At 64.0% G+C, this 111,491-nt stretch carries 109 protein-coding genes and 3 tRNA genes (2 of these 112 running past the window's edge); 64 read left to right on the top strand and 48 right to left on the bottom strand.

Features of this window, described 5'->3' with window-relative positions:
- On the bottom strand, positions 1-57 hold the start of the coding sequence (locus ACEN42_RS09675) for an SDR family oxidoreductase (RefSeq protein ID WP_371879802.1). Its footprint begins 687 nt before the window's first position; only the first 57 of its 744 coding nucleotides appear in the window; it begins with the start codon at positions 55-57; its stop codon lies off the left edge, out of view.
- Between the two features lie 311 nt (positions 58-368).
- Here ACEN42_RS09675 and ACEN42_RS09670 point away from each other — a divergent pair, with 311 nt between their 5' ends.
- The 4 genes from ACEN42_RS09670 (at position 369) to ACEN42_RS09655 (ending at position 4,319) form a co-directional block, all read left to right on the top strand.
- Positions 369-1,445, top strand: a complete 1,077-nt coding sequence (locus tag ACEN42_RS09670; protein WP_371881104.1) for a porin — start codon at positions 369-371, stop codon at positions 1,443-1,445.
- 66 nt (positions 1,446-1,511) lie between these two features.
- Positions 1,512-2,144, top strand: coding sequence for a LysE family translocator (locus tag ACEN42_RS09665; RefSeq protein WP_371879801.1), 633 nt, complete (start codon positions 1,512-1,514; stop codon positions 2,142-2,144).
- A gap of 514 nt (positions 2,145-2,658) precedes the next feature.
- Positions 2,659-4,203, top strand: a complete 1,545-nt coding sequence (locus ACEN42_RS09660; RefSeq protein WP_371879800.1) for a peptide MFS transporter — start codon at positions 2,659-2,661, stop codon at positions 4,201-4,203.
- Positions 4,204-4,242: 39 nt separating this feature from the next.
- Positions 4,243-4,319, top strand: a tRNA-Met gene (locus ACEN42_RS09655).
- Between the two features lie 317 nt (positions 4,320-4,636).
- Here the strand turns inward: ACEN42_RS09655 and rpsU are convergent.
- From rpsU to ACEN42_RS09635, 4 genes are all read right to left on the bottom strand, one after another.
- Positions 4,637-4,849 (bottom strand): 30S ribosomal protein S21, encoded by a 213-nt coding sequence (gene rpsU / locus ACEN42_RS09650; protein WP_006999077.1) that lies wholly within the window; start codon positions 4,847-4,849, stop codon positions 4,637-4,639.
- Positions 4,850-5,013: 164 nt separating this feature from the next.
- Complete coding sequence (locus ACEN42_RS09645; protein WP_371881103.1) at positions 5,014-5,322, bottom strand: 2Fe-2S iron-sulfur cluster-binding protein; 309 nt, start codon at positions 5,320-5,322, stop codon at positions 5,014-5,016.
- A 26-nt stretch (positions 5,323-5,348) separates the two neighbouring features.
- The gene (locus ACEN42_RS09640) at positions 5,349-5,942 is read right to left on the bottom strand and encodes a YigZ family protein (RefSeq protein ID WP_371879799.1); all 594 of its coding nucleotides are present in this window, start codon (positions 5,940-5,942) and stop codon (positions 5,349-5,351) included.
- A 54-nt stretch (positions 5,943-5,996) separates the two neighbouring features.
- Entirely contained in the window at positions 5,997-6,536 is a 540-nt protein-coding gene (locus ACEN42_RS09635) for an N-acetyltransferase family protein (RefSeq protein ID WP_371879798.1), read from the bottom strand.
- A gap of 274 nt (positions 6,537-6,810) precedes the next feature.
- On the opposite strand from ACEN42_RS09635, the gene ACEN42_RS09630 reads away from it, so the two are divergent.
- The 13 genes from ACEN42_RS09630 (at position 6,811) to ACEN42_RS09570 (ending at position 20,694) form a co-directional block, all read left to right on the top strand.
- On the top strand, positions 6,811-8,397 hold the full coding sequence (locus ACEN42_RS09630) for an EAL domain-containing protein (protein WP_371879797.1): 1,587 nt from the start codon (positions 6,811-6,813) through the stop codon (positions 8,395-8,397).
- 49 nt (positions 8,398-8,446) lie between these two features.
- Positions 8,447-8,845, top strand: a complete 399-nt coding sequence (locus ACEN42_RS09625; protein ID WP_187604989.1) for a hypothetical protein — start codon at positions 8,447-8,449, stop codon at positions 8,843-8,845.
- A gap of 283 nt (positions 8,846-9,128) precedes the next feature.
- Positions 9,129-9,818, top strand: a complete 690-nt coding sequence (locus ACEN42_RS09620) for an ABC transporter permease (protein ID WP_035503373.1) — start codon at positions 9,129-9,131, stop codon at positions 9,816-9,818.
- Between the two features lie 23 nt (positions 9,819-9,841).
- A complete protein-coding gene (locus ACEN42_RS09615) occupies positions 9,842-10,576 on the top strand; it encodes an ABC transporter permease (protein ID WP_035503375.1) in 735 nt (244 codons plus the stop codon).
- An 18-nt stretch (positions 10,577-10,594) separates the two neighbouring features.
- Positions 10,595-11,422: an ABC transporter ATP-binding protein gene (locus ACEN42_RS09610; protein WP_238210350.1), complete on the top strand. Its 828-nt coding sequence runs from the start codon at positions 10,595-10,597 to the stop codon at positions 11,420-11,422.
- A gap of 46 nt (positions 11,423-11,468) precedes the next feature.
- The gene (locus ACEN42_RS09605) at positions 11,469-12,446 is read left to right on the top strand and encodes a GlxA family transcriptional regulator (RefSeq protein ID WP_238288238.1); all 978 of its coding nucleotides are present in this window, start codon (positions 11,469-11,471) and stop codon (positions 12,444-12,446) included.
- 132 nt (positions 12,447-12,578) lie between these two features.
- Positions 12,579-13,805: an aspartate aminotransferase family protein gene (locus ACEN42_RS09600; RefSeq protein WP_371879796.1), complete on the top strand. Its 1,227-nt coding sequence runs from the start codon at positions 12,579-12,581 to the stop codon at positions 13,803-13,805.
- A gap of 16 nt (positions 13,806-13,821) precedes the next feature.
- The gene (gene aruF / locus ACEN42_RS09595) at positions 13,822-14,868 is read left to right on the top strand and encodes an arginine/ornithine succinyltransferase subunit alpha (RefSeq protein ID WP_371881102.1); all 1,047 of its coding nucleotides are present in this window, start codon (positions 13,822-13,824) and stop codon (positions 14,866-14,868) included.
- Positions 14,865-15,896 carry an arginine N-succinyltransferase gene (astA, locus tag ACEN42_RS09590; RefSeq protein WP_238210353.1) on the top strand — a complete coding sequence of 344 codons (1,032 nt, stop codon included), beginning with the start codon at positions 14,865-14,867 and terminating at the stop codon, positions 15,894-15,896. The genes aruF and astA overlap by 4 nt, the downstream gene beginning before the upstream one ends.
- A gap of 12 nt (positions 15,897-15,908) precedes the next feature.
- The gene (gene astD / locus ACEN42_RS09585; protein ID WP_371879795.1) at positions 15,909-17,381 is read left to right on the top strand and encodes a succinylglutamate-semialdehyde dehydrogenase; all 1,473 of its coding nucleotides are present in this window, start codon (positions 15,909-15,911) and stop codon (positions 17,379-17,381) included.
- 15 nt (positions 17,382-17,396) lie between these two features.
- Positions 17,397-18,746, top strand: coding sequence for an N-succinylarginine dihydrolase (astB, locus tag ACEN42_RS09580; RefSeq protein WP_371879794.1), 1,350 nt, complete (start codon positions 17,397-17,399; stop codon positions 18,744-18,746).
- Positions 18,730-19,746: a succinylglutamate desuccinylase gene (gene astE, locus ACEN42_RS09575; RefSeq protein ID WP_371879793.1), complete on the top strand. Its 1,017-nt coding sequence runs from the start codon at positions 18,730-18,732 to the stop codon at positions 19,744-19,746. Before astB ends, astE begins: the two co-directional genes overlap by 17 nt.
- Before the next feature lie 132 nt (positions 19,747-19,878).
- Complete coding sequence (locus tag ACEN42_RS09570) at positions 19,879-20,694, top strand: ABC transporter substrate-binding protein (RefSeq protein WP_371879792.1); 816 nt, start codon at positions 19,879-19,881, stop codon at positions 20,692-20,694.
- Positions 20,695-21,378: 684 nt separating this feature from the next.
- On the opposite strand, the gene ACEN42_RS09565 is transcribed toward ACEN42_RS09570, so the two are convergent.
- From ACEN42_RS09565 to ACEN42_RS09550, 4 genes are read right to left on the bottom strand one after another with little or no spacing between them, the layout of a single operon-like run.
- Positions 21,379-22,242, bottom strand: a complete 864-nt coding sequence (locus ACEN42_RS09565) for an efflux RND transporter periplasmic adaptor subunit (protein ID WP_371879791.1) — start codon at positions 22,240-22,242, stop codon at positions 21,379-21,381.
- 40 nt (positions 22,243-22,282) lie between these two features.
- Positions 22,283-22,486, bottom strand: coding sequence for a DUF1656 domain-containing protein (locus ACEN42_RS09560; protein WP_035503388.1), 204 nt, complete (start codon positions 22,484-22,486; stop codon positions 22,283-22,285).
- A complete protein-coding gene (locus tag ACEN42_RS09555) occupies positions 22,473-24,650 on the bottom strand; it encodes an FUSC family protein (RefSeq protein ID WP_371879790.1) in 2,178 nt (725 codons plus the stop codon). Before ACEN42_RS09555 ends, ACEN42_RS09560 begins: the two co-directional genes overlap by 14 nt.
- 2 nt (positions 24,651-24,652) lie before the next feature.
- A complete protein-coding gene (locus ACEN42_RS09550) occupies positions 24,653-26,164 on the bottom strand; it encodes an efflux transporter outer membrane subunit (RefSeq protein ID WP_371879789.1) in 1,512 nt (503 codons plus the stop codon).
- A 168-nt stretch (positions 26,165-26,332) separates the two neighbouring features.
- Between ACEN42_RS09550 and ACEN42_RS09545 the strand changes: the two genes are divergently transcribed.
- Together ACEN42_RS09545 and ACEN42_RS09540 are read left to right on the top strand one after the other, a co-directional pair.
- The gene (locus tag ACEN42_RS09545; RefSeq protein WP_187604975.1) at positions 26,333-27,271 is read left to right on the top strand and encodes a LysR family transcriptional regulator; all 939 of its coding nucleotides are present in this window, start codon (positions 26,333-26,335) and stop codon (positions 27,269-27,271) included.
- Positions 27,272-27,389: 118 nt separating this feature from the next.
- A complete protein-coding gene (locus ACEN42_RS09540; RefSeq protein WP_371879788.1) occupies positions 27,390-27,578 on the top strand; it encodes a hypothetical protein in 189 nt (62 codons plus the stop codon).
- A 3-nt stretch (positions 27,579-27,581) separates the two neighbouring features.
- Here the strand turns inward: ACEN42_RS09540 and ACEN42_RS09535 are convergent, their stop codons facing one another.
- The 5 genes from ACEN42_RS09535 to wrbA form a co-directional block, all read right to left on the bottom strand.
- Positions 27,582-28,292, bottom strand: a complete 711-nt coding sequence (locus ACEN42_RS09535; protein ID WP_187604973.1) for an SOS response-associated peptidase — start codon at positions 28,290-28,292, stop codon at positions 27,582-27,584.
- 54 nt (positions 28,293-28,346) lie between these two features.
- Complete coding sequence (locus tag ACEN42_RS09530; RefSeq protein WP_371879787.1) at positions 28,347-29,150, bottom strand: metallophosphoesterase; 804 nt, start codon at positions 29,148-29,150, stop codon at positions 28,347-28,349.
- Positions 29,147-30,601: an FAD-binding oxidoreductase gene (locus ACEN42_RS09525; protein WP_371879786.1), complete on the bottom strand. Its 1,455-nt coding sequence runs from the start codon at positions 30,599-30,601 to the stop codon at positions 29,147-29,149. The genes ACEN42_RS09530 and ACEN42_RS09525 overlap by 4 nt, the downstream gene beginning before the upstream one ends.
- Before the next feature lie 159 nt (positions 30,602-30,760).
- Positions 30,761-31,159, bottom strand: a complete 399-nt coding sequence (locus ACEN42_RS09520; RefSeq protein ID WP_371881101.1) for a DUF2069 domain-containing protein — start codon at positions 31,157-31,159, stop codon at positions 30,761-30,763.
- Positions 31,160-31,167: 8 nt separating this feature from the next.
- Complete coding sequence (wrbA, locus tag ACEN42_RS09515) at positions 31,168-31,788, bottom strand: NAD(P)H:quinone oxidoreductase (protein ID WP_238210369.1); 621 nt, start codon at positions 31,786-31,788, stop codon at positions 31,168-31,170.
- 96 nt (positions 31,789-31,884) lie between these two features.
- On the opposite strand from wrbA, the gene ACEN42_RS09510 reads away from it, so the two are divergent.
- A complete protein-coding gene (locus ACEN42_RS09510) occupies positions 31,885-33,192 on the top strand; it encodes a YihY family inner membrane protein (RefSeq protein ID WP_371879785.1) in 1,308 nt (435 codons plus the stop codon).
- Positions 33,193-33,210: 18 nt separating this feature from the next.
- On the opposite strand, the gene ACEN42_RS09505 is transcribed toward ACEN42_RS09510, so the two are convergent.
- The 3 genes from ACEN42_RS09505 to ACEN42_RS09495 all read right to left on the bottom strand — a co-directional run bounded on the left by ACEN42_RS09505 (position 33,211) and on the right by ACEN42_RS09495 (position 35,853).
- Positions 33,211-33,531 (bottom strand): Mpo1-like protein, encoded by a 321-nt coding sequence (locus ACEN42_RS09505; RefSeq protein WP_371879784.1) that lies wholly within the window; start codon positions 33,529-33,531, stop codon positions 33,211-33,213.
- 145 nt (positions 33,532-33,676) lie between these two features.
- A complete protein-coding gene (locus tag ACEN42_RS09500; protein WP_371879783.1) occupies positions 33,677-34,519 on the bottom strand; it encodes an alpha/beta fold hydrolase in 843 nt (280 codons plus the stop codon).
- Positions 34,516-35,853: an O-acetylhomoserine aminocarboxypropyltransferase gene (locus ACEN42_RS09495; protein ID WP_371881100.1), complete on the bottom strand. Its 1,338-nt coding sequence runs from the start codon at positions 35,851-35,853 to the stop codon at positions 34,516-34,518. Before ACEN42_RS09495 ends, ACEN42_RS09500 begins: the two co-directional genes overlap by 4 nt.
- 242 nt (positions 35,854-36,095) lie before the next feature.
- On the opposite strand from ACEN42_RS09495, the gene ACEN42_RS09490 reads away from it, so the two are divergent.
- From ACEN42_RS09490 to aroC, 3 genes are all read left to right on the top strand, one after another.
- Entirely contained in the window at positions 36,096-36,548 is a 453-nt protein-coding gene (locus ACEN42_RS09490; RefSeq protein ID WP_035503407.1) for a CBS domain-containing protein, read from the top strand.
- Positions 36,549-36,770: 222 nt separating this feature from the next.
- Positions 36,771-38,711 (top strand): MFS transporter, encoded by a 1,941-nt coding sequence (locus tag ACEN42_RS09485; protein ID WP_371879782.1) that lies wholly within the window; start codon positions 36,771-36,773, stop codon positions 38,709-38,711.
- Between the two features lie 56 nt (positions 38,712-38,767).
- Positions 38,768-39,874, top strand: a complete 1,107-nt coding sequence (gene aroC, locus ACEN42_RS09480) for a chorismate synthase (RefSeq protein ID WP_250483468.1) — start codon at positions 38,768-38,770, stop codon at positions 39,872-39,874.
- A 54-nt stretch (positions 39,875-39,928) separates the two neighbouring features.
- On the opposite strand, the gene ACEN42_RS09475 is transcribed toward aroC, so the two are convergent.
- The gene (locus tag ACEN42_RS09475) at positions 39,929-41,602 is read right to left on the bottom strand and encodes an electron transfer flavoprotein-ubiquinone oxidoreductase (RefSeq protein WP_371879781.1); all 1,674 of its coding nucleotides are present in this window, start codon (positions 41,600-41,602) and stop codon (positions 39,929-39,931) included.
- Positions 41,603-41,805: 203 nt separating this feature from the next.
- Here ACEN42_RS09475 and ACEN42_RS09470 point away from each other — a divergent pair, with 203 nt between their 5' ends.
- Entirely contained in the window at positions 41,806-42,579 is a 774-nt protein-coding gene (locus ACEN42_RS09470) for an SDR family oxidoreductase (RefSeq protein WP_035503417.1), read from the top strand.
- Positions 42,580-42,606: 27 nt separating this feature from the next.
- A complete protein-coding gene (locus ACEN42_RS09465) occupies positions 42,607-43,044 on the top strand; it encodes a thioesterase family protein (protein WP_187604961.1) in 438 nt (145 codons plus the stop codon).
- 9 nt (positions 43,045-43,053) lie between these two features.
- Here the strand turns inward: ACEN42_RS09465 and ACEN42_RS09460 are convergent, their stop codons facing one another.
- A complete protein-coding gene (locus ACEN42_RS09460) occupies positions 43,054-43,599 on the bottom strand; it encodes a LuxR C-terminal-related transcriptional regulator (RefSeq protein WP_238210379.1) in 546 nt (181 codons plus the stop codon).
- Positions 43,600-43,819: 220 nt separating this feature from the next.
- Between ACEN42_RS09460 and ACEN42_RS09455 the strand changes: the two genes are divergently transcribed.
- The 15 genes from ACEN42_RS09455 to ACEN42_RS09385 all read left to right on the top strand — a co-directional run bounded on the left by ACEN42_RS09455 (position 43,820) and on the right by ACEN42_RS09385 (position 58,184).
- The gene (locus ACEN42_RS09455; RefSeq protein ID WP_035503422.1) at positions 43,820-44,524 is read left to right on the top strand and encodes a CoA transferase subunit A; all 705 of its coding nucleotides are present in this window, start codon (positions 43,820-43,822) and stop codon (positions 44,522-44,524) included.
- Positions 44,525-44,526: 2 nt separating this feature from the next.
- On the top strand, positions 44,527-45,168 hold the full coding sequence (locus tag ACEN42_RS09450; RefSeq protein WP_035503424.1) for a CoA transferase subunit B: 642 nt from the start codon (positions 44,527-44,529) through the stop codon (positions 45,166-45,168).
- A 215-nt stretch (positions 45,169-45,383) separates the two neighbouring features.
- Complete coding sequence (locus ACEN42_RS09445; protein WP_371879780.1) at positions 45,384-46,304, top strand: alpha/beta fold hydrolase; 921 nt, start codon at positions 45,384-45,386, stop codon at positions 46,302-46,304.
- A 59-nt stretch (positions 46,305-46,363) separates the two neighbouring features.
- Positions 46,364-46,717, top strand: coding sequence for a RidA family protein (locus ACEN42_RS09440; RefSeq protein ID WP_035503429.1), 354 nt, complete (start codon positions 46,364-46,366; stop codon positions 46,715-46,717).
- A gap of 35 nt (positions 46,718-46,752) precedes the next feature.
- Complete coding sequence (locus tag ACEN42_RS09435) at positions 46,753-48,987, top strand: bifunctional (p)ppGpp synthetase/guanosine-3',5'-bis(diphosphate) 3'-pyrophosphohydrolase (RefSeq protein WP_187604959.1); 2,235 nt, start codon at positions 46,753-46,755, stop codon at positions 48,985-48,987.
- A gap of 96 nt (positions 48,988-49,083) precedes the next feature.
- Positions 49,084-49,160, top strand: a tRNA-Val gene (locus ACEN42_RS09430).
- Between the two features lie 294 nt (positions 49,161-49,454).
- Positions 49,455-51,362, top strand: coding sequence for a threonine--tRNA ligase (gene thrS / locus ACEN42_RS09425; protein WP_238287968.1), 1,908 nt, complete (start codon positions 49,455-49,457; stop codon positions 51,360-51,362).
- Positions 51,363-51,409: 47 nt separating this feature from the next.
- Positions 51,410-51,937, top strand: a complete 528-nt coding sequence (gene infC, locus ACEN42_RS09420) for a translation initiation factor IF-3 (protein WP_075583873.1) — start codon at positions 51,410-51,412, stop codon at positions 51,935-51,937.
- 233 nt (positions 51,938-52,170) lie between these two features.
- A complete protein-coding gene (rpmI, locus tag ACEN42_RS09415) occupies positions 52,171-52,368 on the top strand; it encodes a 50S ribosomal protein L35 (RefSeq protein WP_006052501.1) in 198 nt (65 codons plus the stop codon).
- Positions 52,369-52,396: 28 nt separating this feature from the next.
- Positions 52,397-52,756: a 50S ribosomal protein L20 gene (gene rplT / locus ACEN42_RS09410; protein ID WP_008350196.1), complete on the top strand. Its 360-nt coding sequence runs from the start codon at positions 52,397-52,399 to the stop codon at positions 52,754-52,756.
- Positions 52,757-52,949: 193 nt separating this feature from the next.
- Positions 52,950-53,963 (top strand): phenylalanine--tRNA ligase subunit alpha, encoded by a 1,014-nt coding sequence (gene pheS / locus ACEN42_RS09405; protein ID WP_371879779.1) that lies wholly within the window; start codon positions 52,950-52,952, stop codon positions 53,961-53,963.
- 79 nt (positions 53,964-54,042) lie between these two features.
- Positions 54,043-56,475 carry a phenylalanine--tRNA ligase subunit beta gene (gene pheT, locus ACEN42_RS09400; protein WP_371879778.1) on the top strand — a complete coding sequence of 811 codons (2,433 nt, stop codon included), beginning with the start codon at positions 54,043-54,045 and terminating at the stop codon, positions 56,473-56,475.
- Positions 56,476-56,540: 65 nt separating this feature from the next.
- Positions 56,541-56,945 carry an integration host factor subunit alpha gene (locus tag ACEN42_RS09395; RefSeq protein WP_035503442.1) on the top strand — a complete coding sequence of 135 codons (405 nt, stop codon included), beginning with the start codon at positions 56,541-56,543 and terminating at the stop codon, positions 56,943-56,945.
- Positions 56,946-57,031: 86 nt separating this feature from the next.
- Complete coding sequence (locus tag ACEN42_RS09390) at positions 57,032-57,412, top strand: MerR family transcriptional regulator (RefSeq protein WP_371879777.1); 381 nt, start codon at positions 57,032-57,034, stop codon at positions 57,410-57,412.
- Between the two features lie 172 nt (positions 57,413-57,584).
- Entirely contained in the window at positions 57,585-58,184 is a 600-nt protein-coding gene (locus ACEN42_RS09385; RefSeq protein WP_371879776.1) for a short chain dehydrogenase, read from the top strand.
- On the opposite strand, the gene ACEN42_RS09380 is transcribed toward ACEN42_RS09385, so the two are convergent.
- From ACEN42_RS09380 to ACEN42_RS09360, 5 genes are all read right to left on the bottom strand, one after another.
- The gene (locus ACEN42_RS09380; RefSeq protein WP_187604953.1) at positions 58,174-58,464 is read right to left on the bottom strand and encodes a hypothetical protein; all 291 of its coding nucleotides are present in this window, start codon (positions 58,462-58,464) and stop codon (positions 58,174-58,176) included. The genes ACEN42_RS09385 and ACEN42_RS09380 overlap by 11 nt on opposite strands.
- A 203-nt stretch (positions 58,465-58,667) precedes the next feature.
- The gene (locus tag ACEN42_RS09375) at positions 58,668-58,922 is read right to left on the bottom strand and encodes a hypothetical protein (RefSeq protein ID WP_250483474.1); all 255 of its coding nucleotides are present in this window, start codon (positions 58,920-58,922) and stop codon (positions 58,668-58,670) included.
- A gap of 88 nt (positions 58,923-59,010) precedes the next feature.
- Positions 59,011-59,087, bottom strand: a tRNA-Pro gene (locus tag ACEN42_RS09370).
- An 89-nt stretch (positions 59,088-59,176) separates the two neighbouring features.
- Positions 59,177-59,587: a hypothetical protein gene (locus tag ACEN42_RS09365; protein WP_187604951.1), complete on the bottom strand. Its 411-nt coding sequence runs from the start codon at positions 59,585-59,587 to the stop codon at positions 59,177-59,179.
- A gap of 140 nt (positions 59,588-59,727) precedes the next feature.
- Positions 59,728-60,618 (bottom strand): LysR family transcriptional regulator, encoded by an 891-nt coding sequence (locus ACEN42_RS09360; RefSeq protein ID WP_035503454.1) that lies wholly within the window; start codon positions 60,616-60,618, stop codon positions 59,728-59,730.
- Between the two features lie 103 nt (positions 60,619-60,721).
- Here ACEN42_RS09360 and ACEN42_RS09355 point away from each other — a divergent pair, with 103 nt between their 5' ends.
- The gene (locus tag ACEN42_RS09355; RefSeq protein WP_371879775.1) at positions 60,722-61,138 is read left to right on the top strand and encodes a DoxX family protein; all 417 of its coding nucleotides are present in this window, start codon (positions 60,722-60,724) and stop codon (positions 61,136-61,138) included.
- A 3-nt stretch (positions 61,139-61,141) separates the two neighbouring features.
- Here the strand turns inward: ACEN42_RS09355 and ACEN42_RS09350 are convergent, their stop codons facing one another.
- Both ACEN42_RS09350 and ACEN42_RS09345 read right to left on the bottom strand, forming a co-directional pair.
- Positions 61,142-62,065 (bottom strand): LysR family transcriptional regulator, encoded by a 924-nt coding sequence (locus ACEN42_RS09350; RefSeq protein WP_238210392.1) that lies wholly within the window; start codon positions 62,063-62,065, stop codon positions 61,142-61,144.
- A 58-nt stretch (positions 62,066-62,123) separates the two neighbouring features.
- A complete protein-coding gene (locus tag ACEN42_RS09345; RefSeq protein WP_250483477.1) occupies positions 62,124-62,942 on the bottom strand; it encodes an IclR family transcriptional regulator in 819 nt (272 codons plus the stop codon).
- A 230-nt stretch (positions 62,943-63,172) separates the two neighbouring features.
- Here ACEN42_RS09345 and ACEN42_RS09340 point away from each other — a divergent pair, with 230 nt between their 5' ends.
- The 6 genes from ACEN42_RS09340 to pcaC are packed head-to-tail and all read left to right on the top strand — an operon-like array spanning position 63,173 to position 68,321.
- A complete protein-coding gene (locus ACEN42_RS09340) occupies positions 63,173-63,865 on the top strand; it encodes a 3-oxoacid CoA-transferase subunit A (RefSeq protein WP_035503462.1) in 693 nt (230 codons plus the stop codon).
- 12 nt (positions 63,866-63,877) lie between these two features.
- Positions 63,878-64,534 (top strand): 3-oxoacid CoA-transferase subunit B, encoded by a 657-nt coding sequence (locus ACEN42_RS09335; RefSeq protein WP_250483479.1) that lies wholly within the window; start codon positions 63,878-63,880, stop codon positions 64,532-64,534.
- Between the two features lie 33 nt (positions 64,535-64,567).
- Positions 64,568-65,770, top strand: a complete 1,203-nt coding sequence (gene pcaF, locus ACEN42_RS09330) for a 3-oxoadipyl-CoA thiolase (protein WP_187604946.1) — start codon at positions 64,568-64,570, stop codon at positions 65,768-65,770.
- 4 nt (positions 65,771-65,774) lie between these two features.
- Positions 65,775-67,142 (top strand): 3-carboxy-cis,cis-muconate cycloisomerase, encoded by a 1,368-nt coding sequence (locus ACEN42_RS09325; RefSeq protein WP_371879774.1) that lies wholly within the window; start codon positions 65,775-65,777, stop codon positions 67,140-67,142.
- Positions 67,143-67,146: 4 nt separating this feature from the next.
- Positions 67,147-67,941: a 3-oxoadipate enol-lactonase gene (pcaD, locus tag ACEN42_RS09320; protein ID WP_371879773.1), complete on the top strand. Its 795-nt coding sequence runs from the start codon at positions 67,147-67,149 to the stop codon at positions 67,939-67,941.
- Positions 67,938-68,321 carry a 4-carboxymuconolactone decarboxylase gene (gene pcaC, locus ACEN42_RS09315; protein WP_238287955.1) on the top strand — a complete coding sequence of 128 codons (384 nt, stop codon included), beginning with the start codon at positions 67,938-67,940 and terminating at the stop codon, positions 68,319-68,321. The genes pcaD and pcaC overlap by 4 nt, the downstream gene beginning before the upstream one ends.
- An 82-nt stretch (positions 68,322-68,403) precedes the next feature.
- Here pcaC and ACEN42_RS09310 read toward each other — a convergent pair whose 3' ends face one another.
- Positions 68,404-69,696, bottom strand: coding sequence for a DUF3443 domain-containing protein (locus tag ACEN42_RS09310; protein WP_371879772.1), 1,293 nt, complete (start codon positions 69,694-69,696; stop codon positions 68,404-68,406).
- Between the two features lie 10 nt (positions 69,697-69,706).
- A complete protein-coding gene (locus tag ACEN42_RS09305; protein ID WP_238210404.1) occupies positions 69,707-70,168 on the bottom strand; it encodes a DUF2844 domain-containing protein in 462 nt (153 codons plus the stop codon).
- Positions 70,169-70,587: 419 nt separating this feature from the next.
- On the opposite strand from ACEN42_RS09305, the gene bamC reads away from it, so the two are divergent.
- Together bamC and ACEN42_RS09295 are read left to right on the top strand one after the other, a co-directional pair.
- Positions 70,588-71,802, top strand: a complete 1,215-nt coding sequence (gene bamC, locus ACEN42_RS09300) for an outer membrane protein assembly factor BamC (protein WP_371879771.1) — start codon at positions 70,588-70,590, stop codon at positions 71,800-71,802.
- A 465-nt stretch (positions 71,803-72,267) separates the two neighbouring features.
- Entirely contained in the window at positions 72,268-72,558 is a 291-nt protein-coding gene (locus tag ACEN42_RS09295; protein WP_035503481.1) for a putative quinol monooxygenase, read from the top strand.
- Positions 72,559-72,573: 15 nt separating this feature from the next.
- Here the strand turns inward: ACEN42_RS09295 and ACEN42_RS09290 are convergent, their stop codons facing one another.
- The 3 genes from ACEN42_RS09290 to ACEN42_RS09280 all read right to left on the bottom strand — a co-directional run bounded on the left by ACEN42_RS09290 (position 72,574) and on the right by ACEN42_RS09280 (position 75,431).
- Positions 72,574-72,834 (bottom strand): hypothetical protein, encoded by a 261-nt coding sequence (locus tag ACEN42_RS09290; RefSeq protein WP_035503563.1) that lies wholly within the window; start codon positions 72,832-72,834, stop codon positions 72,574-72,576.
- 153 nt (positions 72,835-72,987) lie between these two features.
- Positions 72,988-74,598, bottom strand: a complete 1,611-nt coding sequence (aceB, locus tag ACEN42_RS09285; protein ID WP_371879770.1) for a malate synthase A — start codon at positions 74,596-74,598, stop codon at positions 72,988-72,990.
- Positions 74,599-74,669: 71 nt separating this feature from the next.
- Complete coding sequence (locus tag ACEN42_RS09280; protein WP_371879769.1) at positions 74,670-75,431, bottom strand: haloacid dehalogenase type II; 762 nt, start codon at positions 75,429-75,431, stop codon at positions 74,670-74,672.
- A 180-nt stretch (positions 75,432-75,611) separates the two neighbouring features.
- On the opposite strand from ACEN42_RS09280, the gene ACEN42_RS09275 reads away from it, so the two are divergent.
- Together ACEN42_RS09275 and ACEN42_RS09270 are read left to right on the top strand one after the other, a co-directional pair.
- Positions 75,612-76,514 carry a LysR family transcriptional regulator gene (locus ACEN42_RS09275; RefSeq protein WP_035503487.1) on the top strand — a complete coding sequence of 301 codons (903 nt, stop codon included), beginning with the start codon at positions 75,612-75,614 and terminating at the stop codon, positions 76,512-76,514.
- Between the two features lie 144 nt (positions 76,515-76,658).
- Positions 76,659-77,093: a universal stress protein gene (locus tag ACEN42_RS09270; RefSeq protein ID WP_035503489.1), complete on the top strand. Its 435-nt coding sequence runs from the start codon at positions 76,659-76,661 to the stop codon at positions 77,091-77,093.
- Positions 77,094-77,218: 125 nt separating this feature from the next.
- Here the strand turns inward: ACEN42_RS09270 and aceA are convergent, their stop codons facing one another.
- From aceA to ACEN42_RS09255, 3 genes are all read right to left on the bottom strand, one after another.
- On the bottom strand, positions 77,219-78,526 hold the full coding sequence (gene aceA, locus ACEN42_RS09265) for an isocitrate lyase (protein WP_238210410.1): 1,308 nt from the start codon (positions 78,524-78,526) through the stop codon (positions 77,219-77,221).
- A 378-nt stretch (positions 78,527-78,904) separates the two neighbouring features.
- Complete coding sequence (locus ACEN42_RS09260) at positions 78,905-80,560, bottom strand: DEAD/DEAH box helicase (RefSeq protein ID WP_371879768.1); 1,656 nt, start codon at positions 80,558-80,560, stop codon at positions 78,905-78,907.
- 461 nt (positions 80,561-81,021) lie between these two features.
- Entirely contained in the window at positions 81,022-81,291 is a 270-nt protein-coding gene (locus tag ACEN42_RS09255; RefSeq protein WP_035503494.1) for an acyl-CoA-binding protein, read from the bottom strand.
- Positions 81,292-81,459: 168 nt separating this feature from the next.
- Here ACEN42_RS09255 and tsaB point away from each other — a divergent pair, with 168 nt between their 5' ends.
- From tsaB to ACEN42_RS09235, 4 genes are read left to right on the top strand one after another with little or no spacing between them, the layout of a single operon-like run.
- Positions 81,460-82,239: a tRNA (adenosine(37)-N6)-threonylcarbamoyltransferase complex dimerization subunit type 1 TsaB gene (gene tsaB, locus ACEN42_RS09250; RefSeq protein ID WP_371879767.1), complete on the top strand. Its 780-nt coding sequence runs from the start codon at positions 81,460-81,462 to the stop codon at positions 82,237-82,239.
- Positions 82,236-82,730 carry a ribosomal protein S18-alanine N-acetyltransferase gene (gene rimI / locus ACEN42_RS09245; RefSeq protein ID WP_187604934.1) on the top strand — a complete coding sequence of 165 codons (495 nt, stop codon included), beginning with the start codon at positions 82,236-82,238 and terminating at the stop codon, positions 82,728-82,730. Before tsaB ends, rimI begins: the two co-directional genes overlap by 4 nt.
- Complete coding sequence (locus ACEN42_RS09240; protein ID WP_371879766.1) at positions 82,717-83,625, top strand: uracil-DNA glycosylase family protein; 909 nt, start codon at positions 82,717-82,719, stop codon at positions 83,623-83,625. The genes rimI and ACEN42_RS09240 overlap by 14 nt, the downstream gene beginning before the upstream one ends.
- A complete protein-coding gene (locus ACEN42_RS09235; RefSeq protein ID WP_371879765.1) occupies positions 83,625-84,602 on the top strand; it encodes a DUF1853 family protein in 978 nt (325 codons plus the stop codon). Before ACEN42_RS09240 ends, ACEN42_RS09235 begins: the two co-directional genes overlap by 1 nt.
- Before the next feature lie 12 nt (positions 84,603-84,614).
- Here ACEN42_RS09235 and thiD read toward each other — a convergent pair whose 3' ends face one another.
- From thiD to lplT, 4 genes are read right to left on the bottom strand one after another with little or no spacing between them, the layout of a single operon-like run.
- Positions 84,615-85,427, bottom strand: coding sequence for a bifunctional hydroxymethylpyrimidine kinase/phosphomethylpyrimidine kinase (thiD, locus tag ACEN42_RS09230; RefSeq protein ID WP_371879764.1), 813 nt, complete (start codon positions 85,425-85,427; stop codon positions 84,615-84,617).
- A gap of 7 nt (positions 85,428-85,434) precedes the next feature.
- Entirely contained in the window at positions 85,435-86,082 is a 648-nt protein-coding gene (gene thiE, locus ACEN42_RS09225; RefSeq protein ID WP_371879763.1) for a thiamine phosphate synthase, read from the bottom strand.
- 2 nt (positions 86,083-86,084) lie between these two features.
- Positions 86,085-86,900, bottom strand: a complete 816-nt coding sequence (gene thiM, locus ACEN42_RS09220; RefSeq protein WP_187604929.1) for a hydroxyethylthiazole kinase — start codon at positions 86,898-86,900, stop codon at positions 86,085-86,087.
- Positions 86,901-86,934: 34 nt separating this feature from the next.
- Positions 86,935-88,242: a lysophospholipid transporter LplT gene (gene lplT, locus ACEN42_RS09215; RefSeq protein ID WP_035503501.1), complete on the bottom strand. Its 1,308-nt coding sequence runs from the start codon at positions 88,240-88,242 to the stop codon at positions 86,935-86,937.
- A gap of 281 nt (positions 88,243-88,523) precedes the next feature.
- Between lplT and alr the strand changes: the two genes are divergently transcribed.
- The 3 genes from alr (at position 88,524) to ACEN42_RS09200 (ending at position 91,447) form a co-directional block, all read left to right on the top strand.
- A complete protein-coding gene (gene alr / locus ACEN42_RS09210; protein ID WP_371879762.1) occupies positions 88,524-89,594 on the top strand; it encodes an alanine racemase in 1,071 nt (356 codons plus the stop codon).
- Positions 89,595-89,635: 41 nt separating this feature from the next.
- Entirely contained in the window at positions 89,636-91,021 is a 1,386-nt protein-coding gene (gene radA, locus ACEN42_RS09205; RefSeq protein ID WP_035503504.1) for a DNA repair protein RadA, read from the top strand.
- Between the two features lie 162 nt (positions 91,022-91,183).
- A complete protein-coding gene (locus ACEN42_RS09200) occupies positions 91,184-91,447 on the top strand; it encodes a DUF2866 domain-containing protein (RefSeq protein ID WP_035503507.1) in 264 nt (87 codons plus the stop codon).
- Here the strand turns inward: ACEN42_RS09200 and ACEN42_RS09195 are convergent.
- Both ACEN42_RS09195 and ACEN42_RS09190 read right to left on the bottom strand, forming a co-directional pair.
- Entirely contained in the window at positions 91,444-92,463 is a 1,020-nt protein-coding gene (locus ACEN42_RS09195; RefSeq protein WP_371879761.1) for a CaiB/BaiF CoA transferase family protein, read from the bottom strand. The genes ACEN42_RS09200 and ACEN42_RS09195 overlap by 4 nt on opposite strands.
- Before the next feature lie 15 nt (positions 92,464-92,478).
- Positions 92,479-94,419 (bottom strand): ATP-binding cassette domain-containing protein, encoded by a 1,941-nt coding sequence (locus tag ACEN42_RS09190; protein ID WP_371879760.1) that lies wholly within the window; start codon positions 94,417-94,419, stop codon positions 92,479-92,481.
- A 158-nt stretch (positions 94,420-94,577) separates the two neighbouring features.
- Here ACEN42_RS09190 and ACEN42_RS09185 point away from each other — a divergent pair, with 158 nt between their 5' ends.
- Positions 94,578-95,069 (top strand): glutathione peroxidase, encoded by a 492-nt coding sequence (locus ACEN42_RS09185; RefSeq protein ID WP_371879759.1) that lies wholly within the window; start codon positions 94,578-94,580, stop codon positions 95,067-95,069.
- Positions 95,070-95,082: 13 nt separating this feature from the next.
- On the opposite strand, the gene cls is transcribed toward ACEN42_RS09185, so the two are convergent.
- The 6 genes from cls to dapC all read right to left on the bottom strand — a co-directional run bounded on the left by cls (position 95,083) and on the right by dapC (position 101,314).
- The gene (gene cls / locus ACEN42_RS09180) at positions 95,083-96,573 is read right to left on the bottom strand and encodes a cardiolipin synthase (RefSeq protein WP_371879758.1); all 1,491 of its coding nucleotides are present in this window, start codon (positions 96,571-96,573) and stop codon (positions 95,083-95,085) included.
- A 122-nt stretch (positions 96,574-96,695) separates the two neighbouring features.
- Positions 96,696-97,580, bottom strand: coding sequence for a 50S ribosomal protein L3 N(5)-glutamine methyltransferase (gene prmB, locus ACEN42_RS09175; protein WP_187604921.1), 885 nt, complete (start codon positions 97,578-97,580; stop codon positions 96,696-96,698).
- Between the two features lie 32 nt (positions 97,581-97,612).
- Positions 97,613-98,749 (bottom strand): succinyl-diaminopimelate desuccinylase, encoded by a 1,137-nt coding sequence (dapE, locus tag ACEN42_RS09170; protein WP_371879757.1) that lies wholly within the window; start codon positions 98,747-98,749, stop codon positions 97,613-97,615.
- A gap of 99 nt (positions 98,750-98,848) precedes the next feature.
- Positions 98,849-99,220: an ArsC family reductase gene (locus tag ACEN42_RS09165; protein ID WP_250483500.1), complete on the bottom strand. Its 372-nt coding sequence runs from the start codon at positions 99,218-99,220 to the stop codon at positions 98,849-98,851.
- Between the two features lie 2 nt (positions 99,221-99,222).
- On the bottom strand, positions 99,223-100,050 hold the full coding sequence (dapD, locus tag ACEN42_RS09160; RefSeq protein ID WP_238287937.1) for a 2,3,4,5-tetrahydropyridine-2,6-dicarboxylate N-succinyltransferase: 828 nt from the start codon (positions 100,048-100,050) through the stop codon (positions 99,223-99,225).
- 46 nt (positions 100,051-100,096) lie between these two features.
- A complete protein-coding gene (gene dapC, locus ACEN42_RS09155) occupies positions 100,097-101,314 on the bottom strand; it encodes a succinyldiaminopimelate transaminase (RefSeq protein ID WP_371879756.1) in 1,218 nt (405 codons plus the stop codon).
- A gap of 193 nt (positions 101,315-101,507) precedes the next feature.
- Here dapC and ACEN42_RS09150 point away from each other — a divergent pair, with 193 nt between their 5' ends.
- The 5 genes from ACEN42_RS09150 (at position 101,508) to def (ending at position 110,351) form a co-directional block, all read left to right on the top strand.
- On the top strand, positions 101,508-102,485 hold the full coding sequence (locus tag ACEN42_RS09150) for a DMT family transporter (RefSeq protein WP_371879755.1): 978 nt from the start codon (positions 101,508-101,510) through the stop codon (positions 102,483-102,485).
- A 124-nt stretch (positions 102,486-102,609) separates the two neighbouring features.
- Entirely contained in the window at positions 102,610-106,125 is a 3,516-nt protein-coding gene (gene smc, locus ACEN42_RS09145; RefSeq protein WP_371879754.1) for a chromosome segregation protein SMC, read from the top strand.
- A gap of 177 nt (positions 106,126-106,302) precedes the next feature.
- Positions 106,303-107,550, top strand: coding sequence for a cell division protein ZipA C-terminal FtsZ-binding domain-containing protein (locus ACEN42_RS09140; RefSeq protein ID WP_238287934.1), 1,248 nt, complete (start codon positions 106,303-106,305; stop codon positions 107,548-107,550).
- Positions 107,551-107,742: 192 nt separating this feature from the next.
- The gene (gene ligA / locus ACEN42_RS09135) at positions 107,743-109,821 is read left to right on the top strand and encodes an NAD-dependent DNA ligase LigA (RefSeq protein ID WP_371879753.1); all 2,079 of its coding nucleotides are present in this window, start codon (positions 107,743-107,745) and stop codon (positions 109,819-109,821) included.
- Complete coding sequence (gene def, locus ACEN42_RS09130) at positions 109,818-110,351, top strand: peptide deformylase (protein WP_187604913.1); 534 nt, start codon at positions 109,818-109,820, stop codon at positions 110,349-110,351. The genes ligA and def overlap by 4 nt, the downstream gene beginning before the upstream one ends.
- 61 nt (positions 110,352-110,412) lie before the next feature.
- Here the strand turns inward: def and ACEN42_RS09125 are convergent, their stop codons facing one another.
- Both ACEN42_RS09125 and ACEN42_RS09120 read right to left on the bottom strand, forming a co-directional pair.
- Positions 110,413-110,649, bottom strand: coding sequence for a hypothetical protein (locus ACEN42_RS09125; protein ID WP_035503535.1), 237 nt, complete (start codon positions 110,647-110,649; stop codon positions 110,413-110,415).
- 259 nt (positions 110,650-110,908) lie between these two features.
- Positions 110,909-111,491, bottom strand: the 3' portion of a protein-coding gene (locus ACEN42_RS09120) for a pseudouridine synthase (RefSeq protein ID WP_371879752.1). It continues 167 nt past the right edge of the window; only the last 583 of its 750 coding nucleotides appear in the window; its start codon lies off the right edge, out of view; the stop codon is at positions 110,909-110,911.

The following is a 111,491-nucleotide window of genomic DNA, read 5'->3' as shown; positions in this document are numbered from 1 at the left end:
CGCGGCGCCGAGTCCGCGGGTGTGGCCAGTGAGGACGGCGCGAGTCTGATGGGACATGAGCGTGATCGGGTTGGCTGAAGTCGTCCCGATTCTACGGCCAAGCGTGGCCGCGTGTCGGCTACGCCCAGTCTTGACGATCGCGCAACATGAAAACGTGCGGAAAACGGTCGTTCGTTGGTTCCAGGACACAGCAGCGAGCGGCGGCCTTTTTCTGACTGACAAACGGCTTCACAAAATTGACAATCTTCTTCAAACAAGAACCGCCGGAGCCTTCCATGCCGAACCGCGCCAAAGCGTCCCGAGCTGTGCCGTCGATTTCCGGGGCCGGCCATGCCGTCGCGCCCGACACGTGTTCGCTGACGTTTTCGATGGCGGTATGCGCGACGCTCATCGGCTTGCCGGCGGCAGCCTGGGCGCAGAGTTCGGTACAGCTCTACGGCGAGCTCGACACCGGCCTTGCCTACACCAGCAACGTGGGCGGCCATTCGCAATATCGGCTGACGAGCGGCACCGTCGATGGCAGCTACTGGGGTTTGCAGGGCTCGGAGGATCTGGGCGGCGGCGCGCGCGCGATCTTTCGACTCGAGCGCGGCTTGTCGGTCGCGACGGGCGAAGGGCTCAACGATCATCCGGTGTATGTCGGCATCGGCTCGGATACGCTCGGGACGGTTACTTTCGGCCGCCAGTACGATTCGATTCACGATTATTTTCAGACCTTCACGCTCACCGGCAACACGGGCGGCACCGCGTTCGCGCACGTGCTGGACAACGACAACGCCAACAACTCGTTCCTTGCCTCGAACTCCGTCAAGTACACCAGCGCGAACTACGGCGGCTTCAGTTTCGGCGGCCTCTACGCGTTCTCCAACGAAGCGGGCGCGTTTGCGGACAACCGCGCGTACAGCGTCGGGGCGAACTATGCGGCCGGCTCGTTCAATGCCGGCGCGGCCTACCTGCATAACAACGGGCGCGGCAACACGACGGGCGGCGCCTACGACTCGCTCGCGCTTCCCGGCTCGGGCAATACGGTCTTCAACGCGAACGTGCAGCAGCAGAACACGTTCGGCGTCGGCGTGAGCTACGAGCTCGGCGAATTCACCCTCGGCGGCGCGTTTTCCCGCGCGATCAACTCCGGCGTCACCGACGCCGATAGCGGCAACCTCCTGCCGTCGCTCGCGCTCAACAACTACGAGATCAACGGCATCTACAAGCTGACGCCGGCCATCCAGTTGTCGGGGATGTACGTGTACACGAACGGCGGCGGCGCGCACTGGCACGAGGGCGCGCTGCAGGTCGACTATCTGCTGTCCAAGCGCACGGACGTGTATCTCGAATCGATCTATCAGCGCGCGTCGGCGGGCGCGCCGGCGGTGATCAACACCAACGATCCGTCGAGCGGCCGCAATCAACTGATGCTGGGCACGGGCATCCGTCATCGTTTCTGAGACTGTTGAGGCCGTCGCGCGCGTGCTAACTTAGCGGTCTACTTTCCGCTGGCCAGCAGGTGTCACATGTCGCTCCAGACCTTCTCGATTTTTCTGCCCGCGTGCTTCGCCATCAACATGGCTTTCGGGCCGAACAACGTTCTGTCGCTGTCGAACGGCGCGCGCGATGGCGTGCGCGCGTCGGTGCTGGCGTCGTCGGGACGGATCGTCGCGTTCGCGATCATGATCGCCATCGCGGGACTGGGGCTCGGCGCGCTGCTGCTGGCGTCGCAGACGCTGTTCACTGCGATCAAGCTGGCCGGCGCGGCTTATCTCGTCTGGATCGGCGTGAAACTGATTCGCTCGGGCCCGTCGCTCGTCATCGAGGAGGAGGGCGTGGCGCGCGGCCCCGTGAGCCTCGCACGGCTCACCAAACAGGAATTCTGGGTCGCCGCCGGAAATCCGAAGGCGATACTCGTGTTCACGGCATTCTTTCCGCAATTCGTCGACCGTGGCGCGTACGCGACCAGCTTCGCGATTCTCGGGGCGACTTTCCTGCTGCTCGAACTGGTGGCGATCGTCATTTATGCCGCATTGGGCGCGCACCTGCGTTCGCTCTCGCGCGGCGCGCGCGGCTTCACCTGGTTCAATCGCGTGAGCGGGGCGCTCATGATCGGGTTCGGCGTCATGCTGGCTTTTGTCCGCCGGCCTGCGACCTGAACCGGGGAATATCGACATTGCGTTAATCGCGAGGATTACTACATTGAGTCATGGGGAATGACGGCGCATTAAGTCTTTAGGGCTATCCCCGAGTGACCCGAAATACAAATAACAACAAAATGCGGCAATCGCGAATCGCAATAAGCTTGCGATTCGCTTAATTCAACTGACACGCACGGAAGCGATCCTTCTGCGCGTTCGAATCCTCAACGATCGCATTCTCGCCATACGCGAGATTTCGGTCAGGAAAATGGAAGTTCAATGAAAGTTCAAAGCTCTGCACGCCCGGCGATGCCGCGTCGCGCGTCTGTCTCCCGCTCCTTCTCCGATAACGCTTTCCGCCGCATCTGTTGACCGCAAGCAGGATTTTCGCTGCAATTTGCGATAATCACGTGCTTCGCCCACGGATAATCGCACGCGCGTAATCCGCGCTAATCGCTCGTTTCGTCATTGCTTGCGTCCGGCATCTTGAATCGCGCCGATTCGCTTATCGTTGTCTGAAGGATCTTCTCCGATGCTTAATCACTCGTCCGGCACCTCGCAGACGCGCTCGTTCACGACCGTCTTTCTCATCGAAATGTGGGAACGCTTTGGCTATTACGGGATGGCCGCGCTGCTCGTCCTGTTCATGGTCGACAAAATCGGTTTCGCCGATGACCACGCCAACCTGACCTGGGGCGCATTCACGGCGCTCGTGTTTTCGGCGCCGTCGATCGGCGGCTGGATCGGCGACAAGGTGCTCGGCACGCGCCGCACCATGACCGCCGGCGCGATCGTGCTCGCGCTCGGCTATCTGATGCTCGCGCTGCCTGTCGACACGCTCGGATTCATGTACGCGTCGCTCGGTGTGATCGTCGTCGGCAACGGGCTTTTCAAATCGAATGCGGCGAATCTCGTGCGCCGCATCTACGAGGGCGACGACGCGCGCATCGACAGCGCGTTCACGATCTACTACATGGCGGTGAATATCGGCTCGACCATCTCGATGCTGGCGACGCCTTGGATCAAGGATCACTGGGGCTGGCACGCCGCGTTCGCCGTGTGCTGCGGCGGCATGGTGCTTGGCTTGCTCAATTTCGCGTTGATGCGCCGCACGCTTGCGCACATCGGCTCCGCTCCGGACGATGCGCCCATTTGCTGGAAGCACGCATTTACGGTGGCGGCGGGCGGCATCGCGCTTGCCGCCTCGACCGTGTTCATCCTGCAGCACAAGGCGGTGGCCGTCGCGTGCGTTTATGCGGCGGGCGTCGCGATTCTCGCGATTTTCGGCTACATGCTCACGAAATGCGACCGCAGCGAGCGCGCCGGCCTACTCGCCGCGCTGATCCTGACGCTCCAGGTCATCCTGTTCTTCGTGTTCTATCAGCAGATGTCGACGTCGCTCACGCTGTTCGCGCTGCGCAACGTCGATCCGTCGTTCTCGATCGGCGGCGCGGCGCTGTTCACGTGGAGCGCGGCGCAGTTCCAGGCGCTCAACCCGATCTGGATCATGCTGCTGAGCCCGATCCTCGCGTTCGTCTACACGCGACAGGCACGCCGCGGCCGCGATATTCCCGTGGCGGCGAAGTACGCGCTGGGCTTCGTCGTCGTGGCGATCGGCTTCTTCGTCTTCGGTCTGAGCGGACGGTACGCGGTGGAAGGGCGTGTGTCTTCGTGGTTCATGGTGGCGGGCTACGGCCTTTATTCGCTCGGCGAACTACTCGTGTCGGGTCTCGGCCTCGCGATGATCGCGCGTTACGTTCCGGTCCGCATGAGCGGCTTCATGATGGGCGCATATTTCGTCGCGACGGGCGTGTCGCAGTATCTCGGCAGCGTCGTGGCCAACTTCGCGCGCATGCCGTCCGGGAATCTCGAGCCGCTGCAATCGCTGCCGCTTTACACGCATCTGTTTTTCGGGCTCGGCTGGCTGGCGGCGGCCGGTGCGGCGATTGCGATGGCGCTTCTGCCCGTGCTCGGCAAACTGTCGCGAGCGCATCAGCGCGCGGTGGACCAGGCTGTAAATGTCGGCGCGAAGGAGCGCACACAGCCGGCGACGAGGTTGAGTACAAACAACGTTTGACTTCGACGAATACTTCGGTCTATAATCTAATTCTTCAGACGCGGGGTGGAGCAGTCTGGCAGCTCGTCGGGCTCATAACCCGAAGGTCGTAGGTTCAAATCCTACCCCCGCAACCAAATCTTCAAGCAAAGAGCCCGGTTAATCCGGGCTCTTTGCTTTTCTGCGCGCGCTTTCTTCGCTTCTTCTTTATATCGACAGGGCGAGCCCAATCTCTCAGTCAGAAAAACGCCTCACCAAGCACGAAAAGCCTGCATGAGCTTTCACTCATGCAGGCTTTGTGCGATCTTGCCAACTCGTATCGATTGGGGCGCAACTCAAAGTGCGCAAATCCGCGAGCTTTCACGCGACCTGCGCGCGAAACCGCGACCCGATCGATCTCAGGCTGCGATGCCGGTCCTCTCAGGACGGACGAGGGCGCGATGCCCTGCGTCGCTCAATAGAATTTCTTCGGCAGTTGCGCGCGACGGATCTGCTTGCGCAGACGAGCGACAGCAGCAGCTTTCTTGCGCTTGCGCTCGGTGGTCGGCTTTTCATAGGCCATGCGCGACTTGAGCTCTTGAATCAGGCCCGTGCGTTCGACGGTACGGCGAAAACGACGCATGGCGACGTCGAAAGGCTCGTTCTCTTTCAACAGTACTTTAGTCATTGAAATCTCGGTTGATCTGGCCCTGCCAGAATTTAGGGCAAAACGCAATTGTACACTTTTTGAGAGTCGGCCTGCACGCACTTTGTACGAAATCCCGTACACGCGGACTCGGGAATCACATCGTAGGTCGTTGAATCGAGACGACAATCCCGAAATACCCGGGTTCAGAAGCCGCGCGAACGGACAGGCCGCGAATCGGGCGCGGCCTCGCGTGCGTCGGGCTGGTCGATGGTCACGTCCGATCGAGCGAGCGCGACGCAGGGCAAAATCCATCCCTCGGTCTTTTCCTCGGCGGTGAGTCCCGGCCACTCGATGCGATACGCGATCTCGCCATCGACGAGCCGGCACATGCACGCGCGGCAGGTGCCGTTGCGACACGATCGCGGCAGCGACAGCCCCGCCTGCAACGCTGCTTCGAGGAGCGTGACGCCGTCGCTAATCGCGACGAAGTGCCCGGCCGGCTCGATGACCATCGCGAAGGCGCGCGGCGCGTCGTCGCTCACGCTTTCACCTCGACAGCCGCGCGGCCATGGGTGAGATCGCGCAGTTCGGCGGCGGCGGGCTCGCGCGCCACGGCAGGCATGCGCACCACCAGGCGCACGCTCATCCCGTATTCGCTTTGCACGAGTTCGGCGTCGTGCTGCTCGATCCAGCGGCGCACGCGCGCTTCGTCGGCGTAGTCGATTTCGATGCCGATCAACCCGCGCTCGATGCGCTCGATGCGCTCGGCCAGTTGCATCGCGCTGGCGATCGCGTCGGTATAGGCGCGCACGAGCCCGCCCGCGCCCAGCTTGATGCCGCCGTAGTAGCGCACGACGGCGGCCAGCACGCCATCGACTTCGTGATGGCGCAGCACTTCGAGAATCGGCCGGCCGGCGGTGCCGGAGGGCTCGCCGTCGTCCGACATGCCCGACTGACCGCCCGCGAGCAGCGCCCAGCAGACGTGCGTCGCAGCCGGATGCTCGGCGCGCAGCCGTTCGAGCTCGCGCATGGCTTCATCGCGGTTCACGACGGGCAGCGCGAGCGCGATGAAGCGGCTCTTGCGGATGTCGATTTCGGCGCTGACGGGAGAGGCGAGGGTGTACGTTGGCAAAGCGAGAATGCGCGGAAAGGCAAATGTCGAATCATAGCCGCTCGGCGCGCCCGCTTATGCGGCGGCGTCCGAGGCCGTGTTCAGCGCGCGCTGCATCAGCACCGTATCGACCCATCGTCCGTGCTTGAAGCCGACATCGCGCAGCACGCCGACATGCTCGAAGCCGAGCCGCGCGTGCAGCGCGATCGATCCGGCGTTGCCGCTGTTGCCGATCACCGCGATCATCTGCCGCCACGGTCCGCGTTCGCATCGCTCGATGAGCGCCGTGAGCAGCGCGAAGCCGATGCCGCTGCGGCCGAAACCCTCGGCGACATAGACCGAATCTTCGATCGTATGGCGGTAAGCCGAGCGCGGCCGGAAAGCCGACGCATATGCATAGCCCGCCAGCCGGCCATCGAGTTCGGCGACGAGATAGGGCAAGCCCGCCGCCGCGATCGCCGCGTGACGCGCGCGCATGTCGTCGACGGACGGGGCGATCTCCTCGAAAGTCGCGAGCGCGTGTTCGACGTAGTGCGAATAGATGCGCGCGATGGCGTCGAAGTCCCCGGGCGCGGCGTCGCGCACGAGCGGACGCGGGCAATCGTGTGAGTTCATAGTTGTCGTTCGATGCAAGGAAAATCGCCGTTTCTGGTCTGGCCATTTTCGCACGGCGCACGGTCCGCAAAAAAAGGGCTCGCGGGCCGTGCGGAAGCCCACTAAAGGGGCGAGTTTTCGGGCAAAGAAACGTTGAATCGGGTGATGCGCGGCCCCTACACTAGGTCGTTTGTCCGAGACTCTCGCAAGAGCGGCGCAACACGAGCCGACGTAGTCGAGCAGGGAACGAAAAACGCGCGCGCGACGTGCCTCGCGCCGCGGTCCATAACACGCAATGAACAAAATTCAACGTGGTGCGCTGGCGGCGCTTCTGATCGTCATCGTGGTAATCGCGGCGCTTGCGCCGGCGGGGATCGGTTTTCTGTTCGCGCAGCGCAGCCAGCGGCATGACGAGGCCGAGCGCCTCAACACGGTCGCGCGAGCCGCGCTCCATCGTGCCGAAGACGTGACGCGACGTCTATCGGGCGCGCTCGGGGAGATCGGCAAGGTGGCGGCGACGCCATGCTCGCCGCCGTATCTGAAGGAGCTGCGGCGCATCGCGCTCACGCACGAACAGGTGCGCGACGCGGGCGCCTACGATCACGATGGCCGCTGGCAATGCTCATCGTTGCTCGGCGCGGTGTCGGCGGGCGTGCTCGATGGCCTCACGCTGCCGCCCCCCGACTGGCGCTCGCGCGACGGAATCATGGCGTGGTACGGCCTGTCGCGTCTGCCGGGCGGCAAGTCTTCGCTCGTGATGGGCCGAAACGGCTTCTACGTCGCCGCCGATCCTTCGCTTTACGTCGACACGCTCGATGCCAACGACGAAGTCGCGAGCGGCGTCGCCGTCATCAACACGGAAGTGAGCCGCGTGATCGCGACCACGCCCGCCACCGACGCCAACGCCATCCTCGCCGTCTATCGCACCGCGCCGCCCGCGCGCGACTGCTCGCCGTATGTCGTGCGCCGTTCGGTGTCGATGCCGCTCGCCGTCGTCGTGAGCGCGCCGCATCAGACGCTGCATCAGCGCCTGCGCACGCTGCCCTGGGGCTGGCTGCTCGGCGGCGTCGTAGTGGGGCTCGCGTGCGCGAGCTGGGCGGCGTTCTTCATCGTGCGCCGGCTGTCTCCGCGCGGCCAGTTGACCGACGCGGTGCGGCGGCATCAGTTCATCGTCGCGTATCAGCCGATCGTCGATCTCGGCACGCGACGCTGCGTCGGCGCCGAAGCGCTCGTGCGCTGGAAGTATCACGATCGCATCGTGCGGCCCGATCATTTCATCCCGCTCGCGGAACATCGCGGGCTGATCCAGGCGATCACCGATCAGGTGCTCGACACGATCCTGCTTGAACTCGGCGATTTTCTTAAGCGCTACCCGGAGTACTACGTCTCGGTGAATCTTTCCGCGCAGGATCTCACGACGCATCGTTTTCTCGACGTGCTCGGCCCGGCGATCGCGCAACAGGGCGTGCGGCCGTCGCAAATCCGCATCGAGGCGACCGAGCGCAGCTTTCTCGACGCCGAAGCCGCCAAGGAAGTCATCAGCGCGTTCCGGGACGCGGGCCACGCCGTCTATCTCGACGATTTCGGCACCGGTTATTCGAGCCTTTCGCATCTGCAGAACTTTCGCATCGACGGCCTGAAGATCGACAAGTCCTTCGTCGATACCGTCGGACAGGATGCGGCGTCGAGCAGCGTCGCGTCGCATATCATCGACATGGCCACGACGCTCGACGTTCAGGTAATCGCCGAAGGCATCGAGCACGAGGAGCAGGCCGCGTATCTGTACGCGCGCGGCGCGCAGTTCGGGCAGGGCTGGCTCTTTTCCGCGCCGCTTTCCGCCGCGGAATTCATCCGTTACGCGGGCAGGACGCGCGGCGCTTGATCGATACCGAATCGTCCTCACATTAGTCGTTTCCAGACGAGGCACGACCATGAACGACCAGACAGCCACCGCTTTCCTGCGCGACGTGCGGCATCCGCTGCTCGCGCTTCATCGCAGCGTGCTCGCGCATCTGCGCGCGCGCCACGAAGCCGAGTTCGGGCCGGTGTCGCCGGGCGAATTCCTGCAGATCGTGATCAACGGTTCGGCGTATCGCTGGCTCGCGCCGCTGTCGACGCTGATCGCGGCCATCGACGACGTGCTCGACGACGACGAGGCCACCGCCGACGCGCGCATCGCGCACGCGAAGGCGGTCGCCGACATGTTCAGCGCCGGGACGCGCGATCCCGTTTTCGCGGAGCAGTTCCTGCCCTTGCTGCAGGACAGCCCGGAGATCGCCGTGGCGAACGGGCAGGTCGCGCAGCACGTGCGGAGCGTCGCGCGCGCGTGAAACGCCGGCGCGCGGGCTATCGAAAATGCGACCTGAAAAACGCAAGTTTCGTCCGCCGCGCGTATGCGGGTTTTCCTGTCTGTCGCGCGCGGGCAGCGTTGCGCGGCGGGCGCATGAGCGCGCCGCCGCTCACGCCGTCCTGATGCTGCGTCGCAGCAAACACACTTCCTCATCATTGAGCGATTGATCTTCGCTTGCGAGTATCGCCGCCATCGCCGGAGCGTGTCTTTCGAAGCGCGCTCCGTCTCTTTCCGATCAACACGAAAGACGTTGGAGGCGACACTTGAACCTGTACGGCTTCGGCCCGGTCCTTTGGGCGGGCGCTAAAGAAACGCTCGCGCTCGCGGTGCTGTCTCTCGCGGTATCGGTGCTGCTCGGCCTGGCCGGCGCATCGGCGAAACTCTCGCGTCACGCGCCGTTGCGCGGCATCGCGACCGCATACACGACGCTCATCCGCTCGGTGCCCGATCTCGTGCTGATGCTGCTGCTTTTCTACAGCATCCAGATCGCGGTGAACAATCTGACCGATGCCTTCGGCTGGGATCAGTTCGACATCGATCCGTTCACGGCCGGCGTGCTCACGCTCGGTTTCATCTACGGCGCGTACTTCACCGAAACCTTTCGCGGCGCCTTTCTCGCGGTGCCGCGCGGCCAACTGGAAGCGGGCAGCGCATACGGCATGAGCGGCATGCGCGTGTTCGGCCGCATCCTCTTTCCGCAGATGATGCGCTTCGCGCTGCCGGGCATCGGCAACAACTGGCAGGTGCTCGTGAAGGCGACGGCGCTCGTGTCGATCATCGGTCTCGCCGACGTCGTGAAGGCCGCGCAGGACGCGGGCAAGAGCACGTTCAACATGTTCTTCTTCATCCTGATCGCGGCGCTGATCTATCTCGCGATCACGAGCGCGTCGAATCTCGTGCTGATGGCGCTTGAGCGCCGCTATTCGATCGGCGTGCGGCACGCCGAACTCTGACCTACGCCAGCGAGCGACAAGCCATGATCCAGATCTTCGCCGAATACTGGCGTCCGTTTTTGTACTCCGACGGCATGCGCGCGTCGGGCCTCGTCGTCACCTTGTGGCTGCTCGCGGCCTCGATCGTGCTCGGCTTTTGCGCGGCGGTGCCGCTCGCCTGCGCGCGCGTGTCGCGCAATCGCTGGCTCTCGACGCCCGTGCGCATTTACACGTATGTGTTTCGCGGCACGCCGCTCTATGTGCAACTGCTGCTGCTCTACACGGGCATGTACAGCCTGGAATTCGTGCGCACGCAATCCCTGCTCGAAGCGTTCTTTCGCAGCGGCTTCAATTGCGCCATTCTCGCGTTCGCACTGAACACCTGCGCCTACACGACCGAAATCTTCGCCGGCGCGATCCGCGCGATTCCCCACGGCGAAGTGGAAGCCGCGCGCGCCTACGGCATGAGCACGTTCACGATGTATCGCCGCGTGATCCTGCCGTCGGCGCTGCGCCGCGCCTTGCCTTTGTACAGCAACGAAGTGATCCTGATGCTGCACGCGACGACCGTCGCCTTCACCGCGACCGTGCCGGATATCCTCAAGGTCGCGCGCGATGCGAATTCGGCCACCTATCAATCGTTCGAGTCGTTCGGCATCGCGGCGCTCCTGTACGTGGCGATCTCGTTCGCGCTCGTCGCGGCTTTCCGGCGCGCGGAGCAGCACTGGCTCGCGTATCTGCGGCCGGCGGGCGCGGCGCGCCCGGCACGGCGCGCCTGAGCGGTAGAATTCGAACCCATGCATCAGTCCCTGTCATCACCCGAGGAGAAAGCGTTGGAGCCAACCGCCAAAGACGTCGCGACCAAGCTCGTCGCCGAGGACATTCACAAGCGCTACGGCGACAACGAAGTGTTGAAGGGCGTCTCGCTCGCCGCCCGCGCGGGCGATGTGATCAGCATCATCGGCGCGAGCGGCTCGGGCAAGAGCACGTTTTTGCGCTGCATCAACTTTCTGGAGCGGCCGAACGCGGGGCAGATCATCGTCGATGGTGAAACGGTGCGCACGAAGGCCGACCGCGCGGGCAATCTCGAAGTCGCGGATCACAAGCAGTTGCAGCGCGTGCGCACCAAGCTCGCGATGGTGTTCCAGCATTTCAATCTCTGGTCGCACATGACGGCCATCGAGAACGTGATGGAAGCGCCGATGCACGTGCTCGGCGTGTCGAAGAAGGAAGCAGAAGACCGCGCACGCACGTATCTGGAAAAAGTGGGCTTGCCGCCGCGCGTCGAGAAGCAGTATCCGTCGCATTTGTCGGGCGGTCAGCAGCAGCGCGTCGCGATTGCGCGCGCGCTCGCGATGCACCCCGACGTCATGCTCTTCGACGAACCCACGTCCGCGCTCGATCCCGAACTCGTCGGCGAAGTGCTGAAGGTGATGCAGAAGCTCGCCGAGGAAGGCCGCACGATGATCGTCGTCACGCACGAGATGGGCTTCGCGCGCAACGTGTCGAATCACGTGATGTTCCTGCATCAGGGGCGCACGGAAGAAGAGGGCGCGCCCGCGGAAGTGCTGAGCGCGCCGAAAAGCGAGCGTCTGCGCCAGTTCCTGTCGGGCAGCCTGAAATAACGTGGCAGGCGCGCCGCTGCAGGTTGCGATCGTCGCGCTCCCGCCGATGTCGATGAGCGGCATCGGCCCGATCATCGACACACTTTCTCTCGCCAACGAGATCGACGGCCATCGTCTCTACGAATGGCGCATCTGTTCCTGGGACGGCCGGCCCGTGCCGCTTTCGGGCGGCGCGCAACTTCCGGCCGATTGCGCGTTCAACGACGCGGTGCGCTGCGACTGGCTCATCGTCGTGTCGGAGCGCTATCAGCAGTTCGCCGACTACCGGCTCTTTCTCGCGAGCCTCGCGCGCGTCGCGCCGCGCACGCCGCTCGTCACCGGCATCCATCACGGCGTGTGGTGGCTCGCGATGGCCGGCCAGCTCGCGCAATATCGCGTCGCGGTGAACTGGGAGACGTATCAGCAATTCACCGAGCAGTTCGAACGCGCGATCGTCAGCCAGCAGATTTTCGAAATCGACCGCGATCGCGCCACGTGTTCCGGCGGCCAGGCGAGCATCGACTTCATGCTCGCGATGATCGCGCGCGATCACGGCCCGGATCTCGCGGAGCGCATCGCGGATTCGCTCGGCATCGGCACCTTGCGCGCGGGCACCGAGCGTCAGCGCATTCCGTTCGTCACCGCGCCCGGCGAGCGTCATCCGCGCCTGAACGATGCATTGCAACTGATGGAAGCGAACATCGAAGATCCGCTCGCCACCGATGAAATCGCGAATCTCGTCGGCATTTCGCGACGGCAACTGGAGCGGCTCTTTCGCCAGTATCTCGGCGCGATGCCGTCGAAGTATTACCTCAACCTGCGCCTGACGAAAGCGCGCACGCAGTTGCAGCGCACGAGCAAATCGGTGGTGCAGATCAGCCTCGCGTGCGGGTTTTCATCGGCGGCGCACTTTTCCAATGCGTATCGCGACCGCTTCGGCGTGACGCCGCGCGAGGAGCGCCGCAACTGGATCGAAAAGCAGCGCGGCGGCGCCATCGACGAGCCGCGTGGCGGCGCGCTGATCGAGCCGCCCGAACCCGCCTGAAAAGCAGCGAAAAAGCCCATCGAAGCATGTCGCGAACGCGCAAGACGGAACGCGCGCGATTGCCTAATATCGAACCTGACTGCCAAGAACCGGTGCACAACACCGATGCACGAACCTGACGAGGAGTGGCTCATGACCGACATCAATGTGAATCGCGGTACATTCGACGAAGTAATGGTTCCGGTGTTCGCGCCGGCCAGTTTCGTGCCCGACCGGGGCCGCGGCTCGCGCGTATGGGACACCGAAGGCCGCGATTACGTCGATTTCGCCGGCGGCATCGCGGTGACGGCGCTGGGCCACGGCCATCCCGAATTGCTGAAAGTGCTGCACGAGCAGGGCGAAAAGCTCTGGCACATCGGCAATGGCTACACCAACGCGCCGGTGTTGCGCCTCGCGAAACGCCTGACCGATCTGACGTTCGCCGATCGCGCATTCTTCGCGAACTCGGGCGCGGAAGCGAACGAGGCGGCGCTGAAGCTCGCGCGCCGCTATGCAATCGACAATCACGGCGACGACAAGATCGAGATCATCTCGTTCACGCAGTCGTTCCATGGCCGCACGTTCTTCACAGTAAGCGTCGGCGGCCAGCCGAAGTACGCCGAAGGTTTCGGCCCGCAGCCGCAGGGCATCCGTCATCTGCCGTACAACGATCTGCCGAAGGCGCTCGAAGCCATCGGCCCGAAAACGTGCGCGGTCATCGTCGAACCGGTGCAGGGCGAAGGCGGCGTGCTGCCCGCCGATCCCGCGTTCCTGAAGGGTTTGCGCGAAGCGTGTGACAAGCACGGCGCGCTGCTCATTTTCGATGAAGTGCAGACCGGCGTCGGCCGCACGGGCACGTTCTACGCGTACATGCAATACGGCGTGACGCCCGACATCCTCACGAGCGCGAAGGCGCTGGGCAACGGCTTCCCGATCGGCGTGATGCTGACGACGAACGAGATCGCCGCGCATTTCAAGGTCGGCGTGCACGGCACGACGTATGGCGGCAATCCGCTGGGCGCGTCGATCGCGGAGAAGGTCGTCGAACTCATCAGCGATCCGAAGCTGCTCGAAGGCGTGAACGAGCGCAGCCGCGCGATCAAGGCGCATCTTGAGCGTCTGAACGAGCGCTTCGGCATGTTCAAGGAGATTCGCGGGCGCGGTCTTCTGATCGGCGCGGAACTGAACGACGCCTACAAGGACCGCGCGAAGGACGTGCTCAATGCGGCGGCGGCGAACGGCGTCATCATGCTGATCGCCGGGCCGAACGTGCTGCGCTTCGCACCGTCGCTCATCATGCCGATGGCCGATCTCGACGAAGGTTTCGCGCGCATCGGCAAGGCGATCGAACAGGTCGTCGGCGCCGCCGCCGTCAAGTGACCCACAGGACCCGATGATGCTATTCGTCCGTCCCGCAAGACTCTCCGATCTCGACGAGCTCGAACGGATGGCGCGCGCAGCGCTTCCCGTGCTGCACTCGCTGCCGCGCGACAGGCGCGCGCTCGAAACGCGCGTCGCGCTGTCGGAAGACTCGTTTCGCGCCGAAGTCGAATTTCCCGGCGAGGAGTTCTATCTCTTCGTGCTCGAAGATTCGCAAACGGGCAGGCTGCTCGGCACGTCGAGCATCGTCGCGTCTGCGGGCTATTCCGAGCCGTTCTACGCGTTTCGCAACGACGCGCTGATCCACGCGTCGCGCGAGCTCAAGGTGAACCGCAAGATCCACGCGCTCACGATGTCGCATGAACTCACGGGCAAGAGCCGCCTGACGGGTTTCTACATCGATCCGTCGCTGCGCGACGAAGCGAACGAAGCGGCGGCGCATCTGCTGTCGCGCGCGCGCATGATCTACATCGCCGCGAACCGCAAGCGCTTCTCGGGCGAAGTCTTTTCGCTGATGCTCGGCGTCACCGACGATACCGGCGCGTCGCCGTTCTGGGATGCGGTCGGGCGCAAGTTCTTCGGTCGCGACTTCGAGCAGGTGGAGTCGGAATCGGGCGGACGCAGCCGCACGTTCATCGCGGAAGTGATGCCGAGCTATCCGCTCTATGTGCCTTTGCTGCCCGGCGAAGCGCAGCGCGTGCTCGGCGAGCCGAACGAAGGCACGCTGCTCGCCTACGACATCCATCTCGAAGAGGGCTTCGAGCCGGATCGCTTCGTCGATATCTTCGATGCGGGCCCGGTGCTCACGATCGCCGTCGGCAAGAGCGCATCGGCGAGTTCGAGCGAGCTGCGCACGGTGCGCGATGGCGCATCCGAAAGCGGTGCGCCGTATATCGTCGCGGCGGGCGGGGCGCATGAGTTCCGCTGCATCGCCGCCGGTCTCGCGGGCACGCGCGCCGACGGCGCCGCACTGACCGCCGCCGCGCGCGCCGCGCTCGGCGTGGAGGACAAGGACACGGTGCGTTGCGTGCCGTTGCATCAGGCATCGGGAGAATTGCAATGATCGTCGTGCGTTGCACGCAGCCGGGCGATGTCGATGCGCTCGTCGCGCTCGCCCAGGAAACGGGTCCGGGACTCACCACGTTCAAGCCGGATCGCGATGCGCTCGCGGCACGCGTCGAACGTGCGCGCCGCACGCTCGATGGCGATGCGCAAGCCTTCGAAGCGGGCTATTTCTTCGTGATGGAAGACACCGCGACGGGCGACGTCGCGGGTGTGTGCGGCATCGAAACGGAAGTCGGGCTGGAGCAGCCGTTCTACAACTATCGCGTGTCGACGGTCGTGCATGCGAGCAAGGACATGGGCGTCTGGACACGCATGTCGCTGCTCAACATCTCGCACGATCTGACCGGTTATGCGGAAGTGTGCTCGCTGTTTCTGAGCCCGCGTTACCGGACGGCCGGCGTGGGCGGTTTGCTGTCGCGTTCGCGCTTCATGTTCATCGCGCAGTTCACGGATCGCTTTCCGCAGCGTTTGTGCGCGGAATTGCGCGGCCATTTCGACGAGAACGGCGAGTCGCCGTTCTGGAACGCGGTCGGCTCGCACTTCTATCAGATCGATTTCAACGAAGCGGATTACCTGAGCTCGCATGGCAAGAAGTCGTTCGTCGCCGAGCTGATGCCGCGCTATCCGGTGTATCTCGATTTGCTGCCCGATGCCGCGCAACGCGCGGTCGGCGTCACGCACAAGGACACGACGCCCGCGCGCAAGATGCTCGAAGCCGAAGGGCTGCGTTACGAGAATCACGTCGATATCTTCGATGCGGGCCCCGTGCTCGAATGCCATACGGCCGATTTGCGCACGGTGCGCGAGAGCGTGCTTGCCCGCGTGCGCATCGGCGATCGCACGGAGACGGACAGCAACGCGAAGAGCCTCGTATCGAACACGCTGCTCGAAGACTTCCGCTGCGGCGCGACGACGGGCGCGGTCGAGAACGGCGCGTTCCTGCTGACGGCGGAAGAAGCCGCCGCATTGCGCGTGAAGGAAGCCGATGACGTGCGCGTGCTGACGTCCTATCCGCGAGCAAAATGAATGAGAGAGAACATGGATATTTCGAACCAGTTGTATATCGGCGGCGCCTGGCAGGAAGGCAAGGGCGCGGCGTTCGCATCGCGTAATCCGGGTTCCGATGAAACCGTATGGCAAGGCCGCAGCGCGTCGGCGGAAGACGTGGATCGCGCGGTGTCGTCGGCGCGGCGCGCGTTCGCTTCGTGGTCCGCGCTTTCGTTCGACGAGCGCGTCGCGATCGCCAAACGCTTCGCCGCGTTGCTGAACGAAAACAAGGACGCGCTCGCGAGCGCGATCGGCCGCGAGACCGGCAAGCCGCTGTGGGAAGCGCGCACGGAAGTCGCATCGATGGCGGCAAAGGTCGATATCTCCGTGCAGGCATATCACGAGCGCACCGGCGAAAAGCGCGCGCCGATGGCCGATGGCGTCGCGGTATTGCGGCATCGTCCGCATGGTGTCGTCGCCGTGTTCGGGCCATACAACTTTCCGGGGCACTTGCCGAACGGGCATATCGTGCCGGCGCTGATCGCGGGCAATGCCGTCGTGTTCAAGCCGTCGGAACTCGCGCCCGGCGTCGCGGCCGCGACGCTCGCGCTATGGATTCAGGCCGGATTGCCCGCGGGCGTGCTCAATCTCGTGCAGGGCGAGAAGGATACCGGCGTCGCGCTCGCGAATCACCGGCAGATCGACGGGCTGTTCTTCACCGGCAGTTCGGACACGGGCACGCTGCTGCACAAGCAGTTCGGCGGCCGTCCCGAGATCGTGCTCGCGCTGGAGATGGGCGGCAACAATCCGCTCGTCGTCGCGAACGTCGAAGATATCGATGCAGCCGTGCATCACACGATCCAGTCGGCGTTTCTGTCGGCGGGGCAGCGTTGCACGTGCGCGCGCCGTCTCTTCGTTCCCGACGACGCCTTCGGCGAGCGTTTCATGCAGCGCTTCACCGAGGTGAGCGCGAACATCGCCATCGGGAAATTCGACGATCAACCGCAGCCGTACATGGGCGCCGTGATTTCGGCGCGCGCGGCGGCGCGCCTCGTCGATGCGCAGACGCGTCTGATCGAAGCAGGTGCGAAGCCGGTGCTCGAAATGACGCAGCGCGCGGCGAACCTCGGCTTCGTGTCGCCCGCGATTCTGGACGTGACGAACGCCCGCGACGTGCCCGACGAAGAGCACTTCGGCCCGATGGTGCAGATCACGCGCTACAGGACTTTCGACGAAGCGATCGAGCGCGCGAACGACACCGCCTTCGGCCTCTCCGCAGGCCTGCTCGCCGACGACGAAGCCGCATGGAAGCACTTCCAGCGCGCGATCCGCGCGGGCATCGTCAACTGGAACCGGCCGACCAACGGCGCATCTTCGGCGGCGCCGTTCGGCGGCATCGGACGCTCGGGCAATCAGCGGCCGAGCGCGTACTACGCGGCGGACTATTGCTCGTATCCGATGGCGTCGGTGGAAAGCGCGCAATTGCAGATGCCCGCGAGCGTATCGCCGGGACTCACGTTTTAAGTACGGGAAATGACCATGCAGGCATCGAAAGCATACGAGGCGAACTTCGACGGATTGGTCGGCCCGACGCACAACTACGCGGGACTTTCGTTCGGCAATGTCGCGTCGCGCAGCAACGAGAAGTCGGTGGCGAATCCGAAGGCCGCGGCGAAGCAGGGCTTGCGCAAGATGAAGCGGCTCGCGGATCTCGGTTTTCAGCAGGGCGTGTTGCCGCCGCTGGAACGCCCGTCGATCAGGCTGTTGCGCGATGTCGGCTTTTCCGGCGACGACGCCAGCGTGATCGCGCGCGCCGCGCGCGAAGCGCCCGAACTGCTCGCCGCGGCAAGCTCCGCATCGGCGATGTGGACCGCGAACGCCGCGACCGTGAGCCCATCGGCGGACACGGAAGACGGCCGCGTGCATTTCACGCCCGCCAATCTCGCGGCCAAGCTGCATCGCGCGATCGAGCATGGCGAAACGCGCCGCTCGCTCGGCGCGATCTTCGCCGATGAAGCCCGCTTTCGCATTCATCACGCGCTGCCCGGCACGCCCGCGCTCGGCGACGAAGGCGCGGCGAACCATACGCGCTTCGCTCGTGAATACGGCGACAAGGGCGTCGAGTTTTTCGTGTATGGCAAGAGCGAGTACGGTCAGGGTCCGCAGCCGCAGCGCTATCCCGCGCGTCAGACGCTCGAAGCGAGCCGCGCGGTCGCGCGTCTGCATGGCCTGTCCAATGACGCAACCGTGTTCGCGCAACAATCGCCTGACGTGATCGATGCAGGCGTGTTCCATAACGACGTGATCGCGGTCGGCAATCGCACGACGCTCTTTTGCCACGAGCGCGCGTTCGTCGATCAGCACAAGGTCTATGACGAGTTGCGCACGAAGCTCGACGCGCTCGGCACGCCGTTCACCGCGCTCGAAGTGCCGGAAAGCGAAGTGAGCGTGGAAGACGCGGTGTCGTCGTATCTTTTCAACAGCCAGTTGCTGTCGAGTACGGATGGCAGGCAACTGCTGATCGTGCCGCAGGAATGCCGCGAAAATGCGCGCGTGGCGGCTTATCTCGATTCGCTCGCGTCGCGCAAGACGCCTATCGACGAAGTGCTCGTTTTCGATTTGCGCGAGAGCATGAAGAACGGTGGCGGCCCGGCGTGTCTGCGTCTGCGTGTCGTGCTCGATGAAGCCGAGCGCGCCGCGGTCAATGCGCGCGTATGGATGAACGACGCGCTCTTCACCCAGCTCGATGCGTGGATCGACAGACACTATCGCGACCGACTCGCGCCCGCCGATCTCGCCGATCCGAAGCTGCTCGCGGAATCGCGCGCGGCGCTCGACGAACTGACGACCATCCTCGGACTCGGTGCCGTCTATGACTTCCAGCGCTGATTCATCCCTGCTCGACGATTTCCTCGCTTTCACGCTCGAAGGCAGGCGTCCCGTGACGAACGCTGGAACCACGCCGTCCGGCGTGCGCTGGACATGGCAGGGCGAAGGCGTGCTGCTGCTCGAACCTGCGCGGGAAGCGACGCACAGCGTGCTCGTATCGGCGGGCATTCATGGCGATGAAACCGCGCCGATCGAGATGCTGTCGCCGCTCGTCGCGGATATCGCGCATGGCCGCGCGCCGCTCGCCGCGCGTGTGCTGGTCGTCCTCGGGAACATCAGCGCGATGCGCGCGGGCGATCGGTATCTCGACGACGATCTCAACCGCCTGTTCAGCGGCCGTCATGCGCGTTTCGAGAAGAGCCGCGAAGCACCGCGCGCCGACGAACTGGAGCGCGCCGCGCTGAACTTCTTCGCTGCCGTTGAGCATTCGAAGTGGCACATCGATATGCACACGGCGATCCGCGCATCGGTGTTCGAGCAGTTCGCGCTGTTGCCGCACACGGGCGCGCCGCTCGCACGCGCGATGTTCGACTGGCTGCGCGATGCGCGTCTGCAAGCCGTGCTTTTGCATCGCGAGAAGGGCAATACCTTCACGCACTTCACCGCCGAGAAAGCGGGCGCGCTCGCGTGCACGCTGGAACTGGGCAAAGTGCGGCCGTTCGGGCAGAACGACCTCGCGCGCTTCGCGGCGTCGGATGCGGCTTTGCGCCGTCTGATCGCGGGCGAGGCAGCCACGGAGCAGACGCCGTTGCGCGTGTTCACGGTCGTTGCGCAGATCGACAAGCAAAGCGAGCACTTCGTGCTGAATGTGGCGAGCGATGTGCCGAACTTCACCGCATTCTCCGCAGGCACCGAACTCGCGCACGACGGCGACTATCGCTATCGCGTGTCGCACGATGAAGAACGCATCGTGTTTCCGAATGCGAAGGTCAAGCCGGGGCTGCGCGCTGGCCTGATGGTCGTCGATACGACCGAATCGACGCTCGCCTCTCTCGATTGAATCCGGTTCGCACGCGCTACAATCGCGCCCCGGTGTCGGGTGCGAATGGGGAATTTTGTGCCGCATGCTTCATCGGATGTGCGAAGCCGCATCATGACACCAGAATCGAACCGCAACGGAAGGAGATGGAAGTTGAAGAAATCGTATCTGGTCGGTCGCAAGTTCGCCGCGTTCGCAGTGCTGGGCGCCACTATCGTCACGGGCGTCGCGGCGTTCAATGCGCAAGCAGCCGGTAACATCAAGGAACTGCGCTTCGGCGTTGAAGCGTCTTATGCGCCGTTCGAATCGAAGTCGCCGAGCGGCGAGTTGAAGGGCTTCGATATCGACATCGGCAACGCGGTGTGCGCGAAACTGAAGATGAAGTGCGTGTGGGTCGAGAATTCGTTCGACGGCCTCATTCCCGCATTGCAGGCGCGCAAGTTCGACGGCATCAATTCGGACATGACGATCACCGACAAGCGCAAGGTCGCGATCGACTTCACGGACCCTATCTATACGATTCCCAATCAGTTGATCGCGAAGAAGGGCAGCACGATCCAGCCGAGCGTCGATGGTCTGAAGGGCAAGCGCGTGGGCGTGCTGCAAGGCTCCATCCAGGAGACCTACGCGAAGGCGAAGTGGGCGCCGGCGGGCATCGATGTCGAGTCGTATCAGGCGCAGGACCAGATCTACGCGGACCTGGCGTCGGGCCGTCTGGATGCGGCGTTCCAGGATGCCGAAGCGGCGTCGAAGGGCTTTCTGAAGCAGCCGCAGGGCGCGGGTTTCGCGTTCGCGGGACCGGCTGTGTCGGATGACAAGCTGCTGGGTTCCGGCGTGGGCTTCGGCGTGCGCAAGAACGACAAGGCGCTGAAGGAATCGCTCAATCGCGCGTTGAAGGAACTGAAGGACGATGGGACCATCGATCGCTTCGCCCAGAAGTACTTCGATGTGAAGGTGGTGTTGAAGTAAGGCGGCGGTGTTGAAGGTTGGGTTTGTTGCCGGATCCCGTTTTCGCGTCGGTTTATTAGCGTTGCCCCTGTGCGGGGCGGCACCTACTTTCTTTGCTGCTGCAAAGAAAGTAGGCAAAGAAAGCAGCTCGTTTAAGCCCGCGGTCACACGCAGTTTGGCCATGCTTGCCAGCCCGCGGTGGCACTCGCCTAAGTGTCGCCCCCAAAGGCCCAACCGGGCTTGGCTCGCGCACGGTCTGTCGCGTCGCATCGCTTGCGTCATTGGTTCAGCACCAAATGGCTCCGGCCCGCTTCGCGGCCGACGGGTCAATCGGGTCTGCTTCTGCTTCTGCTTCTGCGCTTCTCTTTTCTCGTCGGTTTCCTTCGCATACCCAACGGCAGCGCGTAGCGCTGTGCCGGCGCTATTTCGTGCTGAACCAGCGCGTTCAAACAACTCGCTCGTCGGACCGTGCGCGGTCCAAGCCCTTATCTGCTTGTGGGGGCACTCGCTACTGCCGGGCCATTAGGTCAATCGCCTGTGCCGCGGCCGGTGTGAAGTGCTTAGGCTGGGGATAGCTGTTTCTTTGGTTACTTTCTTTGCAGCAGCAAAGAAAGTGACTGCCGCCCCGCACAGGGGCAGTGCTAATAAACCGACACGAATACGGGATCCGGCGTACACCGCCCCCCAAAAAGGCCGCCGCCTCGCTCAACTCGACGGCGCAATCACCACCGTACAAGTCGTCCCCGCGCTCAATAGCACCCCCTCCGGCACGTCATCGATATGCAAGCGCACCGGCACGCGCTGCGCCAACCGCACCCAGTTGAACGTCGGATTCACGTCGGCGAGCAGTTCGCGGCTTTGCGGATTGTCGCGGTCATAAATCCCGCGCGAGATGCTCTCCACATGCCCCTTCAGCTCGCCGCCGCTCATCAGGCGAATCGACGCCTTGTCGCCGATACGCACGTGCGGCAGCTTCGTTTCCTCGAAGTAGCCGTACACCCAGAACGAATGGCTATCGACGATCGCGAGCTTCGCCGCGCCCGCCGTCGCATAATCGCCGCGGAACACGTTCAGGTTCGTCACATAGCCATCCACCGGCGAAAACACCTTCGTGCGCTCGAGGTTGAGCTTCGCGGCGTCGAGCACGGCCTGCGCCTGCTGCAACTGCGCTTCGGCGGTCGATGCGGTCTGCATCGCGTTCTCGCGCGCTTCCTTCGACACGACCTGGCTGTCCATATCGGCGCGGCGCGCGGCATCCGCACGGCGCATGCGCAGTTCGGCCGCGCGCGCCGCGACGCTCGCCTGCGCCTGCTCGACCGCGATCTGATAGTGCGACGGATCGATTTCCATCAGCAGATCGCCTTTCTTCACGAGCTGGTTATCGCGAACCGGCAACTGCACGACCGCGCCCGACACATCCGGCGCGACATTGACGACATCCGCGCGCACGCGGCCATCGCGCGTCCACGGCTCGTCCATGTAATGCACCCACAGCACGCGCCCGATGATGAGCGCGACCGCGAAGATGGCGATCGTCAAAACGAGTCCGATTATTTTCCGAAGAATCATGATGCAACTCTTTGTTCAGCTTGGATGAAAGTGACGCCGCTCATCGATACGCGACGAGCCCGAGCGTGCCGCAGATGCACACGAGCAGACTTGCCCGAAAGAGCGCCGGATGCCAGACCACACGATAGAGCCCCGTCAGCGAGAGCACCCGATCCACGACCCACGTGATCATCGCGCCCGCGATGAAGAGCAGCAGGATCGTCGGCACATAGGCTTCGAGGATCGCGACATTACGCGGGAACATGGGGCGCTCCTTCGGGCGTGGGTTTTTCGGCGGGCGCGAACTGCGCGAACGGAGATTCGTGATCGAGCAGCGCAGTGCGGATGAAATGCAGATGGCTCGCGATGCGCTGCAACCGGTGTCTGTCTTCACGCGGCCGATCGGCCGACGCGAGCAGCGCTTGCGTATCGGCGATCGCACGTTCCGTCGCGGCGAGCGCGGCGTCGAAGCGCTTCGCCTGTGGCCGATCGAAGAGGCGCGCGACAGCATCGAGCGTTGCGTCGATCGGACGTCGGCATGACATCGGCTCGCGCGGCAGCGCCGCCATTTCGTGCCGCAAGTCGATCACCGCATTGCCGAATTCGAGCACCGCGAAGAGCCATTGCAGCGCGTCGCGTTGCAAATCGGCGCGGCCGTTGGCGAGCGCGTTGATCTGCGAGAGCAGATCGCGCGTGCGGCTCTCGAAGTGCGTCGTGAGACTGGCGAGCGGTCCGCGGCGCGCGTTCACGACTTCGCGCCGCAAGTCGCCGAGCAGCAAATGACGCAGCCACGGCGCATCGGTCGGCAGGAGCACGGCGAAGGCGATCGCCGCGACGATCATCGACAGCACGAGCGCGAGCGCATCGTTCATGAAGCCGGTCGGATCGTAGTGGACCAGATTGTCCGGCCCCGCAAGAAAGCAGAAGAAGATGCAATAGCCGATGCCCACGCCCGCGAGCGTGCGCCGCGTGCTCAGATACGCGCCGAGCAGCAGCGCGGGCGCGAGCGCGGCGCACATCATCGCGAAGCCGTCGATATGCGGAAACACGCCGAACACGACGATCATGCCGACCACGCTCGCGAGCATCGTGCCGATCGCCATTTGCGCCGACATGAGCGTCGGGCGCGGCGAGGACGATGCCAGCGCGCACACGGCCGCGGCGTTGAGCACCATCGTGCCGCCGCTCGGCCAAGCGGTTTCGATCCAGAATGCGGAGAGAATGAACATCACCACCGCGCCGCGCAGGCCCGAGATGGCCGCCGCGAGCAGGTTGGTCTTCGGCACGTAGCGCGCGATCCAGCGCTCGCGTTCGTGCGACGGCGATGTCAGCGACGCATACGTTTCGGCATACGCGAGCATGTCGTCGACGAAGCGGTAGAGCAGTTCCGCGGCGGTATCGAATTCGAGCTGCGCGAAGTCCGGATTCGTTTCGAGCGAGACACGCGCCGCGCGCACGCGCTTCGGCAGCGCGGCCTTGTAATCGCGCAACTGCGCGGCGGCGTGCGCGGCATCGGCGGCGTTGCGCACCGGCTCGCCCGACAGCGACAAGAGCGGCGGCACTTCGCGAAAGAACGGTTCGAGCGCGGCGATGGTCGTCGCCGATGCGTTCTCGCGTAGCCGGTTCATCAACTGATGCAGCGCGTGAAAGCGCGTCGACGCGCTCATGAATTCGCTGTTCAGACGCGCGAGCCGCCCGCCGCGCATACGCGACTCGGGATTCTCGAACACGGCGACACTGCGCGCAGCCTCGAAGCCGACGATATCCGACACGAACGCCAGGTTCGTCCGCTCGATCTGCGCGCGTTCCATGTTGCCCGACAGCGCGCGGCACACGTAATCGACGAACTGCGTGAAGCGCCGGCGCACCGTCGTCTTGACCTGCTCGCCCGCATGCTGCGGAAAGATGAGCGCGCTCACCGCGCCGGAACACACGATGCCGAGCGTCACTTCGCCGACGCGCGTAAGCGCCGACAGATACGCGGCCTCCGGATGCTGCGCCGCCGGAATGCCGATCAGCGCGGCTGTGTAGCCCGCGAGCACGAAGCCGTACGAGCGAAAGTTGCGGTTGCGCGCCGCTCCCGCCGTGCAGATGCCGACCCACAGCGCCGTCGCGGACAGAAACAGCACCGGCTGCTGCGAAAACAGGCTGATGAAGACCATCATCACGACGAGGCCGACCATCGTCCCGCAGAAACGATAGAAGCTCTTCGCGAGCACCATGCCGCTCTGCGGCTGCATCACGACGAACACGGTGGTCATCGCGGTGCGCGGCTGCTGCATGTCGAGGCGCATCGCGATCCACAGCGCCAGGAGCGCAGCGAGCACGGCCTTGAAGATATAGACCCACGCGAGACCGTCGGTGCGCGCCCAGTCGAGCAGGGCCAGCCTGAGCGACGGACGTTCGATGAGCGTAGCGGGCGTCGACATGCTCAGTTGCCCGCCTTGCTGAACGGTCCGATGTGCTTCGACGGCGCGAGCGCGGTCTGTTCGGGCCCGTTCGAAGGATCGTCGATGCCGCCGCCGAGCGCCGACGTGAGCGTCGCGTAGGACGCGAGCCGTTGCGCGCGCACGCGTGCCTGTCCGTCCTGCGCCTTGAGCAACTGCGTCTGCGCGATGAGCACGTTCAGGTAGTCGGTGAGACCGCGCTTGTAGCCTGCGTTCGCGAGATCGTAGTTCTTGCGCGCGGCGGCGACGGAGCGGCCGCACGCTTCGAGCTGTGTGTCGAGCGAATGCACGCGCACGACCTGATCGGCGATGTCCTTGAGCGCCGCGACGAGCGTCGCGTTGTAGTGATCGACGGCCTGATCGTATTGCGCCGATGCCGCGCCGAGCTGCGCGCGCAGGCGTCCGCCTTCGAAGATCGGCAGCGAGATCGCCGGGCCGAAGCTGTAGCCCGACGCATCGCGCGTGAGGAAGCTCAGCAGCGCGCCGCCCGCGAACGCCTGCGTCAGAGAAGCCGCGAGATTGATGTTCGGATAGAAACCGGCCTTCGCGACATCGATGCCGCGCGCCTCTGCCGCGACCAGCCAGCGCGCCGCGACGATATCGGGCCGATGCCCGACGAGTTCCGCCGGCAGCGCGGAGGGCAGCGGCAGCGGCGTCGCGAGCGAGAGCGCCGGACGCGTGAGCGCTTCGCCCGCGCCGGGACCGTCGCCAGCGAGCGCGGCCAGTTGATTGCGCGCGAGCTGGATTTCTTCCTTGTAGACATCGACCTGACGCTCGTACTCGGGCAGCGGCGCTTCGGCCTGGCTCACCTCGAGCTGCGTGCCGAGGCCGCCTTTCAGACGCCGCCGCGCGAAATCCGCGATGCGCTCCTGCTGCGCGAGCGTGTCCTGCGCGATATCCAGCAGCGCGAACGACTGCGAGAAGCCGATGTAAGCGCGCACGACGTTCGTCTCGAGTTCGAGCTGCGCGGCGCGCGCATCGGCGGCGCGCACATGAGCGACGTCGAGCGCGCGTTCGGCGTTGTTGTCGTCGCGATGCCAGAGATCGAGGTTGTAGGACAGCGAGAGGGCGGCGGTGTTGTCCCAGGTGGTCGTATCGGCGTAAGGACCGGGGCCGTAGAAATCGTTATTGGGCCAGTTCTTGCGCGACACGCTCATCGCGCCGTCCACGTGCGGCAATAGCTCGGAGCGCGCGACGCCCGCCTGCTGCTGCGCCTCGCGCACACGTGCGGCCGCCATCGCGAGCGTGGGACTGCCGTTGGTCGCGCGCGAGATCCAGGCGTCGAGTTGCGGGTCCTCATAGGCGCGCCACCATTGCGCCTCGGGCCATTGGGCGTCGGCATTGGCGGCGCGAATGGCGCTGCCGACATCGAGCGTCGCTGCGTCCTTGAGCGAATCCTGCGGCGCGTTCTTGCCCGTGCTCGCGCACCCGGCAATTGTTAATATCGCTGTAAGAACGACGGCACAAGCAGCGCTTTTGGACACGCGTCCTCGCACGATTCACTCCCAAATTCGAATTAGATTCAAGGGAGTAATTATATTTTTGCGCGGATTGTCGAATAACCCGTAAGGATGCAAAGCATTCTTACGATACTTGTGATAATCGTTGTTACGAGCCGTGCAACAATTCGATCCACGAACAGTTCTTGAAGACGGAAAAGCGCCATGGACACGCTCCAGAACATGCGCGTATTTGTGCGGGTCGTCGAAGCGGGCAGCTTCACCGCGGCCGCGCAGCATCTCAATACGACGACGGCCTACGCCTCGCGGGCCGTATCGGACCTCGAAGCGCATCTGCGCGCGCGCTTGCTGAATCGCACGACGCGGCGCATCGCGCTCACCGAAGCGGGCGAGCGCTATCTGCAACGTTGCGAGCAGATTCTTGCCTATGTCGATCAGGCCGAAGCCGAAGCCGGCGACGCCCACGCGCGTCCTTCCGGCAAGCTCAAGGTCCATTCGATGACGAGCTTCGGCCAGCACTACATCGTGCCGATGATCTCGCGCTATCAGCAGCGCCATCCATCGGTGCAGGTCGATCTGACGCTCGCGCAACGGGTGCCGGACCTGCTCGACGAAGGCTATGACGTGTCCGTCGTGCTCGCGTCCGATCTGCCGGATTCCGGACTCGTTTCGGCGCGGCTCGGCTCGGTGTACAGCATTGCGTGCGCTTCGCCGGCCTATATCGAGCAGTACGGCGCGCCGCACGTGCTTTCCGATCTCGTGCGCCATACGTGCCTGCATCTGATGACGCCGGTGTTTCCGCCGGATCGCTGGGTGTTCGACGGCCCGAACGGACAGGAGACGGTGAGCCTCGGCCCGTCGACGTTCACGGTGAACGTCGCCGAGGCGATGGTCGTGGCGATCCGCGAGAGTATGGGCATCGGCGTGCTGCCGACGTCGTCCGCGCTTCCCGGTCTGCGTGCGGGCACGCTCGTGCGCGTGTTGCCGCAGTACACGATGCAGGAGCTGAATGTCTACGCGCTCTATCCGTCGCGCCAGTATCTCGACGCGAAAATCCGCACATGGGTGGAGTTTCTGCGCGAGGCGCTGCCCGACACGCTCGCGGCGGACGCGGAATCGTTGAAGGAATTCGTCGTCACCTGAAGTTACGGGCGCTCAGTTACGAAAAAAGCCGCGCCGCAACACTTGCTTACGCACGATATGCCCGCAGCTTGGTACTTTCTGCACTGGTTCCATCGCACTTTTAATCGGGATAGGTCACATGAGTACGCCACTTCTGCTCGCACTCGCAGCGCTTCTGGTGCTGATCGCCGTTCCGGCGTCGCGCGATTTCTTCAACGACATGCGTGGCCAATCGGAGCGCAACGCGAAGCGGCGTCTCGTGCCGGTGCGCATCGACGACGATCGCGATGCGCGTCTACGCCGCATGCGCGACCCATACGATCGCTGAAGTTCAGAGCAGCGTTTCGAGCGGCTCGATGAGTCGCGGTTCGTCGTTGGTCGCACGATTCACATCGCTCGATACGCGATGCCACACGAAGTGCGACGCCGGCACGCCGTCGGCTTTGACGAGCGCCGCGAGATCCTCGAGTGACGCGGCGGGATCGAGCCAGCGTCGCGCGACGGCGGGCGAGAACACGAGCGGCCGGCGGTCGTGCACATCGATCAGGCCTTCGTCCGCCGCGGCCGTCACGATGACGAAGCCCGCGCCGGGCGCCGCGGCATCTTCGTCGCGCATGATGCTGGTGAGCGCGGCGAGGTACATCGGCTCGCCGTCCGCGCGCTGAATGAAATACGGCTGCTTGAAGGGCTTCGCCGCCGGATCTGCCGGGCGCGGCTCGATACGCCATTCGAACCAGCCATCGGCGGGCACGAGAATGCGTGCCTTCTTCCACAAGTGTTTGAAGTAGGCGCTCGTCGCCGCGGTCTCGACGCGCGCATTGATGGTCTGCGGCAACTTCTTCTGGATGGCCCACGGCGGGCAGTAGCCCCAATGAACTGCGCGGATCGTTTCGTCGGGATAGACGGCGAGCGGATGCGTACCGGGCGAGAGGTTATAGCCGGGACGCCTGTCGGCGGCGTCCACGAGCACGAACGGATTTTTCAGATGCAGGCGCTGCGCGTAATGCATCGGTAGTCGGTACTGGCTGATTCGGCCGCACATGGCGTTCCTCCGCAAAGTCCAACACGGTTCCGTGCTTCCTGATTCGTTGCCGCGCTATATCTCGACGACCTTGTCCCACGCGAACTCGGGATTCTCCCACTCCTGGCGGCGCCGGCTGAAATAGCCGCGCGGATTGCACACGACCCGCGTGCCCTCGACGACGTAATCGAACGATGTATGCGTATGGCCGTGAATCCACAGCGATACCGGCGCACGCGCGAGCGACGGCAGATGATTGACGAAGCCCGCCGACACGAGATCTTCCGCATAGCGCGGCGCGAGGCTTGCGCGCATCGGCGCGTGATGCGTGACAACGATGGTCTGTCCCGTGAACGGTTTCGCGAGTTCACGTTCGAGCCACGCGCGCGCCTGTTCGTGCAACGCGAGCGAGTCGTCGGGCGCGAACTCGCGGTGCTCGCCGTCCGGCTCGGGCCACGCGAGCTGGATCAGGCCTTTGTAGTCGAGCATGACCTTCGTGCACGCCTCCTTGGCGTTTTCGATGTCCGCGTCGCCGGACCCGAACAGCGCGAAGTCCGTCCAGAGCGTCGTGCCGAGCACGCGCCACGCGCCACGCCGATCCACCAGCGACGCGTTGTTCAGATAGTGCACGTTGTCGACGCTGCGCGCGGCGTCCTGCATCGCCGCTTCCATTGCGCCGAACTCGGCGTCGTAATACTCGTGATTGCCGGGCACGTAGATGATAGGGACATCGGAACCGAAATTTTCTGCAGCCCAGCGCAAACCTTCGGCGTGGTTGTGAATGTCGCCCGCCAGCACGACGAGATCGGCCTCGGCGTAGGGAATCGCCAGCGGCTCGTCGCATTCGAGATGCAGGTCCGACAGCACGCGAATCTTCATGCGATGTTCTCCTTCGCGAGCGCCGCGCTCCAGCGCACGACCTTGCCGGGATTCATCAGATTGTCCGGATCGAGCGCGGCCTTGATCGTCTGCATGAGGCGCACTTCGACCGGCGACTTGTAGTGCATCGCTTCATCCACTTTCAACTGACCGAGACCGTGTTCGGCGCTGATGCTGCCGCGATGCCTGTGCACCTGGTCATACACGAGCGCGTTGATCGGCGTCTGGAATTCGTCGAGGAACCGCTTCGCATCGACGCCTTCGGGCGCCTGCACGTTGTAATGCAGATTGCCGTCGCCGAGATGGCCGAACGTCACCATGCGCACGCCGGGCACCGTGTCCGCGATGATCGCATCGGTTTCGTCGATGAAGCGGCCGATGCTCGAAATGGGCACGGCGATGTCATGCTTGATGTTCAGACCTTCCTCCGCCTGCGCAAGCGGAATATGCTCGCGCAAACTCCAGAACGCCTGCGACTGCGCGAGACTTTCCGCGACGACGGCGTTTTCCGCGATGCCTTTTTCGAGCGCGTCTTCCATCAGCCGTTCGAACAACGTGCGCGCGTGCGTCTCGCTTTCGCTGTCGGAGAGTTCGAGCAGGACGGTCTGCCCGTGCGGCTCGTCGAACGGATAGCGCAATTGCGGGAAATGCTTGCCGACGAGGCGCATCGAGAAATCGGACATGAGCTCGAAGCCGGTCAGCAGCGCGCCTGCATGATGCTGCGCGAGCGAGAGGAAATCGAGCGCGGCGTGCGGCGACGCGAGCCCGGCCAGCGCCGTGACCTTCGCGACCGGCGCGGGATGCAGCTTCATGACCGCAGCCGTGATGATGCCGAGCGTGCCTTCCGCGCCGATGTAGAGATCGCGCAGATCGTAGCCGGTGTTGTCCTTGCGCAGCCCGCGCAGGCCGTCCCAGATTTCGCCCTGCGGCGTCACCACTTCGAGTCCGAGGCACAGCTCGCGCGTGTTGCCGTAACGCAGCACGCCGGTGCCGCCCGCGTTCGTCGATAGATTGCCGCCTATCGTGCAACTGCCTTCGGCGGCGAGACTCAACGGGAACAGCCGCTGCGCACTGGCGGCGCGCGCCTGGATCTCGGCGAGCACGACGCCCGCTTCGACGGTCATCGTATTGTTGTGCGGATCGACGCCGCGAATGCGATTGAGCCGCTTCAGGCTGATGACCGCCTGCGCGCCGCTCGTATCGGGCGTCGCACCGCCGACGAGGCCGGTGTTGCCGCCCTGCGGCACGATCGCGATGCGATGCTCGCGTGCGAGCCGCACGACTGCCGCGACCTGCGCCGTATCCGCGGGCAGCAGCACGGCGCATGCGTCGCCGCGATAGCGCTTGCGCCAGTCGACGAGATAGGGCTCGGTATCGTGGGCGCCGGTCAGGACATGCGGCGCGCCGAGAACGTCGGCGCAGGCGGCGATGAAAGCTTCAGTTGCGGTCATGGGCAGATCAACAAAATTTCGATGGAGCGTAGTGCACAGTATCGCGCAGGCACGCGGCGCGCGATCCTCGTCCGAATGGCATAGGCCTGCGCGTCGGACGGCGTTTCGTGCTACAAAGCATCACGTCTGCACGACGTATGCATCAAAAAAGCGGGTGATTCAGCTTTTTTTCGAACGTGCGTTCAGCCGGGCGGCACGTTTGAATGGCGCGACATACGCGAGCGCGCAGACGAAAAACGCGAGCGCGAGTAGCGCTTCGAGCCAGGCGAGCGAAGCGGAAAGACCCGCATCCGTCATGCCGCGCACGACGCCTTCGGCCAGATAGAGAAGCACGAGCATCGACGCCCATTGCAGCGTGTAGACGTTCTTGCGAGCGACGCCCGGCAGCGCGCACGCCAGCGGCAGCGCCTTCAACGCGAGCGCCCATGCGCCCGGCCGCAGCGGCGCCAGCCAGAGCTCCCAGACGAGCGTGAGCACGATCAGCGCGGCGAGGCTCGCAAGCGCGGCCAGCGCGAACGCGGCGTTCGATCGCGCGTTGATGGCGGCGGGCGCGTTCATTGGCCGGTTCATGCCGAACGGGCGCCGCGCACGAGATTGAGCGCGGTGCGCGCGAGCCGTGCCCCGAGCGCGATGGCGAGCGCCTTCTCGTCGGCGGAAATGCCGTGGCGCTGGTTTTCGTCGCCGCCCGCGCGCGCGTGGTGCGACGCGCCGTAAGGCGTGCCGCCGCTTTGCGTCGTGGTGAGCCGCGACTCGGTGTATGGGATGCCGACGATCATCATGCCGTGATGCAGGAGCGGCAGCATCATCGAGAGCAGGGTGCTTTCCTGGCCGCCGTGCAGACTGCCGGTCGACGTGAAGACGCTGGCGGGCTTGCCCGACAGTGCGCCGGAAAGCCACTGCGGCGTCGTGCCGTCGAGGAAGTATTTGAGCGGCGCGGCCATGTTGCCGAAGCGCGTGGGCGAGCCAAGCGCGAGACCCGCGCATTCTTCGAGATCGCGCAACTCGGCGTACGGCGGGCCGTCGGCGGGAATGTCGGGGTGAGTGGCTTCGCAGACGGTGGAGACCGGCGGCACCGTGCGCACGCGCGCTTGCATGCCGGGCACGCTGTCGACGCCCTGGGCGATCGCAAGCGCAAGCTCGCGGGTCGCGCCGTGGCGGCTGTAGTAGAGCACGAGGATGTCGTTCATAAGGCTTTTTTAGTGAACGGCTATTATAGGTATTGGGTGATTTTCGTGGCGAGACGCGGCGTGGAGCGTGCGGGCCGCCACGACGGGAGAATGCGTTTGCAGCACGTTTCCATCGATCTCGCGGCGGTCAAGCGCCTCGCCAGTTTTGTCGCGCGACGCATCGGCGAAGATCGCGTCGCGCAAGTGGCGGGCAGCCTCACGTTCACGAGCGTGCTGTCGATCGTGCCGCTCGCCACCGTCGCCTTCGCGCTCTTTACTGCGTTCCCGATCTTCGGCTCGTTCCAGGCATCGTTGCAGGATTTCCTCGCGGTGCACCTGATGCCGCCGCAGATCAACGACCAGATTTTCAAGTATCTGAACCAGTTCGCGTCGAAGGCAAAGGGGCTCACGACCGTCGGCATGATCATTCTGTTCGTGACTTCCGTCATGACGATGATGACGGTCGAGTCCGCGTTCAACGTGATCTGGCGCGTGAAGAAGGCGCGTCCGTTCGCGCAGCGCGTGCTCGTCTACTGGTCGATCATCACGCTCGGGCCGATTCTCTTCGGCTGCAGCCTGTCCATCTCCTCCTACGTGTTCGCGCATTCGGTCGCGTTCGCGGGCTCGCACAACCTGATGCCGCCGATCGTCGAATGGGCGCTGACGGGCGTGTCGCTGCCGCTCACGGCGCTCGCCTTCACGATCATTTACGTCTACATGCCGAACTGCAAGGTCGAATGGCGCGATGCGATCGTTGGCGGATTGATCGCGGCGGTCGCGTTCGAGCTCGGCAAGCGCGGCTTCGGCTATTACGTGCGGCGCATTCCGACCTATACCGCCGTCTACGGCGCGTTCGCCGCGCTGCCGGTGTTCCTGTTGTGGGTCTATCTGTGCTGGATGTTCGCGCTCGTCGGCGCGATGGTCACGTCCGCGCTGCCCGCCATTCGCACGGGCCAGTACCATCGGCGCGATTTTCCGGGCAGCGATCTGCTCGATGCGCTCGAAATCCTCGCGCGGCTCGTCGAGGCACGCGACGAAGGCAAACCCGGCCACACCGCATTGCAGCTTTCCAGCATGGCCCGCTGCGATCTCGATACGTCGACGCGCCTGATCGCACGGCTCGATGCGCTCGGCTGGATCGGCCGGCTGGAGGATTCGCGCACGCCGCGTTATGTGCTGATCGCCAATCCGAGCCAGATCACGGTGACGATGCTCTTCGAGCAGTTCGTCATCGACCGCGCCGAGCTGGAATACCAACTGAAGCTCGACGCGGCGCAGGTCGATTGCGCCGCGCTCATGAGCGCGCTGGAAAATGACAAGCTGGAGATCACGCTCGGCTCGCTGATCGCGGCGCGCGTGTCGGCGCTTACGAGCGCGCGCCCACGCGAGTCGCCGCGCTCGTCGATGCCGGGGCAGCCCGCGTGAGCGCGTGCCGGGCGTCGATCACAGAGAGATCTTGCCGACGCAGATGTCCTTGAACATCACCCAGTCGCCCATCAGGCTGTAGACCGGATGGCGAAACGTAGCGGGGCGGTTCTTCTCGAAAAAGAAATGGCCGATCCACGCGAAACCGTAGCCGCAGACGACGGCCGCGGGCAGCCAGAGCCAGTCGCCGGTCGCGATCGTCATCGCGACGCAGCCGATCACGCCGAGCGAGCCGATGAAATGCAGCCTGCGCGAAACCAAATCTCGATGTTCGTCGAGATAAAAGGGATAGAACTCGGCGAAGTTCGCGAAATGTTCACCGTGTGCGGTGTGCGCCATGACGGCCTCCCTGATGATGCATGCCGGTGTCGTTCGGGCGATGCGCGCCTGTCTGACGATTCACCAGCAAGAACCATTCTGCGACTGCGATGCGCGCCATGCAAGCGGCTGCGGCGAGCTTGCGCGGTCCGCCGCACGCGCGGATTCAGCCGGACCTCGTTTCCGCCTTGGCGCAGGCGAGCGCGAATGCGAACAAGGTATTCAGCGTCGCGTCGGGCTGCTCGGACATCAGCGCGTGTCCGGCGTCCAGTTCCACCGTTTGCACCGTCGCGCCGCCTTTGCGCAACGCATCGGCGAGCGGCCGGGCGGCTCGCGGCGGCGTCATCATGTCACGCTTGCCGCTCACGATGCACACCGGGCAGCGCACGGCGGCCGCCCGTTCGGGCGCATCCGCGTAGGTATTGCAGGCGCTGAAATCGGTATGAAAAAGGAGCGCTTCGCCGCGCAGGCTCACGCGTTCCATGAGCCGCTGATTCACGCCCTGCAACCAGAAACCCGGCGCGGGGCTCGACGGCTTCGCGGCGATCGTCGAATGCGACCACTGATTGACCATCGCGATGGCTTCGGGCTCGTGCTCGCGCGCGGCGTCGAGCAACGTGTCGGAGACGGCCATCGGCGCGGCGGTCGCGAGCAGGGCGAGGCCCGTCGCGCGATCGGGATAGCGGCCCGCGACGTCGAGCGCGATCAGCGAACCCATGCTGTGGCCGACGAAGATCGCCTTTTGCACCTTCGCCGCGTCGAGCACGGCGATCACCCAGTCGGCGAGTTGGTTGATGGTCGGCAGCGCGGGGCCGTCGCTTCGTCCGTGACTCGGTAGATCGAGCGCCAGCACGCCGAAGCCGTGATGGGCGAAATAGCGCGTCTGCAACGCCCATACGCTGTGATCGTGCTCGGCGCCGTGAATGAACACGATGGCGGGCCGGGCGGCGTCGAGCGGCTTGCCGCCGGTGTAGGCGTAGGCGGCGCGGCCGTGAACGTCAAGGATCATGCGCGGCTCCCGAGCGGCGCGCCCGCGCCTGCGTCCTGGCCGCTTTCGGCGGCTTTCTGGGCGGCCTTCAGCCCGCGTTTGAGATCGTCGATGAGATCGTCCGGGTCTTCGAGTCCGATCGAAAGACGGATGCGCCCCGGCCCGATGCCCGCGGCTTCGAGCGCGGCGGCATCCATGCGGAAGTGCGTCGTGGAGGCGGGATGGATCACGAGCGAGCGCGCATCGCCGACGTTCGCGAGATGCGAGAACAGCGTGAGCGTTTCGATGAACTTGCGCGCCGCCGGCACGCCGCCCTTCAGATCGAAGCTGAACACCGCGCCCGCGCCGCGTGGCAGCAGCCGCCCGGCGAGCGCGTGATCGCGATGCGTCGGCAGTTCGGGATAGGCCACGCTTTCCACCGTCGACGAACTCAGCAGGAACTGGATTACCTTGCGCGTATTCGCGACATGGCGATCCATGCGCAGCGGCAAGGTTTCGATGCCTTGAAGCAGTTGCCAGGCCGCTTGCGGATGCAGGCACGCGCCGAAATCGCGCAAGCCTTCGCGCCGGGCGCGCAACAGGAACGGCGCGACCGTGCTCTCTTCGGCGAACACCATGCCGTGAAAGCCGTCGTAGGGTTCGGTGAACTCCGGGAAGCGCCCGCTCGCGGTGAAATCGAAGGTGCCGCCGTCGACGAGCACGCCCCCGATCGTCGTCCCGTGGCCGCCGAGAAACTTGGTAGCGGAGTGATAGACGAGGTCCGCGCCATGCTCGAACGGGCGCAGCAGATAGGGCGTCGTGAACGTGGAATCGACGAGCAGCGGCACCGCGTGCTCGTGCGCGATTTCCGCGACGCCCGCGATATCGAGCACGTCGAGGCCCGGATTGCCGAGCGTTTCGCCGAAGAAGAGCCGCGTGTTCGGCCGTGCGGCCGCGCGCCACGCGTCGAGATCGTGCGGCGGCACGAAGGTCGTCTCGATGCCGAAGCGTCGCAGCGTGTAATGCAGCAGGTTGTGCGAGCCGCCGTAGAGCGCGCTCGACGCGACGATATGCGAGCCCGCGCCCATCAGCGTCGCGATGGCGAGATGCAGCGCGGCCTGGCCGCTCGCCGTGCCGATCGCGCCGACGCCGCCTTCGAGCGCGGCCACGCGTTCCTCGAACACCGCGACGGTCGGATTCGAGATGCGCGAATACACGTGCCCCGAGCGCTCCATGTTGAAGAGCGCGGCGGCGTGATCGCTGTCGCGGAAGGTAAACGATGTGGTCTGATAAATCGGCGTCGCGCGCGCGCCTGTGGCGGGATCGGGCGCGGCGCCCGCGTGCAGCGCGAGCGTGTCGAAACGGTTGGCTGGCATCATAGGCGGCCGGCGCGCGAGGCGGCGCCGGCATGCGGCAAAAAATGAGGGTCAATCATCCTAACATCGGATGCACGCGCCCAAACCTAGGGCGAACGCTTGTCAAAAAAACGCGCAAAGCCTTGTCCGTTCGGCTGATGCGGGCCATGTTCGCTTTCCTTTTGCGGGCCTTTCCGATAGCATCGACCTATGGTTTCATCACCGTTTGGGCATCTGAACAGGCATTTCGCGAGGAGATAGTCATGCGAGTCAGCGACATTCTGAAAGTGAAGGGCAACACGCTCTTTACCGTGACACCCGATACGCCGCTCTCCGACGCGATCGACACAATGGCCGCGCACGATATCGGCTCGCTCGTCGTCATGGAGTACGGCGATCTGGTCGGCATGCTGACCTTCCGCGAGATCATCCTGACCTTGCACAACAACAGCGGCTCGGTCGGCGCCACGACCATCCGCAAGATCATGGACGACCATCCGCTCACGTGCACGCCGGAAACGGACGTGAACGAGGTGCGCCGCATGATGCTCGAACATCACGTGCGCTATCTGCCGGTCATGGAAAAGCGTCAGCTGATGGGCGTCATCTCGTTCTACGACGTGGCCAAGGCCGTCGTGGAAGAGCAGGGCTTCGAGAATCGAATGTTGAAGGCGTATATCCGCGACTGGCCCGAGCAGCAGGAAGAAGCTCGCTGAGCGTCGCCGAGCGTCGATACCATGCTGCGAGGCGTCGCGCTTTGCGGCATGGTGTATCAACCGATGCTTCGCGCAGAATTCAGCATATGCAGCGCGCCCCTCATGGCGCGCTTTTTTTTGGTCTCCTGAGGGCGAAGCCAGCCTTCGGCCCGCTTTTCGTTTCATTCGGATTCGATCGCCGTACGCACGGGATCAACACCGAACCTAACCTGTACGCAAGACATGAGTGACAAACCGATGCGCGACTCGTCGCGCACTTCCCGACGTTCGCATGCCGAAGGCGAAGGCCAGTTCAGCCTTCTGCGCGAGCGCCGCTTCGCGCCGTTCTTCTGGACGCAGTTCCTCGGCGCGATGAACGACAACATCTTCAAGGTCGGCTTCACGTCGCTCGTGACGTTCCAGGCCGCGCGCTTTTCCGGCGTCGATCCGAAGACGGCCGCGTTTCTGATTTCCGCGATCTTCATCGTGCCGTTCGTACTGTTCTCGGCCACCTCGGGACAGATCGCCGACAAGTACGACAAGGCCGTGCTCGCGCGCCTCGTGAAGAGCTTCGAGATCGTCGTGATGCTGATCGGCGGCGCGGGCTTCCTGTTGCACAGCGCGCCGCTTCTCTATGCGTGCACGTTTCTGATGGGCGTGCATTCCACCGTGTTCGGGCCGGTGAAGTATGCGTATCTGCCGCAGCATCTCGATTCGCACGAGCTCGTCGGCGGCAACGGGCTCGTCGAGACGGGCACGTTCGTCGCGATCCTGATCGGCACGATCATCGGCGGCGCGGCGGCGGGCGCGACGGAGCATGGCGCGATGCTGCTCGCCGTCGCGTGCATCGCGTTCGCGATCATCGGGCGTGTCGCGTCGGCGTTCGTTCCGAAGTCGGACGCTTCGCAGCCGGATCTGCGCATCAACTGGAATCCGTTCTCCGAGACGTGGCGCAATCTCAAGCTCGCGAAGTCCGATCGCACCGTGTTTCTGAGCCTGCTCGGGATTTCGTGGCTCTGGTTCGTCGGGGCGACCTTTCTCACGTCGTTCTTCAATTTCGCGAAGGACGTGCTGTCCGCGGATCCCGATGTCGTGACCATTCTTCTCGCGACGTTCTCCATCGGCATCGGTACGGGGTCGCTCCTGTGCGAGCGGCTTTCGAAGCGCCGCGTCGAGATCGGGCTCGTGCCGCTGGGCTCGATCGGCATCAGCGTGTTCGCGATCGATCTTTTCTTCGCGAGCCATCGCATCGCGCCCGCTGGGCACTTGCTCAACGTCGGCGAATTCCTGCTGGCGCTGCCGCACTGGCGCATTCTCGCGGACCTGTTCCTGCTCGCGATGTTCGGCGGCTTTTACAGCGTGCCGCTCTATGCGCTGATTCAGGCGCGCAGTCAGCCCACTCACCGGGCGCGCATCATCGCGGCGAACAACATCCTCAATTCGTTCTTCATGATCGTCTCCGCGCTGATGGCGCTCGCGCTGACGTCGTTCGGCGTCGGCATTCCGGGGCTTTTTCTCGCCACGGCGCTCCTCAATGTCGTCGTCGCGGTCTATATCTATTCGCTCGTGCCGGAGTTTCTGCTGCGCTTCATCGCGTGGATTCTGGTGCACACGTTCTATCGCATTCGTCTCGTCGGCGCGGAGCGTATTCCGTCGCACGGCGCGGCCGTGCTCGTGTGCAATCACGTGAGTTTCGTCGATGCGGTCGTCATCATGGCCGAAAGCCCGCGGCCGATCCGTTTCGTGATGGATTACCGCATCTTCCGCACGCCGTTCGTCGGCTGGATGTTCCGTCATGTGAAGGCGATTCCGGTCGCGCCCGCGCACGAGAACGCCGACATGCTTGAACGCGCCTACGCTGCGTGCGGGCAGGCGCTGAAAGAGGGCGATCTCGTCTGTATCTTTCCCGAAGGCAAGCTCACGCGCACGGGCGAGATCAATCCGTTCCGGCATGGCATCGCGGAGATTCTGCGACGCCATCCGGCGCCCGTCGTGCCGATGGCGCTGCGCGGGCTCTGGGGCAGCGTGTTCTCGCGCCACGAGGATGCACAATGGCCACGCCCGATCCAGCGCGGCGCGATGACGCGGCTGACGCTCGCGGTCGGCGAGCCGATCGCGCCGGAAGACGCGACGCCGCAGCATCTGCAGGAAGTCGTGAGCGCGCTGCGAGGCGCCAGGCGCTGAGCGCGACGGCTGGCATAATATCGGTTTCCCCGACACTTTTTTTCAGGTCGACGCTCATGTCCGGCAATACCCTTGGCACGCTCTTCACCGTCACGAATTTCGGCGAGTCGCACGGTCCGGCGATCGGCTGCGTGATCGACGGCTGCCCGCCCGGCATGGCGCTCACGGAAGCCGATATCCAGATCGAACTCGATCGCCGCCGCCCTGGCACTTCGCGTCACGTCACGCAACGGCAGGAGGCGGATCAGGTCGAGATTCTCTCCGGCGTGTTCGAAGGCGTGACGACCGGCACGCCCATCGCGCTCCTGATCCGCAATACCGATCAGCGCAGCAAGGATTACGGCAACATCGCGCAGACGTTCCGGCCGGGTCATGCGGACTACACCTATTGGCAGAAGTACGGCGTGCGCGACTATCGCGGCGGCGGCCGTTCGTCGGCGCGTCTGACTGCGCCGACCGTCGCCGCGGGCGCGGTCGCGAAGAAGTGGCTGCGCGAGAAGTTCGGTCTGGAGACGCGCGGCTGCATGAGCGCGCTGGGTGAAATCGAGATTCCGTTCGTCGACTGGCAGCATGTGCCGGAGAATCCGTTCTTCTCGCCGAATGCCGAGATCGTGCCGCAGCTCGAAGCGTACATGGACGGACTGCGCCGCGATGGCGATTCCGTCGGCGCGCGCATCGAAATCGTTGCGTCCGGCGTGCCTGTCGGACTCGGCGAGCCGCTGTACGACCGGCTGGATGCGGACATCGCCCACGCGATGATGGGCCTCAATGCAGTGAAGGCGGTCGAGATCGGCGCGGGCTTTGCAAGCGTCGCGCAACGCGGTTCGCAGCACGGCGACGAGATGACGCCCGAAGGCTTCGCGGCCAACAACGCGGGCGGCATTCTCGGTGGCATTTCGAGCGGACAGGACATCCGTGTGTCGATCGCGATCAAGCCGACGTCGAGCATTCGCACGCCGCGTCAGTCGATCGACAAGCAGGGCGCGAGCGCGACCGTCGAGACCTTCGGCCGTCACGATCCGTGCGTCGGCATTCGCGCCACGCCGATCGCCGAAGCGCTGCTCGCGCTCGTGCTGATGGATCACGCGCTGCGTCATCGCGCACAATGCGGCGACGTGGTCGTCGAAACGCCGAGAATCGCTGCGCAAATGCCTTCGAAATAAAAAACGGGCGCCGGTTTGAAACCCGGCGCCCGTTTTTCTTTCAGCGGCGAAAAATCACATGTTCGGATAGTTCGGCCCGCCGCCGCCTTCCGGCGTGACCCACACGATGTTCTGCGTCGGGTCCTTGATGTCGCAGGTCTTGCAGTGCACACAGTTCTGCGCGTTGATCTGCAGGCGCTCGTTGCCGTCGTCGGACTTGACGAACTCGTACACCGCGGCCGGGCAGTAACGGCCTTCCGGACCGGCATAGGTGCGCAGATTGACGTTGACCGGCACGCTCGAATCTTTCAGCGTCAGATGCGCGGGCTGGTTCTCCTCGTGATTCGTGTTCGAGATGAACACCGACGAGAGCCGATCGAACGTGAGCTTGCCATCGGGTTTCGGATAGACGATCGGCTTGCACTGCGACGCCGGCTTCAGCATCTCGTGATCCCAATGCTGATGATGCAGCGTCCACGGCACGTTGCCGCCCATCACTTTCTGCTCCAGACCGACCATGAAAGTGCCCAGATACAGGCCCTTGCTCATCCACTGCTTGAAGTTGCGCGCGCGATGCAACTCGGTCTTGAGCCAGGACGTGTCGAACGCTTCGGGGTAAGCGGTGAGTTCGTCGTTCTGACGGCCCGCCTGCACGGCTTCGAACGCGGCTTCGGCGGCCATCTTGCCCGACTTGATCGCCGCGTGACTGCCTTTGATGCGCGATGCGTTGAGGAATCCCGCGTCGTCGCCGGCGAGCGCGCCGCCGGGGAACGCGAGCTTCGGCAACGACATCAGGCCGCCAGCGGTGATCGCCCGCGCGCCGTAGGAGATGCGCTTGCCGCCTTCGAGGAACGGGCGGATCGACGGATGCGTCTTGTAGCGCTGGAATTCCTCAAACGGCGACAGATACGGATTCGAATATCCCAGCCCGACGACGAACCCCACCATGACCTGATTGTTGTCCATGTGGTACAGGAACGATCCGCCGTAGGTGTCGGGATCGAGCGGCCAGCCCGCGGTGTGGATCACGAGGCCGGGCTTGTGCTTGACCGGATCGATTTCCCACAGCTCCTTGATGCCGATGCCGTACACCTGCGGATCGGAATTCTGGTTGAGTTTGAACTTTTCCATGAGCTGACGGCCGAGATGCCCGCGCGCACCTTCGCAGAAAAGCGTGTATTTCGCATGCAATTCCATGCCGAGCTGGAAATTCTCGGTCGGCTGGCCGTCCTTGCCGACGCCCATGTTGCCCGTGACGACGCCGCGCACGGACCCGTCCTCGGCGTAGAGCACTTCGGCGGCCGGGAAGCCGGGGAAAATTTCGACGCCGAGCGCTTCCGCCTGCTGGCCGAGCCAGCGCGTCACGTTGGCGAGCGAAATGACGTAGTTGCCGTGATTCTTGAAGTTGTCGGGAAGCAGCCAGTTCGGCACCTGCTTCGCGTCGTTCTGCGTCAGGAAGAGGAACCGGTCTTCCGTGACTTCGACGTCGAGCGGCGCGCCTCTTTCCTTCCAGTCGGGAATGAGTTCGGACAGGCCGCGCGGGTCCATCACCGCGCCGGACAGGATGTGCGCGCCAATCTCGGAGCCTTTCTCCAGCACGCACACGCCGATTTCGACGCCTTTTTCCTCCGCCAGTTGCTTCAACCGGATGGCCGCCGACAAACCGGCCGGCCCGCCGCCGACGATGACGACGTCGTATTCCATCGATTCGCGGGGACCGTATTGCTCGATGAGGCTCGCCGGGGTCATCAATGCTCCTATGTACCGTTAGAATGCCCTTTCGGGATCGCGTATTTTCAGGGAAGGTGAGGCGGGCTGCAACCAAAGCTCGCCAATTTAGCACGATCGTACTATTATTGAGACACCCGCGCTATTGGTGTTGACGCTAACAGCCTGCATTGGCGCATCTTGCGCGTCCGCCGAGGCTGAGCCAACCAAAATAAGGAAGCACAATGGGCCGTTCGATCAACCTGGAAGGCAAGGTCGCGCTGATCACCGGCGCGTCAAGTGGTTTGGGCAAGCGTTTCGCGCAAGTGCTGTCGCAGGCGGGCGCCAAGGTGGTGCTCGCGAGCCGCCGCACGGAGCGCCTGAAGGAACTGCGCGCTGAAATCGAGGCGTCGGGCGGCGCGGCGCATGTCGTCTCGCTCGACGTGACCGACTATCAAAGCGTGAAATCGGCGGTTGCGCATGCCGAGACGGAAGCCGGTACCATCGATATCCTGGTCAATAACTCGGGCGTGTCGACCACGCAAAAGCTGACGGACGTCTCGCCCGCGGATTTCGAGTTCGTGTTCGGCACGAACGTGCGCGGCGCGTTTTTTGTCGCGCAGGAAGTCGCGAAGCGCATGATCATGCGCGGCAACGGCGCGGCCAAGCCGGCGTATCGCATCATCAACGTGGCGTCCGTGGCCGGCTTGCGCGTGTTTCCGCAAATCGGCCTCTACGCGATGAGCAAGGCCGCCGTCGTGCAGATGACGAAGGCGATGGCGCTCGAATGGGGCCGCCACGGCATCAACGTCAACGCGATCTGTCCGGGTTACATCGACACTGAAATCAATCACCATCACTGGAAGACCGAGCAGGGGCAGAAACTCATTTCGATGCTGCCGCGCCGCCGCCTGGGCACGCCGAACGATCTCGACGGTCTCTTGCTGCTGCTCGCGGCCGACGAATCGCAGTTCATGAACGGCTCGGTGATCTCGGCGGACGATGGCTTTTCGCTCTGAACATCGCCCTTATTCTGATAGCAGGCAATGACCACGCATAACGATTTTCATACTGTATTCGAACTGTCCATGCCGATCCGCTGGGGCGACATGGACGCCTTCGGCCACGTCAACAACACCGTCTATTTCCGCTATATGGAGCAGGCGCGCATATCGTGGTTCGAAGAGATCGGCATCGCGGGCGGCAACGGCGAGGGGCACGGGCCCGTGATCGTGAACGCGTCGATGGAGTTTCTGAAGCAGCTTCACTATCCCGGCGACGTGATCGGGCGGATGTTCGTCGGCAAGCCCGGACGCAGCAGCTTCGACACGCGCTTCGAACTCTTTCGCGCCGATGCGCCCGGCGTGCTCCACGCGCGCGGCGCGGCGAAGGTCGTGTGGATCGACTATGCCGCGGGCAAGTCGGTGCCGATTCCGGATTATCTGCGGCGGACCATCGAAACGAGTTCGCCCGTCGCACTCTGATCGTGCATGTCAGGTGCCGAGCAATCGCTGTAACAGCTCGGTGGCATTGCCCGTGTCGTACTTCCTCATGAGCCGCGCACGGTAGATGTCGACCGTGCGCGGGCTGATATCGAGCACGCGGCCGATCTGCTTGCTCGTCTTGCCCGTGACGAGCTGCGCGGCGATTTCCCGCTCGCGCGGCGTCAGTTCGATCGCGACCCGCCGCGTCGCGCTCAAATCTTCGAATGTCCAGACGCCCGCCGCATGCGGCGCGGCCCGATCGAGCGCGCGTCCGGTCACGTGGCACCAGAACAGTTCGCCGTTGCTGCGCTTCATGATCCGGTCGTCGCTGTAGGTGCCTTCCTTGCTGATATGCGCGGCGATGCGCTCGCCGATGCGCGCGAATTCGTCCGGCGATGGATACAGCACCTCGAACGACTTGCCGATGAGCGCGTCGCTCGCATAGCCGAAGATCGCGCAGACCTGCTCGTTGCAGTCCTCGATGATGCGCTCGCGCGAAAGCACGAGCCCGACGGGCGCGAGATGAAACGCGGTTTGATAATCCAGTGCACGCATGTGAAATCGGGCGCGCGTGCGCTTGCGTTTCGCGGCGAAAAGGCGCCGGGAACCAAACGTGCGCGGGCAAAGACTTATGTATTTTTGCGTATTGTGCCGGATCGCCGGCTCAAAGTACTCTTTCGCCATGCCAAAAAGGCCGCGCGACGCGCTAAACACAGCGCGGGCCGGCATCAAAAAGCCGATTTTCAGTTGGTTTCAACATGGAAGGGACAATCAGATGAACAAGGTCTATCCCAGCGCGAAGGATGCGCTCGCGGACATCGTCAAGGACGGGCAGACGTTTGCCGTCGGCGGTTTCGGGCTGTGCGGCATTCCCGAGGCGCTCATCGCCGCGCTGCGCGACACGGGCGTGAAGGGCATCACCTGCATCAGCAATAACGCTGGCGTCGATGGCTTCGGCCTCGGCCTGCTTCTGGAAACGCGCCAGATCAAGAAGATGATTTCGTCGTACGTCGGCGAAAACAAGGAGTTCGAGCGGCAATATCTCGCCGGCGAACTCGAACTCGAATTCACGCCGCAAGGCACGCTCGCCGAGAAGCTGCGCGCGGGCGGCGCGGGCATCCCGGCGTTCTTCACGAATACCGGTTTCGGCACCGTGATCGCCGACGGCAAGGAAACGCGCCAGTTCGGCGAGAACCACTACGTTCTCGAACATTCGCTCACGGCCGATGTCTCGCTCGTGAAAGCCTGGAAGGCCGACAAATCCGGCAACCTGATCTATCGCCGCACGGCGCGCAACTTCAACCCGAATTGCGCGATGGCCGGCAAGATCACCGTCGTCGAAGTGGAAGAGATCGTCGAGACGGGCGAACTCGATCCGGACATGATTCATACGCCCGGCATCTTCGTGCAACGCATCGTCCTGAATGCGCATCCGGAAAAGCGCATCGAACAACGCATCGTCCGCGCGAAAGGAGAGTAATCATGGCATGGACTCGAGACCAGATGGCCGCACGCGCGGCGCAGGAACTGCAGGACGGCTTCTACGTGAACCTCGGCATCGGCCTGCCGACGCTCGTCGCCAATCACGTGCCGGACGGCATGGAAGTGTGGCTGCAATCGGAAAACGGCTTGCTGGGCATCGGCCCGTCGCCGTATGAAGACGAAGTCGACGCCGACCTCATTAACGCAGGCAAGCAGACGGTGACGACGCTGCCGGGCTCGTCGATCTTTTCGTCGGCGGATTCGTTCGCGATGATTCGCGGCGGCCACATCAACCTGGCGATCCTCGGCGCGATGCAGATCAGCAAGAAGGGCGATCTGGCCAACTGGATGATCCCCGGCAAGATGATCAAGGGCATGGGCGGCGCGATGGACCTCGTCGCCGGCGTGAAGCGCGTCGTCGTGCTGATGGAGCACGTCGCGAAGGGCGATCAGCACAAGATTCTCGAAGAGTGCTCGCTGCCGCTGACGGGCGTGGGCGTCGTGAATCGCATCATCACGGATCTCGGCGTGATCGACGTCACGGACAATGGGCTGAAGGTCGTCGAACTGGCGGACGGTGTGACCGCCGAGGAAATCCAGAAGAAGACGGGCGCGCCGCTCGATGTCACGAGCGTGAAGTAACGCTGACGTGACGCAACGCCGCTTGCGCGGCGTGAGCGCGACTCGGAAACCATCGCGGGCGGGCGAAGCTTTTGAAGCTTCGCCCGCTTTGTTTTTTGCGCGATCGGCCTCATCTGCGGTGCGCGCGGGCGGGTCATCCGTTCGGCCAGCGCGCGCTCGATCGGGCGTGATGCGCTTTACAATCGTTTCGACACTTGCCACGAGGAAAACTCTCCATGACCGCATCCATCGTCGTCGAAGCAGTGCATTCCGATTTGAGCGATCCGCGTCAGCGCTTCGTGCAATGCGCGAGCCAGGCGGGTCTGCATCGCATGGCCTATACGGAGTGGGGCGATCCGGCGAATCCGCGCGTGCTGCTGTGCGTGCACGGACTGACGCGTTCGGGCCGCGACTTCGACAAGCTCGCGCAGGCGTTCGCGCACGATTATCGCGTCGTGTGTCCGGATGTGGTCGGGCGCGGCCTGTCCGACTGGCTCGCCGACTCGCGCTACTACGGCGTGCCGCAATATGTCGCCGACATGGTCACGCTGATCGCGCGCCTGAACGTGGAGACGGTGGACTGGTTCGGCACATCGATGGGCGGGCTCATCGGCATGGCGCTCGGCGGGCTGCGTAATACGCCGATCCGCAAGATGCTGCTCAACGATGTCGGGCCGCATATCGAGCCGATCGCGCTACAGCGCATCGGCGACTATCTCGGCAAGCCGGCGCGCTTCGCGTCGCTCGACGAAGGCGTGCGGCATGCGGCGGCGCTGGCGTCGTCGTTCGGGCCGCTGACGGATGCGCAATGGACGGACATCAATACGCCGCTGCTGCATGAGCGCGACGGCGCGTGGGGCTTTCGCTACGACCCGGGCATCGCGACGCCGTTCACGTCGGCGACCGAAGAGCAGAACGCGGCCGGCGAGGCATATCTGTGGAACGCGCTTGCGTCGATCAGGACGCCGGTGCTCGTCGTGCGCGGCGAGACTTCGGATTTGCTCTCGCGCGAGACGGTCGCCCAAATGGTCGAGAAAGGTCAGGCCGTGACGAGCGCCGAGATTCCGGGTGCGGGACATGCGCCAGCATTTCTTGCGGAAGATCAAATCGCTGTCGCCAGGGGGTTCTTTCTCGGGAATGGCGGCAGCGGGGCATAATATTGGGCTGAGCGTACGCTTGTGCCGGTTTTTCACCATTCATCGATCAGGAACACACAATGGCAGTCATTCGTCATCACGTCGGCCCGCGCCTCTCCGAAACGGCCATCCACAACGGCACGGTCTATCTCGCCGGCCAGATCGCCGAAGACACGGACCAGGACATCACCGGTCAGACGCGCGAAGTGCTCGGCCACATCGACCGTTTGCTCGAAGAAGCGAACAGCGACAAGTCGCATCTGCTGACGGTGCAGATCTATATCTCGGACATGATTCACTTCCCGGGCATGAACGCCGTGTGGGATTCGTGGGTCGCGGAAGGCAACACGCCGCCGCGCGCGACGGTCGAGTCGAAGCTCGCCAATCCGGCGTGCCTCGTCGAAATCGTCGTGATCGCCGCGCAACGCGACTGATTCGTCGCATCGCCTGAAGCAGTGGCATTACCCGCATGACTTCGACCGCCGCCCCCGCCGAAACGCTGCCCGAGCCGTCCATCGACGACGCGCTCGCGTTCGTGCGCGAGCACGCGAAGGATGCGCGCGTCTCGACCGGCGAACTGCTCGCGGATCACGCGGCGGGCACCGCGCGCATCATGCAGACGCTCAACGTCGATTCGCATGCGATCGCCGCGGCGGCGCTGTTCGTGCTGGCGCCGCATCTCGACGATCCGGAGAAGGTCATCACCGAGCGGTTCGGCCCGGAAGTGCAGCGGCTCGTCGGCGACGTGCGCAAGCTCCTGCGGCTCGGCTCGCTCAGCTCGCGCGCGACGCTCGCGCAACTGCCCGAGAACACGCGCGATGCGCAGGCCGCGCGCCGCGCGCAGGTCGAGTCGCTGCGCAAGATGCTGCTCGCTTTCGCGCAGGACATACGCGTCGTGTTGATCAGGCTCGCGTCGCGCGTGCAGACCTTGCGCTATCACGCCGCGCACAAGACCGATCCTTCGCCGGACGTGCCGCGCGAGACGCTCGAGATCTACGCGCCGCTCGCCAATCGTCTGGGCATCTGGCAACTGAAGTGGGAACTGGAGGATTTGTCGTTCCGCTTCGAGGATCCCGTCACGTACAAGCGCATCGCGAAGCTGCTCGACGAGCGGCGCGTCGAACGCGAGAGCTATGTGACCGAAGCGATCGCGCGCCTGCAAAAAGAGCTCGACACCGCGCACATCAAGGCGGAAGTGAGCGGTCGGCCGAAGCACATCTACAGCATCTGGAAGAAGATGCGCGGCAAGCACCTCGACTTCGCCGAACTGAACGACGTGCGCGCGTTTCGCGTGATCGTCGGCGACATCAAGGACTGCTACACCGTGCTCGGCATCGTGCACAACCTGTGGCAACCGGTGCCGCGCGAATTCGACGACTACATCTCGCGTCCCAAGCCCAACGGCTACAAGTCGCTGCATACGGTCGTGATCGGCGATGACGGGCGCGCGTTCGAAGTGCAGATCCGCACGCAGGAAATGCATCAGTTCGCCGAATACGGCGTGGCCGCGCACTGGCGTTACAAGGAAGCGGGCGCGCGCGGCTATGCGGGGCAAGTGACGGCGAGCGAGAAATACGACGAGAAGATCGCATGGCTGCGTCAGCTTCTCGCGTGGAAGGATGACGTCGAAGGCGAGGGCCAGGGCGAGCAGCGGGGCTGGCAGCATCTGCGCGACGCCACGCTCGACGACGATCATATTTACGTGCTGACGCCGCAGGCGCGCGTGATCGCGTTGCCGCAAGGCGCGACCGCCGTCGATTTCGCATATCACCTGCACAGCGAGCTCGGGCATCGCTGCCGCGGCGCGCGCGTTGACGGCGCGATGGTGCCGCTCAACACGCCGCTGCAGAACGGGCAGACGGTCGAGATCGTAGCGGTCAAGGAAGGCGGGCCGTCGCGCGACTGGCTCAATCCTCAGCTCGGTTATCTGCATAGCGCGCGGGCGCGGCAGAAGGTGCGCTCGTGGTTCCTCGCGGCCGACGCGGCCGAGCACATCGCGGCGGGGCGGGCGATCGTCGAAAAGACCTTGCAGCGCGAAGGAAAGACGTCGGTGAGCCTGGAGCAGCTCGCGACGAAGCTCGGCTTCAAGACGCCCGAGGATCTTTACGCGGTCGTCGCCAAGGAAGAGTTCAGCCTGCGCAACATCGAGCAGGCGCTTTCCGACGCGCCGCCGCCCGAGCCCGAGCCGGAAGCGCCGGAGCAGTTCGAGAAGCGCAGCAGCGGGCAAAGCGTCGCGCACGGCGCATCGACAGGCGTGCTCGTCGTCGGCGTGGATGCGTTGCTCACGCAACTCGCGCGCTGCTGCCGTCCGGCGCCGCCCGATTCGATCGCGGGCTTCATTACGCGCGGTAAGGGCATGTCGGTTCACCGCACCGATTGCGCGACGTTCAAGCGCATGGCTCAGCGCTCGCCCGAGCGCGTGCTGCACACGACATGGTCCGCCGATGTGATGAACGGGCGCGGATCGTCGGTGTATCCGGTGGATCTTTCGGTGGAGTCGGCGGACCGGCAGGGGTTGCTGCGCGATATCTCCGAAGTGTTCGCGCGCGAGAAGATCAACGTGATCGGCGTGAAGAGCCAGAGCCGCAGGAATATCGCTTATATGCAGTTCACGGTGGAAGTGTCGAGCGCGGCGCAGATTCAGCGCGCCTGCACGCTGCTCGATGAAGTGCAGGGTGTGATTCGCGCGTCGCGTCGCGCGTAATAGGCAGGTGTTGAACGGATCGGCGAATATCTTCGACTTTTCTGAAGATAAGCACTTGCCAAAATCCGAAACGCTCCATATAATCTCACTTCTTTCAGGCTCGTAGCTCAGCTGGTTAGAGCACCACCTTGACATGGTGGGGGTCGTTGGTTCGAGTCCAATCGAGCCTACCAACGAAAACGAAACTCGGCGGACTCTGGTTCGCGGAATTTCAAACCGCAAGAAGCGCTCAGCGCAAAAGGCGAAAAGAAATGGCACGTCGAACGTTGACCGAAACAAATTCGGAGCGACGCTAGTCGAGGACCTATTTCGCCTTCTGCCAAATTGTTTCGCGGTATGTGTGAAAAGTGAATGCGGCCCCTCGATAGCGGGGCCGCATTTTTTTTGCCTTGCGATTTTTGAAGTGAATCGCGGGGCAATGCTTAAATCGAAATCGCTCGGCATGCGCCGGCGTCTTGGAGAACGATATGGTTTCGGTACGTTTGCCTGATGGGTCGGTCCGACAATACGACCACCCGGTGACCGTCGCGGAAGTCGCGGCATCGATCGGCGCGGGCCTTGCCAAGGCGGCGCTCGCCGGCAAGCTCAACGGCGAACTCGTCGATACCTCGTTTCTGATCGACAAGGATTCGTCGCTTGCCATCGTCACTGACAAGGATCCGGAAGGCGTCGATGTCGTGCGCCATTCCACCGCGCATTTGCTCGCTTATGCGGTGAAGGATCTGTTCCCCGAAGCGCAAGTGACCATCGGGCCGGTCATCGACAACGGCTTCTATTACGACTTCTCGTACAACCGTCCCTTCACGCCCGAAGATCTCGAGAAGATCGAAAAGCGCATGCAGGAACTGGCGAAGAAGGACGAGCCGGTGTCGCGTCGCGTCGTCTCGCGCAACGAGGCGGTAGAGTACTTCAAGAGCATCGGCGAAAACTACAAGGCCGAGATCATCCAGTCCATTCCGGAAAGCGATGAGATTCGCCTTTACGGGCACGGCAACTTCATCGACCTGTGCCGTGGCCCGCACGTGCCGTCCACCGGCAAGCTGAAGGTCTTCAAGCTGATGAAGGTCGCGGGCGCTTACTGGCGGGGAGATTCGAAGAACGAGCAGTTGCAGCGTATCTACGGCACCGCGTGGACCAAGAAAGAAGACCAGGACGCTTATCTCCACATGCTCGAAGAAGCCGAGAAGCGCGATCACCGCAAGCTCGGCAAGCAACTCGATCTGTTCCATCTGCAGGACGAAGCGCCGGGCATGGTGTTCTGGCATCCGAAGGGCTGGTCGCTGTGGCAGCAGGTCGAGCAGTACATGCGCCGCCGCGTGAACGATGCCGGTTACCTCGAGATCAAGACCCCGATGGTGATGGACCGTTCACTCTGGGAAGCGTCGGGCCATTGGCAGAACTATCGTGAAAACATGTTCACGACCGAGTCGGAAAAGCGCGACTACGCGATCAAGCCGATGAACTGCCCGGGTCACGTTCAAGTATTCAACCACGGCCTGCGTTCGTATCGCGATCTGCCGCTGCGTTACGCGGAATTCGGCTCGTGCCATCGCAACGAGCCGTCGGGCGCGCTGCATGGGCTGATGCGCGTGCGCGGCTTCGTCCAGGACGATGCGCACATCTTCTGTACCGAAAATCAGTTCATCGCGGAATCGATCGCCTTCAACACGCTCGCGATGAGCGTGTACAAGGATTTCGGGTTCGATCACATCGACATCAAGCTGTCGCTGCGCCCCGAGCAGCGCGCGGGCACCGATGAAATCTGGGATCGCGCGGAGCAGGGCTTGCGCGAGGCGCTGACCGCTTGCGGTCTGCAGTGGGAAGAACTCGCCGGCGAAGGCGCGTTTTACGGTCCGAAGATCGAGTACCACATCAAGGACGCGCTCGGCCGCTCGTGGCAATGCGGCACGCTGCAGCTCGACATGGTGCTGCCGGAGCGTCTCGGCGCTGAATACGTCGCGGAAGACAACAGCCGCCGCCGTCCGGTGATGCTGCATCGGGCAATCGTCGGATCAATGGAGCGATTTCTCGGCATTCTCATCGAGCACCACGCGGGCGCAATGCCGCCGTGGCTCGCCCCGACTCAGGCTGTTGTGCTGAATATTGCCGAAAGTCAGGCTGAATATGCGGGTAATCTGGCCCAATCGTTGCAAAAACAAGGGCTTAGAGTAGAGTCCGATTTGCGCAACGAGAAGATTAGCTATAAAATACGCGAGCACACGCTGCAAAAGGTGCCGTATTTGCTGGTCGTCGGCGACAAAGAGCGTGATGCGCAAACCGTGGCCGTGCGTGCTCGTGGCGGTGTCGATCTGGGCGTGATGCCTGTCGACGCATTCCTCGAACGTCTGCAGCAGGAAGTGCGGGCGTTCAAGTAAGTCACTCGCAGCGCGGCTTGTTTTTTCATTTTTAGAGGAAACGTAACATCGCTACTGATAAGTCGTCACATCGCATCAACGGTGAAATTACCGCGCCGGAAGTGCGCTTGGTCGGAGTGGACAACGAGCCGCTCGGAATCGTGAAGCTGGCCGAAGCTTTCCGTCAATCGGAACAGCTCGACGTGGATCTCGTCGAAATCGCGCCGCAGGCGTCACCGCCTGTCTGCCGTTTGATGGACTACGGCAAGTTCAAGTATTCGGAAGCGAAGAAGCAACACGAAGCGAAGTTGAAGCAGAAGATCGTGCAGGTGAAGGAAGTCAAATTCCGCCCCGGCACGGACGACGGTGACTACAACGTCAAGCTGCGCAACCTTACGCGCTTCCTCGAAGACGGCGACAAGACGAAGATCACGTTGCGTTTCCGCGGCCGTGAAATGGCGCACCAGGAAATCGGCATGCGCATGCTCGAGCGACTGAAGTCCGATCTGGACGAATTCGGTCAGGTCGAACAGATGCCGAAGATGGAAGGGCGCCAGATGATCATGGTGCTTGCCCCGAAGAAAAAGGGTAAGTAAGCACGAGCGGTAGGACGATGGATCGCGCGCCGTCGCAAGGCGGCTGGCGCGGCATTGTCGGAAGTTTCAGGGCGTTGCCGCTTCGGTGGCGGCACTCATGAAAGGCGGCGGTTCTTCACTGAGCCGCTCGCACATAAGTGGAGCGTGGGTTTCGAAGGGCGGGAAGGGGTTCGCAGGCAGTATCGGCGAATCAGCCGCACACCCATGACCATCTAATAAACTGGAGTTGTTTCATGCCGAAGATGAAGACCAAGAAGAGTGCTGCAAAGCGCTTCGTGGTGCGTCCGGGCGGTACCGTCAAGCGCGGTCAGGCCTTCAAGCGCCACATTCTTACCAAGAAAACCACCAAGAACAAACGCCATCTGCGTGGCTCCACGGCTGTTCATGATTCCGATCTGAACTCCGTCCGCGCAATGCTGCCGTTCGCCTAACCTCAACTTAAACTCATAGGAGCGCAACATGCCTCGAGTAAAACGTGGGGTTACCGCACGGGCCCGTCACAAGAAGATCATCCGTCTGGCCAAGGGTTACCGCGGCCGTCGCAATAACGTCTATCGCATCGCCAAGCAGGCGGTCATGCGCGCAGGGCAGTACGCCTACCGCGATCGCCGCAACAAGAAGCGTGTGTTCCGCGCACTGTGGATCACGCGTATCAACGCGGCGGTGCGTCAGCACGACATGACCTACAGCGTGTTCATCAACGGCCTGAAGAAGGCGTCGATCGAACTCGACCGGAAGGTTCTGGCTGACATGGCTGTGTTCGACAAGGCTGCTTTTGCTGCGATCGTGAAGCAGGTGAAAGCCGCCGTTGCAGCCTAATTGCGAAATTAGTACTGCGTGGTTCGCCTCTTCGTCGCCGGGTTGTTGACGGCGGCGGGAAGGCAGAAAACGGGGCTCTCACCGAGCCCCGTTTTTGTTGGTCGGACGGTTTTGCACATCGCATGCGAGTCTGCAGGCGTGGATGAGCAAAACCGAACCTCAGTTTGAACTTCGACGTTAAAAGATGGGATCAATGGATCTGGACCAGATTGTCGCCGACGCTAAAAGCGCCTTTGAACACGCCACCGATACCACCACGCTCGAAAACGAGAAGGCCCGGTTTCTCGGCAAGTCCGGTGCGCTGACCGATTTGCTGAAGGGTTTGGGCAAGCTCGATCCGGAAGCGAAGAAGAGCGAAGGCGCGCGTATCAATCAGGCAAAGCAGCAGGTCGAAGCCGCGCTCAACGCGCGCCGTCAGGCGCTCGCGGACGCGTTGCTGAACCAGCGTCTCGCGGCGGAAGCCATCGACGTTACGTTGCCGGGGCGCGGCGCGGGCGCGGGCACGCTGCACCCGGTGATGCGCACGTGGGAGCGCGTGGAGCAGGTGTTCCGCACGATCGGCTTCGACGTCGCCGATGGTCCCGAGATCGAAACCGACTGGTACAACTTCACCGCGCTGAACAGCCCGGAGAACCATCCGGCGCGCTCGATGCAGGACACGTTCTACGTCGACGCCAATGACGCCGATGGCCGGCCGCTGCTGCTTCGCACGCACACGAGCCCGATGCAGGTGCGCTATGCGCGCATGAACAAGCCGCCCATCAAAGTGATCGTGCCGGGCCGCACGTATCGGGTCGACAGCGACGCCACGCACTCGCCGATGTTCAATCAGGTCGAAGGCTTGTGGATCGAAGAGAACATCAGCTTCGCGGACCTGAAGGGCGTCTACAGCGACTTCCTGAAGAAGTTTTTCGAGCGCGACGACATTCTCGTGCGCTTCCGTCCGTCGTACTTTCCGTTCACGGAACCGTCCGCCGAAATCGACATGATGTTCGAGCATGGCAAGAACGCGGGCAAATGGCTGGAAATCTCCGGCTCGGGTCAGGTGCACCCGACCGTCATTCGCAACATGGGCCTCGATCCTGAGCGCTATATCGGTTTCGCGTTCGGCAGCGGGCTCGAGCGCCTGACGATGCTGCGCTACGGCGTGCAGGATCTGCGTCTGTTCTTCGAGAACGATTTGCGTTTCCTGCGCCAGTTCGCGTAAAGCGGCGGCCTTGCCTGCGACGTTCGGCGCGCGAAAGAGAAGCCGAACGAGACTCCAAACATTTCGAACGTAGACACACATGCAATTCCCAGAATCCTGGCTCCGCAGTTTCGTCGATCCCAAGCTCTCTACTGACGAACTCGCGCACGCGCTGACGATGGCCGGTCTCGAAGTCGAAGATCTGCGTCCGGTCGCGCCGCCGACCACGAAGATCGTCGTCGGGCAGGTGCTCGAAGTCGCCAAGCATCCGAATGCCGACAAGCTCAATGTCTGTCAGGTCGACGCCGGCACGGGCGAGCAGTTGAACATCGTGTGCGGCGCGCCGAATGTGTCGCCGGGCATCAAGGTGCCGGTGGCGCTCATCGGCGCGGTGCTGCCACCGGCCGAAGCGGGCGGCGAGCCGTTCGCGATCAAGCCGACGAAGCTGCGCGGTGTCGATAGCCAGGGCATGTTGTGCTCGGCGCGCGAGCTGAAACTCTCGGAAGATCACAGCGGTCTGCTGATCCTGTCCGCCGATGCAAAGGTCGGTCAGGACATCCGCGAGGCGCTCAACCTTGACGACACCGTGTTCGAGATCAAGCTCACGCCGAACAAGGCGGATTGTTTGTCGGTGTTCGGCGTCGCGCGCGAGACCGCCGCGATCACCGGCGCGCCCCTCAAGCAACTGGACATGCCCGCCGTCGAAACGAAGCTCGACGAAAAGCTGCCCGTGAAGATCATGGCGCCCGATCTGTGCGGCCGTTTTTCCGGCCGCGTGATCCGTGGCGTGAACGCGCACGCGAAGACGCCGCAATGGATGGTCGAGCGTCTCGAACGCGCGGGCCAGCGCAGCATTTCCGCGCTCGTCGATATCTCGAATTACGTGATGCTCGAACTCGGCCGCCCGTCGCACGTGTTCGATCTCGACAAGATCCACGGCGCGATGGAAGTGCGCTGGGGCAAGAAGGGCGAGTCGCTGAAGCTGCTCAACGGCAACACCATCGAGGTCGATGAAACCGTCGGCGTGATCGCGGACGATCACCATCTCGAAAGCCTCGCCGGCATCATGGGCGGCGACAGCACCGCCGTGTCGCTCGACACGACCAACATCTATCTCGAAGCCGCGTTCTGGTGGCCGGACTCGATTCGCGGCCGCGCGCGCAAGTACAATTTCTCGACTGATGCGGCGCATCGTTTCGAGCGCGGCGTCGATTACTCGACGACCGTCGAGCACATCGAACGCATCTCGCGCCTGATCCTCGACATTTGCGGCGGCGAGGCCGGTCCGGTCGACGATCAGATCGTCAACGTGCCTGAGCGCAATCCGGTGTCGATGCGCGTGTCGCGCGCGCATCGCATCATCGGCGTTGAGATTGGCGCCGAAGAGATCGCGCGGATCTTCACGCGCCTGAACCTCGCGTTCGAACGCGACGGCGATACGTTCAAGGTCACGCCGCCGCCGTACCGCTTCGATATCGAGATCGAGGAAGACCTGATCGAAGAGGTCGCGCGTATTTACGGCTTCGAAAAGATTCCGGCGCGTCCGCCGGTGGCGCGCAGCGAGATGCGCATCACGAACGAGACGAAGCGCTCAATCCACACGCTGCGCCATGAAGTGGCCGCGCGCGACTACTCGGAGACGGTGAACTTCAGTTTCGTCGATGCCGAGTGGGAGAAGGACTTCGCTGGCAACGACAACCCGATCAGGCTGCTCAACCCGATCGCGAGCCAGCTCTCGGTCATGCGCACGACGACGTTCGGCAGCCTGATCGAAGTGCTGCGCCATAACCTGAACCGTCGCGCGGACCGTATTCGCGTGTTCGAGGCGGGTCGCGTGTTCCATCGCGATGCATCGGTGAAGGCGGGCGAACTCGCGGTCGAAGGCTTCGCGCAACCGAAGATGATCGGCGGCCTCGCGTATGGTCCGGTGATCGAGGAGCAGTGGGGCGCGGCTTCGCGCAACGTCGACTTCTTCGACGTGAAGGGCGACGTCGAAGCGCTCTTCGCGCCGGTCGCGCCGCGCTTCGTGAAGGCGGAGCATCCGGCGCTGCATCCGGGACGCAGCGCGCGTATCGAAGTGGCGGGGCGCGCGGTCGGCTGGATCGGCGAACTGCATCCGCGCTGGCTGCAAAAGTACGATTTGCCGAATGCGCCGATCCTCTTCGAAATCGATGCTGAGGCGCTGATGGATCGCGCGTTGCCGACGCCGTCCGAGGTGTCGAAATTTCCGCCCGTGCGGCGCGATATCGCGATTGTCGTGGATCAACACGTGCCGGTTCAGGCGCTTCTCGACGAGCTCGAAAACGCCCGCTCGGAGGCCGCTTGCAGACACGTCACAAGGGTTGCGCTTTTCGATGAATTTCGTCCAAAATCAAATACTTCCGGCGGCTTGGGAGCACATGAGAAAAGTCTTGCCTTCCGTGTAACGTTGCAAGATACTGGCGGCACGCTTCAGGACGAAACGGTCGATACGGCTATCAAAACGCTGGTGGATCGCCTGGCTCGAGTACACGGCGCGCGGTTACGCGGATAGCCTGCAGTTGGCCCTTTCCGTCTCAATCGCCAAGTCTTCAATGTGGCAAGCGCCGGTCTACCGATATGAACCAAATGAACTCGAGTGATTTCGAAGCCCTTCTTTCGGCGCAGCGTAGCGCCATGACCCGAGATACCCCGACCACGAGCGCGCCCGGCGACACGCCGACGCTCACCAAAGCCGAACTGGCCGAGATGCTGTTCGATCACGTCGGTCTGAACAAGCGCGAAGCCAAGGACATGGTCGAAGCCTTCTTCGAAGTCATTCGCGATGCGCTGGAGAGCGGCGAGAGCGTCAAGCTCTCCGGCTTCGGCAACTTCCAGCTGCGCGACAAGCCTCAGCGTCCGGGCCGCAACCCGAAGACGGGCGAGGCCATTCCTATCGCCGCGCGGCGGGTCGTCACGTTTCATGCAAGTCAGAAGCTGAAGGCGCTGGTCGAAACGGGAGCGGAGACCGATCTCACTCGCTGATGTCCCGGCGGCGCGCGGAGACTCGCGCCGCGCTGCATGACCACCGCGCTTCAATCGACATCACTTATAACGATGGTTGATCGACGATGGAAAAAGTCGTCTTGCCTCCGATCCCCGCCAAGCGTTACTTCACGATTGGCGAAGTCAGCGAGTTGTGCGGCGTCAAGCCTCACGTGCTGCGCTATTGGGAACAGGAGTTCACGCAACTAAGACCGGTCAAGCGGCGGGGCAATCGACGCTACTATCAGCATCACGAAGTCTTGCTGATCCGGCGCATTCGCGACCTGCTGTACGAACAGGGTTTCACGATCAACGGTGCGCGCAACCGGCTCGATTCACAAGGGCGCGCGATCAGCGATGAAGCCGAGATGGACGACCCCCAGGCGTCGGCGCAAGCGCAACCGGGCGTCGATGTCGATCAGCTTCGCAAGGATATTCTTCAGGTGATCGATCTCCTGGGCGGATGAGTGCCGCCGTGATCCGCATCCAAAATGCCGCGATTCGTCGCGGCATTTTTTTCGTCCGTACGACGCGCGCTGCACGCCACCGGCGACGGCAGTAGCATGGTTGCTTGCTGTTTCCTCGTCGCCGCGCCGGGCGTGGGCGCTGCGGCTTCATCACATCGATTCAGGAGGGCTTATGCGAGTGTTGCTCGTTGGCGCAACTGGGATGTTGGGCACGGAGATCAAACGGATTCTCGAGCCCGCGCACGAAGTGATCAGCGCGAGCCGCAAGGGCTCGGACATAGCCGTCGATTTGTCGGACAAGGCGAGCATCGTCGCGATGTACGAGAAGGTCGGGAAGGTCGGCGCTGTCGTGTGTGTCGGCGGCGCTGCGAAGTTCGCGCCGCTCGATGCGCTCGCTGATGACGACTATGCCTTCAGCCTCGCGAACAAACTCATGGGGCAGGTGAATCTCGTGCGCTGCGCGATCAGTCATGTCGATGAAGGCGGTTCCGTCACGCTGACGAGCGGCACGCTCGCTCAAGATCCGATGGTCGGCAGCGCGGCGGTGAGCCTCGTGAATGCGGGCGTCGAGGGATTCGTGCGCGCCGCCGCGCTCGAGTTGCAGGGCAAGCTGCGTGTGAACGTCGTGAGTCCGGGCTGGGTCTCGGAAACGTTGGCGTCGATGGGAAAGGATGGATCGCAAGGCATCGCGGCGGCCGACGTGGCGAAGGTGTACAAGCGCGCCGTCGACGAGACCATGACCGGGCAGACGCTGCCCGCGGCTAAGACTTGATGCCCGCGCGAAAGCGCCGCTTCGGGCCTGCCGCCGTTTCGGAACGGGTGACCGGCATCTTCACGTTGATCGACCAATAGACGATGCTCGGCCCGACGCCCCACGGCGGATAGATGCGCCAGTCGTCGGTGCCGTGGTGGAAGAAGTAGAGCGCGAAGCATCGGCCGGGCGTGGTCGCGCTCACGCACACATAGCGGCTGCCGCCGGGATAGATGCGCCCGAAGCGCGTGACGCGCGCGCGGCTCGCCGGATCGAACCATCGGGCGACTTCCGCGTGCAAGGCGGAGCAGGTTCGACCAGATCGGATACGCCGCTGTTGGGCGGTCGCTAGGACAGACAAAGGCATGGCGCGCCGTTCCTTATATATCACCTTAAGACTAAGGCTTAAATCACTGACATACAAGTGTTTTTTCGGCTTTTACGTTTGAGTAAAGAGGCGCTGGGCGTCTGTATTGCGGCCGTGTTCGGTCAGCGCGAACGGTGTCAGATGCTCATGCCCATCATGGCGGTCGCGTTGGTCAGGGTTTCCTCTTCGGCGCGGATCCTGAGCATGGCGTCTGCCAGGCGATAGTAGAGTTGCGCGCGCTGTTCGAGGAGCTCGGGTGGCGCGTCGATGGGAAGGCTGTCGCCAGCCATTGCGCCAGCCAGCGCCTGCCCCGCGAAGTAGTCTCGCAGTGACATGCCGTAGTTGCTGTTGCCGGGAAAAGCGCGCGGGTTGTTGAGCTTGTTATATGCCATTGTTCGTGCTCGTCTTCATCGATACGACGGCCTGTGATCGGCCAAAGAAAAAAGGCTCTCCGGCGAAAGCCGGAGAGCCTTTGATTTCTGGTCGGGGCGAGAGGATTTGAACCTCCGACCACCTGCACCCCATGCAGGTACGCTACCAGGCTGCGCTACGCCCCGAAAGAGCAAAAGTATATCAGAGAGAAACGAATAGTAGAACTGCTCCGAACAATTTCGCTGTTGCACTCACCAAATTCACTCGCTGCGCGTCAAAGCGTCAACTCGGATTGCGTGTAAGGCGAGGTTTGAATCTGCACCGCGCCTTCGCGCTCCGTTTCGCTCCGGCCGTGGGCATTCGCGCGCGCGAAGCGCTGACGCCGACGAAACCTCAATGCCATCAGCAGCGATATCGCGCACGGAACCAGATACGTGACGATCCGCTCGCTCCACGCGATCCTCGATCCGAGGCTGTCGTATTTCGTGCGCTCATGGAAGCCCGCGGATGCAAACACCATCGTCAGCGTGAAATCCAGAAGCATCGCCAATACGCAAAGCGCCAGGAAGAGCAGTGCGCCGTTCCATTTCAGCGCGCCGAGGCTCGCGTTCACGGCGCGGCAGATAAAGAGCGCCAGGCCAAGCAAGGTCAGACTGAAGGTCAGGGGAAGCCAAGGGAAATCCATATCGCGCGTGCCTCGCTTTCGGGTAACAGGGACGATCCCGGCGGCGCAAGATGTAATTTCCTGTCGCGTCTCGAGCGCCGATCCGGAAGCGGCGCGATATTCACACGCGAGACTCATCGATAAAATAAGAGTAATCCTAATTAAATTGGCCGATCGGCCAACGACTCCGAGAGGAAGTCGATGAAGGTCCGCACTTTCGTCGTCATGTATTTTCGGCTCGTATACACCGCGTACACCGACGGCGCGAACGCCGTATAGCTCGGCAGCACGCGTACGAGCGAGCCCGATGCCAGCTCGGGTTCCACGATCCACGCCGGAAAATACGCGAGGCCGAGTCCGGCGCGCACGAGTTGCAACGCCATCGACGTATCGTTGGTCTTGAGCACGGCCTGATTCTTCACGGTGAACGCGCCATCCGGCCCGGTCAGCGTCACGGAGTCGACGTTCGTGTATGTCGGCAACACGAAACGATGACGTGCGACATCGTCCGGATGGCGAAGCTTGCCGTGCTGTTCGAGATAGGCGCGCGAGCCGGCGAGCACGAAGGGCATCTTGCACAGCGGCCGCACGATCAGTGAGGGCGACGGCTCGGATGTCGCGCGGATCGCCATGTCGTAGCCTTCCTCGACCAGATCGACGAAGCGGTTCTCCAGCCGCAGATCGACAAGCACGCTCGGATAGCGCGCCTGATACGCGACGAGCAGATCGGCGAATGTGCGATTGGCGAACCAACCCGGCGCGGTGACCTTGAGCACGCCTTGCGGCTGCGCCGTCTGCACGCCGACCGCGGCTTCCGCCGCCTGCAGGATGTCGAGCGCCTCGCTGCACTGCTCGTAATAGACGTTGCCGGCTTCCGTGAGGCTCAGATGGCGCGTCGTGCGGTTCAGGAGGCGCACGCCCAATTGACGTTCCAGATTGGCGACGTGCTTGCTCGTCATGGCGGTGGAGATGTCGAGCCGCTCCGCGGCTTTCACGAAACTTCCCGCGTCGACGACTTCGCGAAATACGCGCAGGCTGGTCAAAGCATCCATCGATCATTTCCTGTGCGGAAACAAAACGCCAATATTAGCCGGATTTATCGACGGACGGTGTCTGCCTAGACTTGAGGTAATCCACCTTCATAGGAGTATTCCGATGTCTACGACTCAAGTTCGCTCAGTCTCGCCCAGCGTGCCGGCGCTAGCGAGCTACGTGCACGCGCTGTTGCGCATCGTCGCTTCGTATCTGTTGCTCACGCACGCGAGCGCCAAGCTGTTTCACGTTCCGCATATCGCGATGTTCGACGGCCTTCCACTCTTCTCCTTGCTCGGCGCGGCGGGCATCATCGAACTGGTCGGCGGCGTGCTTGTGCTGATCGGCTTTTTCACGCGCGCGGCGGCCTTCGTGCTGTCGGGCGAACTGGCGTTCGCTTATTTCATCGGACATGCACCGAATGGGCATTTCCTTCTGCCGCTCCTGAATCAGGGCGAGCCGGCCGTGCTGCTCTCGTTCATCTTTCTGTTCATCGCGGCGGCGGGACCGGGCGCGTGGAGCATCGACAACCGGCGTTAAAGGCTACTTGGGCCACTCGTCGAGCTCGTCGTTGAAGAGCGACGCGACGATCCGGCGCAGCCACATCGTGCGCGCGTCGTTGTGGAACTTGCGATGCCAGTGCTGCTTCAGATCGAAGCGCGGCAGCGCGAGCGGTGGCTCGGCGAGCGTGATCGACGCATGCTCGGCGACATACGCGAAGCCAATTGCATGCGGCACGGTCGCGATCAGATCGGTGCGCGACAGGATGAACGGCAGGCTCATGAAGTGCGGCGTCTCGAGCACCGCGCGGCGGCGCACGCGTTCCCTGTCGAGAAAATTCTCCAGAATCTCCTGGCTGCGGCCTTCGGCGCGCACGACCGCGTGGCCGGATTGCATGAAGCGCTCGAGCGTAAGCGGCTCGCTCGCGAACGGATGATCTCGCCGCATCAGACAGATGAAGCGATGCGAGAAGAGCCGCTGCTGAAAGAAGTTGTTGCCGCGCAGGTCCGGAAAATAGCCGACCGCGAGATCGATGTCGCCCGTTTCGAGCCCGCGCTCGACATCGCCGTGGGACACGGACACGGAGCGCAGATTCGCGTTCGGCGCTTCCTTCGCGAACGCCTGCAGGAGCCGCGGCAGGAAGACGATTTCGCCGACATCGGACAGCGCGATCGAGAAAGTGTCCGTGCTCGCCGACGCGTCGAAGTGCTGCCGGTCGAGCAGGCCGCGCTCGATGCAGGCCAGCGCCTCGCGCGCCGCGGGCACGAGCGCGACGGTGCGCGGCGTCGGTTCCATGCCGCGCGAGGTGCGCACGAAGAGCGGATCGTTGAAGTGCTCGCGCAGGCGCGCGAGCGCCGTCGACACACGCGGCTGGCTCACGCCGAGCCGCTCGGCCGCGCGGCTCACGTTGCGCGTCTCCTCGATGGCGACGAGGTACGGAATCAGATTCAGATCGAGGTCGTTCATGGCGTGATGCTCCGCCAACGATGTTGGCGCGCGGCATTCTCCACGTCAACGCGCGCCATCAGCCGCGCCGCGCGACCATGTCCGACACGCGCTGCGCCGCTTCCTGCAAAGGCTCCAAAAACGCCTTCACCATCTGCTTCGCGTTCTTGCGCTGGGCGTTCCCGCTGATGTTCAGCGCCGCGATTACGCGCCCCTGCCGGTCGCGGATCGGCGCGGACATCGAAATCAGTCCTTCCTCCAGTTCCTGATCGACGATCGCCCAGCCTTGACGGCGCACCACGGCGATCGCTTCCTTCAACGCGTCGCGGTCGACAATCGTGCGCGGTGTACGCGCGACGAGCGAGCTCGCATCGAGCACTTCGTCGAGACGCGCATCGTCGAGCGCGGCGAGCAGCACGCGGCCCATCGACGTGCAGAACGCGGGCAGGCGGCTGCCGATCGACAGATTCTGCGTGATGATCTTGTGCGTCGGCACGCGCAGCACATAGACGATCTCCGCGCCGTTCAGCACCGCCGCCGAACAGCTTTCGTGAACTTGCTCGACGAGGTCTTCCATCACCGGCTCGGCGAGATTCCAGAAGGGCATCGAAGTCAGGTACGCGAACCCGAGATCGAGGATTTTCGGCGTAAGTTGAAAGAGACGCCCGTCGGCCTCGACGTAGCCGAGCGCCTGCAGCGTCAGAAGAATGCGGCGTGCGCCCGCACGGGTAAGGCCGGTCGCGGCGGCGACATCGGTCAGTGTCTGAGCGGAGCGGTTCGCATCGAACGACCGGATCACCGCGAGCCCGCGCGCGAAAGACTGGACGTATGCATCACCGGGGCGCGCCTGCGCGTCTTGCGGCTCGGCGTCCGGATTGAGCGTGGCTGAATTCTTCATAAGGCTCGTCAGGAAAGAGGCGGACGGTCGGCGACTCCGTGAAAACCCGAGGTTTGCAGATGCTTCGTTGACACGACAACGAACGCAGGACTAACATGCCGATGTTCGCTAAACGAATCCATGTTCGCATGACGAACAATTTGAAGCAAGTCTGATTACCAACTGGTAAACCCGAATTCGGGAAGCGCGATCGCGGATCGGCAGTCCCGAAACAGGAGAAGGAACGGCACATGATCAACAAGATTTTCGATTCGCTCGCCTCGGCCGTGACCGACGTCCACGACGGCGCGACCATCATGATCGGCGGTTTTGGCACGGCGGGCATGCCGTCCGAGCTGATCGACGCGCTCATCGAGCAGGGCGCGCGCGAGCTCACGATCGTCAACAACAACGCCGGCAACGGCGACACGGGCCTGGCCGCGCTGCTCAAGGCCAAGCGCGTGCGCAAGATCATCTGCTCGTTCCCGCGTCAGACGGATTCATATGTGTTCGACGCGCTCTATCGCGCGGGCGAAATCGAACTGGAACTCGTGCCGCAGGGCAATCTGGCCGAGCGCATCCGTGCGGCGGGCGCGGGCATCGGCGGCTTTTTCACGCCGACCGGTTACGGCACGAAGCTCGCGGAAGGCAAGGAAACACGCGTGATCGACGGCAAGCACTATGTGCTCGAAGCGCCGCTGCACGCGGATTTCGCGCTCGTGAAGGCATTCAAGGGCGACCGCTGGGGCAATCTGGTCTATCGTAAAACTGCGCGCAACTTCGGCCCGATCATGGCGAGCGCCGCGAAAACGGCGATCGCGCAGGTGTCGAAGGTCGTCGCGCTCGGCGAGCTGGACCCCGAAAACATCGTGACGCCGGGCATTTTCGTGCAGCGCGTCGTGGAAGTGCCGCAAGCCGTGCATCAAGCCGAACTCGCAGCTTAAGGACGAAAAGCCATGAAGAAACTCACTCGTGACGAAATGGCCAAGCGCGTGGCCGCGGATATTCCCGAAGGCGCCTACGTGAATCTGGGCATCGGCGTGCCGACGCTCGTCGCCAATCACCTCGCGGCAGATCGCGAAATCTTCCTGCACAGCGAAAACGGTCTGCTCGGCATGGGCCCGGCGCCCGCTGCGGGCTCGGAAGACGACGAACTCATCAACGCCGGCAAGCAGCACGTGACGTTGCTCACGGGCGGTGCGTATTTCCATCACGCGGACTCCTTCGCGATGATGCGCGGCGGCCATCTCGACTTCTGCGTGCTCGGCGCGTTCCAGGTATCGGCGACGGGCGATCTCGCGAACTGGCACACCGGCGCGCCCGACGCGATTCCGGCCGTCGGCGGCGCGATGGATCTCGCGATCGGCGCAAAGCAGGTCTATGTGATGATGGAACTGCTCACGAAGCAGGGCGAAAGCAAGCTGGTCGCGGAATGTTCGTATCCGGTGACGGGCGTGCAGTGCGTGGACCGCGTGTACACCGACCTCGCCGTGTTCGACGTGACGCCGGAAGGCTTCGTCGTGCGCGAGATCGTGGAAGGCCTGTCGTTCGAAGAATTGCAGAAGCTGGCCAAGGTGCCGCTTCAATACGCGCCGCTGACCGAAGCCGCCTGAGCCTGAGAGACACAAAGAGAACTGGAGCAACTGATGAAAGAAGCTTTCGTATGTGATGCCATCCGCACGCCGATCGGCCGTTACGGCGGTTCGCTGTCCTCGGTGCGCGCCGACGATCTCGGCGCCGTGCCGCTGCGCGCGCTCGTCGAGCGCAACAAGGAAGTGGACTGGGAAGCCGTCGAAGAAGTGATCTACGGCTGCGCGAATCAGGCGGGCGAGGACAATCGCAACGTCGCGCGCATGTCGGCGCTGCTCGCGGGCTTGCCGATCAGCACGCCGGGCTCGACGGTGAACCGCCTGTGCGGTTCGGGCATGGACGCGATCGGCGTCGCGGCGCGCGCGATCAAGGCGGGCGAGACGAGCCTGATGATCGCGGGCGGCGTTGAAAGCATGAGCCGCGCGCCGTTCGTGATGGGCAAGGCGACGAGCGCATTCTCGCGTTCCGCCGAGATCCACGATACGACCATCGGCTGGCGTTTCATCAATCCGCTGATGAAGAAGCAATACGGCGTCGATTCGATGCCCGAGACCGCCGAGAACGTCGCGGACGATTACAAGATCAGCCGCGCCGATCAGGACGCGTTCGCCTTGCGCAGCCAGCAGAAGGCGGCGCGCGCGCAGAAAGACGGCACGCTGGCGCAGGAAATCGTCGCGGTGACGATTCCGCAGAAAAAGGGCGACGCGCTCATCGTCGATAAGGACGAGCATCCGCGTGAAACGAGTCTCGAAGCGCTCGCGAAGCTGAAGGGCGTCGTGCGTCCGGACGGCAGCGTGACGGCGGGCAACGCGTCGGGCGTGAACGACGGCGCGGTCGCGATGCTGATCGCCGACGAAGAAAGCGCGAAGCGCCACGGCCTCACGCCGCGCGCGCGCATTCTCGGCCTCGCCACCGCGGGTGTGCCGCCGCGCGTGATGGGCATCGGTCCGGGTCCGGCATCGCAGAAGCTGCTTGCGCGTCTTGGCATGACCATCGACCAGATGGACGTGATCGAGCTGAACGAAGCGTTCGCGTCGCAAGGACTCGCGACGCTGCGCATGCTCGGCGTCGCCGACGACGATCCCCGCGTGAACCCGAACGGCGGCGCGATCGCGCTGGGTCATCCGCTCGGCGCATCGGGCGCGCGTCTCGTCACGACCGCGAGCTATCAGCTTCATCGCACCGGCGGCCGCTTCGCGCTGTGCACGATGTGCATCGGCGTGGGCCAGGGCATCGCGATGATCATCGAGCGCGTCTGACCCGATGTTCGCATCCACGGGACGTCTCACCGATCTCGTTTGCGGCAACGCCGCCGCGAACGAAATCTGGTCGCCGCGTGCGACCGTGCAGGCGATGCTCGACGTCGAAGCTGCGCTCGCGCGCGCTTCGGCGCTGCATGGCGTGATTCCTTCGAGCGCGGTCGAGTCGATCGTCGCCGCTTGCAACGCGGACAACATCGACGCAAACGCGCTGATGACCGGCGCGCAAGCGGGCGGCAACCTCGCGATTCCGCTCGTCAAGCAACTGACGGCCGTCGTGAAGGCGAGCGATGCCGAAGCCGCGAAGTATGTGCACTGGGGCGCGACGAGTCAGGACATCATCGATACGGGCGTCGTGCTGCAATTGCGCGCGGCGCTCGATCTGCTCGATGCCGATTTACTCGCACTTTCCGATGCGCTCGTCATCCAGGCTCAAGCGCACAAAAAAACGCCGATGATCGGCCGCACCTGGCTTCAGCAGGCGCTGCCGATCACGCTGGGCCTGAAGTTCGCGCAATGGCTCGATGCGGTGACGCGCCATCGTGAGCGTCTTGGCGAGTTGCGTTCACGCTCGCTGGTGCTGCAATTCGGCGGCGCGGCGGGCACGCTCGCGAGTCTGCGCGACAAGGCGCTGCCCGTTGCGGCATCGCTCGCCGAAGATCTGAAGCTGACGCTGCCCGCGCTGCCGTGGCACACGCAGCGCGACCGTATCGCCGAAAGCGCGTCGTTCTTCGGGATGTTGACGGGCACGCTCGGCAAAATCGCGCGCGACATCTCGCTCATGATGCAGACCGAAGTCGGCGAAGTCGCGGAACCCGCTGCGGCAGGCAAGGGCGGTTCATCGACGATGCCGCACAAGCGCAATCCCGTCGGCTGCGCCGCGGTGCTCACCGCCGCGACGCGCGCGCCGAATCTCGTCGCGACGATCTTCGCCGGCATGGTTCAGGAACACGAACGCGCACTGGGCGGCTGGCAGGCCGAATGGGAAGCGCTGCCCGATCTCGCGCGTCTCACGGCGGGCGCGCTCGCGAACATCGTGGGCATCGTTCCGTCGATGGAAGTCAACGTCGAACGTCTCGCGCACAATCTCGATGCGACGAACGGCCTCGTGCTCGGCGAAGCGGTGATGCTCGCGCTCGGCGACGCCATCGGCAGGCTCGATGCGCACAAGCTCGTCGAAGGCGCATCGAAGGCATCGGTCGCGAACGGCACCTCGCTCTTCGACGAACTCGCCGCGAACGAAACCGTCACGCGCCATCTGTCGCAAGATCAACTGAAGCAATTGCTCGATCCGGCGAACTACGTCGGTCAGGCGCAGGCGTTCGTCGCCGCCGCCATTGCGAGCGCCAACTCGAAAAAACAGGAGCAGTAAAAACATGCCTCTTGCCGAAGTGAACGGAACGCGGATTCACTATCGCATCGATGTCACGGCGGGCGACAACGCGCCGTGGCTCGTGCTGTCGAATTCGCTCGGCGCCGATGTCTCGATGTGGACGCCGAACATCGAAGCCTTCGCGAAGCATTTCCGCGTGGTGCGTTACGACACGCGCGGCCACGGCCATTCCGATGTGCCAAAAGGACCGTACACGATCGATCAACTGATCGGCGACGTGATCGGCCTGATGGATCATCTGAAAATCGAGCGCGCGAATTACTGCGGCCTGTCGATGGGCGGGCTGACCGGCATCGGTCTTGCCGCGCGTCATCCGGAGCGCTTCTCGCGCGTCGTGCTGTCTAACACCGCCGCGCTGATCGGCTCGGACGCGGTGTGGACGCCGCGCGCCGCGAAGGCGCGCGAGCCGGGCGGCATGCCCGCGCTGACCGACGCCGTGATCGCACGCTGGTTCACCGCGCCGTTCATCGAGCGCGAGCAACTCGAACTCGCGAATATCCGCGACGTGTTTCGCCACACCTCGGGCGACGGTTACGCGTCGAACTGCGAGGCGATCCGCGACGCCGATCTGCGCGACGAAGCCAAAACGATCACGCTGCCGGTGCTCGTGATCGCGGGCACGCACGATCTGTCGACGACGGCCGAGCAGGGCCGCGAACTCGCGGGTTACATCGGCGGATCGCGTTACCTCGAACTGGACGCGGCGCACCTGTCAAACATCGAAAAGCGCGACGACTACACGCGCGCCGTCCTCGATTTCATCGGAGAACAAAAATGACCGACGACGAACGCTACGAAGCCGGGATGAAGGTGCGCCGCGCGGTGCTGTCCGATGCGCACGTGGACCGCTCGCTTGCGAATCGCACGGAGCTGACGACGGAGTTCCAGAACTTCATCACGCGCTATGCATGGGGCGAGATCTGGACGCGCGAGGGCTTGCCGCGCCATACGCGCAGCCTTCTCACGATCGCGATGATGGTCGCGCTGAACCGCGGCGAGGAACTCGCGTTGCACTTGCGCGCGGCGAAGAACAACGGCGTGACGCAGGACGAGATCAAGGAAGTGCTGTTGCAGACGGCGGTCTACTGCGGCGTGCCGGCGGCCAATTCGGCCTTCCACCTCGCGCAGAAGATCTTCGACGAGGAAAGCAAGGCGTAGTCACGCAACACGTTCGACACGTTCGACACATTCGACAGAAAGCCGTCTCCGGGCAACCGGAGACGGCTTTTCGTTTCTGGAATCAGAACGCGTAATACGGTCCCGGTCCCGCCGGCGTCGCGCGTCCTTCGAGCGCCGTGAACACGCGGCGCCCGTAGAAGAACGGCAAGCCCCAGTCGAAGAAGCCGCTCGCCGTGCCAGCGAGATTATCGAAGGCGAAGTTGCCCGTACCGAACAACGCCGTCGATTGCGCGACCGTGAAGCTCACCGCGCTTTGCGCGCCGCTCGACGAGCGGATCGTCGCCGCGATCGTCTGCGGTGAGGACGGGCAGTACCACACGCCGCATCGGGCCAGTGTCGTCGACGGGAAGAAGACGCCGTTCGATCCGCTGTCGATGAAGCTCGATCCGTACTGGCTGCCGCCGAAATCCGTCGTGACATAGCCGGACACGGAGCTCGACTTGAGGACCGTCGCCGAGCCGAGCAGATTGTTCGATTGCGAGCCGATGCCGAACGTCATCGTTCCGGTCACGGTGGCCGCGCCGCTGTCCGGTACGTCGGGAAGCTCGATGAGCACGCCGTTGTTGTCGGTGGCGAAATTGGCGACCGGATTGGTCACCTGCTGCGCGACCGCCAGCGTGCTCGCGACGCAGTTGCCCGAGATGCAACTGTAGTACCAGCGCGGCAACGCGGACACCGCGCATCCGGCGCCGCAATCGGCGGTGAAGGGCCCGACGCCGAGTATGCCGTTGCCGCGCAAGGACGACGCGGTGAGCATCGGCAGGCCGGACTGGCTGCAATCCTGTGGAGCGCCGGATGCGGCGCTATCGGCGATCAACTGGACGGATGTGGAGCGCGCGACCTGGCCGGCGAGCCGGACATCGGCCGTACGCACCGCGCCCCACGTATAGCCGGAACCGAACACCGCACATTCCGCAACGATCGCGCTTTGATTGCTGCCCGCGACGAGCGGCAACGCAATCGACGGGCTGAGCGCGGATGCGAGGACGCGTAGGCCATGCGAGCCGGTATCGACCTGAATGTTATCGATGGTCTGACAGGTGTTCGTGCCAGGCACGCAGATCGTCACGCTGGTTTGCAGCATGTTGCGCGTGTTGGTGGGCGTGCTGGTGACGCGGATCGTCTGGACGTTGGGCGTCGTCGATTGCACCACGCTCGTGTTCGCGGACGAAGTCGATGGCGCGCTTGCGGGCACGGCGGCGCTCGCTGTGTTCGGCGCGCTCGTTGTCGCTGGCGCGCTTGCCTGCTGGGGCGGCGCGGCGGAACTGCCGTCCGAGCCACCGCCGCCGCCGCAGCCGTGAAGCAGGACGCAGAGCGCGAGCAGGGGCATCGAGAGAAGGGCGCGAGTGTTCATCGTCGGCTCCTTACTGGATGTCGGTCGACATCACGCCCGGCGGCAGGGCGCTCGCGAGCCATGCGCGTCCGCTAAACTCGCGCAGCCGCACACGATTTTCGACGACGAGATCGCCTTGCTCGACGCGCGTCGCATGCAGGCCGGCATCGCCCACCGACGCATTCGCGCCTTGCCTGAACGTCTCGAAGTACGCGCCGAGCAGCGAGTGGATGTCCGGCATGGCGGGCCCGCGCCAGGAAACCGCGTACACCGCGCCACTCGAATCGACATACTCACGCACGACGATGCCTTGCGCGTCGATCGTTTCGCGATATTGCACGAATGCGTCCTGCGCCTTCTGCACGACATCGCTGTCCGATGCCCCGGCAGCGCGCCCGGTCGCGCCGAGTTGCGCGAAGGCGGGCGCGGTCGCGCTGCTTGCGAGGATCGTCAGGCCCGCGATCACGTAGTGAGGAATTCTGATCTTTCTCATATGCTTTCTCTCCGTTAATTAGGACTCTTCTTATTTTCTGGAAGAGATTTTAGAGATAAGCACGACAAGGCGATACGGGGCGACAGGCAGAAGCAAACGGATCGAATCTGCAAGTCGAACCGATGAAACTTCATAAGAATCATTATGTTGCAAACGGCGACAGGTGGAATTGCCGTTTTTTGTGATTGTCATAAATTGTCAATTCGATGCGGAGCGACTTAAATACGAGATGGAAATGCGCTATTTAGCTGCTTTCGATCCGCATTCAGCGGCGAAGAGCAACTTCTGAAATGTGCGCGCTCCAAACGCCCGCCAGAGGCTGCCTGGTCCTCTTTTTTTCACGGCGCGGCGCCGGACCGGTAAAATGCTGGGTTGATCCACGGAAGAACGCCCGTGGCGTAGCGGAAGGACTTCTCCAAATGACAGATTTTCGTGTAACCAAGCGCATCACTGCGCTTTTCGCGGTGGCCGGAATCGTGGCGGGATGTGGCTCGTCCAATCCCAACGCATTCAACTACAAGAGCGATCAGCGTTCGAAACAGGTGTCTCTCGCCGTTCCGCCGAATCTGCTCGATGAAGCGGCCGACCAGCGCTCGCTGCCGCCGCAGGGCGGTCAGACGTCGCTGTCCGAGCTCCAGCAAGTCCAGAAAGTCGCACCGAACGCGCCCACGGTGGTTCCGCCGGTGTCGGGCATGCACGTTCAACGCGACGGCACCGAGCGCTGGCTCGTCGTCGATGGCAAGACGCCCGATCAGGTGTGGCCGCAGGTTCGCCGCTTCTGGCAGGAGCAGGGCTTCCTGCTCGTCGTCGATCAGCGCGACAAGGGCGTGATGGAAACGGACTGGAACGAAACCCATCCGCAGATTTCGGACGGCCTGATCCGCGACACCCTCTCCAAGGCAACGGGCAATTCGTATGTCACGGCTGAGCGCAACAAATACCGCACGCGCCTCGAAACGGCGCCGAGCGGCGGCACCTACGTGTTCATCAGTCAGAAGGGCATGCGCGAGGCGCTGACCGGCGTGAACAACGATTCGAGCCAGTGGCAGGCGCGCCCGAACGATCCGGCGCTCGAAAACGAATATCTGAAGCGCCTGATGTCCTCGCTCGCGATGGCCGATCAACGGGCGGCTTTGGGCGGCGCGACGCCGCTCGACACGCTGGCGCCGGCCGGTGCAGCCGGTGCGGCGGGCGCCGCGAAGGGCGGCGATTCGAAGGCCGCGTCGGTTGCGGCGCAGAACGTCACGAACGCCGGCAACTCGCCTATCCGCAACGAGGTCGTGCCTGAGGCCACGTCGTCGCAACTGACGTTGCCGGAAGCGTATGACCGCGCGTGGTTGCGCGTGGGCATCGCGCTCGATCGCGCCAACTTCACGGTGGACGATCGCGACCGCAGCAAGGGCGTCTACTTCGTGCGCTATGTCGATCCGACGGACAAGACATCGGCGGAGCAGGGTTTCTGGAGCCAGGTGTTCCACGGCCGCAAGGAAATGAAGGCGAAGCAATATCAGGTCAACGTGCGCGCCGTCACCGAGCAGCAGACGCGCGTGGCGATCGTCGACGACAAGGGGGATCTCGATTCATCCCCGCAGGCGCGCCAGATCATGGCGTTGCTCGCCGACCAGATCAGCTGATCGTTTTCCAAGCTCGATCGCCCGAAAAACCGCCTCGTTTACGAGGCGGTTTTTTTATGGCCTCCTACGCCGCCCCATCCGCGCAAACGATTTATTCAGCATGCATAGAAATGCGAGCGTCGGGTAAGAATTGCGCAGACAATTCTTTCTATCGGGAAATGTGCGCAAAAGCTTATAGAAATGAACGCGTGGACAGTACATTGCATCAATGGCGTAATTCACCCGCCCGAAGCTCTTCGAAAGCGCGCTCATCCGGCGTGTCGCACCGTACAAACAGACGATTGGTTCGCTACGCGCGAACCCCGATGGCCCCGTCGCCTATCCTCGTAGGGCGACGGTTTTTGCCCGCGTTCGCTTGGAACGCGGGCTTTTTCTTTTGACACGCCAATCGGTGTTTTCGGCGATGTCCGTCGCGCACGGTTATGCTCCTGATTTCATCGTTTCAACGAAAACAGGAGAACACTCATGTCGGAAGTTGCCGTCGTCGCTATTTTCGTCGCCAAGCCGGGCAAGGAAGAGGAACTGAGGCAAGTGCTCGAAGCCAACGTCGAGCCGACGCGCAAGGAACCGGGCGCGCTGCAGTACGACTTGCACCGCGACATCAAGGAGCCGCGGCGCTTCATCTTCGTCGAACGCTGGGAGAGCGAAGCCGCGCTCGCGAAGCACGGCGAATCGGCGCATATTCAGGCGTTTCGCGCCAAAGCGCCGGATCTATACGAGCACGGCGAGGTCCGCGTAGCGAGCAAGATCGTCTGACGGCGAAGACCGTCTTCAGTGCGTTTCGTGCGGCACGTCGAGGATGAGGATGATGGTCCAGTCGGCGTCGCCGTCGTGATGATACTGGCGCTCCGCGACGATGAACGGCTGCTGCTTGCCGCTCGGCCCGAGGAAAAGCACGTCGCCTTCCATCGGCAGACATTCGACCGGCGGCAGCGCCAGATACGAGTCCTTGTTCACGTTGCGCGGCATCAGTTTTTCGATCTTGCGCGATGCCGCTTCGGTCCATTCGATATCGAGCTGGATATTGCTCATGCTGTCGTTCGCACGGTGAGTGCGCTCCACGGTTGAATCGTTGAAAAGACGATGCGCAATGTAGCACACGCCGTGCTCGATCCATGAGGCGCGCCAAACGGAAAAACGGCCCTGAGGCCGTTTTTCCGTCATGCGTCAGAACCCGCGAAACGCTCAGATTTCCTCGTACAGCGGCAGCGTCAGAAACTCGGTGAACTGCGCCGATGTCGACATTTCCTCGAAGATCTTCGCGGCGCGCTCGTAAGGCTTCGTGTCCGCGCCAGTCGCGCTGACGGCCTGTTTCACCTTCTCCAGTTCGTCGATGGTGATGTCGCGCACCATCGCGGCCGTGACCTTGCGGCCGTCTTCGAGCTTGCCCTTCGGCGAGCGGATCCATTGCCACACTTGCGAACGCGAAATCTCCGCGGTCGCGGCGTCTTCCATCAAGTTGTGGATCGGCACGCAGCCATTGCCCGCGAGCCACGAACCGAGATAGTGCACGCCGACGTTCACGTTGTTGCGCAGGCCCGCTTCGGTGATCGGCTCTTCCGGACGGAAATCGAGCAGATCGTGCGCGGTAACCTGCACGTCGGTGCGCTGCTTTTCGATCTGATTCGGCTTGTCGCCGAGCACCTTCACGAACTCTTCCATCGCCACCGGCACGAGTCCCGGATGCGCGACCCAGCCGCCGTCGTAGCCGTCGGTCGCGTCGCGCGCCTTGTCGGAGCGCACGCCGCCCATCGCCTTGTCGTTCGCTGCCGGATCGTTCTTGATCGGAATCAGCGCGGACATGCCGCCGATCGCCGGCGCGTTGCGCTTGTGGCAGGTCTTCAGCAGTTCGAGCGCATAGGCACGCATGAACGGCGAGGTCATCGTGATCTTCGCGCGATCGGCGAGGCAGAAGTTCGTGTCGTTCTTAAACTTCTTGATCGCCGAGAAGATGTAATCCCAGCGGCCCGCGTTGAGCCCGGAGCTATGCTCGCGCAGCTCGTACAGGATCTCGTCCATCTCGAAGGCCGCAAGAATCGTTTCGACGAGCACCGTCGCGCGAATCGTGCCGCGCGCAATGCCGACGCCTTCCTGCGCCGCGACGAAGATGTCGTTCCACAGGCGCGCTTCGAGATGGCTTTCCATCTTCGGCAGATAGAAGTAGGGGCCGCTGCCGCGCGCGATCAGTTCCTTCGCGTTATGAAAGAGGAAGAGCGCGAAATCGAAGATCCCGCCCGACACGCGCTGACCGTCGACGCTCACGTGCTTTTCATCGAGATGCCAGCCGCGCGGACGCACGATCAGCGTCGCGATCGTATCGTTGAGCTTGTACGACTTGCCGTTCTGCTCCAGCGAGATCGTGCGGCGCACGGCTTCCTTCAGGTTCATCTGGCCGACGATCTGGTTGTCCCAGTTCGGCGCGTTCGAATCCTCGAAGTCGGTCATGTACGAATCCGCGCCGGAGTTGAGCGCGTTGATGATCATCTTGCGCTCGACCGGACCCGTGATCTCTACGCGCCGGCGTTGCAGATCCTTCGGCAGCGGCGCGACTTTCCAGTCGCCTTCGCGGATCGATTTCGTTTCTTCGAGGAAGCCGGGGCGCTCGCCCGCGTCGAGACGTTTGGTGCGTTCGACGCGCGCCGCGAGCAGTTGCTGGCGGCGCGGTTCGAACTGGCGATGCAGCGAGGCGACGAACGCCAGCGCCTCGGGCGTCAGGATGGTCTCGTAGCCGGGCTTGATGTCGGCTGAGATTGCCATGCCTTTCGGAAGCGAAAGCGGATTCGATGGATGCGTCATGGTTTTCTCCTTGGTCGGTCAGACGGTTTTGCTAGTGGTTGTGCTTGAAACAATGAAAAGGCAGCCGGCGGCTAAGTGCTGGGCGGCCGGCGTGCGCTGCCCGATTTGCGGCTTTTCGATGCGGCCGCCGCGCGCGCAGCGCCGCCTTCGATGAACGCGATGAGTTCGGCCATGCCACGGCCGCTGCCATGCGGCGTGACGCCGAGTTCCTCGAATGGCAGCGCGGCGCGGTTGATCCAGAAGGTCGTGTAGCCGAACCATGTCGCGCCGGCGACGTTCCAGCCGTTGCTCGACGCGAACACGATGTCGCGCGCGGCGGCGCCGAAGGCACGCGTGCCGAGTTCGTATGCGGCGGCGGCGGGCTTGTAGGCGCGCGCCGAATCGGCCGACAGCACGTGATCGAAAAGCCCGCTCATGCCGGCGCTTTTCACCGCGACGTCGAGCATCGGCGGGTTGCCGTTCGAAAGAATCGCAAGCGGCATCGCGAGGTCATCGCGCAACGATCTGAGCGCGGGCACGGTGTCGGGAAAGGCGGAAAGGCACGCGTATTCGTCCATCAGCCGCTTCTCGGCGGCGCTCGTCAGCGCGTCGGCGAGTTTCAGACGCGCGGCGGCGTGGCGCAGCGCATCGATCGTGATCTTCCAGAAAGGCTCGTAATGCGCGCCCGCCGGATCGGCGAGCGTGCGCAGTTGCGTGTATTCGATCTGCTTGCGGCGCCAGAGCTTCGAGAGCGCGTCGCCCTGGCCGGGAAAAAGCTGCTCGGCGGCCGCGACGACCGAATGGACGTCGAAGAGCGTGCCGTAAGCGTCGAAGATGACTGCTCGGGGAAGCATGGAGGATTCGAAGGACGATGCGGGTGTCGTTATGGCCGACATAGCCGTGCGCTCCGTTTAGAGGTCGGAATCGATTGTATTCGTGATCTCAGTGATGGTAAAAGCACCGCAGCATCACTTGATCTTTTACTTTTGCTTATCTAATCTGAGCGTGCGTACCCTTATTGACGACGAACACGCATGGATCGATTCAAGCAGATTGAGACCTTTGCCTCGGTTGCCGCGAAGGGCAGCCTCTCGGCGGCGGCGCAGGCGGAGGGCATCGCGCCGGCTGTCATCGGGCGCAGGCTCGATGCTCTCGAAGAGCGGCTCGGCGTAAAGCTGCTCGTGCGCACCACGCGCAGGATCACGCTCACTTTCGAAGGCTCCGCGTTTCTCGAGGACTGCCAGCGCATCATCAACGACATGCAGAACGCGGAGGCGAGCGTCTCGGCGGGCGGCGTGAAGGCGAGCGGGCATTTGCGCGTATCGGCGCCGGCGGGCTTCGGGCGACGTCACGTCGCGTCGCTCGTGCCGAAGTTCACGACGCTGCATCCGGATGTGTCCGTCAGTCTCGATCTGACCGACCGCATGGTCGATCTCGTCAACGAAGGCTTCGACTGCGCGGTGCGTCTGGGCGAACTGCCGGATTCGTCTCTCGTGTCGCTGAAACTCGGAGAGAACCGGCGCGTGTGCGTCGCATCGCCCGACTATCTCGCGAAGCGCGGCGAGCCCGCCGATCTCGCCGCGCTCGCCCATCACAACTGCCTCGCGCTCGGCGCGTCGGCGAATCAGCAGCGCGGCTGGGTATTCGAGCAGGACGGCAAGGTCGTGACGATCAAGGTTTCCGGCACGATGGAGTGCTCGGACGGCGCGGTGCTGCACGAATGGTGTCTCGAAGGTCGCGGCCTCGCGTGGCGCTCGTGGTGGGAAGTGGGCGAGGACATCGGCGCGGGGCGTCTCATGAGCGTGCTCGATGCGTTCGCCGCGCCGCCGATCGGCATTCATGCGGTGTTTCCGCAGAGAAGGCATTTGCCGTTGCGTGTGCGATTGTTTCTCGATCTGCTCAAACATACGTATAACGCGACGGGGTATTGGGGGTGAGTCCCTGGAGAAACTTCGGATTCCTATGCGGGCGCACAGCGACGGCCGAAGCGGCGCTTCGCCGCGCACTTTCATCGAAACTTTCTCCGCTTCCATCCCCGTTACTACAATACAACCACGCACCTAAACGTGACGGGGGACGCCATGTTCAAACACATACTCGTGCCGACCGACGGCTCCGAGCTATCGCAAAAGGCCATCGACGGCGCGATCGATCTCGCGCAATCCGTTGGCGCGCGCATCACGGCTTACGCGTGCCTGCCGCAATATCCGTATTCGCCTTTCGCCGATGTCGCCGTCGAGCCGCCCGACGACTTCCACGCCCGCGCCGAAAACGAAGCGCGTGAGCACCTGCGCGCGGTCGAGCGCGCCGCCGAGAGCGCCGGCGTGGCCTGCACGAGCGTGACGAGCATCGATGCCGCGCCGTATATCGGCATCATCGAGGCAGCCGAGCAAAACGGCTGCGACGTGATTCTGATGGCATCGCACGGACGTCGTGGCCTCGGAAGCTTGCTTATCGGCAGCGAAACGCAGCGCGTGCTGACGCATACGAAGATTCCGGTCATCGTGTACCGCTGATGCTCAAACGAAAAGCGCACGCGACGCGCTTTCGTTTGAGCGTCGGGCCGTGGCGCATTGCTGCATGCGCCACGGCCGATGCTTCTTTTCACCGCTCTCCCTGATTCAACCTGCCTGATGCGGTATTACGCGACCTTCTTGTCGAAGAACTGCTCGTCTTCGGTCGAGCCGTGCAGCGCGGTCGTCGATGCGTCGCGCTCGACCGTCTGCGTGACGGCGTCGAAGTAGCCCGTGCCCACTTCGCGCTGATGCTTCACCGCCGTGAAGCCCTTGTCGGCGGCGGCGAATTCGGCCTGCTGCAACTCGACGAACGCGCTCATCTGCGAACGGGCGTAGCCGTGCGCGAGGTTGAACATCGAGTAGTTCAGCGCGTGGAAGCCCGCGAGCGTGATGAACTGGAACTTGTAGCCCATCGCGCCCAGTTCGCGCTGGAACTTGGCGATGGTCGCGTCGTCCAGATTCTTCTTCCAGTTGAACGACGGCGAGCAGTTGTACGACAGCATCTTGTCCGGGAACTGCTTGTGGATCGCTTCGGCGAACTTCTTCGCGTATTCGAGATCCGGCTTGCCGGTTTCGCACCACACGAGGTCCGCGTACGGCGCGTAGGCGAGGCCGCGCGAAACCGCCTGTGCGAGACCCGGCTTCGTGCGGAAGAAGCCTTCCACGGTGCGCTCGCCGGTGAGGAACGGCTTGTCGTTGTCGTCGATGTCGGACGTGACGAGATCGGCGGCTTCGGCATCGGTGCGCGCGATGAGCAGCGTCGGCACGCCGCACACGTCCGCAGCGAGGCGCGCGGCCGACAGCTTCGCGACGTTCTCGCGCGTCGGCACGAGCACCTTGCCGCCCATGTGGCCGCACTTCTTGACTGATGCCAGTTGATCTTCGAAGTGCACGCCCGCCGCGCCGGCTTCGATCATCGCCTTCATCAGTTCGAACGCGTTGAGCACGCCGCCGAAGCCCGCTTCGGCATCGGCCACGATCGGCGCGAAGTAGTCGATATAGCCTTCGTCGCCCGGATTCTTGCCTTCCGACCATTGAATCTGATCGGCGCGCGTGAGTGTGTTGTTGATACGCTTCACGACGAGCGGCACGGAGTTCGCTGGATACAGCGACTGGTCCGGATACATTTCGCCCGCGACGTTGGCGTCGCCGGCCACCTGCCAGCCCGACAGATAGATCGCCTTGAGGCCGGCCTTGACCTGCTGCATCGCCTGATTGCCGGTCAGCGCGCCGAGCGCGTTGACGAAAGGCTCCTCGTGAATCGACGCCCACAGCCTCTCGGCGCCGCGGCGTGCGAGCGTGTGCTCCGGCTGCACCGAGCCGCGCAGACGCACGACGTCATCCGCCGAGTAGCCGCGCTTGATGCCTTTCCAGCGCGGATCGGATTCCCATTGCTGCTGGAGTTGCTGGGCCTGTTGTTGGCGTGAGGTCATGGCGTTTCTCCTCTAGACCGGACTGATCTTCCTGAAATGGCTTTGAGCTGCGATGCGCCTGGGTGGGCGGCCTACGTTTGCTCAACTCTTATATAAGAGTCTAGGCAAACGACGATCTGCGAAACACCCCTCGGAAGGAGATTTACGCATTATTTTTATCGCAATAAATCAATCAGATACGATCGGCATACCGTATCGCGGAACGATGTTTTCTATCTTGCAACGGACGAGTTTGTGCCGCGCAGCACATCTTTTGCGACACAAAAGAACATTGCACATCGTGAAATTTGGCGACGGGACGAAAAAAAACCGATGCGCGAGGCATCGGTTTTTTGTCGAATCAGAGAACGGTGATCGAAACCGTTCCCTGAAAGCCGCTTAGCTGCCGCGGCGCGGGGCGCGCGGGCCGTCGTTGCGGCGTGCGCTGTAGCCGTCGCGCGAGCCGAAGCCGCCTTCGCCACGGTTGCCGCCGCGATAACCGCCGTCGCTGTTGCCACCGCGATAACCGCCATCGCTGTTGCCGCCACGATAGCCGCCGCCGTCACGCGAACCTGCGTTCGATTTGTTGCCATAGCCGCCCGCGTTGCCCGGACCGAAGCCCCGGCCGCTGCTGCTGCTACCGCCGCCGTTGCCGCCGAAACGACGACCACCGCCGCCGTTGCCGCCCGGACGGCCACGACCGCCGCCGCCACCGAAACCACCCTTCGGCGGCGCCCTGCGCGGCTCGAAGCCCGCAACGACGTTCACCGGCAGCGGCGTGCGCACGAAGCGCTCGATGCGCTTCAGCGCGCCCATTTCGGCGTAATGCACGAGGCTCACCGCCGTGCCGCTACGGCCGGCTCGACCGGTACGGCCGATACGGTGCACGTAGTCTTCCGCGAACTTCGGCAGGTCGTAGTTGAAGACGTGCGTGATGCCGGGAATGTCGATGCCGCGCGCCGCGACATCCGTCGCGACCAGCACGCGCACACGGCGCTCGCGCAGCGCACGGATCGTGCGATTGCGCGCGCCTTGCGGCAGATCGCCGTGCAGCGCGGCGGATTCGAAGCCCGCGTCGGCGAGACGATTGGCGATGAGATCGGCGTCGCTCTTCGTCGCCGTGAAGACGATCGCCTGATCGAGACCGGAGTCGCGCAACAGGTGGTCGAGAAGACGATCCTTGTGATCGCGGTCATCCACGTAATGCACGGCCTGCGCGATGTTGCCGTTCGCTTCGAGCTTCTGCACGATCTCGATGCGCTCCGGATCCTTCAGCAGACGCCCGGTCAGCGACGTGATCTTGCTGTCGATGGTCGCGGAGAAGAGCAGCGTCTGACGCGAGGCCGGCGTCGCGTCGACGATACGCTCGATGTCTTCGATGAAGCCCATGTCGAGCATGCGGTCGGCTTCGTCGAGCACGAGCATGTCCAGGTTCGACAGATCGATACGGCCGCGCTCGAGGTGATCGATCAGACGTCCGGGCGTCGCGACGAGAATCTCGGGATTCTTGGCGAGCAGCATCAATTGCTGGCCATAGGCGACACCGCCGAGAATGCTGACGGTGCGCAGACGGCGCAGGTGCTTGCCGTACGTGGTCGCGGCGGTGGAAACCTGCATCGCGAGTTCGCGTGTCGGCGTGAGCACGAGCAGGCGCGGACGCGCGACCGGCTGCGGACGACGGCCACGCGCCGCATTCGGGTCACGCGGTTCGCGCGACTGCTGCGCTTCCTGCTTTTGCAGTTGCGAGAATTTTTCGATGGCCGGCAGCATGAATGCCGCCGTCTTGCCCGAACCGGTCGGGCTGGAAACGAGCAGGTCGCGGCCGGCGAGCGCTGCGGGAATCGCGCGCTGCTGCACGGGCGTCGGGTTCTGGTAGCCCGCGGCGGTCAGCGCGGACACGATATCGGCGCAAAGGCCGAGCGATTCGAAACTGGGGCCGGCGGGCTTTTCTGCCTGCGCTGCGGGTGCGTCGGTGGCCGGGATGTCGGCGGTGGGGGCGATGCCAATGTTTGCTGCGAGATTGTCCAACGGGCTAGCGGTGAAGCTCGAAGTCATGTCGATCCTTGAAACGAGGAATAAGGCGTCGGCGCCAATCGGCATACCCAAGTCGTTGGATTCAGCGAGCGAAGAAACAGCGAGCAAATCGAAAAACGGGGGCTGCTCGCGCGAACGTGCGGCGAGCATGTTTTGTTAGAAGCTGTATCGGATACGGCAGGCTCTATCGTTCGAACATGAACGACGGGCGCTGACGTCAGCCTGGTGCATGACGGGCCGCGAAACATACTGCGCGCAATAAAACCGCGCAACGGCCTAGCAGGGAGGGGACAGTTTCTAAACTGGATTGGGGCGAAACGCTACGAAGCGCCTTGCTGCGCGAGGCTTTGCCGAAGAAGCAGGCAACTCGCAGTCGAGCGCTAGCCGCAAGTATATCTGAATTTGCTGCACCGCGCCACATTTTGAAGCGTGGCCGCGCCATCGCAGGGCATCGACGGCGCGGGGTGTCATCCGGAAGAGCGTCAGGCCGCTTCGCCTCGCTTGAGCGACTCGACGAGTTCCACGTAGCGCGCTTTCGCATCGTCGGCGGGGGTGCCTTCGAGCGCTGCCCACGCTTCGTATTTGTACTTGCCGGCGATGTCCGTGAAACCCGGCTTGTCGCCTTGCACATCGCCTACGCTCGCCTGCTTGAACAACGCGTAGAGACGCAACAGCGTGAGATTGCCGGGACGCTCGGGCAACTGGGTTACGTCGGTCTGGGCGGCAGCGAATTGCTGGTCGATGTCGGTCATGCGTTCTCCGTTCTTATCGAGATAGGACCGGACGATCTTAGCAAGCGAGGCGGGCGAGACAGGTCGAGGCTTTCCTCCAACCGAGGATGCCTACCAGACGCGATCCGGATCGCGACGCCTGTGCGGATGGCGCGAATGCGGCGCATGTCCCGCATTACAATACCGGCTATGACACGCACCGTTTTGCTCGCCCTCGATACGTCGACAGAGTTTTGCTCCGTCGCGCTCCTGCTCGCCGACACCGCATCCGCCGCCATTCAACCTGCCGTCGCAGCGCAGTATTCAAACGGCGACACGCGCGTCTGGTTTCGCCACGAGGCGACCGGCGCCGTTTCGAGCACACGCCTTTTGCCCGCCGTGCGCGAGCTATTCGATGACGCCGGTCTCGCGCTCGCCGATTGCGCCGCGATCGCATTCGGTGCGGGCCCCGGCTCGTTTACTGGCCTGCGCACCGCGACGGGCGTCGCGCAAGGGCTGGCGTTTGGCCTGAGCGTGCCGGTCGTGCCGGTGAGCACGCTGCTCGCCTGCGCGGAAGGCGCGCGGCTGAACGATCCGTCGGTCCCGCCGCGCGTACTCGCGGCGCTCGATGCCCGCATGGACGAGGTGTACTGGGCCGACTTCGAATTCGATGCCGTCGCAGGCGATTGGCGCACGCTGCACGGCGCCGCACTCGATGCACCCGGCGCGCTGCCGCTGCCGGACGTGCCGTTCACGCTCGCCGGCAATGCAGCGGCGGCGTTTGGCGATCGCCTGCCGGCAGTGCCCGCCGCCGCGCGTGTCGATCGTGAGGCGTTGCCGCATGCTTTGCCGCTCGCGCTCATCGGCTTGCGTGCGTTGCGGGCGGGTCGCACGGTCGCGCCCGAGCACGCCGCGCCGGAATACGTGCGCGACAAGGTCGCCCAGACGACGGCGGAGCGCATGCGGGCTCGCGAGGAGGCGATTCGGTGAGCGGGGTGCTGCTGGCCGATCGGTATCTCACGCCGATGACCGAAGCCGACCTCGACGAAGTCGCCGCGGTCGAAAAACTCGCCTACGAGTTTCCCTGGAGCCGCGGCAATTTCCAGGATTCGCTGCGTAACGGCTATTACGGCGTGTGCCTGCGCCATGTGACCGGCACGCTCATCGGTTATTGCGTGCTGATGCCTGTCGTCGACGAGATGCATCTGCTCAACCTGTGCGTCGCGCCGGCGGCGCAGCGCGCGGGCGCGGGACTCACGCTGCTGCGCGAAGCGGTGCGCATCACGCGCACGGAGAAGCTCGAAGGCGTGTTGCTCGAAGTGCGGCCGTCCAATCCGCGCGCGATCCAGCTATACGAGCGCTTCGGCTTCACGGCCATCGGACGCCGCAAGAACTATTACCCCGCGCGGCATCGCTCGCGCGAGGACGCAATCGTCATGCGTCTGTCGTTTTCGAAGGAGAGTGCGCATGGCGCTCGATGAATCGTTGATTGAGGAACTGGGATTCGGGCCTGTGTGGGTGCGACGGGGTGTCGTGTCCGTGGCGCCTGTCGAGTCGGTTGAATCCGTTGAATCCGCCGCGCCGGAGCCGGAAGCGCCCGCGCCCGTCGAAATGCGGCAAGCGCCGAAGCCCGCCGAGCCGCCGTCGCCGGTCGTGCAGCCGGAATCCGACGTACCGCCGCTGGACGCCTACGACGATCTTCCCTGGACCGACGACGCGCCCGCGCACGCCGAAGCCGCCGCCGTCGAAGCACCGAGCGACGTCCACACGCTCGACTGGGATGCGCTCGCCGAACGCGTCGCGAACTGCGAGCGCTGCCGGCTGTGCGAGCGCCGCACGAACACGGTCTTCGGCGTCGGCGATCGCGAAGCGGACTGGATGCTGATCGGCGAAGCGCCGGGCGAGAACGAGGACAAGCAGGGCGAACCGTTCGTCGGCCAGGCCGGCAAGCTGCTCGACAACATGCTGCGCGCGCTCACGCTGTCGCGTCAGTCGAACGTCTATATCGCGAACGTGATCAAGTGCCGCCCGCCCGGCAACCGCAATCCCGAACTCGATGAAGTCGCGCGCTGCGAGCCGTATCTGCAACGACAGGTCGAGCTCGTGAAGCCGAAGGTCATCGTCGCGATGGGGCGCTTCGCCGCGCAAAGTCTCCTTAAGAACGAGGCCAGCATCGCGTCGATGCGCGGACGCGTGCACGAGTATCGCGGCGTGCCGGTCATCGTCACGTATCACCCGGCCTATCTGTTGCGCAGCCTTCAGGACAAGTCGAAGGCGTGGGCCGATCTCTGCCTCGCGCGCAACACGTATCGCGAGGCGCTCGCCGCGCTCGCCGCGCTCGGCGTCGAGCAAGGAGCGCAGAAGGGCGGCATCTGATGGTTACGCAGACGAGCGAGCTTACGCGACTCGTCGATCGTTTCGACGACGTCACGGTCCGCGATCTCGCCTGGCTGCTTTTTGCGCCCGATCTATTGCGCGAGGGCGACGTGCCTCTCGCGCATCCGCTCGCCTCGACACAAGAGCGCGACGCGACGCTCGACTGGCTCGCGACGCTCGATGCCGCGCCGCAGCCGCTCCACGATCACGCGCGCGATCCCAAGCTCACGCGCCTCGGCATCTACGCCGAGAGCCTCATCCGATTCTTCCTCTCGCACGGACCGGCGGCGCGCCTCGTCGCGGCGAACGTGCCGTTGCGACGCCAGCGGCGCACCATCGGCGAATGCGATTTTCTGCTCGAATCGGCGAACGGCGTCCGGCTGCACTGGGAACTGGCGGTGAAGTTCTACCTGCATATCGGCGATGCCGATGCCGCGAGTGCCGTGCGTCTGTCCGACTATGTCGGACCGAATCTCCAGGACCGCTTCGATCTGAAGCACGCGCGGCTCGTCACGCATCAGCTCGCCATGACCTCGCGCGCGGAATTCGCCGCGCTCGGCTTCGAAGGGCCGTGGCGCGCGCAGTTGTTCATCAAGGGGCGGCTCTTTTATCACGGTCTCGGCGACGCGCATGTCGAGCCGGCGCCCGAGATCGGCGCGAGTCATTTGCGCGGATGGTGGCTGACGGCGTCGGAATGGCGCGAGGCGCGGGCGAACGTATCGGACGATGCGCGCGCATGGGTCGTGCAGCCGCGCATGGCATGGCTCGCGTCGCGGCGTCTCGATGCGGCCGCCGCCACGACGTTGATCGCGGAATCGGATGCGATCCGCGCGCGTCTGGAAACGACCATCGCGCCGACGATGATCGCGGCTTATGCGCGTGACGACGCGGGGAAATGGATCGAGGAATCGCGCGGTTTCATCGTGCCGGACGACTGGCCCGCGCGTGCGCGCGAGTTCGCCGCAGCGGCGCCCTGATTGCCGCGCCGCTTACCACCAGCGATAGAAGTGATGCACCGGACCGACGCCGTGACCGACGTCGAGCCGCACGCTCGCCTCGATCGCGCCGGTCAGATAGCGCTTTGCTTCGGCCGTCGCGCTCGCGAGATCATCGGTTTGCGGGATCAGCGCGGCGATCGCCGACGACAACGTGCAGCCCGTGCCGTGCGTGTTCTTGAGCGGCACGCGCGCGCCGCCGAGTCTGAGCGAACCGTTCTCCTCGATGAGCCAGTCGGGGCTGTCGGATGACGCGAGATGGCCGCCTTTCATCAGCACGGCCTGCGCGCCGAGCGCGCGCAATGCTTCGCCCTGACGGACCATCGCGTCTTCATCGACGGCGCTTTCGACGCCGAGCAGCGCCGCCGCTTCCGGCAGATTCGGCGTGACGAGCGTCGCGAGCGGCAGCAGTTCGTCGCGCAGCGCGGCGACCGCGTCCGGCGCGAGCAGCGCGTGATTGCTCTTCGAGATCATCACGGTATCGAGCACAACATGTCCGGGCCGATGACGCTTCAGCGCATCGGCGACCGCGCGCACGATGCCCGCGTTCGCCAGCATGCCGATCTTCACGGCATCGATGCGGATGTCGTCAAACACGGCGTCGAGTTGCGCGGTGATGAACGCCGGTTCCGGCGCATGGACCGCCGTGACGCCGCGCGTGTTCTGCGCGGTGAGCGCCGTGACGACGCTCGCGCCGTACGCACCGAGCGCGGAGAAGGCCTTCAGATCGGCCTGGATGCCCGCGCCGCCGCCCGAGTCGGAGCCGGCGATCGTGAGCACGTTGGGAATGGTTTTCGTGGCGGACATAGCGGAATCAGGTTCGGGCGCGCAGGACGGTGGCACGCAATGCCGCGGCGGCTTCGCGCGGATCGGCGGCCTTGCAGATGGCCGAGACCACGGCGAGACCGGCGGGCTTCGCGCGCATCACGTCGGCGGCGTTATGCGCCTGGATGCCGCCGATCGCCACGGTCGGCAAGCGCGCGGCGGCGCAGATTTCAGCGAGGCCGTCGATGCCGCAGGGTGTGGAGGCGTCGGTTTTCGTCGGTGTCGCGTACACCGGTCCCGCGCCGAGATAGTCGATGACGCCCGCGAGCTTTTGCGCGTCCGCGGTTTCATCGAGATTCGATACCGACAGCCCGATTAGTGCATCCGGCCCGAGCAACCGACGCGCGGCATCGGCGGGAAGATCGCGTTGCCCGATATGCACGCCATCGGCGCCGACGGCCAGCGCGACATCGACATGATCGTTGATGACGAACGGCACGCCGTGCGCGCGCGTGATCGGCAACACCGCGCGCGCGAGGTCGAACCACGCGCGCTTGTGCCATTCGGGCGCGCGCAGTTGCACGATGGTCGCGCCGCCTTCGAGCGCGGCGCGCGCGACGGCGATCGCGGCATCGTGCCCGCCGCACTGAACGGGATCGAGCACGAGATAGAGCGAGAGATCGAACGAAGCGCGCATGATCAGCCGGAAACGATGTCGCGCTGCACGAGCGTTTTCTCGAACGCTTCGGCATCGAGCGAGGCGAGCCGGTCCAGATACGCGACGGCGAAACTGCCGGGCAGGGCCGCGTCGCGCGCGGCGAGTTCGCCCGCGATGGTCGAATACGCGATCGCGGCGACCGTCGCGGCCCAGAACTCGTCGCGATCCGATGCCGTGCCGACGAACGCCGCGACCGTCGCGGAGAGCGCGCAGCCGACGCCCGTCACGCGCGTCATCAGCGGCGAGCCGTTCGACAGCGCGATCACGCGGCGGCCATCGGTCACGTAATCGGTCTGGCCCGTCACCGCGACCACGGCCTGCGTCTTCAGCGCGAGGACTTGCGCGGCATCGAGCGCGGCATCGGTGGCGGCGGTGCTGTCGACACCGCGCCCGCTCGCGGCGCCGCCCGACAGGCTGATGATCTCCGACGCGTTGCCGCGAATCACCGCGGGCTTCGAATCGAGCAGATCGAGCGCGAACTCCGTGCGGAACGCAAGCGGGCCGACCGCGACCGGATCGAGCACCCACGGCTTGCCCGCGCCGTTGGCGGCCTCGACAGCGGCGCGGATCGCGCGGCTCTGCGGCACGTCTAGCGTGCCGAGATTGACCGACAGCGCATTGGCGATGGGCGCGAACTCGCCGACTTCCTCGCGCGCGACGACCATCGCCGGCGCGGCGCCGATCGCGAGCAGCACGTTCGCGGTGAAGTTCGTGACGACGAGATTCGTCAGGCAGTGCACGAGCGGCGCGCGTTCGCGCACGCGATTGACGAACGAGAAGAGGTCGGCGGCGAGCATGATGGAGTCGATCGAAATGAAGGCGCGCGACGTGTCAGTGCCGCGCTTCGCCGATCAGCGCGACCGAATCGAACGCGCGCTGATTGGCCTGATGCCGCCGCATCACGAAGTACATCATCAGGCAGACGAACGAGCCGAACAGCACGATGACGAACTGGATCGGCATGTCGAGCCACACGAGCACCGCGTAGAGGCACAGCATGACGAGCACCGAGAGGTTCTCGTTGAAGTTCTGCACGGCGATGGAATGTCCGGCGGACAGCAGCACGTGTCCGCGATGCTGGAGCAGCGCGTTCATCGGCACGACGAAAAAGCCCGACAGGCCGCCGACGATCATCAGGAACAGATACGCGACGAGCAGATAGCCGGGGAAGTGCATCTTGCCGAAGTAGATGCCCCAGTGCGCTGGAAAGAGGTGGCGCGTGTAGAAGGCCATCAGCATGACGGCGAGGCCCATGATGATGCCCACAGGCAGCACGCTCAACGAACGCTTGAGCGGCACGCGCGCGGCCGCGAGCACCGCGCCCACCGCGACGCCGACCGCGATCACGGCCTGCAGGATCGCCGCCTGGGAAAGCGTCATGCCGAGCGACACTTCGGCCCATTTCAGCACGATGAACTGCAGCGTCGCGCCTGCGCCCCAGAAGAGCGTCGTGACGGCGAGCGAGATCTGGCCGAGCTTGTCGCGCCACAGCACGAGAAAACAGTCGGCGAAATCGGTGATGAGCTTGAGCGGCCGCGTTTCCTGCTTCGGATAGCGCGCGCCGGTGTCGGGAATGCGCAGGTTGAACATCGCGGCGACGATGTACATCAGCACGATCACGAGCATCGCGGCTTCGGCGGGCGTGTGGATGCGCGGAATGTTCAGCGACAACAGGTGACTCGCGATATGCGGGCTGATGAGCGCGCCGCCCATCACGGTGCCGAGAATGATCGAGCCGACGGTCGTGCCTTCGATCCAGCCGTTCGCGGCGACGAGCCGGTCGGCCGGCAGAAGTTCGGTGAGAATGCCGTACTTTGCCGGCGAATACGCGGCGGCGCCGAAGCCGACGATGCCGTACGCGAGCAGCGGATGGGCGCCGAAGAGCATCGTCAGGCAACCGACGACCTTGATCGTGTTGGTCACGAACATCACATGGCCCTTGGGCCGGGAATCCGCGAAAGCACCGACGAAAGCCGCGAGAATCACATACGACAGGACGAAGAACAGCTTGAGCAGCGGCGTCATCCAGTTCGGCGCGTGAAGGTCTTTCAGCAGTGCAATGGCAGCGATCAGTAGAGCGTTGTCGGCCAGCGAAGAGAAAAACTGCGCGGCCATGATGGTGTAAAAACCTTTTTTCATCTGATCCGAAGCTTTCCTCACTGCGGGTGATCCGCCCCGGGCGCCTGTCATGCGCTCGGGCTTATGCCTTTCGAAATGGGTTGTGCGCACGGCTTTATAACACGAAAATAGGCGCATTCTGACTAGCAGTAATCTCGATCGCGCGAGAAATGACACGTTCGTGCCTGAGATTCCTCATAAGATACTGATTCGCAAGGTGTCCCGGTCGGAGCAGCGCGACGCGTCCCGCTGTCGTATGCTCACCTTTTGGACCGCACTCACTGCAATTCCACCAAACGCTCATGCCTCGCCCCCTTTCTGCAACGATCCACACCGCCGCACTCGCCAACAACCTCGCCATTGCACGCAAGTACGCGCCGAAATCCAAGATCTGGGCCGTCGTCAAGGCCAATGCGTATGGCCACGGACTCGCGCGAGCGTTCCCCGGCTTGCGCGCAACAGACGGCTTTGGCCTTCTCGACCTCGAAGAAGCCGCGAAGTTGCGTGAATTGGGCTGGGCGGGGCCGATTCTTTTGCTGGAAGGCTTTTTCCGGCCGACCGACATCGACGTGATCGACCGCTACAGCCTGACTACGGCCGTGCACTGCGACGAGCAGTTGCGCATGCTGGAAATGGCGCGCCTCTCGAAGCCCGTCAACATCCAGCTGAAGATGAACAGCGGCATGAACCGCCTCGGCTACACGCCGGAAAAGTTCCGTACCGCGTGGGAGCGGGCGCGCGCCGTGCAGGGCATCGGTCAGATCACGCTCATGACCCATTTTTCCGATGCCGACGCCCCGCGCGGCATTGCGCATCAACTGGAGGCGTTCGAGCGCGGCGCGGAAGGCATTTCGGGCGCGCGCAGCCTCGCCAATTCGGCGGCGGTGCTGTGGCACCCGGACGCGCATGTCGACTGGGTGCGGCCGGGCATCATGCTGTACGGCGCGTCGCCGTCGGGCGTGACCGCCGATATCGCCGGCACGGGTCTCAAGCCCGCGATGACCTTCCAGTCCGAGCTGATCGCCGTGCAGACGGTGGACGCGGGAAGCAGCATCGGCTATGGCTCGACGTATACGGCGGGCACATCGATGCGCGTCGGCGTGGTCGCGTGCGGCTACGCGGACGGCTATCCGCGCGTGGCGCCGGAAGGCACGCCGGTGATCGTCGATGGCGTGAGGACGAAGCTCGTCGGCCGCGTATCGATGGACATGCTGACCGTCGATCTCACGCCGTGCCCGGGCGCGGGCATCGGCTCGCGCGTCGAACTGTGGGGCGCGAATCTGCCGATCGACGACGTCGCAAGCGCGGCGGGCACCATCGGCTATGAACTCATGTGCGCGATCGCGCAGCGCGTGCCGGTGCGCGCGGAATAACTCTTTCAGCGTCAACGACGCAATTCGAAGCAAGGCTCTGTGTGGCGAAAGCAGCAAAAGCAAAAACGCTCTATACGTGTAGCGAATGCGGCGGACAGTCGCCGAAATGGACGGGCCAGTGCGCCGCGTGCGGGGCGTGGAACACGCTGGTGGAATCGGTGGAGCAGGCGGCGTCGGCGCATCGCTTTCAGGCGCTCGCGAAGAGTTCGCCGGTGCGCAAGCTCGCTGAAATCGAGGCGTCGGACGTGCCCCGCTTCACGACCGGCGTCGGCGAGTTCGACCGCGTTCTGGGCGGCGGTCTGGTGCCGGGCGGCGTGGTGCTGATCGGCGGCGATCCGGGCATCGGCAAATCGACGCTGCTGTTGCAATCGCTCGCGGAAATTGCCCGCGAGCGGCCCGCGCTCTACGTGAGCGGCGAGGAATCCGGCGCGCAGATCGCGTTGCGCGCGCAGCGGCTCGGGTTGATCGGCGAAGCGAGCGCGGTTGGCGATCTCGGACTGCTGGCGGAAATCCAGCTCGAAAAAATCCAGGCGACCATCGACGAGCAACGGCCCGAAGTCGCCGTGATCGACTCCATTCAGACCATCTACTCGGAAGCGCTGACGTCCGCGCCCGGCTCGGTCGCACAGGTGCGCGAGTGCGCGGCGCAACTGACGCGCATCGCCAAGCAGACCGGCACGTCGATCATCATGGTCGGGCACGTGACGAAGGAGGGCAGTCTCGCGGGGCCGCGCGTGCTCGAACATATCGTCGATACCGTGCTGTATTTCGAGGGCGACACGCATTCGTCGTTCAGGCTCGTGCGCGCGTTCAAGAATCGCTTCGGCGCGGTCAACGAACTCGGCGTCTTCGCGATGACCGAAAAGGGGTTGCGCGGCGTCGCGAATCCGTCGGCGCTGTTCCTGTCGCAACACGAGCAGAGCGTGCCGGGTTCGTGCGTGCTCGTGACGCAGGAAGGTTCGCGGCCGCTTCTGGTCGAGGTGCAGGCGCTCGTCGATACGGCGCACGTGCCCAATCCGCGCCGGCTCGCCGTCGGTCTGGAGCAGAACCGGCTCGCGCTGTTGCTGGCCGTGTTGCACAGGCACGCGGGCATCGCGTGTTTCGATCAGGACGTGTTCCTGAACGCGGTCGGCGGCGTGAAGATCACCGAGCCCGCCGCCGATCTGGCCGTGCTGCTCGCCATTCACTCGTCGATGCGCAACAAGCCGCTGCCCAAGGGCCTCATCACGTTCGGGGAAGTGGGGCTGGCCGGCGAAATCCGGCCCTCGCCGCGCGGTCAGGATCGTCTGAAGGAAGCCGCCAAACTCGGCTTCTCGATGGCGCTGATTCCGAAGGCGAACGCGCCGAAACAGGCGATCGACGGCCTGAAGGTGATCGCGGTGGACCGCATCGAGGAAGCAATCGACCGGGTCCGCGATCTCGAATGACGAAGTGATCGGGCCCTTCGTAACGGGGCGTAAGAATCCGGTTGCTCTATGTAACCCAAGCGAGGCGCGGTTTTTCTATCCTTACGGGGCTACGGACCTGGCCAACTTTGCTCGAGGCAGTTCAAAAGGCGAAGTGGCTGGAAGGATCGAGAGGACCACGCATTGAAACACTCAAAATCAACCCGGCCGAAGCCCGCGTTCCATCTGCGCGGATGCCGCGTCTCGGCGCCGCTTCAGCAGCCTTGGGGCAGCGGTTGCCGGATCGTCGAATGGATCGACGAGCAAGGGCAGATCTCGCGCCGCGTCGTCGCGGCCGATATCACCGAGGATCAGGTCGTCGCGACCATTCGCCAGCATGTGACGGGCCGCAAGCACGTGCTCGTCGACGACGAACATCAGCCGCGCCAGGTTCTGCCCCGGCGTTAGGCTTCCCGAAAGAGCGGATGCGCCGCCGCTTCGGCGGGCGTGAGCACGGGCGCAACGCAGCAATCGAGCGGCTCGAGCAGCGTCATCCATTCGTCGCGTGTGCGTTCACGAAAGCGCGCGGCAAGCTGCGCCGACAATTCCGCCGCATCTGTTCCGCCGATCGCCTGCCCGAGACTCCAGTGCCGCGTCGCCCAGTCGGGACGGCCGAGCGCCTCGCACAAGGTCTGCCAGAACTTCAGTTCCAGCGCGCCGACCGCGACGAAGCGGTCGTCGCGCGTGCGATACACGTCGTAGCAGGGCACGCCGCCGTTCAGGAGGCCCGCTCCGGCCCGCGTCCCCGCTTCGTTGGCATTGGCGAGCGCGATATGCGCCATCACGTTGTGCGCGTGCGTCGCGTGCGTCATCGAGACATTCAGGCAGCGCCCTTCGCCGCCGCGTGCGACATGCCACGCCGCCGCGAGTATTTCCATGACGGCCGAAAGCGCGCCGCCGAGCAGATCCGCCAACTGAAAATTCGGCGCGACAGGCGTGCCGTCACGCGTCGCGAGCTGATCGAGCACGCCCGCGTACGCGATGTAGTTCAGATCGTGACCGGCCTTGTGCGCAAACGGGCCGTCGCTGCCGAAGCCCGTGATCGCGCAATAGACGATCTTCGGATTCGCGTCGCGCAACACGTCATAGCCGACGCCCAGCCGCGCCATCACCGAAGGGCGGAAGCTTTCGACCAGAACATCCGCGTCGCGCGGGAGCTCGATCAGCTTCGCGCGGCCTTCGTCCGTTTTGAGATCGAGCGTGAGTTGCCGCTTGCCGCGATTCACGATGCGATAGAACGCGCTCGGCGTGTCGTTTTGCCGGTCGGCTTCGGTTTGCAGCGTCGTGCGCGCGTAGTCGCCTTCGCCGGGCGGCTCGATCTTGAGCACGTCGGCGCCGAGCTCGGCGAGCCGCAACGTGGCGACGGGACCCGGAAGAAGCCGCGTCAGATCGAGCACGCGCAGGCCGGTAAGAGAAGGCGTCAAGTCGTCGATCTCCGGTTATGAGCCGATCTGCTCCAGTTCCTCGTGCGTTTCGAGCCACTCCATTTCGAGCGTTTCGAGGCGGGCATTGACTTCGCCCTGACGGCGGATCGTCTCGGTGAGTTTCGTCTTCATCGCGGCTTCGTAACTCGCGGGCTCGGCGACGAACGCATCGAGCTGCGTCTTCTCCGCGTTGAGCTTCTCCATCTCCTTCTCGATCTTCGCGATGCGCGATTGCAGCGGCTTCCTCAGATGCGCAAACTTTTGCCGCTCCTGAGCTTCCTGCCGGCGCTGCTCCTTGCGATTGAGCCCGCTGTCCTGCGCGTCGCCCGATGCCGCGCCGCCCGCTTCCTTCGCCGCCGCACGCGTCTCGGCGGCGTGTTGCAGGAGCCAGTCGCGGTAATCGTCGAGATCGCCGTCGAAAGGATTCAGACGATGCTTCGCGACGAGCATGAAGGTATCGGTGGTCGCGCGCAGCAGATGCCGGTCGTGCGACACGAGAATCAGCGTGCCCTCGAACTGCGCGAGCGCCATGGTCAGCGCGTGACGCGTTTCGAGGTCGAGGTGGTTGGTCGGCTCGTCGAGCAGCAGCAGATTCGGCTTCTGCCAGATGATGAGCGCCAGCGCGAGCCGCGCCTTCTCGCCGCCCGAGAAGGGCGCGATTTTCGCCGTCGCCATCTCGCCGGAAAAGTTGAAGCTGCCGAGGAAATCGCGCAGTTCCTGCTCGCGCGTGTCGGGCGCGAGGCGCGCGAGATGCTGAATCGCGGAATCGTCGGGGCGCAGGGTTTCGAGCTGATGCTGCGCGAAATAGCCGATTTGCAGGCCTTTGCCCTGTCGCACGTCGCCGGAAAGCGGTTCGAGCGTCTGCGCGAGCGTCTTGATGAGCGTCGACTTGCCCTGGCCGTTCGCGCCGAGCAAACCGATGCGCTGGCCGTTCTGAATCGACAGCGTCACGCCCTCGACGATCGGAATCTCGCCGCCCGCGTCGTTGTGATAGCCGCAGCGCACGCTCTCCATGACCATCATCGGATTCGGAGCGGCATCGGGCTCGCGGAATTCGAATGTGAAGGGCGAACTCGCATGCGCGGGCGCGATGAGCTCCATCTTCTCCAGCGCCTTCACGCGGCTTTGCGCCTGCTTCGCCTTGGTTGCCTTGGCCTTGAAACGGTTGATGAAGCTCTGCAGATGCTCGACGGTCTTCTGCTGCTTTTCATACGCGCTTTGCTGCAGCGCGATCTGCTGCGCGCGCAGCACTTCGAACTGGCTGTAGTTGCCGCCGTAACGCTTCACCTGACGATTTTCCAGATGCAGCGTGACATTGCAGACCGAATCGAGAAACTCGCGATCGTGCGAAATGACGACGAGCGTGCCCGGATAGCGCCCGAGCCAGTCTTCCAGCCAGACGATGGCGTCCAGGTCGAGGTGGTTGGTCGGTTCGTCGAGAAGCAGCAGATCGGATGGGCACATCAGCGCCTGCGCGAGGTTCAGCCGCATGCGCCAGCCGCCCGAAAAGCTCGTTACCGGCTCGCGCGTCTGCTCGAGCGTGAAGCCGAGGCCGAGCAGAAGCGTTTCGGCGCGCGCGGGCGCGGTGTAGCCGTCGGCGTCGGCGAAGGCTGCGTGGGCTTCGGCTTCGGCGGCGCCTTCGTGCGCGGCTGAGGCCGCCGCGATACGCGCTTCGATGTCGCGCAGATGCGTGTCGCCGTCGAGCGTGTAATCGAGCGCGCTGCGGTCCACGGCGGGCGTTTCCTGCGCGACATGCGCAATGCGCCACGACGGCGGCATCGAAAAGTCGCCGCCGTCCGCGTGCAGCTCGCCGCGCAGCACGGAAAAGAGCGTGGACTTGCCCGCGCCGTTCGCGCCGACGAGACCGGCCTTCTCGCCCGGGTTGAGCGTGAAGCTCGTGTCTTCGAAGAGCGGCTTGGTGCCGCGGGACAAGCTGAACTGATTGAAACGGATCACGTCGGAGGGGCGGCGAAGGGGCGCGGCTTTTGATGGAAAGCGCTATTTTAGACCGGACCGCCTGCGAGGCAGGGGTCGGCTGTTCGGCCAATGGCAGACGAACGCGCGCCGGGTTAGCATCGCCTATCTTTCATCGACTTCATTTCGCGGAGCACGCCATGAGCGCAGCCAACGAAGGCATCTACGGCTTCTCGGCCGAAACACTCGACGGCGCGACCGTCGGTCTCGACACCTACCGCGACAAGGTGCTGCTCATCGTGAATACGGCGAGCGAATGCGGTTTCACGCCGCAGTACAAGGGTTTGCAGGAGATCTACCAGCAATTCTCGGCGCGCGGTTTCGAGGTGCTCGGTTTCCCGTGCAACCAGTTCGGCAAGCAGGAGCCGGGCGACGCCGGGCAGATCGGCGCCTTCTGCGAGAAGAACTACGGCGTCACGTTTCCGATGTTCGCCAAGATCGAGGTGAACGGCGCGAACGCGCATCCGCTCTACAAATATCTGAAGGACAAGGAGCCGGGCCTGCTCGGCATCGAAGCGATCAAATGGAACTTCACGAAGTTTCTCGTCGATCGCAAGGGAAGCGTCATCAAGCGTTATGCACCGCAGACGAAACCGGAGTCGATCACCGAGGACATCGAGAAGCTGCTCTGAGCGTCGGGCGCGCTCACAGGATCGGCGAGAAAAGGCGCGCGACGTGCATCGCCATGCGCCGCCAGAACGCCTTGCCGCGATAGTCGTCGCTGTCGATCTCGAAGGATTCCGCGAAGTCCGCGAGCAGCATCGATTCGACCTGGCTCGCGAACGCGCGATCGACCGTCAGCACCGTGATCTCGAAGTTCAGGCGAAATGACCGATTGTCGAGATTCGCGCTGCCGATCGACGCGGCGATGTCGTCGACGAGCACGACCTTCTGATGCAGAAATCCCGGCTGGTAGCGGAAGATGCGCACGCCCGCCTGGACGAGATCGTACGCATAGAGCCGTGACGCCGCGAACACCACGCGATGATCGCGCCGGCTCGGAATCAGGATGCGCACGTCCACGCCGCGCATCACCGCGAGCCTCAACGCCGAGAACACGGCTTCGTCGGGAATCAGATAAGGCGACGTGATCCAGATACGTTCGCGCGCCGCGTTGATCGCCTCGACGAAAAAGAGCGAGCAGGTTTCCTGTTTGTCGGCGGGGCCGCTCGACAGCACCATGCAGTGCATGTTTCCGTCCGAATGCGGCGCGGGGCCGAGTTCGGGCAGACGCTGCGTCGCCCAGTACCAGTCTTCGGTGAACACGAACTGGATGCTCGCGACTGCCGGACCGCGCACTTCCACGTGCGTGTCCCGCCACGGCGAAAGCCGCGGATTGCCGCCGAGATATTCGACGCCCACGTTATGCCCGCCGACGAACGCGCACTTGCCGTCCACCACGACGATCTTCCGATGATTGCGGAAGTTGATCTGGAAGCGGTGCACGAACTTGCGCGTGGCCGCGAACGGATGCGCCTCGACGCCGCCCGCGCGCAACGCGTTCACGTAGCGATGCGGTAGGTCGAAGCTGCCGATGCTGTCGTAAAGGAAGTACACGCGCACGCCCGCCTGGGCCTTTTGGATGAGCGCGTCCTTGAGTTTGTCGCCGAGTTCGTCGGCGCGCACGATGAAGAACTGCACGACGATATAGCGTTCGGCCGCGGCGATCGCTTCGAGGATCGCGTTGAAGGTGGCATCGCCATTGATGAGCACGCGCGCCGAGTTGCCGCGCAGGAACGGCATGCCGGAGAGACGCTGCAACGTGCGGATGGTCGGATTGCCGAGATAGGCCGCCGGTCCCGGCGCGATCTCGCCGCGCGCGCCGCTGGCATCGACGAGCGCTGCCGTTTCGGGCGCATCGCTGCGTGCGCCCGAGTCCCATTCGGCGGGTTTCGAGCGGCTGCGCAGTATTTCGATTTCCAGCCGCCGCTCGTCGATATAGCCCGCGAACTTGCTGCGGCCGAGAAAGAGATAGGGAATCAGCGTGAAGTAAGGCATCGCGACGAGCGACACCGCCCACGCCACCGCGCCTTGCGACGTGCGAGTGTTGATGACGGCATGGATCGCGGCGATCACGCCGAGGACATGCGCGGCCATCACGAGCGTGCCGAGGTGTAGCCAGTCGGATGCTTGCATAGGCGCGAGAGGGAGCGAAGTGCTTCGCTAATGGCGATTTGCCATCTTACCCAACCCTTCCGCGCGAAGTGTTGGCGAACGTTGCAGCGTGCGTCGCCGCAACGTTCTGTCAGGCAGAGGGTTTACGCCGGGAGATCGGCGGCCTGGATCAGGAACACGTTGTCGTCGCCGGCGCTGGTCGAGAGCCAGACGAGATCGAGGCCGCCGAGCGCCGCTTCCACATTCGGCCGCTCGTTGCCGATTTCGACGACGAGCACGCCGTCCTCGGTCAGCCAGTTGCGTGCGTCGCGCACGATGCGCCGCACGACGTCCATGCCGTCCGCGCCCCCCGCGAGCGCGAGTTCGGGCTCGTGGCGGTACTCTTCCGGCAGCGCCTGCATCGCCTGCGCGTTGACGTACGGCGGATTGGTGATGATCACCTCGTAGCGCGCGGACGGCAGCGGCGCGTACAGGTCGCCTTCGTAGAGACTCACGCGCTCGCCGAGTCCGTATTCGTCGACGTTGCGGCGCGCGACCGCGATCGCATCGGCGGAGATGTCGACGGCATCGACATCGGCGTTCTCGAAGGCCTGCGCCGCGAGAATCGCAAGACAGCCCGAGCCGGTGCACAGTTCGAGCACGCGCGTGACCTGATCCGGATCGGCGACATACGGCTGCAAGCCGTCCTGCAGCAGTTCGCCGATGAACGAGCGCGGCACGATCACGCGCTCGTCGACATAGAAGCGGCGGCCGTGCATCCAGGCTTCCTGCGTGATGTACGCGGCGGGAATGCGTTCCTTCGCGCGGCGCTCGATCACTTTCATGACGGCGTCGATTTCCTCGTCGAGCAGGCGCGCGTCGAGGAACGGGTCGAGCGTGTCGAGCGGCAGATGCAGCGTATGCAGGATCAGATACGCGGCTTCGTCGTAGGCATTGGCCGAGCCGTGGCCGAACGACAGGCCTGCTTCGGTGAAGCGCGAGACGCCGAAGCGCAGCAGGTCGCGCACGGTGGTGAAGGGCAGCGCCATCGAAGGCTCCTTTTTATTGTGTGAGATTGAATTCAGGCAATCAGTGCTTCGAGCACGCGCCGGTACACGTTCTTCAACGGCTCGATGAAGCGCACTTCGACATGCTCGTCGATCTTGTGAATCGTGCCGTTGGGCGGGCCGAACTCCACGACCTGATCGCAGATGCGCGCGATGAAGCGTCCATCGGAGGTGCCGCCCGTGGTAGACAGTTCGGTGCGCACGCCGGTTTCATCGGCGATGGCTTTTTCGAGCGCCTCCGACAGCGCGCCGCGCGGCGTGAGAAAGGGCAGGCCGCTCACGATCCATGTCAGATCGTAGTTGAGGCCGTGCCGGTCGAGAATCGCGTGCACGCGGCTTTGCAGGCTTTCGACCGTGCTCGCCGTCGAGAAGCGGAAGTTGAACATCAGTTCGGCGTGGCCGGGAATGATGTTGGTCGCGCCGGTGCCGGAGTGCAGGTTCGACACTTGCCAGGTGGTCGGCGGGAAGTATTCGTTGCCGTCGTCCCAGCGCTCGGCGACGAGTTCTGCGAGCGCGGGCGCGAGCAGATGCACCGGATTCTTAGCGAGATGCGGATACGCAATGTGTCCCTGCACGCCCTTGACGACGAGCTTGCCCGTCATCGAGCCGCGCCGGCCGTTCTTGACCATGTCGCCGAGCGTGGCGTTCGATGTCGGCTCGCCGACGATGCAGTAGTCGAGCCGTATGCCGCGCGCCTGCAACGCTTCGACGACCTTGATCGTGCCGTCGGTCGCGGGGCCTTCTTCATCGCTCGTGATGAGAAACGCGAGCGTGCCGCGATGCTCCGGATGCTTTGCGACGAACTCTTCGCTCGACACGACGAACGCCGCGAGCGACGCCTTCATGTCCGCCGCGCCGCGGCCGAAGAGCTTGCCGTCGCGGTGAGTGGGCGTGAAGGGCGGCGAGGTCCATTGTTCGAGCGGGCCGGTCGGCACGACATCGGTGTGGCCGGCGAACGCGAGCAATTTGGCCGACGCGTCCGTGCCGCGCCTCACGGCCCACAGGTTGGTGACGCCGCCCGATCGGATCGTTTCACATTCGAAGCCGATCGCCGCAAGCCGCTCGATCATGAGCGCCTGACAAGCCTGATCGTCGGGCGTGACGGATGCGCGTTCGATCAGCGCTTCGGTGAGGGAGAGGGTGCCGGACATGGTCGTATTGAATCGATGCGATAAAAAAATGCCGGCGCGCAGGCCGGCACTCGTAGCAATCTTGCGATGACCGTCGAGTTCACAGTCATCGCGTTCACTTCAGGCGAAGAGCGTTTCGTACTGCTCGGCGGAAAATCCGAGCGTCTTCACGCGCCCGTTCACGACGACGACCGGCCGCTTGATGATCGACGGCTTGTGGATCATCAGCGCGATCGCGCCGCCGGTCGTATCGGCTTCGGCCTTGTGCACATCCGACAAGCCGCGCCACGTCGTGCCGCGCTTGTTGATGAGCTGCTCGAGCGGCACGTCCTTCAGCCAGTCCTGGATCAGCGCGTTCGACACGCCAGCCTTCTTGAAGTCGTGAAACTCGAACGGCACGCCGTGCTCTTCCAGCCACACGCGCGCTTTCTTCACGGTGTCGCAATTCGGAATGCCGTAGACGACCGTGGTCGGGGTCGAGCCGCGCGCCACGATCAGTCGCCTCGCAGCAGTTCGTTCAGGCCGACCTTCGCGCGCGTCTTGGCATCGACCTTCTTGACGATCACCGCGCAGTACAGGCTGTGCGAGCCGTCCTTCGAAGGCAGATTGCCCGCGACGACGACCGAGCCCGCCGGAATGCGGCCGTAGCTGACTTCGCCGGTTTCGCGATCGTAGATCTTGGTCGACTGGCCGAGATACACGCCCATCGAAATGACGGAATTTTCTTCGACGATCACGCCTTCCACCACTTCCGAACGCGCGCCGATGAAGCAGTTGTCCTCGATGATGACCGGGTTCGCCTGCAGCGGCTCCAGCACGCCGCCGATGCCCACGCCGCCCGACAGATGCACGTTCTTGCCGATCTGCGCGCACGAGCCGACGGTGGCCCATGTGTCCACCATCGTGCCTTCATCGACATACGCGCCGATGTTCGTGTACGACGGCATCAGCACGACGTTCTTCGCGATGAACGAGCCGCGGCGCGCGATGGCCGGCGGCACGACGCGAAAGCCGCCCGCAGCGAAGTCTTCGGCCGTGTAGCTGGCGAACTTCGAGGGCACCTTGTCGTAGAACTGGGAGTAGCCGCCCGCGGGCATCGGCGCGTTGTCTTCCAGGCGGAACGAGAGCAGCACGGCTTTCTTCAGCCACTGATTCACGACCCAGTCGCCGTCGCGCTTCTCGGCAACGCGCATCTGGCCTTTATCGAGCTGCTCGATGGCATGCGCGACGGCTTCGCGGACTTCGGCGGGCGCGGCCTTGGGCGACAGCTCGGCGCGGTTTTCCCAGGCGGTATCGATGATGCTCTGAAGTTGTTGCGACATAGTGGTATCAAGGATGGAGGATTGGACCGGCTGCGCTCAACGTCAGTCAGGACTTGAGCGAGCGGCAGAATTCGACGATGCGGCGGGCTCCTTCGACACATTCCGCGATTTCGGCCACGAGCGCGATACGCACGAAACCTTCACCGGGATTCGTGCCGTGCGCGAAGCGAGCGAGAAAAGAGCCCGGCAGAACCGTCACATTATAGTCGGCGTACAGGCGCGCCGCGAACTCGGTATCCGTGAGCCCGGTGCCCGAAACGTTCGCCCAGAGGTAGAACGCGGCGTCGGGCAGGCGCACGTCGAGTACGTCGGCGAGCATCGGCGTGACTGTCTGGAATTTTTTCAGATACTTGGCGCGGTTGTCGCGCACGTGCGTTTCATCCTGCCATGCGACGACGCTCGCGCGCTGAAACACCGTCGACAGCGCCGCGCCGTGATACGTGCGATAGAGCAGGAAATCCTTCAGGACCGACGCGTCGCCCGCGACGAAACCCGAGCGCATGCCGGGCACGTTCGAACGTTTCGACAGGCTCGACAGCATCACGAGGCGATCGAAACCGCGATCGAGCAGCCGTGCCGCTTCGAGGCCGCCGAGCGGCGGATGGCCTTCGTCGAAATAGATCTCCGAATAGCACTCGTCCGACGCGATCACGAAGCCGTGTTTGTCCGACAGCGCGAAAAGTTCGCGCCAGTTGTCGAGCGTGAGCACCGCGCCCGTCGGATTGCCCGGCGAGCACACGTAGAGCAGTTGCGTGCGCGCCCAGATGTGATCGGGCACCGCGGAATAGTCGCACGCGAAGTTGCGCGCCGGATCGCAGTTGACGAAATACGGCTCGGCGCCCGCGAGCAAGGCCGCGCCTTCGTAGATTTGATAGAACGGGTTCGGACAGAGTACGATGGGCGGTTCGGCGGCGCTGGCCGTGCGGCTGTCGATCACGGTTTGCGCGAGCGCGAAGAGCGCTTCTCGCGAGCCGGACACGGGCAGCACCTGCGTCGCCGCATCGATCGATGCGAGGCCGTAGCGCTGCATCACCCACGCCGCGATCGCCGCGCGCAACGGCTCGCTGCCGAGCGTCGCCGGGTACGACGCGAGGCCGTCGAGCGAATCGATCACGGCGTCGCGGATCAGCGCGGGCGTCGGATGCTTCGGCTCGCCGATGCCGAAGCTGATCGGCGTGAATCCCGCGCGCGGCTCGATGCCCTTGAAGAGCGCGCGAAGCTTTTCGAACGGATAAGGCTGAAGTTTCTTGAGAAGTGGATTCACGGCGTGACCGGTAAGCAGTGAGCGATGCGCGCGAGGCAAAAAGCGCCTGCGAGCGCGGCATCGGAAGACATCGAACGGACGCGAAGCAAGCCTGGGATTATAGCGCGCGGCCTTGGCCCGGAAACGGACAGCGGCGCGCGACACGAAGGACGACAGTACGAATGACCGTAACAAAAACAGATGAGGCGCCGGCATGACCCGCAGCCTCAGTAATGCATGGCCGACGCTCGCGATCATGCTGGGCGCGTCGGTGTGGGGGCTCGTCTGGTATCCGATGCGCATGCTCGCCTCGATGGGCCTTTCCGGCACGGCCGCCAGCGCGACGACGAGCGCCGCCGCGTGCGTCTTCGTGCTGCTCGCGAAACGCCGCTCGATCAGCACGCTCTCCTGGCACTGGCCGCTGGTCGCGCTCGGCGTGGCGGCGGGCGTGACCAATATCGGTTTCGTGTGGGGCGCGATCCACGGCCAGGTGATGCGCGTGCTGCTGCTCTTCTATCTGACGCCCGCGTGGACCGCGATCTTCGCGCACTTCATCCTCAAAGAGCGCCTGACCCGCGCCGATGCGGCGCTCTCGCTGCTTTCGCTGGCGGGCGCCGTGACGATGCTGTGGTCGCCCGAGCTCGGCATGCCGCTGCCCGCCGATCTCGCGGAATGGGCGGGCCTCATGGGCGGCATGGGCTTCGCGATGAGCAACGTGCTCGTCGTCAAGGTCACGCGCACCTTGCCCGCGATGAAGCCCGAGATGCGCACGGCCGTGATCTTCGGCGGCGCGGCGCTGATCGCGTCGCTCGTCACGTGTTTCGAGCCGATGCCCGCGCCGCCCGCCGCCGCGCTGTTGCCCACCGTGACGCTGATCGTGATCGGGCTGGGCGTCGTGCTCGCGGGCAACAACATGATCGTGCAGATCGGGCTCGCGCGCGTGCCGGCCAATCGCGCGTCGATCATCATGCTCTTCGAACTCGTCGTCACCGCGCTCTCGGCGTGGCTCTTCGCAGGCGAAGTGCCCGGCCCGCGCGAATGGGCGGGCGGCGCGTGCATCGTCGTCGCGTGCGTGCTGTCGGCATGGGTGCATCGGCAGGGCGGGCAGCGCTCGTCTCCCGCGTCCGAAGCGCCCGAGATCGCCAAAGACGCGCCGGAAAGCAAAAAGAAATCGACTCGCGCGATGGTATGATGGTGTCCGCTTCGCCGGGACACGCATGTGTTGTCGCGCTGCGTGACCGAATGCGATCGACGCGCCGCAATGCGGTTCGTCTGCCATCTATCCTCCGTCATCAATTCCAAACAGCGATATCGCCGTGCGTCTGACCTCGATAAAACTCGCTGGCTTCAAGTCCTTCGTCGATCCCACGCATTTCCAGGTCCCCGGCCAGCTCGTCGGCGTGGTCGGACCGAATGGCTGTGGCAAGTCCAACATCATCGATGCCGTGCGCTGGGTGCTCGGCGAATCGCGCGCCTCCGAGCTGCGCGGCGAATCGATGCAGGACGTGATCTTCAATGGATCGACGGCGCGCAAGCCCGGCAGCCGGGCGAGCGTCGAACTCATTTTCGATAACGCCGACGGCCGCGCCGCCGGTCAGTGGAGCAGCTACGGCGAAATCGCCGTGAAGCGCGTGCTGACACGCGATGGCACCTCCAGCTACTACATCAACAATCTGCCCGCGCGCCGCCGCGACATTCAGGACATCTTCCTCGGCACCGGCTTAGGCCCGCGCGCCTACGCGATCATCGGGCAGGGCATGATCTCGCGCATCATCGAGGCGAAGCCGGAAGAGCTGCGCGTGTTTCTCGAAGAAGCCGCGGGCGTGTCGAAGTACAAGGAGCGCCGTCGCGAGACCGAGAACCGTCTGCATGACACGCGCGAGAATCTGACGCGCGTCGAGGACATCGTCCGCGAGCTTTCGAACAATCTCGAGAAGCTCGAAGCGCAGGCGGTCGTCGCGACCAAGTACAAGGAGCTGCAGGCCGAGGGCGAAGAGAAGCAACGCCTGCTGTGGCTGCTGCGCAAGAAGGAAGCGGGCAACGAAGCCGAACGCCAGCAGCGCGCGATCCGCGAGGCGCAGGTCGAGCTCGAAGCGCAGACCGCGCGCCTGCGTGAAGTCGAAGCGCAACTGGAAACGCTGCGTGTCGCGCACTACAGCGCGAGCGACACGATGCAAGGCGCGCAAGGCTCGCTCTACGAAGCGAATGCCGAAGTGAGCCGGCTCGAAGCGGAGATCCGCTTCATCGTCGAGTCGCGCAATCGCGTGCAGGCGCAGATCGCCGCGCTCACCGCGCAGCGCGAGCAATGGCAGGTGCAGGCGCAGAAGGCGCACGACGAAATCGACACCGCCACCGAAGCGCTCGCCGAAGGCGAGGAAAAAGCCGCGATCGCCGCGGATACCGCCGCCGCGAAGCACGACGCGCTGCCCGCGCTCGAAGCCCGCTGGCGCGACGCGCAGGCGCAACTGAACGAAGAACGCGCGGGCATCGCGCGCGCGGAACAGGCGCTCAAGCTCGAAGCGGCGCATCAGCGCAATGCGGATCAGCAGCTTCAGCAATTGCAGCAGCGTCAGGAGCGGCTCAAGAGCGAAGCGAAAGGGCTGGACGCGCCCGATGAAGCGCATCTCGAAGAGTTGCGCATGCAGCTTGCCGAGAACGAAGAGGTTCTCGCCGAAGCGCAAGCGCGCCTCGCCGATGCTCAGGAAACGGCGCCGCGTCTGGACGCCGAACGCCGCGAAGCGCAAGAGCGCGTGCAGAAGGAAAGCGCGCAGATTCATCAGCTCGAAGCACGCCTCGCCGCGTTGAAGCAGCTTCAGGAAAGCGTGCAGACCGAAGGCAAGATCCAGCCTTGGCTCGACAAGCACGAGCTCGGCGCGCTGCCGCGTCTGTGGAAAAAGCTGCACGTCGAGACCGGCTGGGAAGCGGCGCTCGAATCCGTGCTGCGCGAGCGTCTCGCCGCGCTGGAAGTATCGAATCTGGATTGGGTCAAGGCGTTCGCCACCGATGCGCCGCCCGCCAAGCTCGCGTTCTATTCGCCGCCCGCCGCGGGCAAGCCGGTTCAGACACCCGATGGCCTGCGCCCGCTGCTGTCGCTCGTGCGCATCGACGATCCGGGTCTGCGCGCCGTGCTCAACGAATGGCTCGCCACGACTTTCATCGTCGACGATCTCGCGCAGGCGCTGGCTTCGCGCAATCAGTTGCCGGAGGGCGCCGCGTTCGTCGTGAAGGCGGGACACATCGTGACGCGCGTGGGCGTGCAGCTCTACGCGCCGGATTCCGAACAGGCAGGCATGCTTGCGCGGGCCCAGGAAATCGAGAATCTCACGAAGCAGGTGCGCGCGCAGGCGCTCCTGTCCGACGAAGCGAAGGCCAACGCCGTGCGTGCCGATGCCGCGCACACGCAGGGCTCGCAAACGCTCGCCGAGGCGCGCGCCGCCGCGGAGCGCGCGACGCAGCGCGTCCACGCGTTGCAGCTCGATGTGCTGAAGCTCGCGCAGGCGCACGAACGCTACACGCAGCGCAATACGCAGATCGGCGAGGAACTGGAAGAGATCGCCGCGCAGGTCGAAGAGCAGCGTGCGTTGCGCGCCGAATCGGAAGCCGCGTTCGAGCGTCACGATGGCGAGATCGCGCAATTGCAGGCGCGTTTCGAAGACAACCAGCTCGCGTTCGAATCGCTCGACGAAGAACTCACGAACGCGCGTCACGAATTGCGCGAACTGGAGCGCGCCGCGAGCGACGCGAGTTTCGCCGTGCGCGGCTTGTCCGCGAAGATCGACGAGTACAGGCGCAACATCGACACGGCGCACGATCAGAGCGAGCGCATCGCGGGCGCACTGGAAGATGCCCGCGCCGAGCTCGAAACCATCAACGAGCAGACTGCGCAAACCGGTCTGCACGACGCACTCGAAGTGCGCGCGGCGCGCGAGGAATCCCTGCATGCGGCGCGCGTCGAACTGGACGATCTCACTGCACGTCTGCGTCAGGCCGACGAGCAGCGTCTCATGGCCGAACGCTCGCTGCAGCCGCTGCGCGACAAGATCAACGAATTGCAATTGAAGGAGCAGGCCGCGCGTATCAGCGGCGAGCAGTTCGTCGAGCAACTACAGGCGGCGGGCGTCGATGAAGCCGAGCTCGCCGAGAAGCTCACGCCGGACATGAAGCCGTCGTATCTGCAAGGCGAAGTCACGCGCCTGAACAACGCGATCACGGCGCTCGGCCCGGTCAACATGGCCGCGCTCGAAGAGCTCACGGCGGCGACCGAGCGCAAGCACTTCCTCGATGCGCAATCGGCGGATCTCAACAACGCCATTGGCACGCTGGAAGACGCGATCCAGCGAATCGACCAGGAAACGCGCGCGCTGCTGCAAGGCACCTTCGACGAGGTGAACCGTCACTTCGGCGAACTGTTCCCGCGTCTCTTTGGCGGCGGGCAGGCGAAGCTCATCATGACCGGCGACGAAATCCTCGACGCCGGCGTGCAGGTGATGGCGCAGCCGCCCGGCAAGAAGAATTCGACGATTCACCTGCTCTCTGGCGGCGAGAAAGCGCTCACCGCGACCGCCCTCGTGTTCGCGATGTTCCAGTTGAACCCGGCGCCGTTCTGTCTGCTCGACGAGGTGGACGCGCCGCTCGACGACGCGAACACGGAGCGCTTCGCGAACCTCGTGCGCGCGATGGCGGCCAAGACGCAGTTCCTGTTCATTTCGCACAACAAGATTGCGATGGAAATGGCGCAGCAACTGATCGGTGTGACGATGCAGGAGCAGGGCGTGTCGCGCATCGTCGCGGTGGACATGGAAGCCGCGGCGGGTTTCGCGCAGAACGGCTGAAGCATCGCGGTTCGCAAAAGTTTCGATTGATTGAAGGGCCGGACAGTGATCCGGCGGCGTGCGTCAAGGCGCGGAGTGGCGCGCATCGGCCAGGCGGCGGCGAAGAGCCGGAACGCGGCGCGATGCGTGCGACAGATCGCGCGGCGCTTCGTAACCTAAAAGGATGATGGAGCCTGCATGGACGAGTTGACACTCGGTTTGATTGGAGCCGGAGCCGTGGTGGTGGGCGGCGTGGTCGTGTACAACGCGTGGCAGAGCGCGAAGGTGCGTCGCAAGATGCCGCGTCCGATGCCCGATGATGCGGCCGATGCGCTCGCGCGCCAGGACGCCGACGACGAACAGCCGTTCATCGAGCCCGTGCGCCAGTCGCGGCGCGAGCCGGTCGCAGGCGAGGTCGATAGCGCCGACGATCAGCCGCGCGATACGCGCATGGAACCGAGCTTCGGCGGCGCGAATCCGCCGCCGGTCGCACCTGCGGATACGGCCGTCGATCTCCAGGCCGAGGCGACGTCCGCCAATGGCGCCGCGCAGGAAACCGAAATCGACAACGAGGATGAGCGCACCGAACCGGTGATGCCCGCCGCCACCACGATTTCGTCGGCGCCGCCGGCGGTCGTGGATCGGCGCATCGACTGCGTGGTGCCGATTCGCCTCGCCGCGCCGGTCCCGGGCGATCGCGTGATTCCGCTCGCGCAGCGTCTGCGTCGCGCGGGCACGAAGCCCGTTACGATCGAAGGCAAGGCCGAGGGCGAGGCAGCGTGGGAATTGCCGCGCAATGGCATGCGCTACGAAGAGCTGCGCGCGGCCGCGCAACTCGCGAACCGCAGCGGCCCGCTCAATGAACTCGAATTCTCCGAGTTCGTGACGGGCGTGCAGCGCCTCGCCGACGCCATCGACGGCGCGCCCGAATTTCCCGACATGATGGAGACCGTCGGCATGGCGCGTGAGCTCGACGCGTTCGCCGCGCAGTGCGACGCGCAGCTCTCGATCAACATCCTCTCCGACGGCGCGCCGTGGTCCGCGAACTACGTGCAGGCGGTGGCGTCGCAGGACGGCCTGCTGCTGTCGCGAGACGGAACGCGCTTCGTGAAGCTCGACGCGAAGCAGAATCCCGTCTTCATGCTCCAGTTCGGCGACACCAACTTCCTGCGCGACGACCTCACCTACAAGGGCGGCCAGATGATTACGCTGGTGCTCGACGTGCCCGTCGCCGACGAGGACATCCTGCCGTTCCGCCTGATGTGCGATTACGCGAAGTCGCTGTCGGAGCGCATCGGCGCGCGCGTCGTCGACGATCAGCGGCGGCCGCTGCCCGAATCCGCGCTGCTCGCCATCGAAAAGCAGTTGATGACGCTCTATGCGAAGCTGGAGCAGGCGGGCATGCCGGCCGGCTCGCCTGCAACGCGACGTCTTTTCAGCCAGTAAGCGTTCGATGCGCGCGGCTCGCAACGCGCGCTTGCCGCAAGAGAAACGCGCCCCGGCCGGGGCGCGTTTCTTTGCGTGCGCGCCGCCGCACCGACGCCCGCACTTAGGCCATTCGGCCGATGCCACGATTTACCGATCTTCTGAGACAATCGAACGGTCGGTTGACTGACTTATCCACTTTCCCGAAGCCGCATGTCCCGAAAAACAAAAGCCGAGTCCGCCGCTGCCGCCACGTCGGGAGCCGCCGTTCCAAGCGCCGATCGTCCGGCCGAGCGCGCGGCGTGGCTGCGCTCGGAGCTGGAGCGCGCGAACTACGCGTACTACGTGCTGGATCAGCCGGATCTGCCCGACGCCGAATACGACACGCTCTTCAAGGAGCTTCAGGGCATCGAGACCGATCACCCGGATCTCGTCACGCCGGATTCGCCGACGCAGCGCGTGGGCGGTGAAGTGGCCGAGGGCTTCACGCCGGTCGTCCACGACGTGCCGATGCTCTCGCTCAACAACGGTTTCGCGGACGAGGACATCGTCGCGTTCGACAAGCGCGTGTCCGACGCGCTGGGCCACACGCCCGTCGAATATGCATGCGAGCTGAAGTTCGACGGACTCGCCATTTCCCTGCGTTTCGAAGACGGCCATTTCGTGCAGGCCGCGACGCGCGGCGACGGCGCGACCGGCGAGGACGTCACCGCGAACGTGCGCACCATCCGCTCCATTCCGCTCACGCTGAAAGGCAAGAACGTGCCGAAGCGGCTCGACGTGCGCGGCGAGGTGTTGATGTTCAAGCGCGACTTCGAGCGACTGAATGCACGTCAGCGCGACGCGGGACAGCGCGAATTCGCGAATCCGCGCAACGCGGCGGCGGGCGGCTTGCGCCAGCTCGACTCGAAGATGACCGCGCAACGCTCGCTGTCGTTCTTCGCTTACGGCATCGGCGTGCTGGAAGGCGCCGAGATGCCGGCCACGCACGCGGCGCTGCTCGACTGGTACAAGGAACTGGGCTTGCCGGTGAACGCGGAGCGCGCGGTGGTCGAAGGCGCCGAGGGCTTGCTCGGCTTCTTCGGCAAGATCGGCGAGAAGCGCGACAAGCTGCCGTATGACATCGACGGCGTCGTCTACAAGGTCGATCGCCGCGACGAGCAGGACAAGCTCGGCTTCGTGTCGCGTGCGCCGCGCTTTGCGCTCGCGCACAAGTTCCCGGCGCAGGAGGCATTGACGGAGTTGCTCGCCATCGACGTGCAGGTCGGCCGCACCGGCGCGATCACGCCGGTCGCGCGTCTCGCGCCGGTATTCGTCGGCGGCGCGACGGTCACCAACGCGACGTTGCACAACGAGGATGAAGTCCGGCGCAAGGACATCCGTATCGGCGATACGGTCACGGTGCGGCGCGCGGGCGACGTGATTCCCGAAGTGGTCGGCGCGATTCTCGATCGCCGTCCCGACGATGCACGCGAATTCGTGATGCCGACGGAATGCCCCGTCTGCGGCTCGAAGATCGAGCGCCTGCCGGACGAGGCAATCGCGCGCTGCACGGGCGGGCTCTTCTGTCCGGCGCAACGCAAGCAGGCGCTCTGGCACTTCGCACAGCGCCGCGCGCTCGACGTCGACGGGCTGGGCGAGAAGATCATCGATCAACTGGTCGAACAGAACCTCGTGCGCACGCCGGCGGATCTCTTCAGTCTCGGCTTCTCGACGCTTGCCGCGCTCGATCGCTTCGCGGACAAATCCGCGCAGAACCTGATCGATTCGCTGGAGAAAGCGAGCAAGACCACGCTCCCGCGCTTCATCTATGCGCTCGGCATCCGGCATGTGGGCGAATCGACGGCGAAGGATCTGGCCAAGCACTTCGGCTCGCTGGATCCGATCATGGCGGCATCCGTCGAAGAGTTGCTTGAAGTCAACGATGTCGGCCCGATCGTTGCGGAAGCGATTCATAACTTCTTCAGCGAAGAACACAACCAGCATGTGATCGAGCAGTTGCGCGTGAAGGTGTCGTGGCCGGAAGGACCGCCTGCGCCGAAGGCGCCGCAAGGCGTGCTGGCCGGCAAGACCGTCGTGCTGACGGGCACGCTGCCCACGCTCGCGCGCGAGGAAGCAAAGGAGATGCTGGAGGCGGCCGGGGCGAAGGTGGCCGGCTCGGTATCGAAGAAGACCGACTACGTCGTGGCGGGTGCGGAAGCGGGCAGCAAGCTCGCGAAAGCAGAGGAACTCGGTGTCCCCGTTCTCGACGAAGACGGCATGCGTAGGCTTTTGGAAGGAGTCACTCCATGATTCGCGAAATCCTGAAGATGGGCGATCCGCGGCTTTTGCGTATCGCGCAACCGGTCGAGCATTTCGACACCCCCGAACTGCACGCGCTCGTGCAGGACATGTTCGACACGATGCGCGACGCCAACGGCGCGGGACTCGCCGCGCCGCAGATCGGCGTCGATCTGCAGGTGGTGATCTTCGGCTTCGGGCATAACGAGCGTTACCCGGACGCGCCGTCGGTGCCGGAGACGGTGCTCATCAATCCGATCATTACGCCAAACGGGCACGACATGGAGGAAGGCTGGGAAGGGTGCCTGTCCGTGCCGGGCTTGCGCGGCGCGGTGCAGCGCTTTTCGATGATCCGCTACCAGGGCTTCGACCAGTACGGCAACGCCATCGAGCGGCTGGCCGAGGGCTTTCACGCGCGCGTCGTGCAGCACGAGTGCGACCATCTGATCGGCAAGCTCTACCCGATGCGCATCACCGACTTCTCGAAGTTCGGCTTCACGGAAGTGCTCTTTCCGGGGCTCGACCCGGCGCGCGACGACTGACGCCGCGCGCTTCGGACCGTACGGAATCACGCAAAGGGCCGCTTCGGCAGAAGCGGCCTTTTTACGCCAGTGTTTTCGAGCTGCCGCTGATTTCCGGCTGGCGGAATACGGCGACGTGCTCCGGATTCGCGGATGCCTGGAGGCGTCCGTCGGGCAGGCGCGCGATGACCATTTCCCCGATGCCGGGGCTCATCACGACGACTTCGTCGCGCAGGGCGAGCAGGGCTTCGAGCCGTCGTCGGCCGCTCACGATCTCCAGACCGGTTCCTGTCTCACGAACGATGATCTCAACTGACATGGCGATTCTCCATCATTGCCGTTCAATGCTGCTGATCCTGCTTCCGTCCATCTGAGCGGGGGGCCACGTGGCGCGCATCCGCCTGACAGGTGTAACGGATCGATGATTCATTTTCTTTAGTCAAAAAACGGCTGAAAACGAAAAGGCACGATCGGGACTGCATCGTGCCTATTTTTTCGCGGGAACGTCGTTTTTTTGCGACGCAACAGACGCGCGCACGCACGTTCGAACGAAGGTGCGTGCGGACCGTGCGGCTCGCCTAGAACATCTCGTTCGGGCCGAGATAGCGCCACTGGCCGGCCGGCAAGTCGCCGAGCGTCACGCGGCCCATGCGAATGCGCTTCAGGCCGACGACGTCCAGTCCGACCAGTTCGCACATCCGGCGAATCTGCCGCTTCTTGCCTTCGCGCAGCACGAAGCGGAGTTGTTCGCCGTTCTGCCAGCTCACCTGCGCGGTCTTGAGCGGCACGCCGTCGAGTTCGAGGCCATGACGCAGGAGCGCGAGTTTCTCGGCGGGCAGTTGCTGATCGACATCGACCGTGTGCTCGCCGAAGCGCACGCGCACGAGGTACTCCTTGTCGACTTCCGAGTGACCGCCGATCAGTTGCTTCGCGATGCGGCCGTCCTGAGTCAGCACGAGAAGTCCGGTGGAATCGATGTCGAGACGTCCCGCAGGCGCGAGCGTGCGCAGATGTCCCGGCGCGAAACGGATGCCCGAGCGATCCTCGTTCCAGTGATTGCCCGGGTTGATGAGCGTGACCGCGGGCTCGTAGCCGTCTTCCGCCTGCCCCGATACATAGCCGACCGGCTTGTGCAGCAGGATCGTGACCAGTTGCGACTGC

The sequence above is a fragment of the Caballeronia sp. S22 genome (assembly GCF_964261745.1).
In the GTDB taxonomy this organism is placed as follows: Bacteria; Pseudomonadota; Gammaproteobacteria; order Burkholderiales; family Burkholderiaceae; genus Caballeronia; species Caballeronia jiangsuensis.
The sequence above is the reverse complement of the archived record's forward strand: the minus strand, read 5'-3'. Positions and strand labels throughout refer to the sequence as shown.

Excerpts from the sequence above, each read along its gene's own strand:
- ACEN42_RS09670 (WP_371881104.1), top strand. The coding sequence starts at position 369 with ATGGCGGTATGCGCGACGCTCATCGGCTTGCCGGCGGCAGCCTGGGCG.
- ACEN42_RS09665 (WP_371879801.1), top strand. The coding sequence starts at position 1,512 with ATGTCGCTCCAGACCTTCTCGATTTTTCTGCCCGCGTGCTTCGCCATC.
- ACEN42_RS09660 (WP_371879800.1), top strand. The coding sequence starts at position 2,659 with ATGCTTAATCACTCGTCCGGCACCTCGCAGACGCGCTCGTTCACGACC.
- rpsU (WP_006999077.1), bottom strand. The coding sequence starts at position 4,849 with ATGACTAAAGTACTGTTGAAAGAGAACGAGCCTTTCGACGTCGCCATG.
- ACEN42_RS09645 (WP_371881103.1), bottom strand. The coding sequence starts at position 5,322 with ATGGTCATCGAGCCGGCCGGGCACTTCGTCGCGATTAGCGACGGCGTC.
- ACEN42_RS09635 (WP_371879798.1), bottom strand. The coding sequence starts at position 6,536 with ATGAACTCACACGATTGCCCGCGTCCGCTCGTGCGCGACGCCGCGCCC.
- ACEN42_RS09630 (WP_371879797.1), top strand. The coding sequence starts at position 6,811 with ATGAACAAAATTCAACGTGGTGCGCTGGCGGCGCTTCTGATCGTCATC.
- ACEN42_RS09625 (WP_187604989.1), top strand. The coding sequence starts at position 8,447 with ATGAACGACCAGACAGCCACCGCTTTCCTGCGCGACGTGCGGCATCCG.
- ACEN42_RS09615 (WP_035503375.1), top strand. The coding sequence starts at position 9,842 with ATGATCCAGATCTTCGCCGAATACTGGCGTCCGTTTTTGTACTCCGAC.
- ACEN42_RS09610 (WP_238210350.1), top strand. The coding sequence starts at position 10,595 with ATGCATCAGTCCCTGTCATCACCCGAGGAGAAAGCGTTGGAGCCAACC.
- ACEN42_RS09605 (WP_238288238.1), top strand. The coding sequence starts at position 11,469 with ATGTCGATGAGCGGCATCGGCCCGATCATCGACACACTTTCTCTCGCC.
- ACEN42_RS09600 (WP_371879796.1), top strand. The coding sequence starts at position 12,579 with ATGACCGACATCAATGTGAATCGCGGTACATTCGACGAAGTAATGGTT.
- aruF (WP_371881102.1), top strand. The coding sequence starts at position 13,822 with ATGCTATTCGTCCGTCCCGCAAGACTCTCCGATCTCGACGAGCTCGAA.
- astA (WP_238210353.1), top strand. The coding sequence starts at position 14,865 with ATGATCGTCGTGCGTTGCACGCAGCCGGGCGATGTCGATGCGCTCGTC.
- astD (WP_371879795.1), top strand. The coding sequence starts at position 15,909 with ATGGATATTTCGAACCAGTTGTATATCGGCGGCGCCTGGCAGGAAGGC.
- astB (WP_371879794.1), top strand. The coding sequence starts at position 17,397 with ATGCAGGCATCGAAAGCATACGAGGCGAACTTCGACGGATTGGTCGGC.
- astE (WP_371879793.1), top strand. The coding sequence starts at position 18,730 with ATGACTTCCAGCGCTGATTCATCCCTGCTCGACGATTTCCTCGCTTTC.
- ACEN42_RS09565 (WP_371879791.1), bottom strand. The coding sequence starts at position 22,242 with ATGATTCTTCGGAAAATAATCGGACTCGTTTTGACGATCGCCATCTTC.
- ACEN42_RS09560 (WP_035503388.1), bottom strand. The coding sequence starts at position 22,486 with ATGTTCCCGCGTAATGTCGCGATCCTCGAAGCCTATGTGCCGACGATC.
- ACEN42_RS09555 (WP_371879790.1), bottom strand. The coding sequence starts at position 24,650 with ATGTCGACGCCCGCTACGCTCATCGAACGTCCGTCGCTCAGGCTGGCC.
- ACEN42_RS09545 (WP_187604975.1), top strand. The coding sequence starts at position 26,333 with ATGGACACGCTCCAGAACATGCGCGTATTTGTGCGGGTCGTCGAAGCG.
- ACEN42_RS09540 (WP_371879788.1), top strand. The coding sequence starts at position 27,390 with ATGAGTACGCCACTTCTGCTCGCACTCGCAGCGCTTCTGGTGCTGATC.
- ACEN42_RS09535 (WP_187604973.1), bottom strand. The coding sequence starts at position 28,292 with ATGTGCGGCCGAATCAGCCAGTACCGACTACCGATGCATTACGCGCAG.
- ACEN42_RS09530 (WP_371879787.1), bottom strand. The coding sequence starts at position 29,150 with ATGAAGATTCGCGTGCTGTCGGACCTGCATCTCGAATGCGACGAGCCG.
- ACEN42_RS09525 (WP_371879786.1), bottom strand. The coding sequence starts at position 30,601 with ATGACCGCAACTGAAGCTTTCATCGCCGCCTGCGCCGACGTTCTCGGC.
- ACEN42_RS09520 (WP_371881101.1), bottom strand. The coding sequence starts at position 31,159 with ATGAACGCGCCCGCCGCCATCAACGCGCGATCGAACGCCGCGTTCGCG.
- wrbA (WP_238210369.1), bottom strand. The coding sequence starts at position 31,788 with ATGAACGACATCCTCGTGCTCTACTACAGCCGCCACGGCGCGACCCGC.
- ACEN42_RS09505 (WP_371879784.1), bottom strand. The coding sequence starts at position 33,531 with ATGGCGCACACCGCACACGGTGAACATTTCGCGAACTTCGCCGAGTTC.
- ACEN42_RS09500 (WP_371879783.1), bottom strand. The coding sequence starts at position 34,519 with ATGATCCTTGACGTTCACGGCCGCGCCGCCTACGCCTACACCGGCGGC.
- ACEN42_RS09495 (WP_371881100.1), bottom strand. The coding sequence starts at position 35,853 with ATGCCAGCCAACCGTTTCGACACGCTCGCGCTGCACGCGGGCGCCGCG.
- ACEN42_RS09490 (WP_035503407.1), top strand. The coding sequence starts at position 36,096 with ATGCGAGTCAGCGACATTCTGAAAGTGAAGGGCAACACGCTCTTTACC.
- ACEN42_RS09485 (WP_371879782.1), top strand. The coding sequence starts at position 36,771 with ATGAGTGACAAACCGATGCGCGACTCGTCGCGCACTTCCCGACGTTCG.
- aroC (WP_250483468.1), top strand. The coding sequence starts at position 38,768 with ATGTCCGGCAATACCCTTGGCACGCTCTTCACCGTCACGAATTTCGGC.
- ACEN42_RS09475 (WP_371879781.1), bottom strand. The coding sequence starts at position 41,602 with ATGACCCCGGCGAGCCTCATCGAGCAATACGGTCCCCGCGAATCGATG.
- ACEN42_RS09470 (WP_035503417.1), top strand. The coding sequence starts at position 41,806 with ATGGGCCGTTCGATCAACCTGGAAGGCAAGGTCGCGCTGATCACCGGC.
- ACEN42_RS09465 (WP_187604961.1), top strand. The coding sequence starts at position 42,607 with ATGACCACGCATAACGATTTTCATACTGTATTCGAACTGTCCATGCCG.
- ACEN42_RS09460 (WP_238210379.1), bottom strand. The coding sequence starts at position 43,599 with ATGCGTGCACTGGATTATCAAACCGCGTTTCATCTCGCGCCCGTCGGG.
- ACEN42_RS09455 (WP_035503422.1), top strand. The coding sequence starts at position 43,820 with ATGAACAAGGTCTATCCCAGCGCGAAGGATGCGCTCGCGGACATCGTC.
- ACEN42_RS09450 (WP_035503424.1), top strand. The coding sequence starts at position 44,527 with ATGGCATGGACTCGAGACCAGATGGCCGCACGCGCGGCGCAGGAACTG.
- ACEN42_RS09445 (WP_371879780.1), top strand. The coding sequence starts at position 45,384 with ATGACCGCATCCATCGTCGTCGAAGCAGTGCATTCCGATTTGAGCGAT.
- ACEN42_RS09440 (WP_035503429.1), top strand. The coding sequence starts at position 46,364 with ATGGCAGTCATTCGTCATCACGTCGGCCCGCGCCTCTCCGAAACGGCC.
- ACEN42_RS09435 (WP_187604959.1), top strand. The coding sequence starts at position 46,753 with ATGACTTCGACCGCCGCCCCCGCCGAAACGCTGCCCGAGCCGTCCATC.
- thrS (WP_238287968.1), top strand. The coding sequence starts at position 49,455 with ATGGTTTCGGTACGTTTGCCTGATGGGTCGGTCCGACAATACGACCAC.
- rpmI (WP_006052501.1), top strand. The coding sequence starts at position 52,171 with ATGCCGAAGATGAAGACCAAGAAGAGTGCTGCAAAGCGCTTCGTGGTG.
- rplT (WP_008350196.1), top strand. The coding sequence starts at position 52,397 with ATGCCTCGAGTAAAACGTGGGGTTACCGCACGGGCCCGTCACAAGAAG.
- pheS (WP_371879779.1), top strand. The coding sequence starts at position 52,950 with ATGGATCTGGACCAGATTGTCGCCGACGCTAAAAGCGCCTTTGAACAC.
- pheT (WP_371879778.1), top strand. The coding sequence starts at position 54,043 with ATGCAATTCCCAGAATCCTGGCTCCGCAGTTTCGTCGATCCCAAGCTC.
- ACEN42_RS09395 (WP_035503442.1), top strand. The coding sequence starts at position 56,541 with ATGAACCAAATGAACTCGAGTGATTTCGAAGCCCTTCTTTCGGCGCAG.
- ACEN42_RS09390 (WP_371879777.1), top strand. The coding sequence starts at position 57,032 with ATGGAAAAAGTCGTCTTGCCTCCGATCCCCGCCAAGCGTTACTTCACG.
- ACEN42_RS09385 (WP_371879776.1), top strand. The coding sequence starts at position 57,585 with ATGCGAGTGTTGCTCGTTGGCGCAACTGGGATGTTGGGCACGGAGATC.
- ACEN42_RS09375 (WP_250483474.1), bottom strand. The coding sequence starts at position 58,922 with ATGGCATATAACAAGCTCAACAACCCGCGCGCTTTTCCCGGCAACAGC.
- ACEN42_RS09365 (WP_187604951.1), bottom strand. The coding sequence starts at position 59,587 with ATGGATTTCCCTTGGCTTCCCCTGACCTTCAGTCTGACCTTGCTTGGC.
- ACEN42_RS09360 (WP_035503454.1), bottom strand. The coding sequence starts at position 60,618 with ATGGATGCTTTGACCAGCCTGCGCGTATTTCGCGAAGTCGTCGACGCG.
- ACEN42_RS09355 (WP_371879775.1), top strand. The coding sequence starts at position 60,722 with ATGTCTACGACTCAAGTTCGCTCAGTCTCGCCCAGCGTGCCGGCGCTA.
- ACEN42_RS09350 (WP_238210392.1), bottom strand. The coding sequence starts at position 62,065 with ATGAACGACCTCGATCTGAATCTGATTCCGTACCTCGTCGCCATCGAG.
- ACEN42_RS09345 (WP_250483477.1), bottom strand. The coding sequence starts at position 62,942 with ATGAAGAATTCAGCCACGCTCAATCCGGACGCCGAGCCGCAAGACGCG.
- ACEN42_RS09340 (WP_035503462.1), top strand. The coding sequence starts at position 63,173 with ATGATCAACAAGATTTTCGATTCGCTCGCCTCGGCCGTGACCGACGTC.
- ACEN42_RS09335 (WP_250483479.1), top strand. The coding sequence starts at position 63,878 with ATGAAGAAACTCACTCGTGACGAAATGGCCAAGCGCGTGGCCGCGGAT.
- pcaF (WP_187604946.1), top strand. The coding sequence starts at position 64,568 with ATGAAAGAAGCTTTCGTATGTGATGCCATCCGCACGCCGATCGGCCGT.
- ACEN42_RS09325 (WP_371879774.1), top strand. The coding sequence starts at position 65,775 with ATGTTCGCATCCACGGGACGTCTCACCGATCTCGTTTGCGGCAACGCC.
- pcaD (WP_371879773.1), top strand. The coding sequence starts at position 67,147 with ATGCCTCTTGCCGAAGTGAACGGAACGCGGATTCACTATCGCATCGAT.
- pcaC (WP_238287955.1), top strand. The coding sequence starts at position 67,938 with ATGACCGACGACGAACGCTACGAAGCCGGGATGAAGGTGCGCCGCGCG.
- ACEN42_RS09310 (WP_371879772.1), bottom strand. The coding sequence starts at position 69,696 with ATGAACACTCGCGCCCTTCTCTCGATGCCCCTGCTCGCGCTCTGCGTC.
- ACEN42_RS09305 (WP_238210404.1), bottom strand. The coding sequence starts at position 70,168 with ATGAGAAAGATCAGAATTCCTCACTACGTGATCGCGGGCCTGACGATC.
- bamC (WP_371879771.1), top strand. The coding sequence starts at position 70,588 with ATGACAGATTTTCGTGTAACCAAGCGCATCACTGCGCTTTTCGCGGTG.
- ACEN42_RS09295 (WP_035503481.1), top strand. The coding sequence starts at position 72,268 with ATGTCGGAAGTTGCCGTCGTCGCTATTTTCGTCGCCAAGCCGGGCAAG.
- ACEN42_RS09290 (WP_035503563.1), bottom strand. The coding sequence starts at position 72,834 with ATGAGCAATATCCAGCTCGATATCGAATGGACCGAAGCGGCATCGCGC.
- aceB (WP_371879770.1), bottom strand. The coding sequence starts at position 74,598 with ATGACGCATCCATCGAATCCGCTTTCGCTTCCGAAAGGCATGGCAATC.
- ACEN42_RS09280 (WP_371879769.1), bottom strand. The coding sequence starts at position 75,431 with ATGCTTCCCCGAGCAGTCATCTTCGACGCTTACGGCACGCTCTTCGAC.
- ACEN42_RS09275 (WP_035503487.1), top strand. The coding sequence starts at position 75,612 with ATGGATCGATTCAAGCAGATTGAGACCTTTGCCTCGGTTGCCGCGAAG.
- ACEN42_RS09270 (WP_035503489.1), top strand. The coding sequence starts at position 76,659 with ATGTTCAAACACATACTCGTGCCGACCGACGGCTCCGAGCTATCGCAA.
- aceA (WP_238210410.1), bottom strand. The coding sequence starts at position 78,526 with ATGACCTCACGCCAACAACAGGCCCAGCAACTCCAGCAGCAATGGGAA.
- ACEN42_RS09260 (WP_371879768.1), bottom strand. The coding sequence starts at position 80,560 with ATGACTTCGAGCTTCACCGCTAGCCCGTTGGACAATCTCGCAGCAAAC.
- ACEN42_RS09255 (WP_035503494.1), bottom strand. The coding sequence starts at position 81,291 with ATGACCGACATCGACCAGCAATTCGCTGCCGCCCAGACCGACGTAACC.
- tsaB (WP_371879767.1), top strand. The coding sequence starts at position 81,460 with ATGACACGCACCGTTTTGCTCGCCCTCGATACGTCGACAGAGTTTTGC.
- ACEN42_RS09240 (WP_371879766.1), top strand. The coding sequence starts at position 82,717 with ATGGCGCTCGATGAATCGTTGATTGAGGAACTGGGATTCGGGCCTGTG.
- ACEN42_RS09235 (WP_371879765.1), top strand. The coding sequence starts at position 83,625 with ATGGTTACGCAGACGAGCGAGCTTACGCGACTCGTCGATCGTTTCGAC.
- thiD (WP_371879764.1), bottom strand. The coding sequence starts at position 85,427 with ATGTCCGCCACGAAAACCATTCCCAACGTGCTCACGATCGCCGGCTCC.
- thiE (WP_371879763.1), bottom strand. The coding sequence starts at position 86,082 with ATGCGCGCTTCGTTCGATCTCTCGCTCTATCTCGTGCTCGATCCCGTT.
- thiM (WP_187604929.1), bottom strand. The coding sequence starts at position 86,900 with ATGCTCGCCGCCGACCTCTTCTCGTTCGTCAATCGCGTGCGCGAACGC.
- lplT (WP_035503501.1), bottom strand. The coding sequence starts at position 88,242 with ATGAAAAAAGGTTTTTACACCATCATGGCCGCGCAGTTTTTCTCTTCG.
- alr (WP_371879762.1), top strand. The coding sequence starts at position 88,524 with ATGCCTCGCCCCCTTTCTGCAACGATCCACACCGCCGCACTCGCCAAC.
- ACEN42_RS09185 (WP_371879759.1), top strand. The coding sequence starts at position 94,578 with ATGAGCGCAGCCAACGAAGGCATCTACGGCTTCTCGGCCGAAACACTC.
- cls (WP_371879758.1), bottom strand. The coding sequence starts at position 96,573 with ATGCAAGCATCCGACTGGCTACACCTCGGCACGCTCGTGATGGCCGCG.
- prmB (WP_187604921.1), bottom strand. The coding sequence starts at position 97,580 with ATGGCGCTGCCCTTCACCACCGTGCGCGACCTGCTGCGCTTCGGCGTC.
- dapE (WP_371879757.1), bottom strand. The coding sequence starts at position 98,749 with ATGTCCGGCACCCTCTCCCTCACCGAAGCGCTGATCGAACGCGCATCC.
- dapD (WP_238287937.1), bottom strand. The coding sequence starts at position 100,050 with ATGTCGCAACAACTTCAGAGCATCATCGATACCGCCTGGGAAAACCGC.
- ACEN42_RS09150 (WP_371879755.1), top strand. The coding sequence starts at position 101,508 with ATGACCCGCAGCCTCAGTAATGCATGGCCGACGCTCGCGATCATGCTG.
- ACEN42_RS09140 (WP_238287934.1), top strand. The coding sequence starts at position 106,303 with ATGGACGAGTTGACACTCGGTTTGATTGGAGCCGGAGCCGTGGTGGTG.
- ligA (WP_371879753.1), top strand. The coding sequence starts at position 107,743 with ATGTCCCGAAAAACAAAAGCCGAGTCCGCCGCTGCCGCCACGTCGGGA.
- def (WP_187604913.1), top strand. The coding sequence starts at position 109,818 with ATGATTCGCGAAATCCTGAAGATGGGCGATCCGCGGCTTTTGCGTATC.
- ACEN42_RS09125 (WP_035503535.1), bottom strand. The coding sequence starts at position 110,649 with ATGTCAGTTGAGATCATCGTTCGTGAGACAGGAACCGGTCTGGAGATC.